General features: G+C 71.7%; 104 protein-coding genes and 2 pseudogenes (1 of these 106 only partly in view). 37 read left to right on the plus strand and 69 right to left on the minus strand.

The window, feature by feature from the left end; translation table 11 throughout:
• Window positions 1–50: 50 nt before the first annotated feature.
• A complete protein-coding gene (locus ACFV57_RS21530) occupies window positions 51–1,037 on the minus strand; it encodes a hypothetical protein (protein WP_385234497.1) in 987 nt (328 codons plus the stop codon).
• A gap of 163 nt (window positions 1,038–1,200) precedes the next feature.
• Here ACFV57_RS21530 and ACFV57_RS21535 point away from each other — a divergent pair, with 163 nt between their 5' ends.
• The gene (locus ACFV57_RS21535; RefSeq protein ID WP_385234500.1) at window positions 1,201–1,926 is read left to right on the plus strand and encodes a hypothetical protein; all 726 of its coding nucleotides are present in this window, start codon (window positions 1,201–1,203) and stop codon (window positions 1,924–1,926) included.
• A gap of 45 nt (window positions 1,927–1,971) precedes the next feature.
• Here ACFV57_RS21535 and ACFV57_RS21540 read toward each other — a convergent pair whose 3' ends face one another.
• The 15 genes from ACFV57_RS21540 to ACFV57_RS21610 all read right to left on the minus strand — a co-directional run bounded on the left by ACFV57_RS21540 (window position 1,972) and on the right by ACFV57_RS21610 (window position 17,997).
• A complete protein-coding gene (locus tag ACFV57_RS21540; RefSeq protein WP_385234503.1) occupies window positions 1,972–2,367 on the minus strand; it encodes a YccF domain-containing protein in 396 nt (131 codons plus the stop codon).
• Window positions 2,368–2,562: 195 nt separating this feature from the next.
• Window positions 2,563–3,426, minus strand: coding sequence for a zinc metalloprotease HtpX (gene htpX, locus ACFV57_RS21545; protein WP_385234506.1), 864 nt, complete (start codon window positions 3,424–3,426; stop codon window positions 2,563–2,565).
• Between the two features lie 352 nt (window positions 3,427–3,778).
• Complete coding sequence (locus ACFV57_RS21550; RefSeq protein ID WP_385234509.1) at window positions 3,779–5,419, minus strand: NADH-quinone oxidoreductase subunit N; 1,641 nt, start codon at window positions 5,417–5,419, stop codon at window positions 3,779–3,781.
• Window positions 5,419–7,083, minus strand: coding sequence for a NuoM family protein (locus ACFV57_RS21555; RefSeq protein WP_385234855.1), 1,665 nt, complete (start codon window positions 7,081–7,083; stop codon window positions 5,419–5,421). The genes ACFV57_RS21550 and ACFV57_RS21555 overlap by 1 nt, the downstream gene beginning before the upstream one ends.
• A gap of 17 nt (window positions 7,084–7,100) precedes the next feature.
• Entirely contained in the window at window positions 7,101–9,134 is a 2,034-nt protein-coding gene (locus ACFV57_RS21560; RefSeq protein WP_385234512.1) for an NADH-quinone oxidoreductase subunit L, read from the minus strand.
• Window positions 9,131–9,532 (minus strand): NADH-quinone oxidoreductase subunit NuoK, encoded by a 402-nt coding sequence (nuoK, locus tag ACFV57_RS21565; RefSeq protein WP_385234515.1) that lies wholly within the window; start codon window positions 9,530–9,532, stop codon window positions 9,131–9,133. Before nuoK (ACFV57_RS21565) ends, ACFV57_RS21560 begins: the two co-directional genes overlap by 4 nt.
• The gene (locus ACFV57_RS21570; RefSeq protein ID WP_385234518.1) at window positions 9,532–10,170 is read right to left on the minus strand and encodes an NADH-quinone oxidoreductase subunit J; all 639 of its coding nucleotides are present in this window, start codon (window positions 10,168–10,170) and stop codon (window positions 9,532–9,534) included. Before ACFV57_RS21570 ends, nuoK (ACFV57_RS21565) begins: the two co-directional genes overlap by 1 nt.
• Entirely contained in the window at window positions 10,167–10,766 is a 600-nt protein-coding gene (locus ACFV57_RS21575) for a NuoI/complex I 23 kDa subunit family protein (protein WP_385234521.1), read from the minus strand. The genes ACFV57_RS21570 and ACFV57_RS21575 overlap by 4 nt, the downstream gene beginning before the upstream one ends.
• A complete protein-coding gene (locus ACFV57_RS21580; protein WP_385234524.1) occupies window positions 10,766–11,731 on the minus strand; it encodes an NADH-quinone oxidoreductase subunit H in 966 nt (321 codons plus the stop codon). Before ACFV57_RS21580 ends, ACFV57_RS21575 begins: the two co-directional genes overlap by 1 nt.
• Window positions 11,728–13,041, minus strand: coding sequence for an NADH-quinone oxidoreductase subunit C (locus tag ACFV57_RS21585; protein ID WP_385234527.1), 1,314 nt, complete (start codon window positions 13,039–13,041; stop codon window positions 11,728–11,730). The genes ACFV57_RS21580 and ACFV57_RS21585 overlap by 4 nt, the downstream gene beginning before the upstream one ends.
• Window positions 13,038–13,787 carry an NADH-quinone oxidoreductase subunit B gene (locus tag ACFV57_RS21590; protein WP_385234530.1) on the minus strand — a complete coding sequence of 250 codons (750 nt, stop codon included), beginning with the start codon at window positions 13,785–13,787 and terminating at the stop codon, window positions 13,038–13,040. The genes ACFV57_RS21585 and ACFV57_RS21590 overlap by 4 nt, the downstream gene beginning before the upstream one ends.
• Window positions 13,778–14,179 (minus strand): NADH-quinone oxidoreductase subunit A, encoded by a 402-nt coding sequence (locus tag ACFV57_RS21595; protein WP_003983386.1) that lies wholly within the window; start codon window positions 14,177–14,179, stop codon window positions 13,778–13,780. Before ACFV57_RS21595 ends, ACFV57_RS21590 begins: the two co-directional genes overlap by 10 nt.
• 294 nt (window positions 14,180–14,473) lie before the next feature.
• Window positions 14,474–15,496 (minus strand): hypothetical protein, encoded by a 1,023-nt coding sequence (locus tag ACFV57_RS21600; RefSeq protein WP_385234533.1) that lies wholly within the window; start codon window positions 15,494–15,496, stop codon window positions 14,474–14,476.
• A gap of 285 nt (window positions 15,497–15,781) precedes the next feature.
• Window positions 15,782–17,176, minus strand: coding sequence for an EsaB/YukD family protein (locus ACFV57_RS21605; protein ID WP_385234536.1), 1,395 nt, complete (start codon window positions 17,174–17,176; stop codon window positions 15,782–15,784).
• A 128-nt stretch (window positions 17,177–17,304) separates the two neighbouring features.
• Entirely contained in the window at window positions 17,305–17,997 is a 693-nt protein-coding gene (locus tag ACFV57_RS21610; protein ID WP_385234539.1) for an RDD family protein, read from the minus strand.
• A gap of 201 nt (window positions 17,998–18,198) precedes the next feature.
• Between ACFV57_RS21610 and ACFV57_RS21615 the strand changes: the two are divergent.
• From ACFV57_RS21615 to ACFV57_RS21645, 7 genes and pseudogenes are all read left to right on the plus strand, one after another.
• Window positions 18,199–19,446 (plus strand): annotated as a pseudogene (locus ACFV57_RS21615) (sensor histidine kinase); the annotation flags it as partial.
• Window positions 19,447–19,914: 468 nt separating this feature from the next.
• The gene (locus ACFV57_RS21620; RefSeq protein WP_385234542.1) at window positions 19,915–21,228 is read left to right on the plus strand and encodes a sensor histidine kinase; all 1,314 of its coding nucleotides are present in this window, start codon (window positions 19,915–19,917) and stop codon (window positions 21,226–21,228) included.
• A gap of 954 nt (window positions 21,229–22,182) precedes the next feature.
• Window positions 22,183–22,842 (plus strand): LuxR C-terminal-related transcriptional regulator, encoded by a 660-nt coding sequence (locus ACFV57_RS21625; RefSeq protein WP_385234858.1) that lies wholly within the window; start codon window positions 22,183–22,185, stop codon window positions 22,840–22,842.
• Between the two features lie 275 nt (window positions 22,843–23,117).
• On the plus strand, window positions 23,118–25,121 hold the full coding sequence (locus ACFV57_RS21630; protein ID WP_385234544.1) for a 2-oxoacid:acceptor oxidoreductase subunit alpha: 2,004 nt from the start codon (window positions 23,118–23,120) through the stop codon (window positions 25,119–25,121).
• Window positions 25,114–26,208, plus strand: coding sequence for a 2-oxoacid:ferredoxin oxidoreductase subunit beta (locus ACFV57_RS21635; protein ID WP_385234547.1), 1,095 nt, complete (start codon window positions 25,114–25,116; stop codon window positions 26,206–26,208). The genes ACFV57_RS21630 and ACFV57_RS21635 overlap by 8 nt, the downstream gene beginning before the upstream one ends.
• 331 nt (window positions 26,209–26,539) lie before the next feature.
• Window positions 26,540–27,586 (plus strand): EamA family transporter RarD, encoded by a 1,047-nt coding sequence (gene rarD / locus ACFV57_RS21640; protein WP_385234550.1) that lies wholly within the window; start codon window positions 26,540–26,542, stop codon window positions 27,584–27,586.
• A gap of 128 nt (window positions 27,587–27,714) precedes the next feature.
• Window positions 27,715–29,115, plus strand: coding sequence for a M28 family metallopeptidase (locus ACFV57_RS21645; RefSeq protein WP_385234553.1), 1,401 nt, complete (start codon window positions 27,715–27,717; stop codon window positions 29,113–29,115).
• Window positions 29,116–29,178: 63 nt separating this feature from the next.
• Here the strand turns inward: ACFV57_RS21645 and ACFV57_RS21650 are convergent, their stop codons facing one another.
• From ACFV57_RS21650 to ACFV57_RS21675, 6 genes are all read right to left on the minus strand, one after another.
• Entirely contained in the window at window positions 29,179–30,111 is a 933-nt protein-coding gene (locus tag ACFV57_RS21650; RefSeq protein WP_385234556.1) for an ABC transporter permease, read from the minus strand.
• Window positions 30,098–31,063: an ABC transporter ATP-binding protein gene (locus ACFV57_RS21655; RefSeq protein ID WP_385234559.1), complete on the minus strand. Its 966-nt coding sequence runs from the start codon at window positions 31,061–31,063 to the stop codon at window positions 30,098–30,100. The genes ACFV57_RS21650 and ACFV57_RS21655 overlap by 14 nt, the downstream gene beginning before the upstream one ends.
• A 95-nt stretch (window positions 31,064–31,158) precedes the next feature.
• Window positions 31,159–32,502 carry an outer membrane lipoprotein carrier protein LolA gene (locus ACFV57_RS21660; RefSeq protein ID WP_385234563.1) on the minus strand — a complete coding sequence of 448 codons (1,344 nt, stop codon included), beginning with the start codon at window positions 32,500–32,502 and terminating at the stop codon, window positions 31,159–31,161.
• A 234-nt stretch (window positions 32,503–32,736) separates the two neighbouring features.
• Window positions 32,737–33,750 (minus strand): polyprenyl synthetase family protein, encoded by a 1,014-nt coding sequence (locus ACFV57_RS21665; RefSeq protein WP_385234566.1) that lies wholly within the window; start codon window positions 33,748–33,750, stop codon window positions 32,737–32,739.
• Window positions 33,751–34,097: 347 nt separating this feature from the next.
• Window positions 34,098–35,303, minus strand: coding sequence for an FAD-dependent oxidoreductase (locus tag ACFV57_RS21670; RefSeq protein ID WP_385234568.1), 1,206 nt, complete (start codon window positions 35,301–35,303; stop codon window positions 34,098–34,100).
• Window positions 35,304–35,445: 142 nt separating this feature from the next.
• Entirely contained in the window at window positions 35,446–36,729 is a 1,284-nt protein-coding gene (locus ACFV57_RS21675) for an ATP-grasp domain-containing protein (protein WP_385234571.1), read from the minus strand.
• A gap of 328 nt (window positions 36,730–37,057) precedes the next feature.
• Between ACFV57_RS21675 and fahA the strand changes: the two genes are divergently transcribed.
• From fahA to ACFV57_RS21695, 4 genes are all read left to right on the plus strand, one after another.
• On the plus strand, window positions 37,058–38,257 hold the full coding sequence (gene fahA, locus ACFV57_RS21680) for a fumarylacetoacetase (RefSeq protein WP_385234574.1): 1,200 nt from the start codon (window positions 37,058–37,060) through the stop codon (window positions 38,255–38,257).
• Window positions 38,254–38,976 (plus strand): GPP34 family phosphoprotein, encoded by a 723-nt coding sequence (locus tag ACFV57_RS21685; RefSeq protein ID WP_385234577.1) that lies wholly within the window; start codon window positions 38,254–38,256, stop codon window positions 38,974–38,976. The genes fahA and ACFV57_RS21685 overlap by 4 nt, the downstream gene beginning before the upstream one ends.
• Before the next feature lie 79 nt (window positions 38,977–39,055).
• Window positions 39,056–39,550 (plus strand): hypothetical protein, encoded by a 495-nt coding sequence (locus tag ACFV57_RS21690; RefSeq protein ID WP_385234580.1) that lies wholly within the window; start codon window positions 39,056–39,058, stop codon window positions 39,548–39,550.
• 168 nt (window positions 39,551–39,718) lie between these two features.
• Window positions 39,719–40,060 carry a hypothetical protein gene (locus tag ACFV57_RS21695; protein ID WP_385234583.1) on the plus strand — a complete coding sequence of 114 codons (342 nt, stop codon included), beginning with the start codon at window positions 39,719–39,721 and terminating at the stop codon, window positions 40,058–40,060.
• Between the two features lie 177 nt (window positions 40,061–40,237).
• Here ACFV57_RS21695 and nuoN read toward each other — a convergent pair whose 3' ends face one another.
• From nuoN to ACFV57_RS21765, 14 genes are all read right to left on the minus strand, one after another.
• Entirely contained in the window at window positions 40,238–41,890 is a 1,653-nt protein-coding gene (nuoN, locus tag ACFV57_RS21700; RefSeq protein WP_385234586.1) for an NADH-quinone oxidoreductase subunit NuoN, read from the minus strand.
• Window positions 41,887–43,503 (minus strand): NADH-quinone oxidoreductase subunit M, encoded by a 1,617-nt coding sequence (locus tag ACFV57_RS21705; RefSeq protein ID WP_385234589.1) that lies wholly within the window; start codon window positions 43,501–43,503, stop codon window positions 41,887–41,889. Before ACFV57_RS21705 ends, nuoN begins: the two co-directional genes overlap by 4 nt.
• Before the next feature lie 3 nt (window positions 43,504–43,506).
• The gene (gene nuoL / locus ACFV57_RS21710; RefSeq protein ID WP_385234592.1) at window positions 43,507–45,453 is read right to left on the minus strand and encodes an NADH-quinone oxidoreductase subunit L; all 1,947 of its coding nucleotides are present in this window, start codon (window positions 45,451–45,453) and stop codon (window positions 43,507–43,509) included.
• Between the two features lie 12 nt (window positions 45,454–45,465).
• A complete protein-coding gene (gene nuoK, locus ACFV57_RS21715) occupies window positions 45,466–45,765 on the minus strand; it encodes an NADH-quinone oxidoreductase subunit NuoK (RefSeq protein WP_003983361.1) in 300 nt (99 codons plus the stop codon).
• Complete coding sequence (locus ACFV57_RS21720; RefSeq protein ID WP_385234595.1) at window positions 45,762–46,574, minus strand: NADH-quinone oxidoreductase subunit J; 813 nt, start codon at window positions 46,572–46,574, stop codon at window positions 45,762–45,764. Before ACFV57_RS21720 ends, nuoK (ACFV57_RS21715) begins: the two co-directional genes overlap by 4 nt.
• Entirely contained in the window at window positions 46,571–47,218 is a 648-nt protein-coding gene (gene nuoI / locus ACFV57_RS21725; RefSeq protein WP_385234598.1) for an NADH-quinone oxidoreductase subunit NuoI, read from the minus strand. Before nuoI ends, ACFV57_RS21720 begins: the two co-directional genes overlap by 4 nt.
• On the minus strand, window positions 47,211–48,587 hold the full coding sequence (gene nuoH, locus ACFV57_RS21730; protein WP_385234861.1) for an NADH-quinone oxidoreductase subunit NuoH: 1,377 nt from the start codon (window positions 48,585–48,587) through the stop codon (window positions 47,211–47,213). Before nuoH ends, nuoI begins: the two co-directional genes overlap by 8 nt.
• The gene (locus ACFV57_RS21735) at window positions 48,587–51,193 is read right to left on the minus strand and encodes an NADH-quinone oxidoreductase subunit G (RefSeq protein ID WP_385234601.1); all 2,607 of its coding nucleotides are present in this window, start codon (window positions 51,191–51,193) and stop codon (window positions 48,587–48,589) included. Before ACFV57_RS21735 ends, nuoH begins: the two co-directional genes overlap by 1 nt.
• Window positions 51,190–52,548, minus strand: a complete 1,359-nt coding sequence (gene nuoF / locus ACFV57_RS21740; protein ID WP_385234604.1) for an NADH-quinone oxidoreductase subunit NuoF — start codon at window positions 52,546–52,548, stop codon at window positions 51,190–51,192. Before nuoF ends, ACFV57_RS21735 begins: the two co-directional genes overlap by 4 nt.
• Window positions 52,545–53,447, minus strand: a complete 903-nt coding sequence (gene nuoE, locus ACFV57_RS21745; RefSeq protein ID WP_385234864.1) for an NADH-quinone oxidoreductase subunit NuoE — start codon at window positions 53,445–53,447, stop codon at window positions 52,545–52,547. Before nuoE ends, nuoF begins: the two co-directional genes overlap by 4 nt.
• A gap of 17 nt (window positions 53,448–53,464) precedes the next feature.
• A complete protein-coding gene (locus ACFV57_RS21750; protein ID WP_385234607.1) occupies window positions 53,465–54,787 on the minus strand; it encodes an NADH-quinone oxidoreductase subunit D in 1,323 nt (440 codons plus the stop codon).
• Window positions 54,787–55,485: an NADH-quinone oxidoreductase subunit C gene (locus tag ACFV57_RS21755; protein WP_385234867.1), complete on the minus strand. Its 699-nt coding sequence runs from the start codon at window positions 55,483–55,485 to the stop codon at window positions 54,787–54,789. Before ACFV57_RS21755 ends, ACFV57_RS21750 begins: the two co-directional genes overlap by 1 nt.
• A gap of 107 nt (window positions 55,486–55,592) precedes the next feature.
• Complete coding sequence (locus ACFV57_RS21760) at window positions 55,593–56,147, minus strand: NADH-quinone oxidoreductase subunit B family protein (RefSeq protein WP_031002905.1); 555 nt, start codon at window positions 56,145–56,147, stop codon at window positions 55,593–55,595.
• A gap of 9 nt (window positions 56,148–56,156) precedes the next feature.
• Window positions 56,157–56,516 carry an NADH-quinone oxidoreductase subunit A gene (locus ACFV57_RS21765; protein ID WP_030022241.1) on the minus strand — a complete coding sequence of 120 codons (360 nt, stop codon included), beginning with the start codon at window positions 56,514–56,516 and terminating at the stop codon, window positions 56,157–56,159.
• 781 nt (window positions 56,517–57,297) lie between these two features.
• Between ACFV57_RS21765 and ACFV57_RS21770 the strand changes: the two genes are divergently transcribed.
• Together ACFV57_RS21770 and ACFV57_RS21775 are read left to right on the plus strand one after the other, a co-directional pair.
• On the plus strand, window positions 57,298–58,119 hold the full coding sequence (locus ACFV57_RS21770; RefSeq protein WP_385234610.1) for a C40 family peptidase: 822 nt from the start codon (window positions 57,298–57,300) through the stop codon (window positions 58,117–58,119).
• Window positions 58,120–58,398: 279 nt separating this feature from the next.
• Window positions 58,399–59,502 carry an ATP nucleotide 3'-pyrophosphokinase gene (locus tag ACFV57_RS21775; RefSeq protein ID WP_385234613.1) on the plus strand — a complete coding sequence of 368 codons (1,104 nt, stop codon included), beginning with the start codon at window positions 58,399–58,401 and terminating at the stop codon, window positions 59,500–59,502.
• Between the two features lie 45 nt (window positions 59,503–59,547).
• Here ACFV57_RS21775 and ACFV57_RS21780 read toward each other — a convergent pair whose 3' ends face one another.
• Window positions 59,548–59,706 carry a hypothetical protein gene (locus ACFV57_RS21780; protein ID WP_385234615.1) on the minus strand — a complete coding sequence of 53 codons (159 nt, stop codon included), beginning with the start codon at window positions 59,704–59,706 and terminating at the stop codon, window positions 59,548–59,550.
• Between the two features lie 285 nt (window positions 59,707–59,991).
• Between ACFV57_RS21780 and ACFV57_RS21785 the strand changes: the two genes are divergently transcribed.
• Window positions 59,992–61,113 (plus strand): hypothetical protein, encoded by a 1,122-nt coding sequence (locus ACFV57_RS21785; protein WP_385234618.1) that lies wholly within the window; start codon window positions 59,992–59,994, stop codon window positions 61,111–61,113.
• On the opposite strand, the gene ACFV57_RS21790 is transcribed toward ACFV57_RS21785, so the two are convergent.
• Window positions 61,034–62,251 (minus strand): DUF418 domain-containing protein, encoded by a 1,218-nt coding sequence (locus ACFV57_RS21790; protein WP_385234621.1) that lies wholly within the window; start codon window positions 62,249–62,251, stop codon window positions 61,034–61,036. The genes ACFV57_RS21785 and ACFV57_RS21790 overlap by 80 nt on opposite strands.
• Window positions 62,252–62,392: 141 nt before the next feature.
• Window positions 62,393–63,676 (minus strand): geranylgeranyl reductase family protein, encoded by a 1,284-nt coding sequence (locus ACFV57_RS21795; RefSeq protein WP_385234870.1) that lies wholly within the window; start codon window positions 63,674–63,676, stop codon window positions 62,393–62,395.
• Between the two features lie 137 nt (window positions 63,677–63,813).
• Here ACFV57_RS21795 and ACFV57_RS21800 point away from each other — a divergent pair, with 137 nt between their 5' ends.
• Window positions 63,814–64,377, plus strand: coding sequence for a GNAT family N-acetyltransferase (locus tag ACFV57_RS21800; protein WP_385234624.1), 564 nt, complete (start codon window positions 63,814–63,816; stop codon window positions 64,375–64,377).
• Window positions 64,378–64,466: 89 nt separating this feature from the next.
• Here ACFV57_RS21800 and ACFV57_RS21805 read toward each other — a convergent pair whose 3' ends face one another.
• The 5 genes from ACFV57_RS21805 to ACFV57_RS21825 all read right to left on the minus strand — a co-directional run bounded on the left by ACFV57_RS21805 (window position 64,467) and on the right by ACFV57_RS21825 (window position 69,801).
• Window positions 64,467–65,165: a demethylmenaquinone methyltransferase gene (locus ACFV57_RS21805; RefSeq protein WP_385234627.1), complete on the minus strand. Its 699-nt coding sequence runs from the start codon at window positions 65,163–65,165 to the stop codon at window positions 64,467–64,469.
• A gap of 227 nt (window positions 65,166–65,392) precedes the next feature.
• Complete coding sequence (locus ACFV57_RS21810; RefSeq protein WP_385234630.1) at window positions 65,393–65,995, minus strand: Uma2 family endonuclease; 603 nt, start codon at window positions 65,993–65,995, stop codon at window positions 65,393–65,395.
• A 104-nt stretch (window positions 65,996–66,099) separates the two neighbouring features.
• A complete protein-coding gene (locus ACFV57_RS21815; RefSeq protein ID WP_385234633.1) occupies window positions 66,100–66,645 on the minus strand; it encodes a hypothetical protein in 546 nt (181 codons plus the stop codon).
• A gap of 31 nt (window positions 66,646–66,676) precedes the next feature.
• Window positions 66,677–67,876, minus strand: a complete 1,200-nt coding sequence (gene mqnC / locus ACFV57_RS21820) for a cyclic dehypoxanthinyl futalosine synthase (protein WP_385234636.1) — start codon at window positions 67,874–67,876, stop codon at window positions 66,677–66,679.
• 119 nt (window positions 67,877–67,995) lie between these two features.
• Window positions 67,996–69,801 (minus strand): protein kinase, encoded by a 1,806-nt coding sequence (locus tag ACFV57_RS21825; protein ID WP_385234639.1) that lies wholly within the window; start codon window positions 69,799–69,801, stop codon window positions 67,996–67,998.
• Between the two features lie 158 nt (window positions 69,802–69,959).
• Here ACFV57_RS21825 and ACFV57_RS21830 point away from each other — a divergent pair, with 158 nt between their 5' ends.
• Window positions 69,960–71,138: an alpha/beta hydrolase gene (locus tag ACFV57_RS21830; RefSeq protein ID WP_385234642.1), complete on the plus strand. Its 1,179-nt coding sequence runs from the start codon at window positions 69,960–69,962 to the stop codon at window positions 71,136–71,138.
• 254 nt (window positions 71,139–71,392) lie between these two features.
• Here the strand turns inward: ACFV57_RS21830 and ACFV57_RS21835 are convergent, their stop codons facing one another.
• Window positions 71,393–72,292 carry a menaquinone biosynthetic enzyme MqnA/MqnD family protein gene (locus ACFV57_RS21835; RefSeq protein ID WP_385234645.1) on the minus strand — a complete coding sequence of 300 codons (900 nt, stop codon included), beginning with the start codon at window positions 72,290–72,292 and terminating at the stop codon, window positions 71,393–71,395.
• A 249-nt stretch (window positions 72,293–72,541) separates the two neighbouring features.
• On the opposite strand from ACFV57_RS21835, the gene ACFV57_RS21840 reads away from it, so the two are divergent.
• The 3 genes from ACFV57_RS21840 (at window position 72,542) to ACFV57_RS21850 (ending at window position 75,370) form a co-directional block, all read left to right on the plus strand.
• The gene (locus ACFV57_RS21840) at window positions 72,542–72,745 is read left to right on the plus strand and encodes a cold-shock protein (RefSeq protein WP_003984261.1); all 204 of its coding nucleotides are present in this window, start codon (window positions 72,542–72,544) and stop codon (window positions 72,743–72,745) included.
• A gap of 184 nt (window positions 72,746–72,929) precedes the next feature.
• Window positions 72,930–74,060: an AraC family transcriptional regulator gene (locus ACFV57_RS21845; protein WP_385234649.1), complete on the plus strand. Its 1,131-nt coding sequence runs from the start codon at window positions 72,930–72,932 to the stop codon at window positions 74,058–74,060.
• Window positions 74,061–74,143: 83 nt separating this feature from the next.
• Complete coding sequence (locus ACFV57_RS21850; protein ID WP_385234652.1) at window positions 74,144–75,370, plus strand: lipase family protein; 1,227 nt, start codon at window positions 74,144–74,146, stop codon at window positions 75,368–75,370.
• A 188-nt stretch (window positions 75,371–75,558) separates the two neighbouring features.
• On the opposite strand, the gene ACFV57_RS21855 is transcribed toward ACFV57_RS21850, so the two are convergent.
• Window positions 75,559–77,541: an AMP-dependent synthetase/ligase gene (locus tag ACFV57_RS21855; protein ID WP_385234655.1), complete on the minus strand. Its 1,983-nt coding sequence runs from the start codon at window positions 77,539–77,541 to the stop codon at window positions 75,559–75,561.
• A 392-nt stretch (window positions 77,542–77,933) separates the two neighbouring features.
• On the opposite strand from ACFV57_RS21855, the gene ACFV57_RS21860 reads away from it, so the two are divergent.
• Window positions 77,934–78,836 carry a MaoC family dehydratase gene (locus ACFV57_RS21860; RefSeq protein WP_385234873.1) on the plus strand — a complete coding sequence of 301 codons (903 nt, stop codon included), beginning with the start codon at window positions 77,934–77,936 and terminating at the stop codon, window positions 78,834–78,836.
• A gap of 111 nt (window positions 78,837–78,947) precedes the next feature.
• Here ACFV57_RS21860 and ACFV57_RS21865 read toward each other — a convergent pair whose 3' ends face one another.
• Complete coding sequence (locus ACFV57_RS21865; protein ID WP_385234658.1) at window positions 78,948–79,610, minus strand: TetR/AcrR family transcriptional regulator; 663 nt, start codon at window positions 79,608–79,610, stop codon at window positions 78,948–78,950.
• A gap of 139 nt (window positions 79,611–79,749) precedes the next feature.
• Between ACFV57_RS21865 and ACFV57_RS21870 the strand changes: the two are divergent.
• A pseudogene (locus ACFV57_RS21870) lies at window positions 79,750–80,486 on the plus strand (alpha/beta fold hydrolase).
• Window positions 80,487–80,626: 140 nt separating this feature from the next.
• On the opposite strand, the gene ACFV57_RS21875 reads toward ACFV57_RS21870, so the two are convergent.
• The 5 genes from ACFV57_RS21875 to ACFV57_RS21895 form a co-directional block, all read right to left on the minus strand.
• On the minus strand, window positions 80,627–81,994 hold the full coding sequence (locus ACFV57_RS21875; RefSeq protein WP_385234661.1) for a dicarboxylate/amino acid:cation symporter: 1,368 nt from the start codon (window positions 81,992–81,994) through the stop codon (window positions 80,627–80,629).
• Between the two features lie 402 nt (window positions 81,995–82,396).
• A complete protein-coding gene (locus ACFV57_RS21880) occupies window positions 82,397–82,687 on the minus strand; it encodes a DUF4229 domain-containing protein (RefSeq protein WP_385234664.1) in 291 nt (96 codons plus the stop codon).
• Window positions 82,688–82,813: 126 nt separating this feature from the next.
• On the minus strand, window positions 82,814–83,338 hold the full coding sequence (locus ACFV57_RS21885; RefSeq protein ID WP_385234667.1) for a GNAT family N-acetyltransferase: 525 nt from the start codon (window positions 83,336–83,338) through the stop codon (window positions 82,814–82,816).
• A gap of 41 nt (window positions 83,339–83,379) precedes the next feature.
• Window positions 83,380–84,546 carry an aminofutalosine synthase MqnE gene (gene mqnE / locus ACFV57_RS21890; RefSeq protein WP_385234876.1) on the minus strand — a complete coding sequence of 389 codons (1,167 nt, stop codon included), beginning with the start codon at window positions 84,544–84,546 and terminating at the stop codon, window positions 83,380–83,382.
• 173 nt (window positions 84,547–84,719) lie between these two features.
• Window positions 84,720–85,175, minus strand: coding sequence for an Lrp/AsnC family transcriptional regulator (locus tag ACFV57_RS21895; RefSeq protein WP_385234670.1), 456 nt, complete (start codon window positions 85,173–85,175; stop codon window positions 84,720–84,722).
• 131 nt (window positions 85,176–85,306) lie between these two features.
• Here ACFV57_RS21895 and ACFV57_RS21900 point away from each other — a divergent pair, with 131 nt between their 5' ends.
• Entirely contained in the window at window positions 85,307–85,447 is a 141-nt protein-coding gene (locus ACFV57_RS21900) for a hypothetical protein (RefSeq protein WP_385234673.1), read from the plus strand.
• On the opposite strand, the gene ACFV57_RS21905 is transcribed toward ACFV57_RS21900, so the two are convergent.
• The gene (locus ACFV57_RS21905; protein ID WP_385234880.1) at window positions 85,444–86,115 is read right to left on the minus strand and encodes a UbiX family flavin prenyltransferase; all 672 of its coding nucleotides are present in this window, start codon (window positions 86,113–86,115) and stop codon (window positions 85,444–85,446) included. The genes ACFV57_RS21900 and ACFV57_RS21905 overlap by 4 nt on opposite strands.
• A 167-nt stretch (window positions 86,116–86,282) precedes the next feature.
• Here ACFV57_RS21905 and ACFV57_RS21910 point away from each other — a divergent pair, with 167 nt between their 5' ends.
• Window positions 86,283–86,888, plus strand: coding sequence for a rhomboid family intramembrane serine protease (locus tag ACFV57_RS21910; RefSeq protein WP_385234676.1), 606 nt, complete (start codon window positions 86,283–86,285; stop codon window positions 86,886–86,888).
• 405 nt (window positions 86,889–87,293) lie between these two features.
• Complete coding sequence (locus ACFV57_RS21915) at window positions 87,294–87,713, plus strand: DUF4870 domain-containing protein (protein ID WP_385234680.1); 420 nt, start codon at window positions 87,294–87,296, stop codon at window positions 87,711–87,713.
• 51 nt (window positions 87,714–87,764) lie between these two features.
• On the opposite strand, the gene mqnP is transcribed toward ACFV57_RS21915, so the two are convergent.
• Together mqnP and ACFV57_RS21925 are read right to left on the minus strand one after the other, a co-directional pair.
• Window positions 87,765–88,688, minus strand: a complete 924-nt coding sequence (gene mqnP / locus ACFV57_RS21920; RefSeq protein WP_385234683.1) for a menaquinone biosynthesis prenyltransferase MqnP — start codon at window positions 88,686–88,688, stop codon at window positions 87,765–87,767.
• A gap of 2 nt (window positions 88,689–88,690) precedes the next feature.
• Complete coding sequence (locus ACFV57_RS21925; protein WP_385234686.1) at window positions 88,691–90,148, minus strand: menaquinone biosynthesis decarboxylase; 1,458 nt, start codon at window positions 90,146–90,148, stop codon at window positions 88,691–88,693.
• Window positions 90,149–90,236: 88 nt separating this feature from the next.
• Here ACFV57_RS21925 and ACFV57_RS21930 point away from each other — a divergent pair, with 88 nt between their 5' ends.
• The 4 genes from ACFV57_RS21930 (at window position 90,237) to ACFV57_RS21945 (ending at window position 92,882) form a co-directional block, all read left to right on the plus strand.
• Window positions 90,237–90,668, plus strand: coding sequence for a PLD nuclease N-terminal domain-containing protein (locus ACFV57_RS21930; RefSeq protein WP_385234689.1), 432 nt, complete (start codon window positions 90,237–90,239; stop codon window positions 90,666–90,668).
• Window positions 90,669–90,805: 137 nt separating this feature from the next.
• On the plus strand, window positions 90,806–91,234 hold the full coding sequence (locus ACFV57_RS21935; RefSeq protein ID WP_385234883.1) for a nucleoside deaminase: 429 nt from the start codon (window positions 90,806–90,808) through the stop codon (window positions 91,232–91,234).
• Window positions 91,227–92,201: an isopenicillin N synthase family dioxygenase gene (locus ACFV57_RS21940; protein ID WP_385234692.1), complete on the plus strand. Its 975-nt coding sequence runs from the start codon at window positions 91,227–91,229 to the stop codon at window positions 92,199–92,201. Before ACFV57_RS21935 ends, ACFV57_RS21940 begins: the two co-directional genes overlap by 8 nt.
• A 57-nt stretch (window positions 92,202–92,258) precedes the next feature.
• The gene (locus ACFV57_RS21945) at window positions 92,259–92,882 is read left to right on the plus strand and encodes a DUF4291 domain-containing protein (protein WP_385234695.1); all 624 of its coding nucleotides are present in this window, start codon (window positions 92,259–92,261) and stop codon (window positions 92,880–92,882) included.
• Window positions 92,883–92,885: 3 nt separating this feature from the next.
• Here ACFV57_RS21945 and ACFV57_RS21950 read toward each other — a convergent pair whose 3' ends face one another.
• Complete coding sequence (locus ACFV57_RS21950) at window positions 92,886–93,590, minus strand: SRPBCC domain-containing protein (protein ID WP_385234698.1); 705 nt, start codon at window positions 93,588–93,590, stop codon at window positions 92,886–92,888.
• Window positions 93,587–94,021: a hypothetical protein gene (locus tag ACFV57_RS21955; protein WP_385234701.1), complete on the minus strand. Its 435-nt coding sequence runs from the start codon at window positions 94,019–94,021 to the stop codon at window positions 93,587–93,589. The genes ACFV57_RS21950 and ACFV57_RS21955 overlap by 4 nt, the downstream gene beginning before the upstream one ends.
• Window positions 94,022–94,227: 206 nt before the next feature.
• Between ACFV57_RS21955 and ACFV57_RS21960 the strand changes: the two genes are divergently transcribed.
• Entirely contained in the window at window positions 94,228–95,628 is a 1,401-nt protein-coding gene (locus tag ACFV57_RS21960) for a sporulation protein (RefSeq protein ID WP_385234704.1), read from the plus strand.
• A 6-nt stretch (window positions 95,629–95,634) separates the two neighbouring features.
• Here the strand turns inward: ACFV57_RS21960 and ACFV57_RS21965 are convergent, their stop codons facing one another.
• The 8 genes from ACFV57_RS21965 to hemL all read right to left on the minus strand — a co-directional run bounded on the left by ACFV57_RS21965 (window position 95,635) and on the right by hemL (window position 104,572).
• Window positions 95,635–96,555: a phosphotransferase enzyme family protein gene (locus ACFV57_RS21965; protein WP_385234706.1), complete on the minus strand. Its 921-nt coding sequence runs from the start codon at window positions 96,553–96,555 to the stop codon at window positions 95,635–95,637.
• Window positions 96,556–96,603: 48 nt separating this feature from the next.
• Window positions 96,604–97,695, minus strand: a complete 1,092-nt coding sequence (gene ccsB / locus ACFV57_RS21970) for a c-type cytochrome biogenesis protein CcsB (RefSeq protein ID WP_385234709.1) — start codon at window positions 97,693–97,695, stop codon at window positions 96,604–96,606.
• Window positions 97,692–99,521, minus strand: coding sequence for a cytochrome c biogenesis protein ResB (locus tag ACFV57_RS21975; RefSeq protein ID WP_385234712.1), 1,830 nt, complete (start codon window positions 99,519–99,521; stop codon window positions 97,692–97,694). Before ACFV57_RS21975 ends, ccsB begins: the two co-directional genes overlap by 4 nt.
• Window positions 99,522–99,524: 3 nt before the next feature.
• The gene (locus ACFV57_RS21980; RefSeq protein WP_385234715.1) at window positions 99,525–100,289 is read right to left on the minus strand and encodes a cytochrome c biogenesis CcdA family protein; all 765 of its coding nucleotides are present in this window, start codon (window positions 100,287–100,289) and stop codon (window positions 99,525–99,527) included.
• 4 nt (window positions 100,290–100,293) lie between these two features.
• The gene (locus ACFV57_RS21985; RefSeq protein ID WP_385234718.1) at window positions 100,294–100,908 is read right to left on the minus strand and encodes a TlpA family protein disulfide reductase; all 615 of its coding nucleotides are present in this window, start codon (window positions 100,906–100,908) and stop codon (window positions 100,294–100,296) included.
• A gap of 234 nt (window positions 100,909–101,142) precedes the next feature.
• Window positions 101,143–102,360, minus strand: a complete 1,218-nt coding sequence (locus ACFV57_RS21990) for a hypothetical protein (RefSeq protein ID WP_385234721.1) — start codon at window positions 102,358–102,360, stop codon at window positions 101,143–101,145.
• Window positions 102,361–102,545: 185 nt separating this feature from the next.
• Complete coding sequence (locus ACFV57_RS21995) at window positions 102,546–103,226, minus strand: histidine phosphatase family protein (protein WP_385234725.1); 681 nt, start codon at window positions 103,224–103,226, stop codon at window positions 102,546–102,548.
• Window positions 103,227–103,264: 38 nt separating this feature from the next.
• Window positions 103,265–104,572 (minus strand): glutamate-1-semialdehyde 2,1-aminomutase, encoded by a 1,308-nt coding sequence (gene hemL / locus ACFV57_RS22000; protein WP_385234728.1) that lies wholly within the window; start codon window positions 104,570–104,572, stop codon window positions 103,265–103,267.
• A gap of 270 nt (window positions 104,573–104,842) precedes the next feature.
• Here hemL and ACFV57_RS22005 point away from each other — a divergent pair, with 270 nt between their 5' ends.
• The 4 genes from ACFV57_RS22005 to ACFV57_RS22020 all read left to right on the plus strand — a co-directional run bounded on the left by ACFV57_RS22005 (window position 104,843) and on the right by ACFV57_RS22020 (window position 107,289).
• Window positions 104,843–105,394 carry a hypothetical protein gene (locus ACFV57_RS22005; RefSeq protein ID WP_385234731.1) on the plus strand — a complete coding sequence of 184 codons (552 nt, stop codon included), beginning with the start codon at window positions 104,843–104,845 and terminating at the stop codon, window positions 105,392–105,394.
• 16 nt (window positions 105,395–105,410) lie between these two features.
• The gene (locus ACFV57_RS22010; RefSeq protein WP_385234734.1) at window positions 105,411–106,277 is read left to right on the plus strand and encodes a serine hydrolase domain-containing protein; all 867 of its coding nucleotides are present in this window, start codon (window positions 105,411–105,413) and stop codon (window positions 106,275–106,277) included.
• 200 nt (window positions 106,278–106,477) lie between these two features.
• A complete protein-coding gene (locus ACFV57_RS22015; protein ID WP_385234737.1) occupies window positions 106,478–107,002 on the plus strand; it encodes an STAS domain-containing protein in 525 nt (174 codons plus the stop codon).
• 56 nt (window positions 107,003–107,058) lie between these two features.
• Entirely contained in the window at window positions 107,059–107,289 is a 231-nt protein-coding gene (locus ACFV57_RS22020; RefSeq protein ID WP_385234740.1) for a hypothetical protein, read from the plus strand.
• Between the two features lie 47 nt (window positions 107,290–107,336).
• On the opposite strand, the gene ACFV57_RS22025 is transcribed toward ACFV57_RS22020, so the two are convergent.
• The 3 genes from ACFV57_RS22025 to ACFV57_RS22035 all read right to left on the minus strand — a co-directional run bounded on the left by ACFV57_RS22025 (window position 107,337) and on the right by ACFV57_RS22035 (window position 109,414).
• Window positions 107,337–108,131 (minus strand): SDR family NAD(P)-dependent oxidoreductase, encoded by a 795-nt coding sequence (locus tag ACFV57_RS22025; RefSeq protein WP_385234743.1) that lies wholly within the window; start codon window positions 108,129–108,131, stop codon window positions 107,337–107,339.
• The gene (locus ACFV57_RS22030; RefSeq protein ID WP_385234746.1) at window positions 108,119–108,625 is read right to left on the minus strand and encodes a cupin domain-containing protein; all 507 of its coding nucleotides are present in this window, start codon (window positions 108,623–108,625) and stop codon (window positions 108,119–108,121) included. The genes ACFV57_RS22025 and ACFV57_RS22030 overlap by 13 nt, the downstream gene beginning before the upstream one ends.
• A gap of 144 nt (window positions 108,626–108,769) precedes the next feature.
• Window positions 108,770–109,414, minus strand: coding sequence for a TetR family transcriptional regulator (locus tag ACFV57_RS22035; RefSeq protein ID WP_385234749.1), 645 nt, complete (start codon window positions 109,412–109,414; stop codon window positions 108,770–108,772).
• 112 nt (window positions 109,415–109,526) lie between these two features.
• Between ACFV57_RS22035 and ACFV57_RS22040 the strand changes: the two genes are divergently transcribed.
• The gene (locus ACFV57_RS22040; RefSeq protein ID WP_385234752.1) at window positions 109,527–111,077 is read left to right on the plus strand and encodes an FAD-dependent monooxygenase; all 1,551 of its coding nucleotides are present in this window, start codon (window positions 109,527–109,529) and stop codon (window positions 111,075–111,077) included.
• Between the two features lie 587 nt (window positions 111,078–111,664).
• Here the strand turns inward: ACFV57_RS22040 and ACFV57_RS22045 are convergent.
• Complete coding sequence (locus tag ACFV57_RS22045; protein ID WP_385234755.1) at window positions 111,665–112,393, minus strand: AAA family ATPase; 729 nt, start codon at window positions 112,391–112,393, stop codon at window positions 111,665–111,667.
• Between the two features lie 124 nt (window positions 112,394–112,517).
• Between ACFV57_RS22045 and ACFV57_RS22050 the strand changes: the two genes are divergently transcribed.
• Together ACFV57_RS22050 and ACFV57_RS22055 are read left to right on the plus strand one after the other, a co-directional pair.
• Window positions 112,518–112,853, plus strand: a complete 336-nt coding sequence (locus tag ACFV57_RS22050) for a YnfA family protein (protein ID WP_385234758.1) — start codon at window positions 112,518–112,520, stop codon at window positions 112,851–112,853.
• 60 nt (window positions 112,854–112,913) lie between these two features.
• Window positions 112,914–113,670, plus strand: the 5' portion of a protein-coding gene (locus tag ACFV57_RS22055; RefSeq protein ID WP_385234761.1) for an SDR family NAD(P)-dependent oxidoreductase. The gene runs 26 nt beyond the window's last position; the window shows 757 of its 783 coding nt (coding positions 1–757); the start codon lies at window positions 112,914–112,916; its stop codon lies off the right edge, out of view.

A 113,670-nucleotide genomic window follows, 5' to 3' on the forward strand; every position in this document is an offset into this window, starting at 1 on the left:
CCGCCGAGAACGTTCTCGGCGGTGGCCCCCGTCGCGTTCGCCTCGCCGGATCACCCGGGGAGACCGGCGGCGCGTTCGGCGACCGGCGGGTCGGTCTCCTCGGGCGGGGCGGTGCCCGTGATCTCCAGCTTGACCGGCGCGGAGTTGTTGGTGGGGTCGGTGTCGCCTTCGATGGGTTCGCGCACCGAGACCCTTCCCTCCGCGCCTTGGACCCGCCGGTCGATCCGCACCCGCAGCGTCACGAACGGGTGCCGGCCGTCGCAGTAGAGATGTCCGTCCAGGTCGTCACGTGCGCAGGTGTCCACCTCGGACGGAGTCCCCTCCCGCTCCGCCCTCGACAGCGGGGCGAACGACGTCCCCGGCGGCAGCTCCACGCGCACCTTGCCGTCCCCGTGGCCGATGCCCGCCACCTCCACGGAGACGTACTCACCGACCCTGCCGCGGAGCGTGATGCCCTTGACCGACCAGTCCGCTCTCCTGCTGTGCGCGGGCGGCGCAAAGCGCAGTTCACCGCCGCCCTTGAGCGTGTCGGCGGCGACCGGTACGAGGCCGAGCGCGGGGCCCGTGCCGCGTACGGAGTGCGCTTTGTAGTCCTCGTCGCCCGGAGGCGGATCGTCCAGCGGCCAGACCGCGTACTTGTAGGCCCCCTCGACCCTGCCGTAACTGCCCGTGACCTCCGGGAGGGGCCCGGCCGTCTCGTACGCGGCTCCCGCGGGCACGGCGTCCGGGAATTCGCAGGTGACCGTTTCACCGCTCAGCCCGTAGTAGCAGTTGTCGTGGACCGCGGAGCTACCGGAGGAGAGGAAGGCCGCGTTTTCGAGGTCCACGCGCAGCGCCACACCTCGGGACGCCGTGGCGGTCCCGGTGTTCGAGAAAGCGGGTGTCAGGCGCGGGAGGCGGGACGTCTCGGCGAGGACGCGTGGTTCATGGGTGCGGAGCGTGAAGGACGGCCTCCCGCCGTCCGGGCGCGGCTTGCCTGCCCCGTCGGCTCCCGGCCCGAGCAGCACCGTCGCGGCGACGGTCGCCAGTCCTGCCATGATCCATCTGCCCGCCCGCCCCATGGTCGTCAGTCGCCCCCGTCCGCCGGATCAGCCGTGAAAGGGCCACCTTGGCATACGGGTCGCACCCGGAAAGCAGGGCTACGGGGTCTCCGGAACCGGGACTTGACCTCAAGTTTGGTTGAGGGCAGAAAGTGCACGCATGACTTCGGACATGGAAAACCAGCCGATCACGCACGCCCCGGCCACGGCCCCGGCCGGGTTCCAGGACCCGGCGCGCTTCCTCGCGGACACGCTGCCCGCGGTACGGCGTCCCGACGTAGGGCCCGTACTGATCAGTGAGTGGGACGCGGAGGACACCGGGAAGCAGCAGGCCATGATCGAGGAAGCCGCGCGGGCGCTGGGGGCGGGGCCGCTGCCGGACGGGCTGGTGTCGCAGGTCTTCCTGGCCGGGACGGACGGCCGTACGGTGCTCGGCTTCGGGCAGTGGGAGGAGGGGGCCGCCGGCGCACCCCTGGCCGGCGGGGAGGGCGGGGCGCGGCGCTACCGCTACTACCGCAGCCTGCTGCCCCAGGGCGAGCCGCCGGAGCCCGGGTGCATCGTGACCGTCCGCTTCGAAACGACGGGGCACGAGGCTGCGAGGCAGCTGGTCGACGGTCTGGTGGACATGATGAACGGCGCGCAGCCGGACGACGCCGTCGGCTCCCGGACGCGGTCCGGCGGTATCTCCTCGAACTTCCACATCAGCGAGGACGGCACCCGGGTCTTCAACTACAGCGAGTGGACGGACGAGGCCGCGCACCAGCGCATGGTCGAGACGTCGCTCCAGCGGGGCGGCGCGGTGATGCGGTTCGTCGAGAGCGTCCCGGGCGTCACGCCGCTCGGTTTCAAGCGGTACGTGGCGCCGCGGGGGCTCGTACGGAGGTGAGGGGGCGGGGCGCCGGGCAGGGCGGGCGGCAGGTGCCCGCCCTGCTCAGTAACGCGCGGCGAAGGGCTGGTCCGTGGGTACGATCTCGCGGCCGAGCGGGAGCAGCGAGATCGGCACCATCTTGAAGTTCGCGATGCCGAACGGGATGCCGATGATCGTCACGCACAGCAGGAGCCCCGTGACGATGTGGCCCAGCGCCAGCCACCAGCCGGCGAAGATGACCCAGATGACGTTGCCGATGACCGAGCCGGCGCCCGCGTCGCGCCGCTCGACCGTCGTACGGCCGAAGGGCCAGAGCGCGTAGCCCGCTATACGGAACGAGGCGATGCCGAAGGGGATCGTGATGATCAGGACGCAGCAGATCAGGCCCGCGATGACGTAGCCGATGGCCATCCACAAGCCGCTCAGGATCAGCCAGATGACGTTGAGGATGAGCTTCATGTAGCGGCAGCCTTCCATGCACCGGAGTCGTGCGGTGGTTGTGTCCTTTCCCCAGGTAGACGCTGGGACCGCCGGAATCGTTGCAGGCGCCGCGGGCCGGGTCGGCCGCCGGGGAGGCCGAGGACCGGGCGGGCCCGGGGCCGGGGCGGGCGAGGGCCGGGACCGGTGGCCAGGCTCGGGGCCGGGCCCGGGGCCTCAGGAGTGGCGGCCCGCCATCTGTTCGAGGCGTGTGATGCGCTCGCGCATCGGCGGGTGGGTCGAGAAGAGCTTGGTCAGGCCGTCACCGGCCCGGAACGGGTTGGCGATCATCATGTGTCCGGCCGTCTCCAGCCGCGGTTCGGCCGGCAGCGGAAGCTGCTGCGTGCCCGCCTCCAGCTTGCGCAGCGCGGAGGCGAGGGCGAGCGGGTCGCCGGTGAGCTGGGCGCCGGAGGCGTCGGCCTGGTACTCGCGGGAGCGGCTGACGGCCAGCTGGATGAGGGAGGCCGCCACCGGCCCGAGGATCATGATCAGCAGCATCCCCAGGATGCCGGGGCCCTCGTCGTCGTCGGAGCGGCCTATGGGAATCAGCCAGGCGAAGTTGACCAGGAACATCACCACCGAGGCGAGGGCCCCGGCCACGGACGAGATGAGGATGTCGCGGTTGTAGACGTGGCTGAGCTCGTGGCCGATGACGCCGCGCAGCTCGCGCTCGTCCAGGAGGTGCAGGATGCCTTCCGTGCAGCAGACCGCGGCGTTGCGCGGGTTGCGGCCGGTGGCGAAGGCGTTGGGGGCCTGGGTCGGGGAGATGTACAGACGGGGCATGGGCTGGCGGGCGGCCGTGGAGAGCTCCCGGACCATGCGGTAGAGCTGTGGGGCCTCGAACTCGCTGACCGGCCGGGCGCGCATGGCGCGCAGGGCCAGCTTGTCGCTGTTCCAGTACGCGTAGGCGTTGGTTCCGAGAGCCACGAGGACCGCGATGATCAGGCCCGTACGGCCGAAAAGACTGCCGATGACGATGATGAGTGCGGACAGCCCCCCGAGGAGTACGGCGGTCCTGAGCCCGTTGTGCCTGCGGTGCACGGTACGCCCTCCAGGTGGTGCGGCAGGGGAACCCTTTGCTGACGTTTCCTCCACTTTTCAGTGGACCCTTTCTGTCTGGTCAACGCCAGATGAGGGGTGCTAGTTCCCTTGTGCATCCGCAGGCGGCGTACGGCCGTGCGAGTGAGCCCGCGCGCGGGCGCCTTCCGGGCGCTCCCCAGGGGGCGGATGGGGCAGGGCGGATTCCGGCCAGAAGGCGGTCGGGTACGCGCCGCGGAACGGCCGAAGATCACCGCCGGACGGGCAGGAAATGATCAGGAGGCGGTCGGACAGCGGGCAGGAAGTGCTCAGGAAGCGGTCGGACAGCGGTCGTCGAGCGGCCGGGGAGGCACCCTCAGAGGAGCGCGCCGGAGGCGAACCGGAGGACCAGCTGCGGTGCCCCGGAGAGGACGATGCCGAGGACGGCGGCGAGGGCGACGGCCACGGCGATCGAAGCCGGGATCTTCGCCTGGGAAAGCCGGGTCGCACCGGACGCGGAACCGCCGCCGCCCTGGACCCCGCTCTCGGTACCCGTGCCGGTCCCGGCACCTGCACCGGCACCGACGGCGACCCGCTCCCCGGCCTTCACCTCGGCCCCGGCTTCGGACCCGGCCGTCTCCCCCGCCGTACGGAAGAGCACCGCCGTCCACTGGAGGTAGTAGTAGAGCGCGATCACCACATTGACGGCCATGACGACCGCGAGCCAGGCCGGCCCGGCGTCGACCGCCGCGGAAAAGACCGTGACCTTGGCGAACAGGCCGATGATGCCGGGCGGCAGACCCGCGAGGCAGAGCAGGAAGAAGCCGAGGGCGAGCGCGGCCAGCGGGCTGCGTGCGTAGAGGCCGCGGTAGTCGCTGATGCGGTTGGCGGGGCTCGTACGGGCCACGAGGGCGGCGACCCCGAAGGCGCCGAGGTTCACGGCCGCGTACATCAGGGCGTACGCGACGGTCGAGCCGATGGCGTGCGCGGCGTCCCGGGCGTACCCGGCTGCGGCGATCGGCACGAGGAGGTAGCCGGCCTGGCCCACCGAGGACCAGGCGAGCAGGCGTACGGCGCTGTGCGCGCGCTCCGGGGCCTGGCGCAGCGCGGCGACGTTGCCGACGGTCATGGTCAGGGCGGCCAGTACGGCGATCGCCGGCCCCCAGACGTCCGCGTACGAGGGGAAGCCCTCGACCGTGACCAGGATGAGGCCCGAGAAGCCGACGGCCTTGCCGATCACGGAGAGGTACGCGGCGACCGGCAGCGGCGCGCCCACGTAGGTGTCGGGCACCCAGAAGTGGAACGGCACGGCGGCGGTCTTGAAGGCGAAGCCGACGAGGGTCAGCGCGACGCCCGCCGTGGCCAGGGTGGCCAGCTGGGGGTCGGGCAGGTTCGTCAGGGCGGTGGCGACGCGGCTCAGGTGCAGGCTGCCGGTCGCCGCGTAGACGAAGCTGACGCCCAGGAGCATGACCGCGGTGGCCGCCACCGAGGACAGGAAGAACTTCAGCGCCGCTTCCGAGGAGAGGCGGTTCGCGCGCTTGAGTCCTACGAGGGCGAAGGCGGGCAGCGAGGCCACTTCGAGGGCGATGACGAGGGTCGCCAGGTCCCGGGAGGCGGGCAGCAGGGCCGCGCCCGCCGCCGAGGACAGCAGCAGGAACCAGTACTCGCCCGCGGGCAGGCGGTGTTCCTCGATGGCGGTGACCGACAGCAGGGCCGTGAGCAGGGCGCCGGCCAGCACCAGGAACTGGATGACGACGGCGAAGTGGTCGGCCGCGTAGCTGCAGACGCCGGGGTCGTCGGTCAGGCAGAAGGTGCGGCGGTCCCCCGCCACGAGGGGGATGAGGGAGAGGGCGGCCAGGGCGAGGCCGCCGACCGCGCACCAGCCGAGGACCGGCTTGCGGTGCCGGGGTACGAACAGGTCGGCGACCAGGACGGCCAGGGCGACGACGGCGGTGATGGTGGGCGGCGCGATGGCGAGCCAGTCGACGGACTGGACCAGGGAGGACACGGAACTCATCACTTACCGCCTCCGAGGAGCTGCTGGACGGCCGGGTCGGTGAGGCCGAGGAGGGCCGCGGGCCACAGGCCGGCGAGGACGGTGAGGGCGGCGAGGGGCGACCAGGCCGCGTATTCGTAGCGGGCCAGGTCGGGGATGGCGGGAGCGGTGCGGGTGGCCCCGGGCTCGGCTGCCTCGGCTGCCCCTGAGGTATCTGCGGCATCCGTGGCATCTGCGGCACTGGAAGTACCAGCCGCCACGGCAACCACGTCAGCCTCGGCCGTCTCCTTGCCTCCCATGCACACCCGTCGTACGACGATCAGCAGGTACGCGGCGGTGAGGAGCGTGCCGAGACCGGCCAGCACCATGAACGTGAGGAACGCGGGGCGGCTGAGGCCCTCGGCGGGCCGGAACGCGCCGAACATCGCGAGCATCTCGCCCCAGAACCCGGCGAGTCCGGGCAGGCCGAGGGAGGCGATGGCGCCGAAGGCCAGCAGGCCGCCGAAGCGCGGCGCGCGCCCGTAGAGCGCGGCTCCGGTGCGGCCCGCGAGCCGGTCGAGGTCGGTGGTGCCGTAACGGTCCTTGAGGGCGCCGACCAGGAAGAAGAGGAGGCCGGTGATCAGGCCGTGGGCGATGTTGGCGAACAGCGCGCCGTTGACTCCGGTCGGTGTCATGGTCGCGATGCCGAGGAGCACGAAGCCCATGTGGCCGACCGAGCTGTACGCGATCAGGCGCTTGAGGTCGCCCTTGGCGCCGCGCCGGGCGAGCGCCAGGCAGGCGAGCGAGCCGTAGACGATGCCGATGGCGGCGAAGGCGGCGAGGTACGGCGCGAAGGTGTGCATGCCGTCGGGCGCGATGGGCAGCGCGATGCGCACGAAGCCGTACGTGCCCATCTTCAGCAGCACGCCCGCCAGGAGCACGGAGCCGACGGTGGGGGCCGCGGTGTGCGCGTCCGGCAGCCAGCTGTGCAGGGGCCACATCGGCGCCTTGACGGCCAGTCCGATGCCGATCGCGAGCACCGCGATCAGCTGAACGGTGTGGCTGAGCTGGGACTTCGGGCCGTTGTCAGTGGCGAGTGCCACCATGTCGAACGTGCCGGACTTCAGGCCGATGAGGAGGAGGCCCAGCAGCATCACGACCGAGCCGAGGAGGGTGTAGAGGATGAACTTCCACGCCGCGTAGGTCCTTTGGGCACCGCCCCACCGGGCGATGAGGAAGTACATCGGGATGAGGACCATCTCGAAGGCGAGGAAGAACAGCACGAGGTCCAGGACGGCGAAGGTGGCGAGGGTGCCGGCCTCCAGGACCAGGAGCAGGGCCACGAATGCCTTGGGAGACGGGCCCACAGGCAGGTGGAAGTAGCTGTAGAGCGCGCAGAGGAAGGTCAGCAGCGCGGTCAGGACGAGGAGGGGGAGCGAGATGCCGTCGATGCCGAGGTGGATCCGGATGCCGAGGGCCTGGATCCAGCTGATGTCGGTGGTGGCCTGCATCCGGGCCGGGTGGTCGTGGTCGAAGCCGACGGCCAGCGCGACGGCCGCGGCCAGGACGACGCCGGTGACGGTCACGCCGTGGCGCAGTACGGCCTGGTCGGGGTCGCGGCCCCGCAGACCGGGCGGGGCCGGGAGCAGAGCGGCGACCGCGCCCAGCAGGGGGAGGACGACGACGGCCGCGAGGAGAAGCTGCATAGCGGTGTGATTCACGGTCAGGCTCCCGTGCCCGTAGCGACGAGGACGACGGCGACGGCCAGGACGAACGAGCCCGCGAGCAGCGCGCCCAAGTAGGTCTGCACATTGCCGGTCTGGGCGCGGCGGACGGCGGCTCCCAGCCAGCGGGAGGCGGTGCCCGCGCCGTTGACGTACGTGTCGACGACCTCGCGGTCGAGGAAGCGCACGAGCCGGGCGCCGGCCCGCACCGGCCGGACGAACAGGGCGGTGTAGACGGCGTCGAGGTGGAAGCCGAGGGCGGCGGGGCGGTGCAGCGGGCCCAGGAGGAGCCGGCCGGGGTCGGCGGGGTCCGGGGCGGCGGCGTTGTCGCCGTAGGCCGCGGCGTGGGTGGCGATGGCGCTCTCCTCGGAGTCCGCCGGGGCGGCGTCCGGGGCCACGGCGACCGCGCCGAGCGGGACACGGGCGGCGAGGGCGGTGGTGTGCCGCCAGGCTCCGTACATGACCAGGGCGCCGACGAGGGCGACGCCGGTGCCCAGGACGGAGGTGGTCAGGGTCGGCGTCAGCGAGCGGCCGTCGAACCAGTCGGGCAGGACGGGGGTGGCCAGACCGAGCGCGAGGGTGGGGACGAACAGCACCCACAGCACGGTGTTCATCACGAGCGGCTGCTTGCCGTGGTCGGGGGCGGTTTCCGGGCCCTTGCCGTGGAAGGCCAGCAGCCACAGCCGGGTCGCGTACCCGGCGGTGAGGAGGGCGGTGAGCAGGCCGGCGATCAGGACGGTCCAGCCGGCCGCGGTGGGGACGGCGGCGAGCGTGCCGGAGGCCGTCGGGTGGCCGGTGGCGGCGTGTTCGGCGGCGCCCAGGACGGCTTCCTTGGAGAAGAAGCCGGCGAACGGGGGAATGGCGGCGAGGGCGAGCAGCGCGACCGTCATCGTCCAGTAGGCGTCGGGGATGCGGCGGGCCAGGCCGCGCATCCGCGACATGGCGGCCAGCGAGTTGGTGCCGGCGGCGTGGATGACCACACCGGCGGCGAGGAAGAGGAGGGCCTTGAACGCACCGTGCGACAGGAGGTGGAAGACGGCGGCGCCGCGGTCGCCGACGGCCAGCGCGCCGGTCATGTAGCCGAGCTGGCCGACCGTCGAATAGGCCAGGACGCGTTTGATGTCGTCCTGCGCCAGGGCGGCGAGACCGGAGCCGACCATGGTGACCGCGGCCATGACGGCGAGCACGACCATCGCGGCGGCGGAGGCCGCGAAGACGGGGAGGAGACGGGCGACGAAGTAGACGCCGGCGGCGACCATGGTGGCCGCGTGGATGAGGGCCGAGACCGGGGTCGGGCCGGCCATCGCGTCGGGCAGCCAGGTGTGCAGCGGGAACTGCGCCGACTTGCCCGCCACGCCGGCCAGGAGCAGCAGCGCGATCAGGGTGGGGTGGTCCAGGCCGCCGACGGCGACGGTCTTGAGGATGCCGGTGATGCGGAACGTACCGGCGTCGGCGGCGAGCGCGAAGATGCCGAAGAGGAAGGGGACGTCGCCCAGCTTGGTGACGAGGAACGCCTTGAGGGAGGCGGAGCGGGCGGCTTCGGTCTCCCAGTAGTGGCCGACCAGGAAGTACGAGCAGATGCCCATGATCTCCCAGCCCACCAGCAGCACCATCAGGTCGCCGGAGTAGACGACCAGCAGCATCGCGGCGGTGAAGAGGGAGACCAGGGCGGCGTAGGAGGGGTAGCGCGGGTCGTCGCGCAGGTAGCCGGTCGAGTAGATCTGCACGCAGCAGGCGACGACCGCGACGAGTACGGCGACGAGCGCGGCGAAGCCGTCGATGTGCAGGGCGAGGTCGATGGGGACCGAGCCGGTCGGGGTGAGCCGGGTCGCGGCCTCCGCCGGAGCCTTCCCCGCACCGGCGCCGCCGCCCTGGTGCACGGCCACGACGACGGCCAGGGCGGCCGCGGCGACGGTCGGCAGGATGGCCAGCGGGCGCACGAACCCGGGTGCCCGGCGGCCGAGGAAGATGCCCGAGAGGGCGCCGAGGAAGGGGAGGAGGGGTACGAGTACGGCGGTGGTCGTGGTCGTCACGCGGCGGCCTCCGCCTGCTGGTCCGGCCGCGGCCGGCCGGCGGCGCGGCCGGCGTCGCCGGTGAAGTCATCGTTCGGGTCGCTGCCGTCCGGCCGCTCGGCGAGGTCGCGGAGCCGGTCGACGTCCGAGCTGCCGCGGTTGCGGTAGACGAGCAGGACGATCGCCAGGCCGATGCCGATCTCGGCGGCGGCCACGGCGATGGTGAAGAGGGTGAGTGCCTGGCCGGCGTGCAGCTTGTCGCGCAGCCAGACGTCGAACGCCACCAGGTTGAGGTTGACGGCGTTGAGCATCAGCTCGACGGACATCAGGACGAGGATCGCGTTGCGGCGGGCGAGCACGCCGTACAGGCCGACGCAGAACAGGAGGACGGCGAGGACGGCGGGATAGGCGAGATGCATCAGCCTTGGTCCTCTCTGAGACGTGCGCGGTCACCGGGCTGTTCGCGGGAGCCGGACCGTTGGCGGGGGCCGGGCCGCTTTCCGCCGCCGGGCTGCTCGCGGTCGCCGTTCTTTCGGGAGAGCACGATCGCGCCGACGAGGGAGGCGAGGAGGAGGACGGAGAGCGCTTCGAACGGCAGCACCCAGTACTGGAACAGGCTGCGCCCGGAGGCTTCGGTGGAGCCCTGGACCGCGCCGTCCAGGTCGATCCAGGTCGTACGGAACGCGTCCGTGACGACCCAGACGAGCGCGGCGGCGGAGGCGACGGCCACGGTCAGCGCGGCCCAGCGGTTGCCGGAGTCGGCGTCCGGGGAGCGGCCGATGGGCGCCTTGGTGAGCATCAGTCCGAAGAGGAGGAGGACGACGACGGACCCGACGTAGATCAGTACCTGCACCCAGGCGATGAACTCGGCGGTCAGCAGGAGGTACTCGACGGCGATGCCGCCGAGCGTGACCACCAGCCACAGTGCGGCGTGCACCAGCTGCTTGGTGGTGACGGTGACCAGGGCCGCGCCGAGGGTGACGAGGCCGACGAGGAGGAAGGCGATCTCGACCCCGGTCGGGGAGAGGAAGCCGTGGCTTGCGGCGGCGAGCGTCACGCTTCCCCCTCCTGGTCCTGGGCGGCGCGGTCCTGGGCGGCCTGTTGCTGGGCCGCTTCCTGAGCGGCGAGTTTGTCGGCGGCCTTGCGGGCGGCGGCGATCTCCTTGGGCTCCTCGGCCGCGGGGTCGAGGGCGGGCGGCTCCGGGACCGTCCACATCCATTCGCGGAGTTTGTCCCGCTCGTGGGTCAGGTTGTGGATGTCGGTCTCGGCGTACTCGAACTCCGGCGACCAGAACAGCGCGTCGAAAGGACAGACCTCGATGCAGATACCGCAGTACATGCAGAGGGAGAAGTCGATGGCGAAGCGGTCCAGGACGTTGCGGCTGCGCTCGCGGCCGCCGGGGGCGGCGGGCGGCACCGTCTCCTTGTGGGAGTCGATGTAGATGCACCAGTCCGGGCACTCACGGGCGCACAGCATGCAGACCGTGCAGTTCTCCTCGAACAGCCCGATCACACCGCGGGTACGCGGCGCCAGCTCGGGCTGGACCTCCGGGTACTGCTCGGTGACCGAACGCTTCGTCATCGTCCGCAGGGTCACGGCCAGGCCCTTGGCGAGGCCGCTGCCCGGCCAGCCGGACTTCTTCTCCGGGGCCATTACGAGATCACCACCTTGATGACGCCGGTGAGGGCGATCTGGGCGAGGGCCAGCGGGATCAGCACGGTCCACGCCAGCTTCTGCAGCTGGTCCTCACGCAGCCGCGGATAGCTGACGCGCAGCCAGATCACGCCGAAGGCGAGGACGGCGGTCTTCAGGAGCGTCCACAGCCAGCCGAGGCCGTCGGCGCCGAACGGCCCGTGCCAGCCGCCGAGGAAGAGCACGGAGGTCAGGGCGCACAGGACGACGATGCCCGCGTACTCGGCGAGCAGGAACAGCGCGAAGCGCAGTCCGGTGTACTCGGTGTACGCGCCGAAGATGATCTCGGAGTCGGCGACCGGCATGTCGAACGGCGGACGCTGCAGTTCGGCCAGCCCCGCCGTGAAGAAGACCAGGCCGCCGACGATCTGCCACGGCACCCACCACCAGTGGAAGGCGTCCAGGATGCCGGGCAGCGAGAGCGTTCCGGCGGCCATCGCGACGGAGGCGGCGGCGAGCAGCATCGGCAGCTCGTACGCGAGCAGCTGCGCGGCCGTACGCAGGCCGCCGAGCAGCGAGAACTTGTTGGCCGAGGCCCAGCCCGCCATCAGCGAGCCCAGCACGCCGACGCCCATGACGGCGAGGACGAAGAAGACGCCCGCGTCCAGGGACTGCCCGACCGCGTTGTCCGGGCCGATCGGAATGGCGATCAGCACCAGCAGATACGGCAGGAGCGCGACGGCGGGCGCGAGCTGGAAGATGCGCCGGTCGGCACCGGCCGGTACGACGTCCTCCTTCTGCGCGAACTTCACCCCGTCGGCGACGAGCTGCGCCCAGCCGTGGAAGCCACCCGCGTACATGGGGCCGAGGCGGCCCTGCATATGGGCCATGACCTTGTGCTCGGTCTGGCCGATGACCAGGGGGAAGACCAGGAAGGCGACGAAGACCGCGATCAGGCGCAGGGCGATGTCGAGGGCGTCGCTCATGGTCTGGTCCCGCCTTCTTCCGCTGCGTCGTCGGAGCCGTCGCCGGTGCCGGTGCTGGTGCCCGAGGGCTCGGGCTGGTCTTCGACTTCGGGTTTCTCTTCGGATGCAGGCGCGGCTTCGGGTGCAGGCGCGGCTTCAGACGCAGGCGCGGCTTCAGACGCAGGCGCGGCTTCGGCGGCACGCTTCTCGCCGGCCTTCGGCTCGTCCTCGAACGCGGGGCGCGCGTGGTGCCACGGAGCGTCCGAGGACCCGGTGGCGGCGGGCGCCTGGTCGGATGCCTTGTCGGACGGCTGTCCGGCCTCCTGGGCGGCCGGTTGCTGGCTGGCCGAGCCCTGGCCGGCGCTGCGCGTCCGGCGGGCAGGGCGTTCCGGCCGGGCGGCCGGGGCCGAAGCCGGGGCGGCGGCCGGAGTCCCGGCGGAGGCGCCCGCGTCCGTGGCAGGCGTCTGCGCGCTGTCCGCGGCGCCCTGCTGGCTTGCCGAGCCCGCACCCGCCGTACGCGTACGGCGGGCAGGCCGCTCCCCCGCCGCCCCGCCGGCCGCACGGGCACCACCGGCCGCGCGGGCACCGCGGGCCGGGCGGGCCGGGGCAGGCGGCAGCTGGCCCTTCAGCGGCCCCCACTCGTTCGGGTCGGGCACACCGGGCGGCAGCATCTGGCGGCGCTTGGGCCCGCCGTGCTCGGACTCGCCCGGCTCCTTCGCGCCCGGCCACGCCTTGGCGACCCGCGCGGCGAGCACGAAGTCCTTGCGCAGCGGGTGGCCCTCGAAGTTCTCGGGGAGCAGCAGGGGGAAGAGGTACGGGTGGCCGGTGAAGTCCACGCCGAACATCTCGTGCGTCTCGCGCTCGTGCCAGCCCGCGCCCGCGTACACACCGGTGGCGGTGGGAAGCACGGCCGACTCGTGCGGGACGGTGGTGCGCAGCACCAGGCGCCGTACGGGCCCTCCGGGGCGGGCGATGTCGGCGAGGTGGGCGCAGACGCGGAAGCCGGTACCGGGCTCGTCGACGGCGCTCAGCCAGTCGAAGTAGCTGCACCCGAGATCGTCGCGGGCGGCGGTCAGCGCCGTGATCCACGCGTCGGCGGGCACGTCGACGGTCAGGAGCTCGTACGCCTCCTCCGCCGTGGCACCGGGCCCGAAGATCTCGGTGGCGGGGCCGGGCAGCCACCCGACGGGCGGCGCCGCGACGTCCTCGGCCGCGTCGGCGGCCGCTGCGGGACCGGTGCCCTCCGTGGGATCGGTGTCCTGCGCGGGGCCGGTGCCCTCCGCCGCGCCGGCGGCCTCGGCCGACGGGCCCGGAGGCTGTTCGTCGCTCACTGCTCCCCCGCTCCCTTCGGCTTCCCGTCACCGGCCGCCTCGGCGTGAGCACCGGCTTCGGCTTCGGCACCGGCGGCCTCACCGGCCCCGGCCGTCGCCCCGGGCACCGGCGGCGCCACCAGCCCGCTGCGGAGCGCGGCAGCCGACGGCCCGGAAGGCGCGGCGCCGTTGCTCGCGTCGCTCCCGTTCACGTACCGCTCCGGCAGCGACTCGCGGGCGATCTTCTCCTGGAGCTTGAGGATGCCCTGCAGCAGCGCCTCGGGCCGGGGCGGGCAGCCCGGTACGTACACGTCGACGGGAATGATCTGGTCGACGCCCTTGGTGACCGCGTACGAGTCCCAGTAGGGCCCCCCGCAGTTCGAGCACGCGCCGAAGGAGATGACGTACTTCGGCTCCGGCATCTGCTCGTACAGCCGCTTGACCGCGGGCGCCATCTTGTCCGTCACCGTGCCGGAGACGATCATGAGGTCCGCCTGCCGGGGCCCCGGCGCGAACGGGATGACGCCCAGCCGGATGAAGTCGTGCCGGGCCATCGACGCGGCGATGAACTCGATCGCGCAACAGGCGAGCCCGAAGTTGAAGACCCACAGGCTGTAGCGGCGGCCCCAGTTGAGGACCACCTTCATGGGTTCGGGAGCCAGGCGGGCGAGCGGGCCCAGCCGGCGTCGTTCGACGGCACCGCCGGCGGACACGACGGGCAGTTCGGTGCCCGTCGCCGTGGCCGGCTTCGCGTTCGTCACGTCCATTCCAGGACGCCCTTCTTCCATGCGTAGAGCAGGCCGACGGCGAGGAAGCCGAGGAAGATGAACATCTCCACCAGCGTGACGCCGCCGAAACCGGGGGCGGCGAAGACCGTCGCCCAGGGGAACAGGAAGATCGAGTCGACGGCGAAGATCACGTAGAGGAAGGCGTAGACGTAGTAGCGGACCTGGGTGTGTGCCCAGCCCTCACCCACCGGGTCCACGCCGCATTCGTAGGTGAGCAGTTTCTCCGGGGTGGGCACCACGGGCCGCAGCAGCCGCCCGGCACCGAAGGCCACGGCCACGAAGAGCACACCGATCACGGCGATGAGGCCGACGACCGAGTACCCCTGGAAATAGTCCGCGGCAATGCTGGTGCGTACGGTCGCGTCCGGCACGTCCGCCCTCGCTCCCTGACTGCTCTTGTTCAACGACTTCGACGATCTGTACGCACGGGAGTCTAGGCCCTGGCCCGCCCCAGGTGAGCAGTCGCGTCACATGGCGGGCGGCTATGGCCCGACTTCGCCCCACCTGGCCCCTTCCGTACGAACCAATACGGACGGCACGGACCGCTGCGGACCACACGGACCGCCCGGATCGCCCAGACCTCTACAGACCATGGCAGGACATCGTAGAACGCCGCAATCCACCACAGACAGCTACAGATCACCGCGAACCCTCACGCGGCGGCCTCAGCCCTCGCGCCGCTGCCCCGCCCCGCGCGACACCGCGCGTTCCATCACCTCGGCGGCGAGCCGCGCCGCCGCCACCCGCGTCCGTTCGCCCAGCAGCTCCGTACGGACGGCTCCGCCACCGGCCAGATGCCGGTCGTACGGCAGCGGAAGCACCGCGGCGCCACCCGCTCCCAGATGCTCGACGGCCTTCCGTACGTCAATGCCCCCGTCGGGTGATGTGTGGTTGAGCACGACGACGGAGGTCGGCAGCAGCCCGCGGTGCACTCCGCCCATCCACTCCAGTACGGACTTGGTCGCCAGCACCCCCTCCACGGTCGCCGGCGTCACCAGGACCCGCGCCTGCGTGGTGACCAGCGCGGTACGCGCCACCTCGGCCGGCAGCGTCTCGCAGTCCACGACCGTGGTCGCGAAGTGGCGGCGCAGGGAGGTCATGACGATGCGGTACGTCTCGACGTCCAGCCGCGTACCGATCGAGCCCTGGCTGCCGGGCAGCAGCCAGCCGCCGCCGGTGAACGGCAGCAGGTAGCCGGTCAGGTCGGTGATCAGCATGGACGGGTCGACGATCTGCGCCAGGTCGGTGCTCGACCAGCGCACCTCGCGCGCGCCCAGCCGGTGCGGCAGCGTGCCCAGCGCCGGGTCGGCCTCCACCGCCAGCACCGGGTCCGAGCGGTAGTGCGCGTACGTGAGGGCCAGCAGGGCGGCGACGGTGGACTTGCCCGCGCCGCCGCGGATGCTGGACACGGCCAGTTGGCGGCCGGTGGTCACGGGTTGCTGGATGGCGTGCGCGGCCCGCGTGACGGCCTCGGTCTCGGCCGCCGCGGAGGAGGCGAACACGCGCCGCAGCGCCCGCCCCGCACGCCGGGCGACGGTTTCGCCGTGCCGGGGTCTGGTCCGTACGCCGTCCAGATCGGGCGGGAGGAGGGGGACGGAGACGGGGGTGGGGGTGGAGGCCGGGGCGGGTGCCCGGGTGGGGGCGGGGGCCGGGGCCGAGCGGTGCGGCTGATTCGTTTGCTGGTGCACACCTGATGCGGAGGCGGGCCCGGGCACCGGCGCGGCTCCAGCCTCCGCCCGCCTCGCTCCAGGCACCGTCGGCACCGCCCCGCCTCCCGCCCCGGGCGCGTACCCAGGCATCGGCGGCACAACGGGCACCGTCCGCCCCGGCTCCGCCTGTCGCCCCAACTCTCCCGGCTGTTCCGACATGAACCCTCCGCCGCCCCTCCTGGTCGAACTGATCGATCCGGTCCGGTCGACCGTTCAGGCCGATCATTTTCACCGACTCGGCCGTCTTTCTCGGCCGCAGCCCGGTCAGAACATGCGCAGCAGACCGCCGTACGCCCCGAACACCCCGAGGGCAACCGGAATCAGCGCCACCACCCCCACCGTCTCGGCCAGGTCCAACAGGCGTCGCAGCCGCGGCCGTACGCGCTCCGGCAGCCGCACCGCGAGAGCCGCGAGCGGCAGCACCGCCAGCAGACACAGCACGGTCAGCGCACCCGCCGGGCTCCCACCGCCGGAGGCCCACAGCGCCGCGAGCCGTACGCAGACCGCCGCACCGGCCGCCAGCAGCGCCACGACCTCCAGGACCAACGGGTAGGCGCGCGCCCGCGAGAACAGCACGACGCACAGCAGCACCGCGGCCGCCACCGTCCAGCCGTCGGCCGCGCCGGACGCGTCCGCGGCGCCCCCGGCGGCCAGCAGACCGGCCGCCCCCGCCGACACGGCCACCGTGACGGCGGCCGGCGTGAGGCCGCGGTGCGTGGCGCCCAGCGCCGCCGCGGCCCGGTACCGGCTTACCGGGGTGCCACCGGAATGGCGGTCGTCCAGCCGCGTCAGGCCCGCCGACGCCAGGGCGAGACGCGGCAGGTAGCCCAGTACGAGCACCGAGACCACGCCCACCGCGACACCGGCGCGCGCCGGGTCGGCGACCGCCAGGGCCGCTTCCCACACGCCGACCGCGACGGCCGCGGCCCCGACGAGCCCGCCACGCCCCAGGCCCGTACAGAGCCCGAGCAGCGCGAGCACGACCGCCACGGTCAGTCCGACGGCGGCCAAGCGCGGGGCCCCGCCCGGTGTCACGTCCCAGGAAGCGAGTACGCCGAGCGCTCCGCCCATGAGGAGCAGCGCCGTACCGAGCGTCCTCCTGGTGAGCAGCGAGCCGACCGCCGCACCGGCCCCGGCCGTGACAAACGCGGCCACTGCGAGCCACAACCCGGCCCGCTCCGGCCCGAACCAGGCACCGGCGAACACCCCGGCGACGGCCGCCGACAGCACAGCGGCCACGACCGCCGCCGACGTCCGGCTCCGCTCGTCCCACCGCCGGGCGTACACGCCGAGGCCGCCGGGCGCCCCGCCGGCCGCGACCGGCCGGGGCGGGTTTCCCGGCGTCCCGTGTTCGCGGACCAGTCGCAGCACGGACCCGTCAGCAACGTTCGCAGAAGCAAGCGTCTCGCCTTGTGCAAGCACGGCTCCGCCGGCCGTCACCAGACGGCACGACAACAGCTCGGGCGCCGTCCGGCCGGTTGCCGCCGGCCCGGATTCCGCCCGCTCGGGCGGCGCCCCGTCGTCGATCGCCCGCAGCACCTCGGGCAGCAACGCGCCGACCGGCTCGTGCGCGGGCAACACCAGGTCGACCCGCCGTCGTTCGCCCGCCAGCACCACCCGCCGCAACGCCACCCGCTGCCCGGCCCCAGCACTCACCATGCCGACAAAGCCCCCGTACTAGAACCCAACTTGACCCGGCCGAAACCCGGCCGGTTGCCTACGCCCGGATACCTACGCCAGGTTGCCCACACCTGAATACCTACGCCTGGTTGCCGACACCTGGATGCCTACGCGCCCCGCCGGACCACCACCGTGCCCGCCACCTTGTCGTGCAGGCACTGCCGAAACGGTTCGTCCCAGCAGCACCACAGCACGTTGAGCAGCCCCAGGAACGGTACGAACCCCATCGGGATCACCACGGCCCAACGCCCCAGCGACTGCCCGAAGGACAGGTTCGCCCCGTCACCGAGCCGCGCGACCCGCAGACCGCAGATCCGCTTCCCGAACGTGGCGCCGTACTTCCAGTTCATGTACGGCTCGTAGAGGAACACCGCGATGACACCGGCGATCCCGATCAGCGCCGCCGGAATGCCCACGAGAGCGCCGCGCGGCAGCACGGACTCGATGACGGCGATCACCAGGACCAGCACGAACACCGCGCCGACCTGGAAGAGCCCGTCCAGCAGACGCGCCCCGAGCCGCGTCCCCTGACTCGCCAACATGGCTATGGGCGGCCCGCCCATCTGCGGCGCTCCGTACGGGTAGTAGCCCTGCTGCCCCAACCCCGGTCCCTGTCCAGGCCCCGGCGCCCCGTACGCCCCGTACCCCTGCGCCTGTTCGTGACCGTATGCCCCGTACGGCGCCTGCTGCCCGTACGCCCCCTGTTGTCCGTACGGCGCTTGCTGCCCGTACGCTCCCTGCTGCCCGTACGGCCCCTGCTGCCCCTGCTGTCCGTACGGCCCCTGCTGGTACCCACTCATGTCGCAGATCCAAGCCGCCTTGTCCGCCTCCGCACAAGCCGCGCCCTGTCCCGGGCCGCTCCCCGGCCACGTCCCGGTGACCCGAGGTGCGGATCACGGCGGATCACGGGGGCCGAAAGGCGGCAAGGTGAGGAAAACCCCACCCCGGGTCACCGACGTTCCCCATGGTCAGTGCGGGCGGCCACCGGCAAGCTAGGGCGTATGACCGCACGTTCCGCTCATGACCGACGCCGCGATCGCCCCTCCCGGCCGGCCGCGCCGCCGTCGGCCGCCTTCGGTCACGGCGGTGACGGTCACGGCGACGCCCTGCCGTCGCCGCGGGCCCCGCTCGCCCCCGCGACCTGGCGGGAGATCGTCCATCTCCTGTCCAACCTCCCGCTGGGCGTGCCGGCCTTCGCCGTACTGACGGTCTGGCTGGTGGCGGGGATCGGGCTGTCCGTCACCGTCGTCGGGCTGCCGCTGCTCGCGGTGGGCCTCCTGGTGTGCCGTCAGTACGGGAAGCTGGAGCGCGCCCGCGCACGGCGCCTGCTGGGCGTACAGGTGGACGAGCCCAGCCCGCCGCAATCCCCGGGGAACGGTTTCTTCGCCTGGCTGTGGGTGCGGCTGAAGGACCCGGTCGGCTGGCGGCACGCCTTGTACGCGTTCATTCGGTTGCCGTGGGCGATCCTCACCTTCCCGGTGACGGTCGCCGCGTTCTTCGTGGCCTGGCCCGCCCTGCCCTGGATCGCGCGCGGGCTGACCAACGCCGACCGGATGATGGTGCGCGGTCTGCTGTCGCCCTCCGACGAGCTGGAACGGCGGATCGCCGAGCTGAAGACGGACCGCGCGACGGTCTCCGACACGGCCGCCGCCGACCTGCGGCGCATCGAGCGCGACCTGCACGACGGGGCGCAGGCCCGGCTCGTCGCCCTGGCGATGGGGCTCGGGCTGGCGAAGGAGAAGCTGCTGGAGGACCCGGACGCGGCGGCGCAGATGGTCGACGAGGCGCACGGCGAGGTGAAACTCGCCCTTCAGGAGCTGCGCGACCTCGCGCGCGGCATCCATCCGGCGATCCTCACCGACCGCGGGCTGGGCCCGGCCCTCACGTCGCTGGCCGGGCGCTGCACGGTCGCGGTCACGGTGGACGTGGACGTGGCGGAGCGGCCCGCCCCGGCGATCGAGGGCATCGCGTACTTCACCGTCTCGGAGCTGCTGCAGAACGTCTCCAAGCACAGCGGCGCCCGCTCGGCGCAGGTCGAGGTCTGGCGCGCACAGGACCGGCTGCTGATCCATGTGCAGGACGACGGTCGGGGCGGTGCGCGGTTGGACGGCGGCAGCGGGATGGCCGGGCTCGCGGAGCGGCTGGGGTCGGTGGACGGGTTGTTCGTCCTCGATTCGCCGGCCGGCGGGCCGACGCGGGTGACGGCCGAGCTGCCGTGGCGGGGCCGGGCGAGGGAGAAAGGGGAGGGCGAGGGGAAGGTCGAGGGGAAGGTCGCGGGGAGGCGCGCCGGGGCCGGCGCCGGGAAGGGGGCCGGGAAACGCACCGGGCCAGGGACCGGAAAGAAGGCCGGGAAGAGCGCGGGTACGGGGGCGGATGTGCGCGGTGGTGGCGGTAAGGCGTGGCGATGGGGCAAGGGGGCACAGGCGCGGTCGTCCCGGCGGAAGGATGCGGAGACGAGCGACTGAGCACCGTGGCGATCGCGGCACGGCACGGCTCGGAGGGTGGGGAAAACCCCAGGGTGAAGACTGCGCTTTCCCTCATGGTGCGGACGGCGTCGAGCGCGGAGTCTTGAGGTAGTCGGCAGAGCCGGAGGCAGCGGGTCTGACGGCAGCAGCGGCCGGAGGTTGCCGAAGGCGCCAAAAACGCCGACGGCAGGCCGACCGACCCGCACCCGCACCCGCACCCGCACCCGGCAGAGCAGAACGGACGACGAGCCCATGGAAACCGCCTACGGACCTCATCCCCCAGCCTCACGAGTCCCCGTCGCGCTGCGCGCCCCCTTCTCGGGCCGCACCTGGCGGGAGCTCCTCTACCTCCTCCTCAGCCTTCCGGTCGCCTGCGTGATGTTCACCTACGCCGTCACCATGACCGCGCTCGGCGCGGGCCTGCTGATCACGTTCGTGGGCATACCGGTGCTGGCGGGCGGGCTGATCGGCTGCCGGGGGCTCGGGACCCTGGAGCGCGTCCGTGCGCGTGCCCTGCTGGACCTGGACGTGGACTCCCCGGAGCCGATACGCCCCGCCAAACCGGGCCTGATGGGCTGGGTCGGCGCGGTCCTCAAGAGCGGCGTCTCCTGGCGCCACCTCCTGTACTCCCTGCTGCACTTCCCCTGGGCGGTCTTCGCCTTCTGCTTCTCGGTGACGTTCTGGGCGGTGGGCTGGTCGCTCCTCCTCTACCCGCTGTGGCAGTGGACGTTCCCCTCCTACCTCGACCAGCCCGGCATCCAGCTCTGGGGCAACGGCAACGGTGACGGCGTCTACCTGGACACCGCGCCCGGCATGGCGATAGCCAGCGGGATCGGCCTGCTGACCGTCCTGGCCGGGCCGTGGGTGATACGCGGGCTGACGCAGGTCGACCGGGTCCTGGTGTACGGGCTGCTCGGCCCCTCCCCGCTCGCCACCCGCGTCTCGGAACTGGAGTCGGACCGCGGGGTGGTCGTGGACACCGCCGCCGCCGACCTGCGGCGTATCGAGCGCGACCTGCACGACGGCGCACAGGCCCGGCTCGTGGCGCTCGCGATGGACCTGGGCCTGGCGAAGGAGAAGCTGGCGCAGGACCCGGAAGCCGCCGCGAAGATGGTGGACGAGGCACACGGCGAAGTGAAGACGGCCCTCCAGGAGCTGCGGGACCTCGCCCGCGGTATCCACCCGGCCATCCTCACGGACCGCGGACTCGGCCCGGCGCTGTCGGCCCTCGCCGCCCGCTGCACGGTGCCGGTCACGGTCTCCGTGGACCTGGACCGGCGCCCGGCCGCGGCACTCGAAGGCATCACCTACTTCACCGTCTCCGAGCTGCTGCAGAACGTCTCCAAGCACGCGCGGGCGACCAGCGCCGGTGTCGACGTGTGGCATGTGGCGGACCGGATCATGGTGCTCGTGGCGGACAACGGGCAGGGGGGCGCGAGCACGGAAACGGGCAGCGGGCTCGCCGGTCTGGCCGAGCGGCTCAGCGCGGTCGACGGCCTCCTCGTCATCGACTCCCCGCCCGGCGGCCCGACCTCCATAACCGCCGAACTCCCCTGGCGCCACTGACCTGCCCGACACCCCCACCCGCCCGGGAACGCCCGGCACCACCCACCCGCCCGAAATGGCCCTCCGCCCCCGGTCCACCCGGAAAAGCCCGACGCCACCGCCCTACCGGGAAGGCCGGAGCCACCGCCCCGGCCCCGAAAGCCCGGCGCTGCCGAGGACCGCACCCGAGAGGCCCGGCCTACCCCAACAACTCGGCCGGCCGACGCCCGACCGCCCCTCCACCCCAAGCACCGACCGCCCCTCACCCCTTCGCCCCGAGGACCGCCACCGGGACCGAGGCCGGAGCCGAGGACCGACCGACCCTCCTGGACTCCCTTGCCCGAAGACCGACCGACCCTCCTGGACTCCCTTGCCCGAGGGCCACCCGGCCTCCCGGCGCCCTGCCCAAGCACCGCCCACCTCCCCGACGCTTCGACCCGGGCCCCGGCCGCCCTTCCAGCCGGGTCCCAGCCGCCCGTCCAGCCCGGGGGCTCAGCCGCCCGTCCAGCCCGGGGGCTCAGCCGCCCCTCCAGCCGAGGCCCCAGCCGCTCATCCAGCCCGGAACCCAACCGCCGACAACCCAGCGCCGGCACCCCGCCCACCCACCCGACTCGGCCCCAGCCGCCCGCCCTCCCGCCCTGCCCACGGCCTCTCCCCCGAGAACCACCCGCGCCCCACCAGCCCCACCCACCTCTCCACCCCACCGGCCGATCACCCCCTCCCCCACCACCGCCACATCCGCCCTACCCACCCCCCATGCACCCGGCCCCCACTCCTCCCTCCCGCCCCATCCCCAACTCCCACCACCCCCAAAAACACCAGACTCAGCCCGAAACCCTCCACACGCGCGTGTCCGGAGTGGTAACTCTCGATTCCAGGCAGGTGGGAGCAGGCGGTATCGGATGCTGGGATGCTGGGGAGCGCAGGGTGGGGAAGAAACGGAACGTGGGGGCTTGAAGAGTCGTGGAGGACAGGGTGCGGGTGGCCATCGCCGAAGACTCGGTGCTGCTTCGGGAGGGCCTGACCCGGTTGCTGACCGACCGGGGACACGACGTCGTGGCGGGAGTGGGGGACGCCGAGGCGTTGATCAAGGTCATCGGGGAGCTGGCCGCCGAGGACCGGCTGCCGGACGTGGTCGTGGCGGACGTACGGATGCCACCGACGCACACGGACGAAGGGGTGCGGGCCGCGGTGCGACTGCGGCGCGATCATCCGGGGCTGGGGGTGCTGGTGCTGTCGCAGTACGTGGAGGAGCAGTACGCGACGGAATTGCTGGCGGGAAGCAGTCACGGCGTCGGCTATCTCCTCAAGGACCGGGTAGCCGAAGTGCGGGAGTTCGTCGACGCGGTGGTCCGGGTCGCCGAGGGCGGCACCGCGCTGGACCCCGAAGTGGTCGCGCAGCTCCTGGGCCGCAGCCGTAAGCAGGACGTGCTGGCGAACCTCACGCCACGGGAGCGGGAGGTCCTGGGGCTGATGGCCGAGGGGCGGACGAACTCCGCGATCGCACGGCAGCTGGTGGTGAGCGACGGTGCGGTGGAGAAGCACGTCAGCAACATCTTCCTCAAGCTGGGGCTGTCGCAGAGTGACGGGGATCACCGTCGGGTGCTGGCCGTGCTCACGTATCTCAACTCCTGAGAAAGCCGACACGCTGCCAGTCACGCAGGTTGCGGGCGGTCGCAGAGACCGACCGGGACCTAAGGAGTAGAACCAATGGCCGAGGCGCGAGCGTCTTGGAGAAGAGGGCCGGGGGGCGGTTGTTCCATGACAAATCACGACAGAACGGCGTCTCACGTCGCCATCCAGCATGTGATCGACCCAGGGAAGGCGACCCTTACCCACGTACGATGTTCATGGGACGACCGGTCGGCACGACGAGTCCCGAGCCACCGCCCCAAGGGAGGTCCGAAGCAGTGACCAGCCAGGTCAGCAGCCAAGCCGAGCAGGCCGACGGAGCGCTCATCGGGGAGCCGCACGCCCCCGGCGCCGGCACCGACGGCAACGGCGGGAATCACGGCGGTAAAGAGGTACGTCGCCTGGACCGGGTGATCATCCGGTTCGCGGGCGACTCCGGCGACGGTATGCAGCTCACGGGTGACCGGTTCACCTCGGAGACGGCGACCTTCGGCAACGACCTGTCGACGCTGCCGAACTTCCCCGCGGAGATCCGGGCCCCCGCCGGCACCCTGCCGGGCGTCTCCAGTTTCCAGCTGCACTTCGCGGACCACGACATCCTCACCCCCGGCGACGCGCCCAACGTCCTGGTGGCGATGAACCCGGCCGCCCTGAAGGCGAACCTGGGCGACGTGCCGCGCGGCGCGGAGATCATCGTCAACACGGACGAGTTCACCAAGCGCCCGATGGCGAAGGTGGGTTACGAGGTCAGCCCGCTGGAGGACGGGACGCTCCAGGCGTACAACGTCCATCCGGTGCCGCTGACGACCCTGACGATCGAGGCGCTCAAGGACTTCGGGCTCTCCCGCAAGGAGGCCGAGCGCAGCAAGAACATGTTCGCGCTGGGCCTGCTGTCGTGGATGTACCACCGGCCGACCGAGGGCACCGAAGCGTTCCTGCGGCAGAAGTTCGCCAAGAAGCCCGACATCGCCGCGGCGAACGTCGCCGCGTTCCGCGCGGGCTGGAACTTCGGCGAGACCACCGAGGACTTCGCGGTCTCCTACGAGGTGGCGCCGGCCACCCAGGCGTTCCCGACCGGCACCTACCGCAACATCTCCGGCAACCTGGCACTGTCCTACGGCCTGATCGCCGCCGGACAGCAGGCCGACCTGCCGCTCTACCTCGGCTCGTACCCGATCACGCCCGCCTCGGACATCCTGCACGAGCTGTCGCGGCACAAGAACTTCGGCGTGCGGACCTTCCAGGCCGAGGACGAGATCGCCGGCATCGGCGCGGCGCTGGGCGCGGCCTTCGGCGGCGCGCTCGCGGTGACCACCACCTCGGGCCCCGGCGTGGCGCTGAAGTCGGAGACCATCGGGCTCGCGGTCTCCCTCGAACTCCCGCTGCTGATCGTGGACATCCAGCGCGGCGGGCCGTCCACCGGCCTGCCCACCAAGACCGAGCAGGCCGATCTGCTCCAGGCGATGTACGGGCGCAACGGTGAGGCGCCGGTGCCGATCGTGGCGCCGAAGACCCCCGCCGACTGCTTCGACGCGGCGCTGGACGCGGCGCGCATCGCGCTGACGTACCGTACGCCGGTCTTCCTGCTGTCCGACGGCTACCTGGCCAACGGCTCGGAGCCGTGGCGCATTCCGGAGGTCGACCAACTGCCCGACCTGCGCGTGCAGTTCGCGTCCGGTACGAACCACACGCTGGCGGACGGCACCGAGGTCTTCTGGCCGTACAAGCGCGACCAGCAGACGCTGGCCCGGCCGTGGGCCGTGCCCGGCACGCCCGGCCTGGAGCACCGCATCGGCGGCATCGAGAAGCAGGACGGCACGGGCAACATCTCCTACGACCCGGCCAACCACGACTTCATGGTGCGCACCCGCCAGGCGAAGATCGACGGCATCGAGGTTCCGGACCTGGAGGTCGACGACCCGACGGCCGAGGCGGCCGTCCGCGACGGCCAGGGCGCGGCCGCCGCGCAGGGCGCCGACACCCTGGTCCTGGGCTGGGGCTCGACGTACGGGCCGATCACCGCGGCCGTGCGGCGCGTACGGCGCGACGGCGGGCGCGTGGCCCAGGCCCATCTGCGCCACCTCAACCCCTTCCCGCGGAACCTCGGCGCGGTGCTGGCACGTTACGACAAGGTGGTCGTACCCGAGATGAACCTCGGCCAGCTCGCCACCCTGCTGCGGGCGAAGTACCTCGTCGACGCCCGCTCGTACACCCAGGTCAGCGGGATGCCGTTCAAGGCCGAGCAGCTTGCGGAGGTCTTTAAGGAGGCCATCAATGACTGAGACGATCGCGGAGGGGACCTCGACGATCGAGGCGCTTTCCCTGGTGCCCAAGGCCGAGGGCAAGCAGTCCATGAAGGACTTCAAGTCCGATCAGGAAGTGCGCTGGTGCCCCGGCTGCGGTGATTACGCGGTGCTCGCCGCCGTGCAGGGCTTCATGCCCGAACTCGGTCTGGCGAAGGAGAACATCGTCTTCGTCTCGGGCATCGGCTGCTCGTCCCGGTTCCCGTACTACATGAACACCTACGGGATGCACTCCATCCACGGCCGCGCCCCGGCCATCGCCACCGGCCTGGCCTCCTCGCGCCGCGACCTGTCCGTGTGGGTCGTCACCGGCGACGGCGACGCGCTGTCCATCGGCGGCAACCACCTGATCCACGCGCTGCGCCGCAACGTCAACCTCAAGATCCTGCTGTTCAACAACCGGATCTACGGCCTGACCAAGGGCCAGTACAGCCCCACCTCCGAGGTCGGCAAGATCACCAAGTCGACGCCGATGGGCTCGCTGGACGCGCCCTTCAACCCGGTGTCGCTGGCCATCGGCGCCGAGGCTTCCTTCGTGGCCCGCACGGTCGACTCCGACCGCAAGCACCTGACCAGTGTGCTGCGCGCGGCCGCCGCCCACCCGGGCACCGCGCTGGTGGAGATCTACCAGAACTGCAACATCTTCAACGACGGCGCCTTCGAGGTCCTCAAGGACAAGCAGCAGGCCGAGGAAGCCGTGATCCGCCTGGAGCACGGACAGCCCATCCGCTTCGGCGCGCCCGCCGAGGACGGCCTCGGCTCCAAGGGCGTGGTGCGCGATCCGGCCACCGGCGACCTCAAGGTCATCGACGTGACGGCGGAGGGCGCGGACGCGGTGCTCGTCCACGACGCGCACAACCCCTCGCCGACCACCGCCTTCGCCCTGTCCCGCCTCGCCGACCCGGACACGCTGCACCACACCCCCATCGGCGTGCTGCGCAACGTGGACCGCCCGGTCTACGACACGCTCATGGGCGACCAGCTGGACACGGCCATCGAGCAGAAGGGCAAGGGCGACCTCACCTCGCTGCTCGCCGGCAACGACACCTGGACGGTGGTCGGCTAGGGACCGCCCGGCGCCCCGGTCCGGGGCGCCCACCGCCCGCGAGGCGGCGCGCCGCCCGCCCGGCAGGCGGCGGCCCGTCCGCGCGCGGTGGCCGGCCGGACTTCTGTGCCCGTACGAGGTGTCCTGCGACACCGCGTACGGGCACCGCTGTTTTCCGGCCGGAATCCGTCCCGCCGTCCTCGGCCCCCACCCGGCCCCCGCCCTGCCCCCACCTCGCCGTCATGACCGTATTCCGGTACGCGCATGACAGCCGGGCCGTCCGGCGTTACCTTCAGAGCGCGACCCGCACCACCGCCGGCGCAGCTGGAGCAGCATTCACCCGGAGGGCCCCTTGCAACCCCAGTCCGACCAGCGCACAGGACTCGTCTACGGCACGGCCGCGTACGTGATGTGGGGGCTTCTCCCGCTGTACTGGCACCTGCTCGGCGACCTGGCCCCCGCCGAGATCCTGGCCCACCGGATGGTGTGGTCGCTGCCGGTGGCCGTCGTCATCCTGGCCGTGATGCGCCGCTGGTCCTGGACACTGCGGCTGGTGCGGCAGCCCAAGCGGCTCGGCCTGGTCCTGGTCTGCGCCACGGTCATCTCCGTCAACTGGTTCCTGTACATCTGGGCGGTCAACAGCGGGCACGTCCTCGAAGCGTCGCTGGGCTACTTCATCAACCCGCTGGTCAGCATCGCCTTCGGCGTCCTGGTGCTGCGCGAGCGGCTGCGGCCGTTGCAGTGGACGGCGGTGGGCGTCGGCACCGCCGCGGTGGTGGTGATGGCCGTGGCATACGGCAAGGTGCCCTGGATCTCGCTCGGACTGGCGTTCACGTTCGCCACGTACGGCCTGGTCAAGAAGGGCGTGAAGCTCGACGGCATCGAGGGCTTCAGCGCCGAGACGGCGATGCAGTTCGTGCCCGCGCTGGGCATCCTGGTCTACCTCGGCGCGCGCGGCGAGGCCGGGTTCGTGACCGGCGGGGTGGGGCAGATGCTGCTGCTCATGGGCTGCGGCGTGGCCACCGCGCTGCCGCTGATCGCCTTCGGCGCTTCGGCGGTGCGCCTGCCGCTGACCGTGCTCGGGATGCTCCAGTACCTGGCGCCGACCTTCCAGTTCGCCCTCGGCCTGCTGGTCTTCCACGAGGAGATGCCGGTGGAGCGCTGGGCGGGCTTCGGCCTGGTCTGGCTGGCGCTGGTGGTGCTGACGTACGACGCGATCCGCACCGCCCGCTCCGCGCGTACGGCGCTGGCAAAGGCCCGTGAGGCGGCGCGGGAAGCGCTCGCGGAGACGACCGCCGCACTGACCCCGGCGGCGCCGGAGAGCGCCGGGCAAAACACCCCGGAGAGCGCCGGGGCGGCCCCGCACGCCGCCCCGGAACCGGACGCCGCCAAGCCCTGACCCGCCGCGAGCGATATGCGGGTCGGGGTGTCCGGATTCCGCCTTGTCAGCGGGGCGTGGCGCGCCCACCATCAGCTTCGCGCCATGCACGGTCCGTTCACTCCACGTTCGGAATCCGGAGACCCCTCATGCCATGGAATGTCGCAAGGCCCAGCTCGACCAGGCGTTTTCGAAGATCCGGCAGCAGCGGCGGCAGCGGCCCGGGCGGCCTCGGGCTGCTCGCCGCCGGCGCCGTACTCGGCCTGATCGTTGCGATACCCGGGGCGGCCGGTGCGGCCACCGCCGCGCCCGCCGCCGCCCGCCCCACCGCTCCCGCCCGCACGGCCGCCGCCCCCGACATACCGGTGGCCAACGTCAAGGCGCACCTGAGCCAGCTCCAGTCGATAGCCACCGCCAACGGCGGCAACCGGGCCCACGGCCGGCCCGGCTACCGGGCCTCGATCGACTACATCAAGGGCAAGCTGGACGCCGCGGGCTTCACCACCACCCTCCAGCAGTTCACCACCAGCGGCGCCACCGGCTACAACCTCGTCGCCGACTGGCCCGGCGGCGACGCGAACCAGATCCTGATGGCCGGGGCGCACCTGGACTCCGTCAACGCGGGCCCCGGCATCAACGACAACGGCTCCGGCTCGGCCGCGGTCCTCGAAACCGCGCTGGCCCTCGCCCGCTCGGGCGCCAAGCCCGCCAAGCACCTGCGGTTCGGCTGGTGGGGCGCCGAGGAGCTGGGGATGCGCGGCTCGCAGTACTACGTGAGCCGGCTGCCCGCCGCGGAACGCACGAAGTTCAGCGGCTACCTGAACTTCGACATGGTCGGCTCCCCCAACCCCGGCTATTTCGTCTACGACGACGACCGCACCATCGAGAGCGTCTTCAAGGACTACTACGCCTCGGTGAACATCCCCACGGAGATCGAGACCGAGGGCGACGGCCGCAGCGACCACGCGCCGTTCAAGAACGTCGGCATCCCCGTCGGCGGCCTGTTCTCCGGCGCCGACTACACCAAGACGGCCGCCCAGGCGCAGAAGTGGGGCGGTACGGCGGGCCAGGCCTTCGACCGCTGCTACCACCGCTCCTGCGACACGTCGTCGAACATCAACGACACCGCCCTGGACCGCAACAGCGACGCCATCGCCCACGCCGTGTGGACGCTGGGCGTCGGCTCGACGACCCCGCCCGGCGGCACCGTCTTCGAGAACACCGACGACGTGCAGATCCCGGACGCGGGCGCCGCGGTGACCTCGTCGGTGACGGTCTCCGGACGTGACGGCAACGCGCCGGCCACCCTGCAGGCCGCGGTGGACATCAAGCACACCTACCGCGGCGACCTGGCGATCGACCTCGTCGGGCCGAGCGGGCGGGCGTACCGGCTGAAGAACTCCAGCGGCTCCGACTCGGCGGCGAACGTGATCACCACGTACACGGTCGACGCGTCCGCCGAGACGGCCAACGGCACCTGGCAGCTGCGGGTGCAGGACCTCGGGCCGCAGGACACCGGCTACATCGACAGCTGGAAGCTCACCTTCTGACCGGATCGCGACCGGCCGGCCGCGCCGGCGGCGCGGGAGCTTGCGGCGCGGGGCGCCACGGCATCAGACCGTGACGTCCCGCGTCGTGAAGCGCGCCCAGGCCGCGGAGCCGAAGACCGCCACGTACAGCGCCTGGAGGCCGAAGTTCTTCTGGAGCTGGTCCCAGTAGACGGGGTCGCGCAGCACGTCGGCGAAGGACAGCCAGTGGTGCGAGAAGAGATACGGCTGGATCGCGTGCAGCTGCGGAATGGTGTCCAGGATCTGCACCATGATCAGCAGGCCGACCGTGGTGGCCATCGCCGCGATGCCGCTGTTGGTGAGCGTCGAGACGAACAGGCCGATCGCCGCGACCCCGACCAGGGACAGCGCCACGACGACCGCGACGGCCAGCGCCCGCAGCAGCCCCTCGCCGAACGGCACGGTCGTCCCGGACAGCAGCGTCACCTCGCCGACCGGAAACAGCAGCGCCCCGGTCACCAGCGCCGACACGGCCACGACCAACGTGCCCACCAGGCAGAACGTCACCGTCGTCGCGTACTTGACCAGCAGCAGCTTGGTCCGCCCGGCCGGCGCGACGAGCAGGTAGCGCAGGGTCCCGGCGTGTGCCTCGCCGGCGACGGCGTCCCCCGCGACCACGCCGACCGCCAACGGCAGGAACACCGGCAGGGTGACGGCGAGCGAGGTGAAGACCAGGAAGAGGCCGTTGTTGGTGATCTGGGAGACGAACGCCGCGCCGCCCGAACCGCCGGACCCGCCGCCGTCACCCCCCGTCTCGATCCTGACGGCGACACCGATCAGCACCGGTACGGCGGCCAGGACGGCGAGCAGCGCGAGGGTGCGCCAGCGCCGGAAGGTCATACCGATCTCGTTGCGCAGCAGGCCGAGCGACCACAGGGGCCGCGGCGCGCGGCGCACGGCCGCGCCCCCGGCGCCCGCGCCCGTACCCGCTCCCCCGGCATCCGGTCCCGCGCCCCCGGCCGTCTCAACCCGCGACATCGAAGCCCTCTCCGGTCAGCTGTACGAAGACGTCCTCCAGGGACGCCCGTTCCACGCCGAAGGCCCATACGCGCGCCCCGGCCCGTACGAGTGCGGCGTTGACCTCCGCCAGATCGGGCGGCCCGCCGGCCGCCGCCGGCAGTTCCCCGGTCACCCGCTCCTGCGTCACCACGAGGTCGGTCACCCCCTGCTCCTTGAGCACCCGCACCGCGTCGGCGGTGTCGGGCGTGCCGACCACCAGCCGCCCGCGGGTGCCCGCGGACAGCGCGGCGACCGTGCCCTGGGTGACGAGCCGGCCGCGCGCCATCACCGCGGCGTGCGTGCAGACCTGCTCGATCTCGTCGAGGAGATGGGAGGAGAGGAAGACGGTGGTGCCGTCGCCCGCGAGCTCCCGTATGAGCGCGCGGATCTCCCGCATCCCCTGCGGGTCCAGGCCGTTGGTCGGCTCGTCCAGTACGAGCAGTTCCCGGGGCTGCAGGAGCGCCGCGGCCAGCCCCAGCCGCTGTTTCATGCCCAGTGAGTAGGCGCGTGCCTTCTTGCGGGCCGCGGCGGCCAGGCCGACCCGCTCCAGGGCGTGGTCCACCCGGTGTGCGCGGGTACGGGGGTCCGCGGCCGGGTCGGCCGCGTCGTACCGCACAAGGTTGTCGCGCCCGCTGAGAAAGCCGTACAGGGCCGGTCCCTCGATGAGGGCGCCGACCCTGGGCAGCACCCGGCGGGCGGCCCGCGGCATCGGCTCGCCGAGCAGCCGGGCCCCGCCGGCGGACGGCTCGATCAGGCCGAGCAGCATCCGGATGGTGGTGGTCTTGCCCGAACCGTTGGGGCCGAGGAAGCCGAAGACGCTGCCGCGCGGTACGGCGAGGTCGAGACGGTCCACGGCGAGCTGCCCGCCGCGGTAGGTCTTCGTCAGGCCCCGGGTCTCGATCACCCGGTCCCCGGCGGACGGCTGCGTCATCGGCTCCCCCATGTGGTCGCACTGTGACCGCGGCCCGGTCGCGCCGGCGGCCCGGTGCGCGGGACGGACCGGCGACCCGTCCCGCGCCGTTCTCGCTACTTGGCGGACTCGGCCGCCTTGATCAGGGATTGCTTGTCCACGGCGCCGGCGTACACCGAGCCGTCGTCCGTGATCAGGGCGTTGACCAGGCGCGTGCTGAAGATCCGGCCGGAGCCGAACTTCCCGTTCACCTTCTCGCCCAGGCTGTCCAGCAGCTTGGCCGCGTCGCCGGACGCGCCCTTTCCGGTGGCCGCGGACAGGCCCGAACCGCCGGTCCTGACGTGGGCGATCGAGGTCCAGCCGGAGCCGATGACGTCGACGCCCTTCGTCTTTCCGGCGGCCTTGCCGTCCTTGCCCTGGCCGGTCAGCCCGTACTGCCCCAGGAGGTCCTGGAGGTCCTCGGAGGTGCGGTGGCCCTTGGCGCGCTGCTGCGCGCGGGCCTTGTCGCCGTCCACGACCTTGGCGCCCTTCGGCGCCTTGAAGTCGAAGGTGTCGGCCGCGGGCTTGGCGAAGTCGACGGAGGTGAAGCCCACGTCGACCGCGGCGGCGCCGCCGCCCTTGGGCGTGAGCGTGAACTTCAGCGGTACGCCGGTCTCGGCGTCCACCGAGATCCGGATCGAGTCGACGGTGGAGCCGGCCTGCTTGGGCTTGATCGAGAGCTGGTAGGCGTCCCGCCCGGCGACCTTGGCCGTGCCGTCGACGGTCACCGAGGTGGTGTCGCCGACCGCGTCCAGCGCCTTCTTGGCCAGCTCCTGCGGCGTGGCGTTCTTCAGGTCGCCGGACTCGCCGGTCCGGTCCGCCTTGTCGGAGCCGTGCCGGCCCTGCCCCTTGTCCGCGCCGGCCGGGACGGTGCTGTGGTAAGCGGTGTTGCTCTTGCTGTCGTAACCCCAGATGTCACGGCCGTTGTGTACGAGGTTGTACTCGGCGGCCTTGTCGACGACCGAGAGCCGCTGCTTGTCGGGGCCGTCGACGGCGACGCGCAGCGTGTGCGAGCCGGACGCCAGGCCCGCCAGCCTGCTCTGCGGACTGGCGGAGGAGTCGTTGCCGCCGTCCTTGTCGGCTGCGCCACCGCTGCCGTTGCCCGCGGACGCGCCGCCGAAGGCACCGGCACCGCTGCCCGTCAGGGCGGCGGGCAGTCCCAGGTCGGTGCTCGTACGGACCGTGCCGGACAGCTGCTGTACGTCGGACTTCGCGACCTTGGCTATGAGGTCCTGCGCCGAAATCTTGGGCAGATCAGGCGAGCCGGAGCCGGCGAACGCCGGGACCAGCCCGATCGAGGCCGCCGTGACGCCCACGACAGCGGCCGGGATCGCGTACCGCATCGTCCTGCGGCGCTTCGCGGAGCGCCCCCCGTCTTCGTCCCATTCGTCGGTGACCTGTGTCGGTTGGTTCCGTGGCATGTGCCTTACCTCCGTCGTAAGCGGCGGCTTGCTACGCGACGCACTCGTCCCACTCCCGGGCCTCATTGTGACCCGTTCCGCCATGGCGTGGTGCCCTCAATCCCACCAAACCGGCCAGCCGTACGCGTCAGCCCCCGGGGCCAACTCCGCCTACTCCGGTGGGATGACCCCACACAGCCACAGAGGGGAACCGGTATGACCAAAGTCGGAGGGGACCCTAAGGGTTGCCGGAGGTCACCCCGCCCGGTGCACCACCGAGTCGCACAGCCCCTCCAGGGCCGTCTTCGCCATGCACTCCGGCAGCGGCGCCAGCGTGGACCGCGCCTCCTCCGCGTAGCGCACCGTGTCGCGGCGGGCCTGCTCCAGCGCCGGGTGGGCGCGCAGCCCGGCCAGCGCCTCGGCGTGCCGGACGTCGTCGGTCAGGTCACCGGCGAGCAGATCGCGCAGCTCACGGTCCTTGGCGGTGCCGGCCGGGCCGTCGGCCAGGGCCCGCAGGTGCAGGACCGGCAGGGTCGGGATGCCCTCGCGCAGGTCCGTGCCGGGCGTCTTGCCGGACTCGTGGGAGTCGCTGGCGATGTCCAGGACGTCGTCGGCGAGCTGGAAGGCGGTGCCGAGGCGCTCGCCGTACTGGGTCAGGATGTTGACGGTGGTCTCGTCGGCGCCGGACATCATCGCGCCGAAGCGGCCCGCGACGGCGATCAGCGAGCCGGTCTTGCCCGCGATGACGTCGAGGTAGTGCTCGATCGGGTCGCGGCCGTCGCGCGGTCCGGCGGTCTCCAGGATCTGGCCCGTGACCAGCCGTTCGAACGCCTCGGCCTGGATGCGTACGGCCTCCGGGCCGAGGTCGGCCAGTATGTGCGAGGCGCGCGCGAAGAGGAAGTCGCCGGTCAGCACGGCCACGGAGTTGCCCCAGCGGGCGTTGGCGCTGTCCACGCCGCGGCGCACGTCCGCCTCGTCCATGACGTCGTCGTGGTACAGCGTCGCCAGGTGCGTCAGCTCCACGACGACCGCCGAGGGGACGACGCCCGGCGTGTGCGGGTCGCCGAACTGCGCGGCCAGCATCACCAGCAGCGGCCGGAACCGCTTGCCACCTGCCCGTACGAGGTGCTGCGCGGCTTCGGTGATGAACGGCACGTCGCTTTTCGTGGCCTCCAGCAGGCCTTCCTCGACAGCCGCCAACCCGGCCTGGACATCGGCCTCAAGAGCCTGGTCCCGCACGCTCAGCCCGAAGGGCCCGACGACGGTCACGAGGGGTACTCCTGTCTGCTGACGATCAAACGGATTGTCGATCTGTCGCTGTCTCCACCATTGGCCAGCGTATCCGGTCGCTGTTGGATCACCGTGAGCGCCCGCCCCTCCGAAGCGCTCGAACGGTGTGCGGGGCGTTCCCGGCCCCGGCGCGGACGGCGGGGAAGCCGTGGGAAACGGCCTGGAGGCAGCGGTTCACCGGCGGATCTCTTCCGGAACCCCCGATTTTTCCCCCGGGACACCAGGGGTTTCCCTCGGACCACCGTCGCGTTCCGGACAGACAGGAGCACCCCGGCCGTCCCACGGCGGGGTGCTCCCGTCAGATCCCGGTCCGGACGACCCCGGGATCAGGCTTCTTTGTGCCGGACCACCGCCCCCGCCACCCGCCGGGACGCGAACTCCGTGCCGCACACGAAACGCATCACGGGCCCGAAGGACGCCGCCGCCGGGAGGCCCGTGAAGTACAGGCCCGGGACCGAGGAGCCGAAGCCCGCGTCCAGGCGGGGGCCGCCGCCGCTCACGGTGATGCCGGTGCGCAGGCCCTGGCCGAGGAAGTCCATCGCCGCCAGGTCGACCCCGTAGCCGGTGGCGGCCAGGACGTGGTCGGCGGCCAGTTCGCCGGTGCGGCCGTCGGGGCCGCGCAGGGTCAGCACCGGGCGGCCGTCCTCGACACGCGCGCCCGCGATCCGCTTCCCGGCCGTGACCTGGACGCGCCCCACGAAGCGGTCCCGCAGCCACCAGGCACCCAGCGGCCCCAGCACCCGGCGGACCAGGAACCGCCGGGCCGGTGCGGGCAGGTGGCGGAAACCGCCCGCGTAGTACGTGAACGCGTACAGTGACCACGCGTTGCCGAACGGTGTCGCGGGGCGCAGCCGGGGCTGCCGGTCCGGCGGCACCCCGAAGCCCACCGCCGTACGGCCGCGCGCCACGACCCGTACGGACCGGGCGCCGGACTCGGCGAGCAGCACCGCGCTCTCCAGCGCCGACTGCCCGGCGCCGACGACGACCACGTCCCGGTCGGCGAAGACCGACAGGTCACGGTGCTGGGAGCTGTGCGATACGGGCCCGGTGGGGGACGGCCCGTCGGGTACCGCGGCGGCCAGTTCGCGCGGCAGCCGGGCGAACCCGGTCAGCCCGGTGGCCACGACGACGGAACGCGCCCGGAACTGTTCGCCGCTGTCCAGTTTCAGCTCATATCCGCCGGACTGCCGGTCAACCGAGACGACCCGTACCTGCTCCAGGTCGGGAACCAGCCGGTCCTGGAACCACTGGCCGTACCGCACGAAGGTCTCGACGGGGATGACGTCCCAGTCGGACTCGTAACGCCGCTCACCGACCGCGTCGCAGAAGTCCTGGAGCGTGTACCCGGCCTGCGGGGTGTCGATACTGGACGCCGCGGGCGTCGACTTGAGCAGCATCCCGGCGGGCATGTGCTCGCGCCAGCTCACCATCGGCCGGCCGAAGACGCGTACGGGCACGCCGTGCGCGCGAAGATGAGCCGCCGTCGACAGGCCGTACGGGCCCGCTCCGATGACCGCTACCGGAGTGTTCACTTTGGTTCCCCTCCCCAGGGTGTTGCTGATCCGGCAGTGCTCCCCACTGCCCTGGCGAGGAACTGCTCCATGGCTCCCCCGCTCTCCCCTGCCGTCCCCCTTACCGTTCCCGCTCCGCACGGCCCCGGCGCCCTCCGCGCCGCTACGGCCGCGTCTGCCGGAACGCCCCGCTGTCCGCCGCCGCCCGCGCCCGTCTGCTCGCGCGCCGCAGCTCCACCAGGTGCCGCGCCCCCGGCCCGACGAACCGGGCCAGCATCGTGAAGAACGGTTTGAGGTCGTCGGCGGCCAGCCACGCCAGCTCGGTGCCGGTGGCGCGGTCCGGCGCGTGCGGCGTCGTGTAGCCGCTGCGGCGGTACGCGAGCAGCGCCGGCAGGTCGATGTTCTCCACGACGAACCGCTGCCCGGCGCGCTGCTCCCCCTCCGGCACCTTGCGGCCGGTCAGGTCCAGGTGCTGCGCCCGTACGACGTCGATCCCCGCCTCGTTCTCGAACAGCCGGAACTGGGCGCCCATCCGCGGGTTGAAGTCCAGCAGCTTGTACGCGCCGTCCCGGCGGTCGTAGCGCCAGTCCAGGTCGATGATGCCGCTGAAGCCGATGCGCTTGATGAACTGGGCGGTCATGTCGGACAGTTCCGGATTGTCCACGACGTACGCGCAGGCCGTCATACCCGCGTGCGGCGGCCAGGAGCGCACCTTGACCCCGGTGAACAGGGCCAGCGCGCTGCTGTCCGCGTCGAAGTACGCGTGCACGATCCAGTCCTCGGCCTCCTCCCGGGGCAGGTACTCCTGGAGGATCACCCCCGGCCGCGGGCCCCAGTCGCGGGCCAGGCCGAGCAGCTGGCCGGGGCCCGAGATCCGGGTCGTACCGGCCACCGCGGGGTGCCGGCGCCGCTGGAAGGCCTCGCGGTTCTTCGCCACGACCGGAAACCGCGCCCGCGCGGCGAAGTGCTCGATGTCGGACAGCGACTCCGGGAAGGCGGCGGCCGGTGACGGCACGCCGTGCTCGACGCAGAGCTCGTGCAGCCCCTGTTTGCTGGCCAGGCGGCGCGGCAGCCGGGCCTCGGTGCGCGGGAAGAGGAAATGACCGCCGAGGACGTCGGCGAATTCCCCTATCAGGACGGCGGCCTCCTCATCGGTCGGTATCAGGACCGCGGGCCGGCCGATGCGTTTGCCGATGCGCAGCAGCACCTCGGCGAGCCGCTGCGGGTCCTCGCGGCCGGTGGTCGGCCAGACGCAGCGTCCGTGCAGGTAGCGCGAGACGGCGGCGGGCGTGAACCGGTCCTCGGTGATCGCGTACATGGGCACGCCGAGGCGCCCCAGGCTGCGGATCGCCCCCACCCCGCCGTGGTGCAGCGGATAGTCGCCGATCTTCACGATGAGCCCCGGAACGGTCCGGTCCACCGCGAACGATGTGCTGCTACGAGCCACCTGACCCCCCAACGGCACGCGTCCCACCCCGGCCACGCCCCGCAAGGAAGTTAGAGCCGAACTGACCGTTCCGGGACCGTTTTTCAGGACATTGCGAACTCTTTAGCCTGCTTTGCCAACGCCTTTGGCGCTGTTCCGTTTCCCTTCTCTTCCCCTGGCCGCCCGGAGCACCTCCGCCTCCCGTCATCCGCGGCCGCCCCCGCCGTCCGATTGCCCATCCCCTCACAGGCCGATGGGCCGTAACCTGATCGGCGTGCCGCCGACCCACCGGCCGGGGCCGCGGCCACAGGTGACGACGCACGCGAGACGACCACGCGAGGAGCCGTACATGCCCGAGCACCACCCGCTCGACCTGCCCGAGGACCACCCCTTCGGGCCGCACACCCTCCCCTACGGCGTCTTCAGTACGGCGGACGAGCCGGACCGGCGACGCATCGGCGTCCGCTACGGCGACCACGTCCTCGACCTGAACACGCTCGCCGCCACCTCCGAGTCGCCGCACGCCGACCTGCTCGCGGCGCCGACCCTGAACCCGCTGCTCGCCGCGGGCCGCGACGTCTGGCGGGCCGTGCGGGAGGCCGTCCGTACGGCGGTGACCGACCCCGCACACCGCGGCGCCACCGAGTCGCTGCTGATCCCGCTGTCCGGTGTGACGCTGCACCTGCCGTTCGAGGTCGCGGACTACGTCGACTTCTACGCCAGCGAGCACCACGCCACCAACGTCGGCCGGATCTTCCGCCCGAACGCCGACGCCCTCACCCCCAACTGGAAACACCTGCCGATCGGTTACCACGGCCGGTCCGGCACGGTCGTCGTCTCCGGCACCCCGGTCGTGCGGCCCAGCGGCCAGCGCAAGGCACCGGCCGACGCGGCACCCGTCTTCGGCCCCTCCACCCGTCTGGACATCGAGGCGGAGGTCGGCTTCGTCGTCGGCACGCCGTCCGCGCTCGGCGAGCCGGTCGGCCTCGACGGCTTCCGCGACCACGTCTTCGGCGTCTGCCTGGTCAACGACTGGTCGGCGCGCGACATCCAGGCCTGGGAGTACGTGCCGCTGGGCCCCTTCCTCGGCAAGTCCTTCGCGACCTCCGTGTCCGCCTGGATCACGCCGCTGGACGCGCTGGACCACGCCCGTACGGCGCCGCCCGCCCGGGACGTTCCCGTACTCCCCTATCTGGATGACACGGGCGCCGAGCGGGGCGGCATCGACCTGCGCATCCAGGTCGACATCAACGGCGAGACGGTCGCCCGCCCGCCCTTCTCCGCCATGTACTGGACGGCCGCCCAGCAGCTCACCCACATGACGGTCAACGGCGCCTCGCTGCGCACCGGCGACCTCTACGCCTCCGGCACGGTCTCCGGACCCGAGCCGGACCAGCTCGGCTGCCTCCTCGAACTGACCCAGGGCAAGGGACCGTTCCTGGAGGACGGCGACGAGGTCACCCTCACCGCCTGGGCGCCGGGGCCCGAGGGCTCCCGGATCGGCCTGGGCGAGGTCACCGGACGCATCCGGCCCGCGCGTACGTCATGACCGGGCCCGGGGCGGGGAGCGAGCGGGGCGGTCCGCACGGGGGCGCGGCGGACGGCGCGGCGGGCGATGGCCCGGGCCGCGGGCCCACCCTGCCCGAGGACCTGCTGCTCCTCGCCCTGGACCCGGAGCGCGGCAAGCCGCTGTGCGAGCCCGCCCATCTCCGGTACGGCCTGGCCGGCGCGGCCCTCGCCGAGCTGGCGTGGGCCGGCCGGGTCGGCGAGGGCCGCGGCGGCCGGATCGCCGTGCTCAGCCCGCTGCCGCTCGGCGACCCGCTGCTGGACGGCGCGCTGGCCGCCCTGCCCGGCCCCGCGAAGGGCGGCCAGGGTGGCGAGATCAAGGCCCGGCGCTGGTTACGGAGCGCCGCGCACGGCATCGACGAGCTGTGCCGGCAGCGGCTGGAACAGCGCGGCGCGATCCGCCGGGAGTCCCGGCGCGCACTCGGCATCTTCCGCTACGAACGTCTGACGGCCGGACCGGTGGATCTCGCCGGGCCGGCCCGCGCGCGCTTCAAAGGCGCCCTGGCCGGCGCCTTCGCCGACCCGCGCGACCGGACGTACGCGGCCCTCGTCGCGGCCGTCCACCTGGACCGCAAACTGACGCCGGGCCGCGACCAGCGCTCCGTACGCCGCACGCTCAAGCGGCTGGTCCGCGAGGACTGGATCGCCCGCGCGGTCCAGTCCGCCGTGCAGTACGACGAGGCGGCGAACGCGGGCGGGTGAACGCGGTGGATGCGGGTGAACGCGGGTGAGCCACGTTGCTAGCCTCTCGTCTCCCTGTCCCACAACGGAGGAGACGTACGTGCGCAAGGCAGCGCAGATCGCCGGGACGGCCGTCGTAGCCGCACTGCTGCTCAGCGGCTGCGGCAGCGGCGGCGGAGGCGGCAGGAGCGACGCGGCCGGTGAGCCGGGCAAGGCACCGGCCGCCTCCCCCTCGCAGCCCGCCGGCGACAAGCCCGCGGACGGTCCGAGCGCCCTCGACGGCGCCTGGACGGCCAGGACCGGCGACTCGCACCTGACCCTGGTGATCTACCGGGGCATCGCGTCGATGGGCCTCGGCAACGACAGCGGGACGGCCTGCCAGGGCAAGGTGGAGACGATGGGCGTCACGATGATCGCCCTGAAGTGCATGGGCGGCCACGCCACCCGCACCATGGGCACCGTAAAGCCCGGCGCCGACGGCAGGACGCTCAAGGTGAGCTGGAAGGGCGGGCCCACCGACGACTTCACCAAGGCCGAGGGCAAGCTGAAGCTGCCCGGGATGCCGAGCCTGCCGCCGGGCACACCGGCGTCCTGACGGGCCCTCACCCCCTCGGCCGTACCGCGGCCCTGACCGGCGCGAACGGCTGAGGGCCGCTACGCCACCAGGGGTGTTTCCGGGGCGGCGCCGGGTAAAGACGAGGCGCGCTGAGCCATATTCACTCCGAGTAGTTGCTCGACACCGACAACCACGAGGAGTCACGAGATGCGCCTGCGCACCTCCGTCGCCGCCGCCTTCGGCGCGGCCGTACTCGCCCTGACCACCCCGACCTCGGCCTTCGCCGCCGAGGGGGTCTTCTCCTACGGCTTCAACACCGGCAACACCCTGGACCAGCGCGGGGCCCTCTTCGACCCGCCCGGCAAGCAGTGCATCACCATCAAGCTGCCGAAGGACGCCGACTTCGCCTACGCCGCGCTCAACCGGACGGACGCCACCGCGACGCTCTTCGCCGACGACGACTGCAGCAGCGACGTCTACTTCGTCGTGCCGCCCAACAAGGCCGCCCCGAAGAAGGTCCTGGTCCGCTCGGTGATGTTCTCCCGCTGAGCCCGGCCCCACCCCCGCCGACCCGCGCCTTCCGTACTCCGGCCGGCCCTCCTCGCACGTCGCTTCGGGCCGCGCCGGTCTCCTTCGCCACAGTGGCGCCACGGCCGCCGCCCGGCACCCACGCAGGGGCACCGGACGGCGGCCGTGGACCGTGGGCCGTCCCGCGACGGCCGTCGCTCAGCGCACGAACACCCCCGCCTGGCCCGCCAGGTCGAGGAAGTACTGCGGCGCCAGGCCCAGCACGAGCGTGACCGCGACGCCGACCGCGATGGCCGTCATCGTCAGCGGGCTGGGCACCGCCACCGTCGGGCCGTCCGCCTTCGGCTCGTTGAAGAACATCAGCACGATGACGCGGATGTAGAAGAACGCGGCGATGGCGGAGGAGACGACACCGACCACGACCAGCCAGCCGGCGCCGCTCTCCGCCGCCGCCTTGAACACCGCGAACTTCCCGGCGAAACCCGAGGTCAGCGGGATACCGGCGAAGGCCAGCAGGAAGACGGCGAAGACCGCCGCGGTCAGCGGCGAGCGCCGGCCCAGCCCCGCCCACTTCGACAGGTGCGTCGCCTCGCCGCCCGCGTCCCGCACGAGCGTGACCACCGCGAACGCGCCGAGCGTCACGAACGAGTAGGCCGCCAGGTAGAACAGGACGGAGGAGATGCCGTCCTTGTTGGTGGCGATCACACCGGCCAGGATGAACCCGGCGTGCGCGATGGAGCTGTACGCCAGCAGGCGCTTGATGTCGGTCTGGGTGATCGCGACGATCGCGCCGCCCAGCATCGTGACGATCGCGACGCCCCACATGACCGGCCGCCAGTCCCAGCGCAGCCCCGGCAGGACCACGTACAGCAGCCGCAGCAGCGCGCCGAACGCGGCGACCTTGGTGGCCGCCGCCATGAAGCCGGTCACCGGGGTCGGCGCGCCCTGGTAGACGTCCGGCGTCCACATGTGGAACGGCACCGCGCCGACCTTGAACAGCAGCCCCATCAGCACCAGCGCCGCGCCGATCAGCAGCAGCGCGTCATTGCCCATGGTGTCGGCCAGCGCCGGGTTGATCTGCTTGGCGCCGTCGCCGACGACCTGCGCGATACCGGAGTACGTGACCGTGCCCGCGTACCCGTACAGCAGGGCGATGCCGAACAGCAGGAACGCGGAGGAGAACGCCCCGAGCAGGAAGTACTTCACCGCGGCTTCCTGCGACAGCAGCCGCTGGCGGCGGGCCAGCGCACACAGGATGTACAGCGGCAGGGAGAAGACCTCCAGCGCGACGAACAGCGTCAGCAGGTCGTTGGCCGCGGGGAAGACCAGCATCCCGCCGACCGCGAACAGCGCGATCGGGAACACCTCGGTCGTGGTGAACCCGGCCCTGACCGCCGCCCGTTCGGCCTCGCCGCCGGGCACCGCGGCGGCCTGCGCCGCGAAGGAGTCCACCTTCTTGCCGTGCGCGGCCGGATCGAGCCGGCGCTCGGCGAAGGTGAACGTGGCGACCAGCGCCACCAGCAGGATCGTGCCCTGGAGGAAGAGCGCCGGGCCGTCCACGGCGATGGCGCCCATCGCCGCGATCTTCGCCTTGGTGCTGCCGAAGCCGCCCGCCGCCAGCCCCACGACGGCCGCGAACCCGGCGGCCAGCGCGAGCACGGACAGCAGCAGCTGGGCGTGGTAGCGGCTGCGCCGCGGCAGGAACGCTTCCAGTACGACGCCGACGACCGCGGCCCCCAGCACGATCAGCGCCGGGGCCAGCTGGGCATACTCGATCTTCGGCGCCGGGATCTTGGCCGGCGCCTCGGCCGCAATGGTCCACAGGCTGTGGACGCTCGCCACGGAACTCACTTCGCGGCCTCCGCATCTGCCTTCACGGGTACGTCGGGGCGGGGATCGTGCTGGTCGACGACGGACAGGGTGTGGTCCACCGCCGGGTTGACCAGGTTCGTCAGCGGCTTCGGATAGACACCGAGGAAGAGCAGCAGCGCGATCAGCGGGGCGACCACGGCCAGCTCCCGCGCCTTGAGGTCGGGCATCGCCCGCACCTCGGACTTCACCGGGCCGGTCATCGTCCGCTGGTAGAGGACGAGCACGTACAGCGCGGCGAGCACGATGCCGACGGTGGCCACGACGCCCACGGCCGGATAGCGGCTGAACGTGCCCACCAGGACCAGGAACTCGCTGACGAACGGCGCGAGGCCCGGCAGCGACAGCGTCGCCAGACCACCCACCAGGAACGTGCCGGCCAGCACCGGCGCGACCTTCTGCACCCCGCCGTAGTCGGCGATCAGCCGCGAGCCGCGGCGCGAGATCAGGAACCCGGCGACCAGCATCAGCGCGGCCGTCGAGATGCCGTGGTTGACCATGTAGAGCGTCGCGCCGCCCTGGCCCTGGCTCGTCATCGCGAAGATGCCCATGACGATGAAGCCGAAGTGGGAGATGGACGCATACGCCACCAGGCGCTTGATGTCGCGCTGGGCGACCGCGAGCAGCGCCCCGTACAGGATGCTGATCAGCGCGAGGACCAGGACGACCGGGGTGGCCCAGCTGCTGGCCTCCGGGAAGAGCTGGAGGCAGAAGCGCAGCATCGCGAACGTGCCGACCTTGTCGACCACCGCGGTGATCAGTACGGCGACGGGCGCGGTGGACTCGCCCATCGCGCCCGGCAGCCAGGTGTGCAGCGGCCACAGCGGCGCCTTCACCGCGAAGGCGAAGAAGAAGCCGAGGAACAGCAGCCGTTCCGTACCCGTGCCCAGCGCCAGCTTGCCGTCCGCGCGGGCCTGGACGATCTCCGTCAGGGAGAACGTGCCGCTGCCGAGCTGGTCGGCGGTGGCCGCGTACAGCCCGATCACCGCGGCGAGCATGATCAGGCCGCCGGCGAGGTTGTAGAGCAGGAACTTCACGGCGGCCTGCGAGCGCAGCGTCGCGCTGCCCTCCTCGCCGCCGGTCCCCGCGCGGTCCCCGAAGCCGCCGATGAGGAAGTACATCGGGATGAGCATGGCTTCGAAGAAGATGTAGAAGAGGAAGACGTCGGTGGCCTCGAAGGAGATGACCACCATCGCCTCGACGGCGAGGATCAGCGCGAAGAAGCCCTGGGTGGGCCGCCAGCGCCGGTTGGGTGTGGCGTCCTCCAGGGGGTCGGCGTCGTGCCAGCCCGCGAGGATGACGAACGGGATCAGCAGTGCGGTCAGCGCGATCAGCGCCACCGCGATGCCGTCCACACCCAGCTCGTACCGGACGCCGAAGTCCTTGATCCAGGCGTGCGACTCGGTGAGCTGGAACGGGCCCTCGGCGCCCGCGTCGAAGCGGACCGCGACCACCGCGGCCAGCACCAGGGTGGCCAGCGAGAACAGCAGCGCCAGCCACTTGGCGACGGTGCGCTTGGCGGCGGGCACGGCGGCGGTGGCGATCGCGCCGAGCGCCGGGAGGGCCGCGGTGGCCGTCAGAAGGGGAAAGGACATGGCTCAGACACCCCTCATCAGCAGGGTCGCGGCGATCAGCACGGCCGCACCGCCCAACATCTGTACGGCGTACGAGCGGGCGAAGCCGTTCTGCACCTGGCGCAGCCGGCCGGAGAGGCCGCCCATCGACGCCGCCGTGCCGTTGACCGCGCCGTCCACGACGGAGTGCTCCATCTGGACCAGGGCCCGGGTCAGCTCCCCGCCGCCGCGCACCAGCACGGCGTGGTTGAAGTCGTCCTGGAGCAGGTCGCGGCGGGCCGCGCGGGTCAGCAGCGAGCCGCGCGGGGCGACGGCGGGGACCGGCTTGCGCCCGTACTGGAGGTAGGCGAGCGCGACGCCGAGGACCATCACCACGATGGTGGCGGTGGTGATCGCCCCCGCGCCGATCGGCGGATGGCCGTGCTCGAAGGAGGTGACCGGCTCCAGCCAGGTCACGAACGCCTCGTTAAGGCTGAACAGCCCGCCCGCGAAGACCGAGCCGACGGCCAGCAGGATCATCGGGATCGTCATGGACTTCGGCGACTCGTGCGGATGCGGCGGGGTGTACGCGCCCCGGGTTTCGGCCGCGGGCTCCACCGACGGCTCGTCCGGGGACGGCGTCGGCGCCTTGCGCCAGCGCTCCTCGCCGAAGAACGTCATCAGCATCACCCGCGTCATGTAGAACGCGGTGATCGCGGCGCCCAGCAGGGCGGCGCCGCCGAGAATCCAGCCCTCCGTGCCACCCTTGGCGAACGCCGCCTCGATGATCTTGTCCTTGGAGAAGAAGCCGGACAGACCGGGGAAGCCGATGATCGCCAGATAGCCGAGGCCGAAGGTGATGAAGGTGACCGGCATGTACTTGCGCAGGCCGCCGTAACGGCGCATGTCCACCTCGTCGTTCATGCCGTGCATCACCGAGCCGGCGCCGAGGAAGAGGCCCGCCTTGAAGAAGCCGTGGGTGACCAGGTGCATGATCGCGAAGGCGTAGCCGATCGGGCCGAGCCCGGCGGCCAGGATCATGTAGCCGATCTGCGACATCGTCGAGCCCGCGAGGGCCTTCTTGATGTCGTCCTTCGCACAACCGACGATCGCACCGAACAGCAGCGTCACCGCGCCGACCACCACGACGGCGGTCTGCGCGTCCGGCGCCCCGTTGAAGATCGCGCCGGAGCGGGTGATCAGGTAGACGCCGGCGGTCACCATCGTCGCCGCGTGGATCAGGGCGGAGACCGGGGTCGGGCCCTCCATCGCGTCGCCCAGCCAGGACTGCAGCGGGACCTGCGCCGACTTGCCGCAGGCGGCGAGCAGCAGCATCAGGCCGATGGCGGTGAGCTTGCCCTCGGAGGTGTCGCCCACCGCGCCCAGCACCGGGCCGAACGCGAACGTCCCGAACGTCGTGAACATCAGCATGATCGCGATGGACAGGCCGACGTCACCGACGCGGTTGACCAGGAACGCCTTCTTCGCCGCCGTCGCCGCGCCGGGCTTGTGCTGCCAGAAGCCGATGAGCAGGTACGAGGCCAGGCCCACGCCCTCCCAGCCGACGTACAGCAGGAGGTAGTTGTCGGCGAGGACGAGCAGCAGCATGGCCGCGAGGAACAGGTTCAGATAGCCGAAGAAGCGGCGGCGCCGCTCGTCGTGCTCCATATAGCCGATCGAGTAGATGTGGATCAGCGATCCGACACCGGTGATCAGCAGGACGAACGTCATGGACAGCTGGTCGAGCTGGAAGGCCACATCCGCCTGGAAGCCGCCCACCGGCACCCAGCTGAACAGGTGCTGGTGCAGGGTGCGGTGCTCGGCGTCGCGGCTCAGCAGCTCCGTGAACAGGGGTACGGCCAGGGCGAAGGACGCCAGCGCGAGCAGCGTGCCGAGCCAGTGGCCCGCCCGGTCCAGTCTCCTGCCGCCGCACAGCAGCAGGGCCGCGCCGACCAGGGGGGCCGCGACGAGCAGGGCGATCAAGTTCTCCACGTTTACGACCCCTTACAGCTTCATCAGGCTGGCGTCGTCGACCGAGGCCGTGTGGCGGGTGCGGAAGATGGACACGATGATCGCCAGGCCCACCACGACCTCGGCCGCGGCGACGACCATCGTGAAGAACGCGATGATCTGACCGTCCAGATTTCCGTGCATCCGCGAGAAGGCCACGAAGGCGAGGTTGCAGGCGTTCAGCATCAGTTCGATGCACATGAACACCACGATGGCGTTCCGCCTGATCAGCACCCCGGCCGCGCCGATGGTGAACAACAGGGCGGCGAGGTAGAGGTAGTTGACCGGGTTCATCGCTTCGCCTCCTCGCTGCGGCCCAGCCACTCTTCGGAGCGCTGTTCCAGCGCCTTCAGTTCGGCGAGCGACTCACCGGAGACGTCGCGGATCTGGCCGCGCTCGCGCAGCGTCGGGTTGACGGTCAGCTCGGACGGCGTGCCGTCGGGGAGCAGACCGGGGACGTCGACGGCGTTGTGCCGGGCGTAGACGCCGGGGGCGGGCAGCGGGGGCACTTGCCTGCCCTCGCGGATACGGGCCTCGGACTGCTCGCGCTGGGACTTGGCGCGCTCCGTGCGCTCCCGGTGCGTCAGGACCATCGCGCCGACCGCCGCCGTGATCAGCAGGGCGCCGGTGACCTCGAAGGCGAAGACGTACTTGGTGAAGATCAGCGCGGCCAGGCCCTGGACATTGCCCCCGGCGTTGGCCTCGCCGAGGCCGTTGAAGTGCTTCAGCGAGGCGTTGCCGAGGCCGGCGACGAGCAGGATGCCGAAGCCGAGGCCGCAGGCGGCGGCCAGCCAGCGCTGGCCCTTGAGCGTCTCCTTGAGGGAGTCGGCCGCCGTGACGCCGACGAGCATGACGACGAAGAGGAACAGCATCATGATCGCGCCGGTGTAGACGACGATCTGCACGACGCCGAGGAAGTACGCGCCGTTGGCGAGGTAGAACACCGCCAGGATGATCATGGTGCCGGCGAGTGAGAGGGCGCTGTGCACGGCGCGCCGCATCAGGATCGTGCAGAGCGCGCCGATCACCGCGACCGTACCGAGAATCCAGAACTGCACCGCCTCGCCGGTGGAGGCCGCCGCGGCCAGGGAGGTCGTCGTCACCGGGTCACCTCCCGGGAGGCCGGCTCGTCGGGGCCGAAGGTGGAGGCGGCCTCCTGGGGCGCCGCGGTGTCCGCGCCGCCCGCGCCGTCGGCCGTCTCGCCCTTCGACGTGGCCACCTGGCGCTCCGTGCCCGGCGCGGCCTCGGTGACCAGGCCGCGGTAGTAGTCCTTCTCCGTCATGCCGGGATAGATGGCGTGCGGGCTGTCGACCATCGTGTCCTCCAGCCCCGCGAGCAGCTCCTCCTTCGTGTAGATGAGCGATTCGCGGGACCGGTCGGCGAGTTCGTACTCGTTGGTCATGGTCAGCGCGCGGGTGGGGCACGCCTCGACGCACAGGCCGCACAGGATGCAGCGCAGGTAGTTGATCTGGTAGACGCGGCCGTAGCGCTCGCCGGGGCTGTAGCGCTCCTCGTCCGTGTTGTCCGCGCCCTCCACGTAGATCGCGTCGGCCGGGCAGGCCCAGGCGCACAGCTCGCAGCCGACGCACTTCTCCAGGCCGTCGGGATGCCGGTTGAGCTGGTGGCGGCCGTGGAAGCGCGGCGCCGTCGGTTTCTTCTCCTCCGGATACTGCTCGGTCAGCCGCTTCTTGAACATGGCCTTGAAGGTCACGCCGAAGCCGGCCACGGGGTTCTGGAAGTCAGGCACCGTCGCCCCCCTTTCCGTCCTTGTCGATTCCGTCACTGACAGTGTCCACCCCACCACTGACAATCAACTCGCGCTCCCGTCGCGGCCTGCGGCGCGGCACGGGTGGCAGGGTCTGTCCGGGCAGCGGCGGCACGGGGAAGCCGCCCGCCATGGGGTCGAAGGCCGGCTCCTGGTCCGGCTCCTCCTTCTCGCCCCGCCGGAAGAAGTCGGCGACGAGCGAGACCAGCAGGACGGCGATGGCCGCGCCGCCCACGAACATCACGATCCGCTGGAAGTCGTAGCCCTCGTTCTTCAGGGCCCGTACGGTCGCGACGAGCATCAGCCAGACCATCGAGACCGGGATGAGGACCTTCCATCCCAGCTTCATGAACTGGTCGTAGCGCACGCGGGGCAGCGTGCCGCGCAGCCAGATGAAGAAGAACAGCAGCAGCTGGACCTTGATGACGAACCAGAGCAGCGGCCACCAGCCGTGGTTGGCGCCTTCCCAGAAGGTGCTGATCGGGTACGGGGCCTTCCAGCCGCCCAGGAAGAGGGTCACCGCGACCGCCGAGACGGTCACCATGTTGATGTACTCGGCGAGCATGAACATCGCGAACTTGATCGACGAGTACTCGGTGTTGAAGCCGCCGACCAGGTCGCCCTCGGATTCCGGCATGTCGAACGGTGCGCGGTTGGTCTCGCCCACCATGGCGACGATGTAGATGATGAAGGAGACCGGCAGCAGCAGCACGTACCACTTGTCCTGCTGGGACTCCACGATCGTCGAGGTCGACATCGACCCGGAGTAGAGGAAGACCGCCGCGAAGGACATGCCCATCGCGATCTCGTACGAGATCATCTGGGCGCACGAGCGCAGGCCGCCGAGCAGCGGGTACGTCGAGCCGGAGGACCAGCCCGCCAGCACGATGCCGTAGATGCCGACGGAGGCCGTGGCCAGGATGTAGAGCACGCCGATCGGCAGGTCGGTCAGCTGCATCGTCGTCCGCTGGCCGAAGATCGAGATCTCGTTGCCGGCCGGGCCGAAGGGGATCACCGCGACGGCCATGAAGGCGGGTACGGCCGCGACGACCGGCGCGAGGACGTACACCGCCTTGTCGGCCCGCTTGACGACCAGGTCCTCCTTGAGCATCAGCTTGATGCCGTCCGCGAGGGACTGGAGCATGCCCCAGGGGCCGTGCCGGTTGGGTCCGATGCGCAGCTGCATCCACGCGACGACCTTGCGTTCCCAGACGATCGAGAAGAGCACGGTCAGCATGAGGAACGCGAAGCAGAAGACCGCCTTGACGGCGATCAGCCACCACGGGTCGCGGCCGAACATCGACAGGTCTTCCTGGGCCAGCGCACTGCCGGACAGGGCCAGGTGCTGCATCACGCGTCCACCTCCTCGACCGGGCCGGACGCCGTGCCCGCGGCGCCGGTGGCACCCGGCTCGGGGCCCCGCCCACCGGCCCCGGACACCGCCGCGACCTTCACCAACTCCCCGGGCCGCGCGCCCGTGTCGGCGGCGACCCCGCCGCCCGCCGAGTTCAGCGGCAGCCACACCACCCGGTCGGGCATCGGGGTGACCTGGAGCGGCAGCCGTACGGACCCGCCGGGCCCGGTGACCGCCAGCAGGTCGCCGTCCTTGACGCCGCTCTCCTCGGCGGTGGCCGCCGACATCCGGGCGACCGCCGCGTGCCGCGTACCGGCCAGCGCCTCGTCGCCCTCCTGCATCCGTCCCTGGTCGAGCAGCAGCTTGTGGCCCGCCAGCACGGCCTCGCCGGGCTCCGGCCGCGGCAGCGCGCGCCCGGTCTCCAGCGGGTCGGTGGCGTACGAGCCGCCCCACGGCCCCAGCGCGGTCAGCTCCCGCCGTACCGCCCGTACGTCGGGCAGCGCCAGGCGGATGTCCATCGCGTCGGCGAGCATGTGCAGCACCCGGGCGTCCGGCAGCAGGTGCCGCCGCGTCATCTGGTCGGGCTTGAGCGCGGCCTCGAACGGCCTGGCGCGGCCCTCCCAGTTGAGGAAGGTGCCGGACTTCTCCACGACCGCCGCGACCGGCAGGACGACGTCCGCGCGCTCTGTGACGGCCGACGGCCGCTGTTCCAGGCTCACCAGGAAGCCCACCGAGTCCAGCGCTTCCAGGGTCCGCGCCGGGTCCGGCAGGTCCGCCGGGTCGACGCCCGCCACGAGCAGCGCGCCCAGTTCCCCGCCGGCCGCGGCGGCCACGATCTGGCCGGTGTCCCGGCCGTGCCGCTGCGGCAGGTCGGCGACGCCCCAGGCGGCGGCGACCTCCTCACGGGCGCGCGGGTCGGTCGCCGGGCGCCCGCCCGGCAGCAGCCCCGGCAGCGCACCGGCCTCCACGGCCCCGCGCTCCCCGGCCCGCCGGGCGATCCACACCAGTTGGGCGCCGGTCGCGGCGGCGGCCCGTACCGCCGCGGTGAGCGCGCCCGGCACCGTGGCCAGCCGCTCACCGACGACGATCACCGATCCCTCGCCGCGCAGCGCCTCGGCCGCGGTACGCCCCGCGCCCTCCAGGCCCGCCCGTCGCCCGCCACCACCCTCCACGGGAAGGCGCTCCGCGCCTGCTGCCTCATTGCCGGCCAGCGCGTCCAGCCACTCCGTCTCCGTGCCGGGCGCCGCGGGCAGCAGCGTGCCGCCCGCCTTGATCAGGCCGCGTGTCGCGTGGGACGCGAGCCCGAAGGTGCGCTGCCCGCGCTTGCGATGGGCCTTGCGCAGCCGCAGGAAGACGCCGGGCGCCTCCTCCTCCGCCTCGATCCCGGCGAGGAGGACGGCCGGCGCCTTCTCCAGGGAGGCGTAGGTGACTCCGGGCCCCTCCAGGTCACGGCCGCGCCCGGCGACGCGCGCCGCCAGGAAGTCGGCTTCCTCGGCGCTGTGCGGGCGCGCCCGGAAGTCGATGTCGTTGGTGTCCAGCGCGACCCGCGCGAACTTGGCGTAGGCGTACGCGTCCTCGACGGTCAGCCGCCCGCCGGTGAGCACTCCGGTACGGCCCTTGGCGGCGCCCAGCCCGCGCGCCGCCGCCTCCAGGGCCTCCGGCCAGCTCGCCGTGGCCAGTTCGCCGGTCTCCGCGTCCCGCACCATGGGGTACTCCAGCCGGTCGCGCTGCTGCGCGTACCGGAAGCCGAAGCGCCCCTTGTCGCAGATCCACTCCTCGTTGACCTCGGGGTCCTCGGCGGCCAGCCGCCGCATGACCTTGCCGCGCCGGTGGTCCGTACGGACCGCGCAGCCGCCCGCGCAGTGTTCGCAGACGCTCGGCGAGGACACCAGGTCGAAGGGGCGCGAGCGGAAGCGGTAAGCGGCCGAGGTCAGCGCGCCGACCGGGCAGATCTGGATGGTGTTGCCGGAGAAGTACGACTGGAAGGGTTCGCCCTCGCCCGTACCGACCTGCTGGAGCGCTCCCCGCTCGATCAGTTCGATCATCGGGTCGCCCGCGACCTGGTTGGAGAAGCGGGTGCAGCGCGCGCACAGCACGCACCGCTCACGGTCCAGCAGCACCTGCTTGGAGATCGGCACCGGCTTCTCGAAGGTGCGCTTCCTGCCCTCGAACCGGCTGTCGGCCTGCCCGGCGGACATGGCCTGGTTCTGGAGCGGGCACTCGCCGCCCTTGTCGCAGACCGGGCAGTCCAGCGGGTGGTTGATCAGCAGCAGTTCCATCACGCCGCGCTGCGCCTTCTCGGCGACGGGCGAGGTGAGCTGGGACTTGACCACCATGCCGTCGGTGCAGGTGATGGTGCAGGAGGCCATCGGCTTGCGCTGGCCCTCCACCTCCACGATGCACTGGCGGCAGGCGCCGGCCGGGTCCAGCAGCGGGTGGTCGCAAAAACGCGGGATCTCGATGCCGAGGAGTTCGGCGGCCCGGATGACCAGCGTCCCCTTGGGGACGGAGATCTCGATGCCGTCGATCGTCAGCGTGACGAGGTCTTCGGGCGGTACGGCCGCCCCGCCGGCCCCGGTGGGGGCGTCGCTGGTGACGGTCATGCGTTCACCCCCAGGTGAGCGTCGGTGTCGGCCCAGGCGGTCGACCTGGCGGGGTCGAAGGGGCAGCCCTTGCCGGTGATGTGCTGCTCGTACTCCGCGCGGAAGTACTTCAGCGAGGAGAAGATCGGGGACGCGGCGCCGTCGCCGAGCGCGCAGAAGGACTTGCCGTTGATGGTGTCGGCGATGTCGTTGAGCTTGTCGAGGTCGCTCATGCGGCCGCGGCCGGCCTCGATGTCGCGCAGCAGCTGGACGAGCCAGTAGGTGCCCTCGCGGCAGGGGGTGCACTTGCCGCAGGACTCGTGCGCGTAGAACTCGGTCCAGCGGGTCACGGCCCGTACGACGCAGGTGCTCTCGTCGAAGCACTGGAGTGCCTTGGTGCCGAGCATCGAGCCCGCGGCGCCGACGCCTTCGTAGTCCAGCGGCACGTCGAGGTGCTCGTCGGTGAACATCGGCGTGGAGGAGCCGCCGGGCGTCCAGAGCTTCAGCCGGTGGCCCGGGCGCATCCCGCCGCTCATGTCGAGCAGCTGGCGCAGCGTGATGCCCAGCGGGGCCTCGTACTGGCCGGGGTTGGCGACGTGGCCGCTGAGCGAGTACAGCGTGAAGCCCGGGGACTTCTCGCTGCCCATCGTCCTGAACCAGTCCTTGCCCTTGTTCATGATGGCGGGAACCGACGCGATGGACTCGACGTTGTTCACGACAGTGGGGCAGGCGTACAGGCCCGCCACCGCGGGGAAGGGAGGACGCAGCCGGGGCTGTCCGCGACGGCCCTCCAGGGAGTCCAGCAGCGCGGTCTCCTCGCCGCAGATGTACGCGCCCGCGCCCGCGTGCACGACGACATCCAGGTCCAGGCCCGAGCCGAGGATGTCCCGGCCGAGGAATCCCGCGTCGTACGCCTCCCGGACGGCCTCGTGCAACCGCCGCAGTACGGGCACGACTTCACCGCGCAGGTAGATGAAGGCGTGGTTCGACCGGATCGCGTGACACGCGATGACGATGCCCTCGATCAGGGAGTGCGGATTGGCGAAGAGCAGCGGGATGTCCTTGCAGGTGCCCGGCTCGGACTCGTCGGCGTTGACGACGAGGTAGTGCGGTTTGCCGTCGCCCTGCGGGATGAACTGCCACTTCATCCCGGTGGGGAAGCCGGCGCCGCCGCGCCCGCGCAGCCCGGCGTCCTTGACGTACGCGATCACGTCGTCCGGTGGCATCGCGAGGGCCTTGCGCATGCCCTCGTAGCCCTCGTGGCGCAGGTAGGTCTCCAGCGTCCAGGAGCCCGGCTGGTCCCAGAAGGCGGAGAGTACGGGCGCGAGCAGCTTCTCCGGGTTGGCTTTGCTGACTTCGGCGGCCACGGTCATCACTCCCCCTCCTCGGCGGTCGGCCCGGCAATGTCACCGCGGGGCGAAGCCCCTCCATCCGGGGTGGTGGCGGGAGACGGGTGGGCAGGGTCGCTGGCCGAGGTCTCGCGCGGTGCGTCGTGCGAGCTGGGGTGGGTGGCCGGCGCCTCGCCCGGGGCCCGTCCGGAGGGCCCGCCCTCGGCTTCGGCGGGGTCCGCGCCCCGCTGCGGTACGACGTGGTCCGCCGGGCCCGCGCCCGGTACGGCCTCGCCCTTGGCCAGCCGCAGCCCGACCAGCGACGCGGGCCCGGCCCCGCCGGTGGCCTCCACCGCGCCCGGCCGTGCGTCGGGGAACCCGGCGAGGATGCGGGCCGTTTCCTTGTATGTGCACAGCGGCGCGCCCCGGGTCGGCTCGACGGTCCGCCCCTCCCGCAGGTCGTCCACGAGCCGCTTCGCGCTGTCCGGCGTCTGGTTGTCGAAGAACTCCCAGTTGACCATCACGACGGGCGCGAAGTCGCAGGCCGCGTTGCACTCGATGTGCTCCAGCGTGACCTTGCCGTCCTCGGTGGTCCCGCCGTTGCCCACCCCCAGGTGCTTCTGCAGCGCCTCGAAGATCGCGTCGCCGCCCAGCACCGCGCACAGGGTGTTGGTGCACACCCCCACCTGGTAGTCGCCACCGGGCCCGCGCCGGTACATGGAGTAGAACGTGGAGACCGCCGTGACCTCGGCCGTCGTCAGGTCCAGCAGCTCGGCGCAGAAGCGGACGCCGGTACGGGTGATGTGGCCCTCCTCCGCCTGGACGAGGTGCAGCAGCGGCAGCAGCGCGGAGCGCGAGCCGGGGTAGCGGGCGATCACCTCCTTGGCGTCCGCTTCGAGCCGGGCCCTTACATCGGCCGGATAGTCGGGGGCGGGGAGCTGCGGCATCCCCAAACTGACGTCTGTCACCGGTCGACGCCTCCCATCACGGGGTCGATGGACGCGACGGCGACGATGACGTCGGCCACCTGGCCGCCCTCGCACATCGCCGCCATGGCCTGGAGGTTGGTGAAGGAAGGGTCGCGGAAGTGCACCCGGTAGGGGCGGGTCCCGCCGTCGCTGACGGCGTGCACGCCCAGCTCTCCCTTGGCGGACTCCACGGCCGCGTAGGCCTGGCCGGGGGGCACCCGGAAGCCTTCCGTCACCAGCTTGAAGTGGTGGATCAGGGCCTCCATCGAGGTCCCCATGATCTTTTTGATGTGGTCGAGCGAGTTGCCGAGCCCGTCCGGGCCCATGGCCAGCTGGGCGGGCCAGGCGATCTTCTTGTCGCCGACCATCACCGGTCCCGGCGCGAGCCGGTCCAGGCACTGTTCGACGATGCGCAGCGACTGGCGCATCTCCTCCAGGCGGATCAGGAAGCGCCCGTAGGAGTCGCAGGTCTCGGCGGTCGGCACGTCGAAGTCGTAGTGCTCGTATCCGCAGTACGGCTGGGTCTTGCGCAGGTCGTGCGGGAGTCCGGCGGAGCGCAGCACCGGCCCGGTGGCGCCGGTGGCCAGGCATCCGGCGAGGTCGAGGTAGCCGATGTCCTGCATCCGGCCCTTGAACACCGGATTGCCGGTGGCCAGCTTGTCGTATTCGGTCAGGTTCTTGCGCATCTTCTTCACGAACTCGCGCACCTGGTCGACCGCGCCCGGCGGCAGGTCCTGGGCGAGGCCGCCGGGCCGGATGTATGCGTGGTTCATCCGCAGCCCGGTGATCAGCTCGTAGATGTCCAGGATCAGTTCGCGGTCCCGGAACCCGTAGATCATGATCGTGGTGGCGCCCAGCTCCATGCCGCCGGTGGCGATGGCCACCAGGTGGGAGGAGAGCCGGTTCAGCTCCATCAGCAGCACGCGGATGACGGAGGCCCGTTCCGGCACCTCGTCGGTGATGCCGAGCAGCTTCTCCACGGCCAGGCAGTACGCCGTCTCGTTGAAGAACGGCGTCAGGTAGTCCATCCGGGTCACGAAGGTGGTGCCCTGCGTCCAGGTACGGAATTCGAGGTTCTTCTCGATCCCCGTGTGCAGGTAGCCGATGCCGCAGCGGGCCTCGGTGACGGTCTCGCCGTCGATCTCCAGGATCAGCCGCAGCACGCCGTGGGTGGAGGGGTGCTGGGGACCCATGTTGACGACGATCCGCTCGTCGTCGGTACGGGCCGCGGCGGCCGCGATCTCGTCCCAGTCGCCGCCGGTGACCGTGTAGACGGTGCCCTCGGTGGTCTCCCGAGGGGTCGCATGGCTGGTGGACATCAGGTGTACGACCTCCGCTGGTCGGGAGCCGGGATCTGGGCGCCCTTGTACTCGACGGGAATGCCGCCGAGCGGGTAGTCCTTGCGCTGCGGGAAGCCCTGCCAGTCGTCCGGCATCATGATCCGGGTGAGCGCCGGATGGCCGTCGAAGATCAGACCGAAGAAGTCGTAGGCCTCGCGCTCGTGCCAGTCGTTGGTGGGGTAGACGCTCACGACGGACGGCACGTGCGGGTCGGCGTCCGGCGCGGACACCTCCAGGCGGATCAGCCGGTTGTGGGTGATCGAGCGCAGGTGGTAGACGGCGTGCAGCTCGCGGCCCTTGTCGTCGGGGAAGTGCACGCCGCTGACGCCGGTGCACAGCTCGAAGCGGAGCGCCGGGTCGTCGCGGAGGGTCTTCGCGACGGCCGGCAGATACTCCCGCTCGATGTGGAAGGTCAGCTCGCCGCGGTCGACGACGGTCTTCTCGATGACGTTCTCGGGGACCAGCCCCTGCTCGTCCAGGGCGCCTTCCAGCTCGTCCGCGACTTCGTCGAACCAGCCGCCGTACGGGCGGGAGGTCGCCCCCGGCATCCGTACGGACCGGACGAGCCCGCCGTACCCGGAGGTGTCGCCGCCGCCGCTCGCGCCGAACATGCCGCGGCGGGTGCCGATGACCTCGCCGTGGTCGCCGCGCTGGCCGGGGAGGTTCTGCGCGTTCAGGTCCTGGTCGGGGTTGACCCCGCCCGCTCCTCCGGTACCGCCGTTGCCGTTGACACCGCCAGTGCCGTTGGTGTCACCGTTCCCGCCGGTTCCCTTGGTGCCGTCGCTCACCGCAGCAGCCCCTTCATCTCGATCGTGGGGAGCGCCTTGAGGGCCGCTTCCTCCGCCTCGCGGGCCGCCTGCTGCTGGTTGACCCCGAGCTTGGTGCCCTGGATCTTCTGGTGCAGCTTGAGGATGGCGTCCATCAGCATCTCGGGACGCGGCGGGCAGCCGGGCAGGTAGATGTCCACCGGGACGATGTGGTCGACGCCCTGGACGATCGCGTAGTTGTTGAACATCCCGCCCGACGAGGCGCACACGCCCATCGAGATGACCCATTTCGGATTCGGCATCTGGTCGTAGACCTGCCGCAGCACGGGCGCCATCTTCTGGCTCACCCGGCCGGCCACGATCATCAGGTCCGCCTGGCGCGGCGACCCGCGGAAGACCTCCATGCCGAAGCGGGCGAGGTCGTAGCGTCCGGCGCCGGTCGTCATCATCTCGATGGCGCAGCAGGCGAGGCCGAAGGTGGCGGGGAAGACCGATGACTTGCGCACCCAGCCCGCGGCCTGTTCGACGGTGGAAAGCAGAAAGCCGCTCGGCAGCTTCTCTTCAAGTCCCATTGATGGCCCCTAGTCCCATTCCAGGCCGCCACGACGCCATACGTAGGCGTAGGCGACGAAGACGGTGAGCGCGAAGAGGAGCATCTCCACGAGCCCGAAAAGCCCGAGCGCGTCGAAGGTGACGGCCCAGGGGTAGAGGAAGACGATCTCGATATCGAAAATGATGAAGAGCATCGCCGTGAGGTAGTACTTGATCGGAAATCGACCGCCGCCGGCCGGCTGCGGCGTGGGCTCGATTCCGCATTCGTACGCCTCTAGCTTCGCCCGGTTGTAGCGCTTGGGTCCGACGAGCGTGGCCATCACGACAGAGAAGATCGCAAAGCCTGCCCCGAGGGCTCCCAGTACGAGGATGGGCGCGTAAGCGTTCACCGTCCTCGCTCCCTTCAGTCGACGATGACTGGATGGCGGTCCGCCCGGTCCCGCTCACCGGCCCCACGAAGATCGCGCCTATGTGAGGCAGTTCACAAGCCCGAGCCGCCTGCATCTTATGCCCGCTGGTCTGTGATCTGCGACACGGGGTGCGACAACGCCTTTGTGATCTCCACCACCTGACACCCGGTCATCTGGTCCGATGAGAGTCGATCTTCGTACGGGAAGCGCGCGGATGATCACCACCGGTCACATTCGGCGGCGTTACGCCTGGTCAGCGTGGGGTTGCCACTATCAAGAGGTGGGGGATTCAAGCAAATTGGCGCTGGACGCGACCAACTGCTAGCGCATGGCCGGGCACAGGAGCAGACCAGCCGGAGGTACCTCGGGGCCACTCCGGGCCGTCCCGTCGTGATCTTCCTGAGACCGTCGTGACCGTGCCGTGATCATCAGTACGTGCTCGCGTTCACGAGCACACCCGTCACGGCAACATCACGGGAACATAACGGGCACTCACGAGTGACCTATCCCACGCGGCTTGCTGTCTTGAACGCTTGACCCTCGGGAAGCCTTGGCGTGGCGGATCAGTAGGTGATAAGTGGCCCCAGGGGGCGCATCGGCCCGTAAACGCCATGCGTAGGAACATGATCACGAAATTCGGACAGACCGCCGCCCGGCCGCTGACCGGCGAAAAGTCCCTTTTATTCATCGCGTACGCGTCAAGTGTGGTGCACGCCACCTTTGTTGGCAGCAACCTGTGGCTCCTGATAGCCGTGGTGCCATGTCCCCGAACGCAGTCATACCCAGCCACCGGAAGCCCCGCCGTTCCGCGTCCTCGCGGGCACTGCGCGCAGGGGTCACCGGTGGCATCATCACCCTGGCGGTGACCGGCGCGAGCATGCCCGCCGGCGCCGCGGAGAAGCCCGTCTCCGAAACCCAGGAGATGCCGACCATCACCTCGGCACTGGCCACCAGCCTGGCCAAGAGCGCGGACACCGCTCAGCAGATGGCCCTGGACTACGAGCGCCAGGCCGCGCAGGACACCGCCACCGTCCAGGCCGCCGAGACCGCCACCAAGGACAAGGCCGACGCCGACCGCGAGGCGGCGGCCGAGAAGAAGGCCGAAGAGGCCCGCAAGGCCAAGGAGGAGAAGGCCGCCCAGGAGCGCGCCTCCCGTTCCTCCGAGCGCACCTCGCTGCGCTCCCTGTCGGCCCCGTCCGCCGACTCCCCCACCTCCGGGGCCTCGACCGGCAGCACCTCGTCGCTGATCGGCTTCCTGCGCGCGCAGATCGGCAAGTCCTACGTGCTGGGCGCCTCCGGCCCGTCCGCGTACGACTGCTCCAGCCTGGTCCAGGCCGCGTACCGCACGGTGGGCATCGACCTGCCGCGCACCTCGCAGCCCCAGTCCACCGCCGGCACCCAGGTGAGCATGGACAACCTCCAGGTCGGGGACATCCTGTACTGGGGCAGCGCGGGCAGCGCGTACCACGTCGCCGTCTACAGCGGTAACGGCAACTTCATCGGTGCCCAGAACTCCAGCACCGGCATCGTGGAGAAGCCGCTGAACTACAGCCAGCCGACCGGCGCGGTCCGCGTCCTGTAGTTCGCCCCCCACGCACGGCCGAGGGCCGCCGTTCCCACCGCTCGGGAACGGCGGCCCTCGCGCGTTGCACGGGCAAAGCGGCGGCCCGTCCTACTTTGTGACTAATCATCGGATAAGCCCGCAGTGTCCATTCGACAAAGCAACGCCCGTTCGGCACAACTACCGTAACGACTCTGTCTCAGTTGTACCTCTCGCCGTACTCATCCCTTCCGTCCCGTATTGCCGGCACCCTTTCCCGAGGCATCGGACGGCGGCTGACGAGAGGAAGCACTTTCTTATATGAAAATCCACCGCGCCCTCACTTTTCGGGCTGTCACCTGGACGGTGACGGCGACCGCTCTTGCCTCCACTCTCAGCCTCGGCAGCCAGGTCCACGCCGCCGAGCCCGCCTGCCCACCGGCCGAGCCCAAGCAGAAGCCCGCCAGTTCCTGTCCGGCGCCGCCCGCGAAGAAGACCGCGGCAAAGAAGACCGCAGCGAAGAAGACCGCGGCGAAGAAGCAGGCCGCCAAGAAGAAGACCCCGAGGAAGCAGGCGGCGAAGAAGCAGGCCGCGAAGAAGCAGGCGGCCTGCCGTCCGTCCCGGCCGAGGCCGCCCCGCTGCCAGGCCGCGCCCAAGAAGCCCGCCAGGAAGCAGCCCGCCGCGAAGAAGCCGGCGGCGAAGAAGCCGACGACCCAGCGGCCTCCGGCCAAGCGCCCGCCCACCAAGAAGCCGCCGGCCAAGAAGCGGCAGCTGAAGAAGGACCACGGCTGGAGCTGGGATGGGCTTTATATCGACGCCGCCGACCTGCGCAAGGTCAATGTCTACCTCGTACGCGCCAGGAAGGCCGAGCGCACCATCACCCCCCAGGTGCGCAGCATCGCCCGCCGGACCAAGGCCACCGTGGTCGGCCTCAACGACCGCCTGCGGTCCCCGGAGGCCGTCAAACGCTCGGTCGCCCGCGACATGCAGGACAATCCGACCCGGACGATGGACGAGGCCCTGGAGAAGATCAACGACTCGGTCCGCTACATCCTCCAGTGGCCGGACGCGTCGTACGTCAAGGGTGTCAACGACACCACCAAGCTGCTGGGCCAGTGGAAGAACGCGAACCTCCGCTGGTCGAACACCTGGGCGCGCCCGCGCGGCTACAAAGGCATCAACACCGCCTGGCGGGCGAACAACTCGGGCCATCCGTACGAGCTGCAGTTCCACACCCCGAAGAGCCGGGCCGCCCAGACGCGCACCCGGGCACTGTACGAGGAGGCCCATCGCCCGAACACGAGTTCCCAGCGCCGGGCGCAGCTCACGGGTCAGTTGAACCGGGCCTTCGCCACGGTCCCCTGCCCCGCGGGCTCCCAGCTGCTCAACGGGCCGCGTCGCCGCGCCGTGGCACGTCCGGTGTAGGCCTGCGCGGTGGTCGCGGGCCGCTTCCGCATTCCCCGTCGCGGGTTATGCGGCTTCTCCGGGTTCCGCGGCTTCTACCGGTGCAGTGGCTTCTTCGGGTTCCGCAGCTTCTTCGGGTTCGGTGACTTCTTCAGGTTCGGTGGCTTCTTCAGGTTCGGTGACTTCTTCCGGTTCTGCGGATGCGGCGGGTTCGGCCGGTTCCACGAGAAAGAACCGGCCGGTCCCGCGTCCCCGTCACCGGGTCGCGGATTTCCACGACCCGGTGACCGATGACGCGGCACGCCACGAGGCCTTTCAAAGAACCGGGGAAAGAACTGACCAACCTCCCCCCCTGCCCCCGTTTTCCGTTTGTCACCTGATCAGGTGACGGGCTCGCAAATGGGGGCCGGGAGGCGGTACGTTCGCGCCGCAACCCAAAAATGAACGGCCCCCGACGGGACTGCCATCCCATTGCCGAGGGCCTGATCAAGAGGAAGAAGACCCTTCCCCATGACTCGATCCGAGTCTAACGCCCGCCCTCGCCCGCCCGCTGCCAAGCCGCCCCGTGGTGTGACCCACGTACGGCACCGCCACAGCTCCTGCTTCACCGTGGTCGGCAACCACCTCGCCCTCCACCCCACCCTCTCCGCCACCGCCGTCGGCCTCGCCGTACGCATCCAGGCCCTCCCGGACGGCGCCCGCGTCAGCATCCGGGCGCTCGCCATGCAGCTGCCGGAGTCGGAGTACCGCATCGCCCGCGCGCTGAACGAGCTGGAGGAGGCGGGCTATTTGGAGCGGCGCCGCAAGCGCATCGCAGGCCAGCGGATCGTCACCCGAACCACGTACTACGAGCACCCGGACGACCGGCCCTCCGAGTGCCCGCCGGACCCGCCACCGGCACCGCCCGCGCCCCACCCACACCCTGTGGACACCCCCGAGCCCCCACAGGAGCCGGCCGAGCCCCCCAAGCGCTCCACGCCGCCCAAACCCTCCAAGCGCTCCAAGCGCTCCAAGTCGCGCAAGCCCCCCACACCTCCCAGGCCCTCCGCACCCCCCGATCCCCCCACCACTCCCCCACCCCCCGCTTTCACCCCCTCCCCCAGCACCGACCTCCTCTCCGAACTGCGCCTCGCCGACGCGCGCCTGATGCTCTCCGTGCGCGACGTCACCCGCCTGGCCCCGGCGGTGGCGACCTGGCTGAGCCACGGCGTAGCCCCCGAGCACGTCGTCCGCACGCTCGCCTCGGACCTCCCGCCAGGCGTCATCTTCAGCCCGGCCGCGCTTTTGGAGTACCGCCTCAGCGAGTGGCTGCCGCCACCGCTCCCCGTACGGCCCGAGGTGCCACGGCGGGTCCGCGACACCACACAGGAGTGCCAGTTCTGCGGCCTCCCCTTCGAGGCCATGCCCGCGCCCCCGGACCCGGACCCGGACTCGGCCCCCTCCTCGTCGTCCTCGTCCCTGGTCCGGTGCCCCCGCTGCCGTACGGCCGAGGCGTGGACGGCGGCGGCCCCCCGGCCCGCCTCGCTGCGCAACCTCCACGCCCCCGGACACCTCAGGGGCGGAGCAGCCGCTTCTGTACGGACTCCAGCGGACCGTACGGGAAGCGCCGCAGCCACAGCCGCGCCCCGGTGAACAGCACCGCGCACACCGCCACCCACAAGCCGATCACCCACCACGGGCCCTGACCCGCCCACCGTGCGGCCAGGCCGAGGCCGATGCCGTAACAGGCCAGTACGCACAGGACGTTCTGCAGGACGTAGCAGGACAGTGCCGTACGGCCGATCGCGGTGAGGCCGGCGGTCAGCGGGCCCGGACGGCGTACGCGGTCGACGATCAGGCCGATGAGACCCACATAGCCGACGGCGACGACGGGAGCCGCCCCGTACCGGGCCACCAGTTGGAAGTCCGAACCGGCCCACAGCAGAGCGAGGTTGAGCGGAATGCCGATGCCCAGGCCCCACCCGCACATCCGCCGCCGGATGCGCCGCCCCTGCGCGTCCGGACGGAAGGCGCCCGCCCGGAACAGCCGCACACCGAGATGGAAAAGGAAGACGAGCAGCGCGAAGGAGATGACGGGCTCCAGGCGGAGCGCGATCGCGTTCTGCAGCCGGAAAGCGACCTGCTCCAGGTAATTCCCCTCGGCATACAGCTCGACAACTCGCGCTCCCGAACCGCTGTTTGCCGTATCGCCGCCGCCACCGCCCGCCGCCGCGGCCGTCAGCAGCCCCAGCACCGCCACGTGCACACCGGCCGCGACCCACATCAGCACCCGCTGCGTACGCGCGGCGCGCGTCAACTGCCAGGCCACCAGGAGGGCGACGACCGCGTACCCCATCAACACGTCCCAGGCGAAGACCAGAACGAAGTGCACGGTGCCCTCGACGAAGAGGAACAGCGCGCGCCACTTGTACCGGCCGGGCCATGAGCGCCCCTGCTTCCCGGCGGACCGGAACTGGATGGCCAGACCGACCCCGAAGAGGATCGTCAGCATCGAGAGGAACTTGCCGTCCGCGAGAAACCGGAAGCTCCCCTCCACGGTCCCGGCCCACGACGTGCCGAACGGTGCGCCGGAGGCGTTCCCGTTCAGGACACCCCACTCCGCGCCCGGCGCGGCGAAGATCCAGACGTTGGTCATCAACGTCCCCAGGATCGCCACCCCGCGCAGCACGTCCAGCAGGGGCAGCCGCCCGGCCTGCCCGGACGCCCGGACCGCACCCGCGGCTCCCGGCGCCCCGGCCGTACCGGTCGCGGATTCCACCGTCTCCGTCATGCCGCCTCCGTCCCCCGGTGCTCGCTCACACCCCCATCGTCCGGCCGGGAAGATCCCGTTTCTTCGTCCGCGACGACGAGAACCCGCTACATCCTTCGATGCAGCGGGTTCTCGTCGTGGGGGCGCCCGGGGCGCGTCCGGCTACGCCTTCGGCGCCACCTTGCTCAGACCGTTGATGATGCGGTCCATCGCGTCGCCGCCCGTGGGGTCGGTGAGGTTGGCGAGCATCTTGAGGGTGAAGCGCATCAGCATCGGGTGGGTGAGGCCGCGCTGGGTGGCGATCTTCATGACCTTCGGGTTGCCGATGAGCTTCACGAAGGCGCGGCCCATGGAGTAGTAGCCGCCGTAGGTGTCCTTGAGGATCTTCGGGTAGCGCTGGAGGGCCAGCTCGCGCTGGGCGTACGTGGCGCGGGCGTGGGCCTGGACGACGACCTCGGCGGCGATGGCGCCGGACTCCATGGCGTACGCGATGCCCTCGCCGTTGAACGGGTTGACCAGACCGCCCGCGTCGCCGACGAGGAGCAGGCCCTTGGTGTAGTGCGGCTGGCGGTTGAAGGCCATGGGGAGCGCGGCGCCGCGGATCGGGCCGGTCATGTTCTCCGGGGTGTAGCCCCAGTCGGCGGGCATGGAGGCGCACCACGCCTTGAGGATCTCGCGCCAGTCCAGCTCCTTGAAGGAGGAGGACGTGTTCAGCACACCGAGGCCGACGTTGCTCGTACCGTCGCCCATGCCGAAGATCCAGCCGTAGCCGGGCAGCAGGCGGTCCTGGGCGCCGCGGCGGTCCCACAGTTCCAGCCAGGATTCGAGGTAGTCGTCGTCGTGGCGGGGCGAGGTGAAGTACGTACGGACCGCGACGCCCATCGGGCGGTCCTCGCGGCGGTGCAGGCCCATCGCCAGGGAGAGGCGGGTGGAGTTGCCGTCCGCCGCGACCACGAGCGGGGCGTGGAAGGTGACCGGCGTCTTCTCCTCGCCCAGCTTGGCCTCGACGCCCTCGATACGGCCGGTCAGGTCGTTGATGAGCGGCGCGCCGACGTTGCAGCGCTCGTACAGGCGCGCGCCGGCCTTCTGCGCCTGGCGCGCGAGCTGCTCGTCGAAGTCGTCGCGCTTGCGGACCAGTCCGTAGTCCGGGTACGAGGCGAGGTCCGGCCAGTCGAGCTGGAGGCGGTTGCCGCCGCCGATGATGCGCAGGCCCTTGTTGCGCAGCCAGCCGGCCTCTTCGGAGATGTCGATCCCCATGGAGATCAGCTGCTTGGTGGCGCGGGGCGTGAGGCCGTCGCCGCAGACCTTCTCGCGCGGGAAGGCGGTCTTCTCCAGGAGGAGGACGTCCAGGCCGGACTTGGCGAGGTGGTACGCGGTCGCCGAGCCGGCGGGACCGGCCCCGACGACGATGACGTCCGCGCTGTACTCGGAGCGGGGGGTGGTCACGGACTCGCTCACGGACTCAGTCGCGGACTCGGTCACGGCGGGATCTCCCGGAAGTCGATATCTGGGTGCCGACCGGCACTGGGCCCCGTCAGTCTATGGGGGCGTAGATGATCAGGATCTGAAGGGTTGGTTGGTCCATGCACGAGCCACAGCCGCAGCCGTTCCCGGCGTCACGGCCGCTGCCGCAACCGCCGTCCACGGCGGGATTCACACTCCGGGTGCCGGACGAGGAGGACGCGCTGCACTGGCACCGGGTGTTCGCGCATCCGGACGTGATGGAGTTCCACGGCGGCGCCCCGGACGAACTCTCCGTCTACCAGGAGCTGACCGCACGCCAGCGCCGCCACTACGCGGAGCACGGGTTCTGCATGTACTCGATGCTCGGCACGGAAGGGGAGGAGGCCGGCGCCGTCCTGGGCTTCACAGGCGCACAGCCGTGGCCGTACGACTGGGGGCCGGTGGGCGAGATCGAGATCGGCTGGCGGCTGGGGCGGGCGTACTGGGGCAAGGGGTACGCGACGCAGGCGGCACGGGCCGCGCTGGAGGCGGTACGGGCCACGGGGACACGGAGCGTGGTCGCGATGGTGGCGGCCGGGAACGAGCGGTCCGTCGCGGTGACGCGGCGCCTCGGGATGCGGCACGCGGACACGTTCCGTACGCCCTCCGGACGGGAGGGGTACTGCTTCCGGCTGGAGCTGTGAGGCCGCGCGGAAGGAGGCAGGGGTGAGGGGGCCGGGGCGCGGGCGCGCGGTCCGGGAGGCCGGGCGCGGGCGCGCGGCCCCCTCCGCCGTCACACGGCCGGCTTCGTACCCCGGTGCAGGGCGACCACGCCGCCGGTGAGGTTGCGCCAGGCGACCTTCGACCAGCCCGCGCGCTGGAGGCGCGCCGCCAGCTCCGGCTGGTTGGGCCAGGAGCGGATGGACTCCGCGAGGTACACGTACGCGTCCGGGTTGCTGCTCACCGCGCGCGCGACGGGCGGCAGTGCCCGCATCAGGTACTCGGTGTAGACCGTACGGAACGGCCCCCACGTCGGCTCGCTGAACTCGCAGATGACGACCCGGCCGCCGGGCTTGGTGACCCGGTACAGCTCGCGCAGGGCGGCGTCCGTGTCCTGCACGTTGCGCAGCCCGAAGGAGATGGTGACGGCGTCGAACACGTCGTCGGCGAAGGGCAGTCGCATCCCGTCACCGGCCACGAACGGCATCCACGGGCGGCGCTTCTTGCCCTCGCCCAGCATGCCGACGGAGAAGTCGCAGGGGACGACGTACGCGCCGGTGCGGGTGAAGGGCAACGAGGAGGTGCCCGTACCGGCGGCGAGGTCGAGCACGCGCTCGGCGGGGCGCGCCGCGACGGCCCGCTCCACCTCCTTGCGCCACAGCCGCGCCTGCCCGAGGGACAGCACGTCGTTGGTCAGGTCGTAGCGCGCCGCCACGTCGTCGAACATCGCGGCGACGTCGCGCGGCTGCTTGTCCAGAGAGGCTCGGGTCACCCGGCCATTGTTCCCTACGGCTCCGGAAGGCTTTGGACGGGGACGGCCCGATGCCCCCCTCAGAACATCCGGGCGGTCCAGCGGTGCTGCGTCTGGTGCGAAGCATCGTGAGCGGCCGAATCGGCCGTCCCCGCGAAAACGATCCTGCCGGGCGGTGGGGAGGGTTCCGGTTGTGTTGACGGGGTTATGACGAGGGGGCGGGGCGTCTTGACGCGTCTCTGACGCGCTCAGCGCCGGACGAACCCCGTCAGATCGAAGCTCACCGGGAACGGGTGCTCCGTCTCCAGCTTCTCGCCGTGCAGGGGATGCTCCGGTGCCGGGATGTAGATGCCCAGCTCACGGTGGAGCCAGAACTCATGCACCTCCGGGACGTTGTCCGCACCGTGCTCGACCCGCCAGTAGTACGGAACCCCCGCAGCCGCGAACATCGCCGGTTTGCGCACCCGGTCGTCCTGCTGCGATCCCGTGGACACCACTTCGACCACCAGCACGACCCACTGGACCGGCACACTCTCCAGATCCCAGAGGTCCTGCCCTTGGCCGTCGAAGACGATGACATCCGGCTTGGGGGTGTTGCGTCCGTCGATCCGGACGCTCTGCTCGGCCAAGACCTCGTAAGGATCGCACTGGGCGTCTTCGAGGGACCGCAGGAGACGGTCCCGCACCCGGTTGTGCCACGGTACGGTCTGCCCCCGAGCCACGATCACTCCGTCCACAAGTTCCCAGTCGAAGGGAAGATCCAGCTCATTGACCTGTTCCTGCGTCCAGCCGTCGGCGGGCGGAAACATCCAGGTCTCAGGAGTGGCTTTCTCCGGCCGGTCAGTGCTCATCACTGCTCCCATGGACGCGAGTGTGCACGCGAGTGCGGATCACGGTTCTGAATACGACAGTACCGTCACTCGAAGTAACGGGCGGGCTCCTCGACGTTGACGCCTCAGCGTCCCCGGTACACCAGCCGCCCGCCCAGCACCGTCACCAGACACCCGCCGTCCTCCGCGAAGACGGCGAAGTCGGCCGGGGCGCCGGGGGCCAGGGGGTGCGGGCCGGGTTGGTCGCGGAGGCCGGAGCGGGCGACCGCCGTGCGGACGGCGGGGCGGGTGAACGGGCCCGAGACCGACGTCGTGCCGGTGGCCAGCAGCCGCTGCACGCCGCGGCGGGCGCTCGCGCCCCAGCGGGTGTCGGTCATGCCGAGGGTGGTGAGCGCGTCGCCCGTGAGCGGGACGGTGCCCAGCTCGTCGGCCTCGCGCGGGTCGGGGTGGTAGGCGGATTCGAGCAGCGCCGCGCCGTCGGGTTCGTGGCGGCCGGGGGTCAGGACGCCGTCCCAGTCCCGTACGCGGGCGCGCTCGCCGTACCGCTCGTACAGCTCCCCGTACGGGCCGACGGCCTCGATGCGGTCGCCGGAGACGACGACCGCGTGCCCGGGGTCCGGGTCGGCGTCCGGGGCACGGCGGACACCGCGCACCCGGTGGATCGTCAGCACGAGGGGCTCACCCGCGGGTCCCGTCCGGCGCTCAGTTGGCCTCGACGAGCTTCAGCTCGGGGTGCGCCGTGCCGCCCTCGATGGCCGTCGAGGAGATGTGCGAGGCCACGCGCTCGTCGACCGGGTCGTTCGCCGGGTCGTCGTGGACGACCAGGTGCTCGTACGTGGTCGCGCGCTGCGCCGGGACGCGGCCCGCCTTGCGGATCAGGTCGATGATCTCCTGGCGGTTGGAGCGGTGCTTGGCACCGGCGGAGGAGACCACGTTCTCCTCCAGCATGATCGAGCCGAGGTCGTCGGCGCCGTAGTGCAGCGAGAGCTGGCCGATCTCCTTGCCGGTGGTCAGCCAGGAGCCCTGGATGTGGGCGACGTTGTCCAGGAAGATCCGGGCGATGGCGATCATGCGCAGGTACTCGAAGATCGTCGCCTGGGTGCGGCCCTTGAGGTGGTTGTTCTCGGGCTGGTACGTGTACGGGATGAAGGCGCGGAAGCCGCCCGTACGGTCCTGCACGTCGCGGATCATGCGCAGGTGCTCGATGCGCTCGGCGTTGGTCTCGCCGGTGCCCATGAGCATCGTGGAGGTGGACTCCACGCCCAGGTTGTGGGCGGTCTCCATGATCTCCAGCCAGCGCTCGCCGGACTCCTTCAGCGGGGCGATGGCCTTGCGCGGGCGCTCCGGCAGCAGCTCGGCGCCGGCGCCGGCGAAGGAGTCCAGGCCCGCGGCGTGGATACGGCGGATGGCGTCCTCGACGGAGGTCTTGGAGATGCGGGCCATGTGCTCGACCTCGGAGGCGCCGAGGGAGTGGATGACCAGCTGGGGGAAGGCCTTCTTGATGGCGGAGAAGTGCTCTTCGTAGTACTCGACGCCGTAGTCCGGGTGGTGGCCGCCCTGGAACATGATCTGGGTGCCGCCCAGCTCGACGGTCTCGGCGCAGCGGCGCAGGATGTCGTCGAGGTCGCGGCTCCAGCCCTTGGCGGTGTCCTTGGGCGCGGCGTAGAACGCGCAGAACTTGCAGGCCGTCACGCACACGTTGGTGTAGTTGATGTTGCGCTCGATGATGTACGTCGCGATGTGCTCCGTACCCGCGTAGCGACGGCGGCGCACGGCGTCGGCGGCGGCGCCCAGCGCGTGCAGCGGCGCGGAGCGGTACAGGTCGAGCGCTTCCTCGGGCGTGATCCGCCCGCCCCCGGCGGCGCGGTCGAGTACGGACTGAAGGTCGGCGTTCTCGGTCACCGGGCGTCCCTTCGGAGGCGGGCATAACGACCGAACCAGCGTACGCCAGCGGTACGACAGGCCTGGCGGCGGCCGGGTCGGGCGGCGGCGGGCGGGTGGGACGGCGGCCTCCGCCGGGGTCAGCCGCCGGCCTTCTTCATGGCGGCGCGGGGCCGGCCGCCCGCCTCGTCGTCCGAGGCGAAGGAGAGCGTGCCGTCCTTGCCGAGCGTGTACGTCACGGTGGCCTCGGCACCCGTACAGCCCGGTCCGGGCTTGCCGTCCGTGCGCTCCCGGAGGGTGAGCGCGGTGCCGGTGGCGGACACCAGCTTCGCCTTGGCCGCGCACCGGGCGATCAGGAAGTCGTACGAGGTGTGGACGACGTAGTCGCCCTTGATGCCGGGCTCGATGGTGGTGGTGATGGTGCCGTTGGGGATGTTGTGGCGGGTGATGACCGTGCCGGTCCAGGTGCCGAGGAAGGGCTTCGGGACGGCCGATCCCCCGGGCCGGGAGTCGCCGGGCGACGGGGGCTGACCGCTGCCGGGCGGCTTCGCGGCCGCGTCCTTACCGCCGCCGCCCTGTCCGGGCAGCAGGTGGAAGACGAACGCGGCGGTCGTCGCGGCGGCGAGCGCAGCGGCCACGGACAGGACCAGCGTGCAGCTCATCCGGCGGCGGCCGTCGCTGCCGCCGCCGAGGGCGCCTTTGAGGGTGAGGCGGCGTTCCCCGGCGGCCGGCGCGGCCGGCACCTCCGGCGGCTGCGGTGGCTGCGTGGGAGCGCCGGCTGTCGGCCAGGAGGGATGGGCGTGGGGGTAGGGGTGGGGGACGGATGCGGGAGCGGCCGGGGCGTCGAAGGGGACGAGGCCGGAGGGGGCGCCGTGCGAGGTGGTGGAGGGGGCGCCGGGCGGCGGGGTCGAGGCCGTTCCGTACGCAGGGTTGGAGGCCGCACCGTACGAAGGGTCCGGAGCCCCGCCATGCGCGGCACCGGAAGTCCCGCCGTACGTCGGATCGGGCGGCCCGAAGGACCCCGCGGCGGCGTCCGCGGACCGTGCGTCCAGGTTCAGCAGTTCCACCGCCTGCCTGCTGACGCGCTCGACCAGCGGCGCGGGCAGCCATCCGGTGCGCGCCGGGGCGCCGCCGCCCTCCGCCGCCCCGCCCAGCCGCCGGGCGATCTCCCCGGGCGCGGGGCGGTCCTCGGGCCGCTTCGCCAGGCAGGCCGCGGTCACCTCGCGCAGCTCGCCCGTGAGGGCGGCGCCGAGGTCCGGTTCGCCGTGGACGACCTGGTAGAGGAGGGCCGCCGAGCTGTTCCCGGTGAACGGGCCGGTGCCGGTGGCCGCGTAGGCCAGCACCGCGCCGAGCGAGAAGACGTCGCAGGCGCCGGTGACGTCCCGGCCGAGGATCTGTTCGGGCGCCATGTAGCCCGGTGAGCCGACGGAGACCCCGGTGGCGGTCAGCACGGCGCTGCCGTCCGTGGCGCGGGCGATGCCGAAGTCGATCAGCAGCGGGCCGTCGAGGGTGAGCATGACGTTGGACGGTTTGACGTCGCGGTGCACCAGGCCGTGGGTGTGCACGGCGGCGAGCGCCCCGGCCAGCCCGGTGCCCAGCGTCCGTACCGCGGGTTCGTCCAGCGGGCCGAAGTCCTCGACGGCCCGGGTGAGCGAGGGGCCCGCGACGTAGCCGGTCGCCACCCAGGGGACGGGCGCGTCCGGGTCGGCGTCCAGTACGGGCGCGGTCCAGGCGCCGCCGACCCGGCGGGCGGACTCCACCTCGCGCCGGAAGCGGGCCCGGAACTGATCGTCGGCGGCGAACTGCGCGTGGACGGACTTCACCGCGACGGTCCGGCCGCCCGCGCTGCGCCCGAGGTAGACGCGGCCCATGCCGCCCGCGCCGAGCCTGCCCAGCAGCCGGTACGTCCCGATGACGCGCGGATCGTCCGCCCCCAGCGGCTCCATGCCATCGCCTCCCCCGTGCGGCCCGGACCCCGCCCAGCCTATGACCAAGGTCATGCCCGGTCCGGTGAACCCGTACAGCGGCTTTCGCCTCCAAAGAGACGGAACGCCAGAAACCATCCGACTTGTCCTGCGGGGCAGCGCACCATCCGGAGTCCTCCGTGCAGCACCATTCCGGGGAGCAGCCCCCGTACGGCCCCGAAGGCCGGTCCGCGTACGGCAGCGAGGGCCGGCCCGCGCGGCGCCCCGGGCGCGGCGAGCGCGGGCGGCGGCTGCTGCTGCTGCGCCGGCGCGCGGGCGGACGCAAGCGGCTCTGGCTGCTCGGCGCGGTTGTCGCAGTGCTCGGCCTGGCCGCCGTGCCCGTACTGAACGCCTTCGGCGTCTTCTCCGACACCGGCGAGCCGATGACCTTCGGCCGGCCCGGCGCGGGCGGCGACGGCGGGGCCACGGGCGCGGGCGGGGCGTCCGGCACGTCCGATCCGCAGGTACGGATGCCCACCGGGCCGCAGGCGCGGTTCACGACGGCGAACACGCTGGACGACGGCACCAAGATCGGCGTGACCACGCTGCACGGGAAGAAGTCCGGTTTCACGGGCCGGGTCTGGGTCTGGGCGCCCAAGGAGTACTACGAGGAGAAGTACGCCGGGAGCGCCTTCCCGGTGCTGATCGCGCTGCCCGGCGGCCCCGGCTACCCGGTCAACTACTGGATGGGAACCGACCTGAAGCTGCAGAGCAGCATCAGCGAGTGGTCGAGGTCGGGCAAGAGCAAGCCGTTCATCGTCGTCATGCCGGTCCTGAACGCCGACGACAAGCACTACTACGACGGCAGCGACATCCCGGGGCAGCCGAAGATGGGCACCTGGATGTCCGACGACGTCCCCGACCTGGTCAAGGCCAATTTCCGGACCTTCGCCTCGCGGGACGGCTGGGCCTTCATGGGCTCGTCCTCGGGCGCCTACGTGGGCCTCAAGCAGGTGCTCCAGCACCCCGACCGGTTCAAGGCCGTGATCGCGAGCGGCCCGGACACCCGGCCGGACTCGCCGCTGTGGCGCGGCCACGAGAAGGAGCGGCGGGCCAACGACCCGGAAGAGCTGGCCAAGGACCTGATCGCCCGGCCCGGAGCCCCGGACGTGCACATCGCCTTCCAGATCGGCACCAAGGAGGGTGGCCGGGCCAAGCTGGAATCTTTTATGAAGAAATACGGCAAGGGCCCGATCAAGACCCGCCTTCAGGTGATCGAAGGCGGCGGACACAACGCCCGGGGCTACGTCCGCGGCATGAACGACGGATCGATGGAATGGATCAGCAAGGTGATGCCGGGCCCGACACCCGCGCCCTGACGCACCGCCGCGCGGTCATTTCGTACGTCTTCCCTACTTTTTCCCGATGACTTCCGTACGGCTTCCGTACGCCCCCCGTACGACTTCCGCGCATCTCCGGTATCTCTGCCGCATACGTTCCCCAGGCGTACCGCATACTTTCCGCACACCTTCGGAGGCTTCCGCACGCCTGCCGCCGGTGCGACTTCCGTATGCCGTCGATACGCCTTCCGTACGCCTTCCCTACGCGCGGAATTCGCCGCCGGAATCGGGAACTACGCCCGCGGGTTCTCCAGGAGATCCACCCGCACATCCGCCGGATAGCCGGTCGTTTCTCCCGTTCTGCGGGCGAATTCCGCCACACCGCGCAACTGGTCCGGCCCGAAACGGAAGTCGAGGGTGGTGAAGTAACGCTCCAGCACCTTCTCGTCGAAGGTCTCCCAGCGGGCGGCCTGCTCGGCCACCTTGCCGACCTCCTCCAGCGACAGGTCGCGGGAGGCCAGGAACGCCTCGTGCACCTTGCGTACGACGAGCGGCTCGCGCTCCAGGTAGTCCCGCCGGGTCGCCCAGACCGCGAAGACGAACGGCAGTCCCGTCCAGTCCTTCCACATCTGCCCCAGGTCGTGCACCTGGAGGCCGAGCCGCGGCGCGTCGTGCAGGTTCGCGCGGAGCGCCGCGTCCCCGATCAGGACCGCGGCCTCCGCCTCCTGCATCATCAGGCCGAGGTCGGGCGGGCAGGTGTAGTAGTCGGGAGTGACGCCGATCTTCTCGGCCAGCAGCAGTTGGGCCAGTCGTACGGACGTGCGGGAGGTCGAGCCGAGCGCGACCCGGGCCCCGTCCAGCTCCTCCAGGGGCTTTTGCGACACGATCACGCAGGACATGACCGGGCCGTCGCAGCCGACCGCCAGGTCGGGGAAGGCGACCAGGTCGTCGGCGGCCCGCAGGAACTCCACGAGGGTGACCGGCGCGATGTCGAGATCGCCGCGCACCAGCTGTTCGCTGAGCTTTTCCGGGGTGTCCTTCGTGAGCTCCAGGTCGAGCAGCGTGCCCGTACGCGCGAGGCCCCAGTACAGGGGCATACAGTTCAGGAACTGGATGTGGCCCACCCGCGGCCGGCTGCGACGGTGGTCGGCTGCCGCTCCTGCGGATGCGTCTCCAACGGTTGAATTGTCCACATGCGGAGGCTAGACCCGGCCGCTGTCGAGCGGCGCGGCGGGGCCGCCTGTGGCCGCCGCACCGCACCGGTAAACGTGATCTTTGGCTCTTCCGCCCCACAACCGCCCCGTGCTAGGCTCAGCGCAAGTTGCAGTTTGGTTTCCCTTGCAGTACAGAGCCTGCGGAGCATGTGACGCCGCAGGCTTTTGTAGTTTTCAGACTTCTTGCAGGTTCTGGAGCAGGGCAACCCTTTGGCCCAAGGAGGGCTTATGGCTACCGGAACCGTGAAGTGGTTCAACGCTGAAAAGGGCTTCGGCTTCATCGCCCAGGACGGCGGCGGCCCGGATGTCTTCGTTCACTACTCTGCGATCAACGCCTCTGGCTTCCGCTCCCTGGAAGAGAACCAGCAGGTGAACTTCGACGTCACGCAGGGCCCGAAGGGTCCGCAGGCGGAGAACGTCACGCCGGTCTGAGTTGCCCGGTCCGACCGATCGCGGTCGACTTAGCAGTACCCAAGGAGCCCCGCTCCTTCCCTCCGGGGAAGGGGACGGGGCTCCTGCCTTTTCCGCCCGCCGCCCACCGGAAAAGGCGGCGCCCGAATTCCGTCCCCGTCAGCCCTCCTGACCTCCCCGCCCCCCGCGGCTACCGTGAAGGGTCATGACCGGGGCGACCATCGCGGTGCACCATGTGCGGGCCGTGCTGAGCGGCGCGCGGCGCAGGGATGTGGATGTCGTGCCGTTGCTGCAGGCCGCGGGGATTTCCCCGCTGCTGCTCGGGGACGAGCGGGCCCGGGTCGCGGCGGAGAGCTTCGCCCGGCTGGTCAAGGCGGTGCAGCGGGCGACGGACGACGAGTTCCTGGGGCTCGGGCCGCTGCCCAGCCGCCGGGGCACGTTCGCGATGATGGGCCTCGCCTGCCTGGGCTGCCCGGACCTCGGCACGGCGCTGGAGCGGGCCGCACGGTTCTACGGGCTGTTCCCCGGCGGGCCCGAGATGGCGGTGACGGCGGAGGCGAAGAGCGCCCCCGGGCACCTCACCGAGCCCCGCCCCCGTCCCGGACCCGGCACCGCCCCCTGGCCCGGCCCCGGCGTCGCCGAGTTCTCGTTCCGTACGGATCTGCGTCCGTACGCCGAGGACATCTTCCTCGCCGAGTCCGTGATGATCATCTGGCACCGGCTCTCCAGCTGGCTCATCGGCCGCCACATCCCGCTGCGCCACGTCCGCTTCGCCCACCCCGCCCCCGCGCACGCGCGCGAGTACGGGCCGATGTTCGGCTGCGAGGTGCGCTTCGGCGCGTCGCACACCGCGGCGGCCTTCGACGCCCGCTGGCTGGCGGCGCCGGTCGTCCGGGACGAGGCCGCGCTGACGGCGATGCTGCGGCGGGCGCCCGCCGACCTGCTGAGCCGGCGGGAGTACGGCACGACCGTCGCCGAGCGGGTGCGGCGCACGCTCGTGCCCGCGCTGCGCGCCACGGGCCCGGCGCGGCTGCCGGAGGCGGCCGAGGTCGCGGCGCGGCTGGCGGTGAGCCCGGCGACGCTGCGCCGCCGGCTCCAGGAGGAGGGCACCTCGTACCGGCGCCTGAAGGACGCGGTGCGCCGGGACGCGGCGATCAGCTCGCTGACCGCGGGCCGGGAGCCGATCGCCGCGCTGGCGGCGCGGCTCGGCTTCTCCGAGGACACCGCCTTCCACCGGGCGTTCCGGCGGTGGACGGGGACCACGCCCGGCGCGTACCGGCCGCAGCCGCACGCGCCGGACGTGCGGCTGCGCGCTCTTCCGGGTCAGCAAAGCTGAGCGTCCCGGTCAGCGCCGTACTTACCCGCGAGTCACTACGGTCACCCCAACTGAACCGTCCTCCGGACCGTTGGGAGAGCCGCATGGTGCACACCACCCCCCATGACCGGCGCGCCCCCCGCGCGCTGCGCACCACCGCACTCGCCGCCGCCACCGCACTCGCCCTCTCGCTCGGCCTCACGAACGCCGCCGCCACCACGCACCCCGCGCCGTCCGCACAGGCGGCCCAAGCGGACCACGCGCGGCCGGGCGACATCGTGAAGTCCTCCCCCACCTCCTTCCACCCCCTGCCGGGCCAGCCGACCCGCACCCGCGCCTGGCACATGGAATACCGGTCGACCAGCGCCGGGGGCGCCCCGAACGTCGTCTCCGGCACCGTCATCGTCCCGGACGACGGCCGCACCGGGCCGCGCCCGCTGGTCACGTACGCCGTCGGGACGGTCGGCCTCGCCGACACGTGCGCGCCCTCGGCCGGCTTCCCCAAGGGCACCACCGTCGAGGCCAACCTCATCCAGCAGCTGACGGCCCGCGGCTGGGCGGTCGCCGTGACCGACTACGAGGGCCTGGGTACGCCCGGCGACCACACCTACACGGTCGGCCGCGCCGAGGGGCAGGCCGTCCTGGACGCGGCCCGTGCCGCCCAGCGGCTGCCCGGCGCCGCACAGGCGGGCGTCACCGCGGACTCACCGGTCGGAATCATGGGCTACTCGCAGGGCGGCCAGGCGTCGAGCTGGGCGGCCGAGCTGCACGCCGCGTACGCGCCCGAACTGAAGGTCAGGGGCACCGCGACCGGCGGCGTCCCGGCCGACCTGCTCAAGGTCGCCGACTTCAACGACGGCAACGTGGGCGCGGGCCTGATCCTGATGGCCGCCGTCGGCCAGGACGCCGCCTTCCCCGAACTGGACCTGGCGAAGTACCTCAACGCCAAGGGGCGGCACTACGTCGACTTCATGAGGAAGAACTGCGTGGCCATCGACGGCATCGCGGGCGCCTTCAAGAAGATCTCCGACGTCACGGTCAAGAACCCGCTGCACGAGGCGGACTGGCAGCGGCGCCTGCGGGAGTCGGACCTCGGTACGCGTAAGCCGGACGCGCCCGTGTTCCTCTACCACGGCACGCTCGACGAGCTGATCCCGTACGGCGTCGGCAAGCGGCTGCGCGCGGACTGGTGCGCCAGGGGCGCCGACGTGCGGTGGAACGCGATCCCGCTGGGCGAGCACGTCGTCGGCGCGATCGCGGGGGCCGTACCGGCCGCCAACTGGCTGGCGGACCGCTTCGCCGGGAAGCCGACGGACAGTAACTGCCGTTAGCTGCAAAGAGCCTGATCGCCCGTCAGTTCTGTAAGGCCGAGGAACCCCGTGCCACTTCCCCCACAGAGGTGACACGGGGTTCCAGTCTGGCGGACCGGGCATCTGCCACGTTACCCGGGGGTCAGTTAACAGCGCGTCAGTACGGCGGGGGCGGGGCCGGCCGACAGGCCGCCCGCCCCTGCCCCGGTTCAGCGCCCCTCGTACAGCCCTTCGATCTCCTTCGCGAAGTCGCGCGCGATCGCGGCCCGCTTCAGCTTCAGGGACGGGGTGAGATGGCCCCGCTCCTCCGTGAAGTCCACCGGCAGCACGGCGAAGCGGCGTATCGACTCGGCGCGCGAGACCAGCTGGTTGGCGTCGTCCACGGCGGCTCGGATCTCGGCCAGCAGCGCTTCGTCCGTGACCAGTTCCGCCATCGCGACCTGCTGCTTCCTGCGCATCTGCCGCCAGTGCGCCAGCCCGTCCGGCTCCAGCGTGACCAGTGCGGTGATGTACGGGCGGTTGTCGCCGACGACCATGCACTGGCCGACGAGCGGGTGCGCCCGCAGCCGGTCCTCCAGCGGGGCCGGGGCGACGTTCTTGCCGCCGGAGGTGACGATCAGCTCCTTCTTGCGGCCGGTGATGGTCAGGTAGCCGTCCGCGTCCAGGGCCCCGATGTCGCCGGTCGCCAGCCAGCCGCCGTCCCCGGGCCCGCCCTCGGTACCGGGCCCGGCCCCGGCTGCGAACCCGTCCCCGGGCCCGCCCCCGTCCGGCAGCGGGCCGCCCGTCGCCGCGTCCCAGTAACCGGTGAAGACCTGCCCGCCGCGCAGCAGCACCTCGCCGTCCTCCGCTATCCGTACGGCGGTGCCGGGCAGCGGCCAGCCCACCGTGCCGATACGGGGCCTGAGCGGCGGGGTGAGGGTGGCCGCCGCGGTGGTCTCGGTCAGCCCGTACCCCTCGAAGATCTCGATGCCCGCGCCGGCGTAGAAGGCCGCGAGCCGGTGCCCGAGCGGCGAACCCCCGCAGATCGCGTAGCGGACCCGGCCGCCGAGCGCGGCGCGGATACGGCGGTAGACCAGCGGGTCGTACAGCTTGCGGGCCGCCTTCAGCGCCACGCCCGGACCGCCGCCCGTGCCGTGCTCCGCCGCCTCGACGGCTTCTCCGTAGCGCCGGGCGATCGCGGCGGCACGGTCGAAGGAGGCGGCCCGGCCCAGCTTCTCGGCCGTGGCGCGGCCGGTGTTGTAGACCTTCTCCAGGACGTAGGGGATGGCGAGCAGGAACGTCGGGCGGAAGGCGGCCAGGTCGGCGAGGAGGTCCTCGGTGCGGATGCTGGGCGCGTGGCCGAGCCGTACCCGGGCGCGCAGGCAGCCGACCGCGACCATCCGTCCGAAGACGTGCGACAGGGGCAGGAAGAGCAGGGTCGAGGCGGGCTCGCTGCTGACCGACTTGAAGACCGGGTGCAGCAGTTCGGTGGCGTTGTCCACCTCGGCGAAGAAGTTGCCGTGGGTCAGGACGCAGCCCTTGGGGCGGCCGGTGGTGCCGGAGGTGTAGACGAGGGTGGCGATGCTGCCGGGGCCGGTGGCCGCCCGCCGCTCGGCCACCAGCACGTTCGGCAGCCGCCGGCCCGCCGCGACGATCTGCGCGACGGCGCCGGTGTCGAACTGCCACAGCTGGGCCAGGTCCGGCAGCCCGGTACGGACCCGGCTCACCAGCCGGGCCTGCTCGACGCTCTCCACCACGCAGGCGGCGGCGCCCGAATCCCGCAGAATCCAGTGCGTCTGGTGGGCCGAGGAGGTCGGATAGACGGGCACGGTGACCAGCCCGGCCGCCCAGGCGGCGAAGTCGACGAGGGTCCACTCGTACGTCGTCCGGGCCATGATCGCCAGCCGGTCGCCGGGCCGCAGCCCGTGCGCGATCAGGCCCTTGGCCACGGCGAGCACCTCGGCGGCGAACTCGGCGGCGCTCACATCCCGCCACGCGCCCCCGGCGCCCTGCCCCGCCTTCTTGCGCGCCAGCACCACCTCGTCGGGTGCTTGCGCGGCGTTGTCGAAGGGGATGTCTCCCAGTGAACCGGTCCGCACCGGCGGCACCAGCGGCGGTACGGACACCTCCCGCACGATGTTGCCCCGCACCCGCGTGTGCGGCTCCACCAGAGCGGGCGCCGGTGGCCCGCCTTGCCGTTGCTGACTGGACACGAGCGGCTCCTCGTCTCACGGTGGGCGTGCCGGCCGGCGCGCGGCCGAGCGGCCGGCGGACCCCAACGAGCCGAAGGAGCAGGCCCGTTCGGCGGCCGTGGCCGGCGCGACGTCCGCGGACGCGCGCTCTCGACCATCACCTGACCCGACAGTAACCTTACTTCGAAGTAAATTTACGCGAGGACCAGGAGTTGGCCAATGCCCGAACACCGTCTTCCTCCCGCCGATTCGGCCCCGGGCCTCCTCCCCGCCCCCCGCACGGCCCGCCCGCTCCGCGCACCGCACCGGCCGGGCGCCTGATGCCGGGCGACGCGACCGGCCGCGCGACGACCGGCACCACCGGCGGTGCGACAGGCGGCATGACGACCGGCCTGTCCCGCCCGCCGCGGCTGATGCCCGTACTGGCCAAGGGCGTTCTGACCGGGATCGGCAAGCACCCGCACCCGGACGCCGCACTGCCGCACACCCGCCTCGTGCTGCCCGCCGTACGGATCGGGCTGGGCCGGGCCGCCTCGTACGCCCGGGTCTGCGGCTACGACGCCACCGAGCCGCTGCCCGTCACCTATCCGCACATCCTCGGATTCCCGCTGGCCGCGCGGCTGATGAGCGCACGGGACTTCCCGCTGCCGATGCTCGGGCTGGTGCACACCGGCATCGAGATCACGCAGTACGCGCCGCTGCATCCCACCGACACCCTCGAACTGACGGTGTTCGCGGGCGCGTTGCGGGCCCACCGCCGCGGCACCGAGGTGGTGATGACCACCGAGGCGCGGCGCGCGGACGCGCTGGTGTGGCACGACCGGAGCACCTATCTCGCGCGGCACCGCACGGCCGGGGGCGAGGACCCGCGCCCGGAGCGCCCCGACGGGCCCGGCGGCTCCCCCGCCTCGCCCGGCTTCCCCGACTCCCCCGGCCTTCCCGGTTCTCCCGGCCGCGCCCGCGACCTGCCCGTACGCGCCCGGTGGCGGCTGCCCGCCGACCTCGGCCGCCGTCACGCCGCCGTCTCCGGCGACTACAACCCCATCCACCTCCACGCCCTCACGGCCCGCCCGCTCGGCTTCCCGCGCGCCATCGCGCACGGCATGTGGACCTTCGCGCGCTGCGCCGCCGAGGCGGTGCTGCCGGGTACGCCGACGCTGCGCATCTCGGCGGAGTTCCGCGCGCCGGTACCGCTGCCCGCCACCGTCGCGTACGGCTACGAGACCACGCGCACCGGCGGCGTGTTCCAGCTGCGCGGCGGCCCCGAGGGCCGGTCCCGTGTCCACCTGGAGGGGAGGGTGGAGACGGACGTGTGAGGGGGCGGCGGCGCGGCCCCGGGAGCGCCTGGAGCAGCGCGGCGCGGGGCGCCCGGAAGCGGGCCGCGCGGGACGCCCGGAGGCGGGGCGCCCCGCGGCGCCCGGCCGGTCTCAGCTCCCCGGCGACCACCGCTCCCCGGCCATCAGCCGGCCCAGCCCCGCCCACGCGAAGTTCATCAGCGTCGCCGCCGTGTCCTTGGCGGGCGGGCGCTCGCCCGACGCCAGGTCGCCGCCGCGGGCGTTGGCCCAGTCGGCCAGCGACTCGGCGGCGCCCACCAGGGCGTGCGCGAGGCCGGACACCTCGCGTGCGGCCAGTTCCTTGTCGCAGCCCGCCTCCTGGGCCGCCGCGCCGATCATCGCCGTGACGAACTCGACGATCTCCGCCCGCATCGCGGCGACTTCGACCGCGAACGGCTCGCCCTGCGTACGGGCCTGCTGGTGCAGCACCGCCCAGCCGTCGGGGTGTTCGGCCGTATGCGCGAAGAAACCTTTCAGCCCGCTCCACAGCTGCCGGTCGGCGGACACCCCCGGCTCCACGGCCGCCCGCACGGCGTCCGCGAGCGCCGCCGACTCCCGCCGGATGACGGCGCTGAACAGCTCCTCCTTGGAGTTCAGGTAGAGGTAGACCAGCGGCTTCGACACCCCGGCGACCTCGGCGATCTCGTCCATCGAGGCCGCCCGGTAACCGCGCCGCGCGAAGGTCAGCACGGCCGCGTCGAGCATCTGCTGCTCCCGTACGGCCCGCGGCATCCGCTTGCTCTTCACAGCTCCCACACCAATTGCCCTTCTGTCCCGCCCCTTTACCGCGAAGTAAGTTTACGTTTTCCCGCCTTGTCCGACGGCTCTTGACCTGATCGCTTCCCTTGCGAGGCGATACGTCTCGCCTCGTTGGTACGCGTCAAAGGACCTTCCCATGCACCAGGCACACCAGCAGTTCGTGGCGGCGTCCCCCGGCGTACGCCTGTGGACCGGGCGGCGCGGCCCGGCCGGCGCGCCCGCCCTGCTGCTCGTCATGGGTGCGCAGGCGTCCGGCCTCGGCCGGCCGGAGCCGTTCGTGGACGCGCTCGCCGTCCACCACCGGGTCATCCGTTACGACCACCGCGACACCGGCCGCTCCAGCTGGTCCTTCGACCGGCAGCCGTACCGCGTCACGGACCTGGCGCAGGACGCCGTCCGCGTCCTGGACGGCCTCGGGGTCGAGCGGGCGCATCTGGTGGGGCTGTCGCTCGGCGGGATGCTGACCCAGCTCCTGCTCGCCGACCACCCCGACCGCGTACACAGCGCCACCCTGATGGGCACCTCCGCGCTGAGCACCACCCCGTACACCCGCCCGGGCGGTACGCAGGTTCCCGTCGCCGAACTCCCCGGCATCGCCCCGGAGCTGCTGGAGCTGTGGTCCCGGCCCGTCGAGGACCACGGCCCGGAGGCCGAACTCGACCGGTCCCCACCCTCGTCGTCCCGGCCCCCGCCGAACCGGTCTTCCCGCCGCCGCACCCCCACCACCTCGCCCAGGTCATCCGGGGCGCGGGCCTGGTGGAGATCCCCGGCATGGGCCACGCCCCGCCGCCCGAGGTGCAGGGACCGCCGGCGGAGGCGGTCCTCGCACACACGGGGAAGCACGCGGGGAAGCGCACGGGGAAAGCGGGCTGAGCCGGGGCACGTACAGGTGCACGCGAAACGCCGGACGGGCCGGGATTCCCCTGGGGGTTCCCGGCCCGTCCGGCGTTCAGACCTACGCGGTCAGGCCTCCGCGGTCAGGCGGTGGTGATCAGGCGGCGAGGGTCGGCGTCCTACGCCCCGGCCGGTGCCGGAACCGACACCTTCTGCTCGCTCTGCTCGGACTCGCCCACCGCGGCGTCCTCCAGCTCCACCCCGGCGGCACGGGAGTACGCGTCGCGGTCGAGGATCTTCTCCTTGGCCGACACCAGGATCGGCACGACGACCTGGCCCGCGACGTTCGTCGCCGTCCGCATCATGTCCAGGATCGGGTCGATGGCCATCAGCAGGCCGACGCCCTCCAGCGGGAGGCCGAGGGTGGACAGGGTCAGGGTCAGCATGACGGTGGCGCCCGTCAGACCGGCGGTGGCCGCCGAGCCGATGACCGAGACGAAGGCGATCAGGACGTAGTCACCGATGCCCAGCTGGACGTCGAAGATCTGCGCGATGAAGATCGCGGCGAGGGCCGGGTAGATGGAGGCGCAGCCGTCCATCTTGGTCGTCGAGCCGAACGGCACCGCGAAGGAGGCGTACTCCTTCGGGACGCCCAGGCGCTCGGTGACCTTCTGGGTCAGTGGCATGGTGCCGACCGAGGAGCGGGAGACGAACGCCAGCTGGATGGCGGGCCAGGCGCCCTTGAAGAACTGCAGCGGGTTGACCTTGGCGAAGACCGACAGCAGCAGCGGGTAGACGCCGAACAGCACGATCGCGCAGCCGACGTAGATGTCGACGGTGAACGTCGCGTACTTGCTGATCAGGTCCCAGCCGTAGTCCGCGATGGCGTAGCCGATCAGGCCGAGCGAGCCGATCGGGGCGAGCCGGATGACCCACCACAGGGCCTTTTGCAGCAGCTCCAGCACGGAGCGGCTCAGCCGCAGCACCGGCTCGGCGCGGTCGCCCAGCTTCAGCGCCGCGATGCCGGCCACCGTCGCCAGGAAGACGATCTGCATGACCTCCAGATCGGTGAACGGCGTGATGATGTTCTTGGGGATGATGCCGGTCAGGAAGTCGATCCAGGAGCCGGCGTGCTGGGGGAGCTTGCCGTCCTTGGGAGTCAGGCCGGTGCCCGCGCCGGGGTTGCTGACCAGGCCGATCAGCATGCCGATGGCGACCGCGATCAGCGAGGTGACCATGAACCACAGCAGGGTGCGGGTGGCCAGCCGGGCGGCGTTGTTGACCTGCCGCAGGTTGGTGATCGAGACCAGGATGGCGAAGAAGACCAGCGGCGCCACGGCCAGCTTGAGCAGCTGGACGAAGAGGCTGCCGATCGTGTCGAGGGTGGTCTTCAGCCAGGAGATGTCACCGCTCTTGGCGATCCAGCCGAGCAGCACACCGAGGACGAGGCCGAGCAGGATCTGGGCCCAGAACGGCACCTTGGGTATGCGGCGGGCGGATCTGGCGGTCTCGGGGGACCGCGGGGTCTCGGAAGACGTGGTGGACAACGGACACACTCCGGGGACTAACAGGCGTCGGGAAGGAAACGGCGGACAGCGCCAGGAGACAGGAGGTCCGTATCAATCCGTACGGAATCTCCGGCCGCTGCGGTGACCGGCTCGGCGGGTCAGCGGCGGCAACAGGCCGCGGACATGCAGCGGCAGAGATCGACGTGCAGGCGCGCCACGAGCGGGACGCCCGTGGTGGGGTGGTGCGCTGCTGCTGTCTTCATGTCGAACACGTTAACACTTGAACTTTGGGGAACCCAAAGAAATTCTTTGGGCAGGAGGGGCGGAAGGGCCCGGATCGTCCTGCGGGAAGCACGATGCCCCGTCGCGGAGGGGTTTCTCCGCGACGGGGCATCCGTCGGCTGTGCGGCGCTTTACGGCGTCGGCGGGGTCTCCCGCGGACTACAGGAGGCCGTCCTCCTGGCGGGCGTTGGCCGCGATGCGGGCCTTCTGCCGGTCCACCTTGGCCACGATCTGCTCGGACATCGCGTCCCGCTGCTTGCGCAGCAGCACGAAGCTCAGCGGCGCGGAGATCACGACCGAGAGCAGCAGCAGCCACACGGCGTTGGAGCTGCCCACGCCGAGCGGGATGATGTGGAAGTACGCCAGCGCCCAGACCAGCGCGAAGCACACGACGAAGATCCCCAGGCGCAGGGCGGTGTAGCGGAGCGTGGCGAACTTCTGGCTACTCACGGGCGGACCTTCTTCACGACGACAACCAAAGGGTCTGCATCCAGTCAAGCACAGCCCGATTCGTGATCTTTTCGGGCCCCTGCCGTGGACCGGAACCCCACCGCGCCGGCCCCGCCCGGCGGCGGGTCACGCCAGTTCGCGCCACATCGTGATGTCGTCCCGGTAGTCGCCGTCGGCCACCTTGATCGCCGACGGCACCCGGCCGACCTCCTGGTAGCCGCAGGCGCCGTAGAACTCCTCCAGGCCGTTGCCGCCCCGGCAGGTGAGCCGGACGCTCTCGATGCCGTCGATGGCGCGGGCGGTCGCCTCCACGGCCGCCAGCAGTCCGCGGCCCGCGCCCTGCCCCTGGAGGGCGGGGTGCACCATCACGGTGGAGACCCACAGCCAGTGCCGGTGGATGCGGTGGCTGTTCAGGTGCAGGAACGCGGTGGCCAGCACCCGGCCGTGGCCGTCCCGGCCGACGATCAGCCGGGCGTGCCCCTCCGAGATCGCCACCAGGTGCGCGAGCAGGTCGGCGCGCACGTCCTCGGTCGTCACCGGCGGTACGAAACCGACGGCACCGCCCGCGTTGGACACCTCGGCCCACAGTGTGCGGATGCCGTCGGTCAGTTCGGGGGTGACGGCGGGGTCCAGGTCGAAGCGCAGGTCCATGGTGGGGACCCTAACCGCCCCGGGTGACACCCGGCCCGGCGTCAGACCCGCATCGGCTGCGGTGCCTCGCGGCGCTCCGCGTCCGGGCCCGGGTACTCCCGGATGATCTCGTAGCGGGTGTTGCGCTCGACCGGCCGGAAGCCCGCGTCGCGGATCAGGTCCAGCAGGTCGTCGCGGGTGAGCTTGTTGGGCGTGCCGTAGTTGTCCGCGTCGTGCGTGATCTTGTACTCGACGACCGAGCCGTCCATGTCGTCGGCGCCGTGCTGGAGCGCGAGCTGCGCGGTCTGCACGCCGTGCATGACCCAGAAGACCTTCACGTGCGGAACGTTGTCGAACAGCAGCCGGGAGACGGCGAAGGTCTTCAGCGCCTCGGCGCCGGTCGCCATCGTCGTCCGCGCCTGGAGCTTGTTGCGGACCTTGCCGTCCTTCATGTCCACGAAGTCGTGCTGGTAGCGCAGCGGGATGAAGACCTGGAAGCCGCCCGTCTCGTCCTGCAGCTCGCGCAGGCGCAGCACGTGGTCGACGCGGTGCCGGGGCTCCTCGATGTGCCCGTACAGCATCGTCGCCGGGGTCTTGAGGCCCTTCTCGTGCGCCAGGCGGTGGATGCGCGACCAGTCCTCCCAGTGGGTGTCGTGGTCGACGATGTGCTGGCGCACCTCCCAGTCGAAGATCTCCGCGCCGCCGCCGGTCAGCGACTCCAGACCGGAGTCGATCAGCTCGTCGAGGATCTCGGAGGCGGGCAGCCCGGAGATCTTCTCGAAGTGGTGGATCTCGGTGGCGGTGAAGGCCTTGAGGGAGACCGTGTCGGGCAGCGCCTCCTTGAGGGCGCTGAGCGAGCGCGGGTAGTAGCGCCACGGCAGGGTGGGGTGGAGGCCGTTGACGATGTGCAGCTCGGTGAGCTTGTCGCCCTCCATCGCCTTGGCGAGGCGGACGGCCTCCTCGATGCGCATCGTGTACGCGTCCTTCTCCCCGGGCTTGCGCTGGAAGGAGCAGTACGCGCAGGAAGCGGTGCACACGTTGGTCATGTTGAGGTGGCGGTTGACGTTGAAGTGCACGACGTCGCCGTTCTTGCGCGTGCGCACCTCGTGGGCGAGCCCGCCCAGCCACGCCAGGTCGTCGCACTCGTAGAGGGCGATGCCGTCCTCGCGGGTCAGCCGCTCCCCGGACCGGACCTTGTCCTCCAGCTCGCGCTTGAGACCCACATCCATGGATGCAGTCATCCGGCCGCCTCCCATATCTCTGCCAAAATCGGGCTTCACCGAGCGTACTCCCCCGTTATCCGGCCCGGCCGGGCCCCCATGCCTGTACGGCGGGGAGCCCGCCGTACAGGCGCGGAAGCGGGGTCGTGCGCGCCGTGCCGCGTGTCGCTCCGGGGCCCGGTCTAGGCGTCCTCGGGCAGTTCGCCGACGCGGTTCTCCCACTTGGTGGAGAGCACGATGGTGGTGCGCGTGCGGGAGACGCCCTTGGTGCCCGAGAGCCTGCGGATGGTGCGCTCCAGGCCGTCCACGTCGCCGACCCGGACCTTGAGCATGTACGAGTCGTCGCCCGCGATGAACCAGGCGTCCTCGATCTCCGCGAGGTCGCGCAGCCGCACGGCCACGTCCTCGTGGTCGGCCGCGTCCGACAGGGAGATGCCGACCAGGGCGGTGACGCCCAGGCCGAGGGAGGCCGCGTCGACGGTCGCCCGGTAGCCGGTGATCACGCCGGCCGCCTCCAGGCGGTTGATCCGGTCGGTGACGCTGGGCCCGGACAGGCCCACGAGCCGGCCCAGCTCCGCGTACGAGGCCCTGCCGTTCTCCCGCAGTGCCTGGATGAGCTGCCTATCTACGGCATCCATACGCCCCTGACCTTCCATTCACTTAGCAATCCCGGCTTTTACATGTAGAATCTAAGGCATACAGGGGCTGCGACCCTGTAGAACCGTCAATTTCAGTTGATCAAAGACGATCTTTCACAGGAGATGTCACCGTGTACTCGATCGAGATGGCCTACGCCCGTATGCGCGAGCTGCAGGACCTGGCCAATCGTTCCCGTGCTCACCGTCCCGCCGCCCCCGTCCGGGGCAAGCGCCTCTTCGGCCGCAACGGCTCCACCGCCAAGAAGCGCTAGTTCCCCTCCTTGGAGCCGGATCCGAGCTCCCCTACCCACCGCCGGTAGAGCCGGTGCGGCACACCCGCCGCGTCCAGCACCCGGCCCGCGACGAAGTCCACCAGATCCTGGATGTGCGTCGCTCCCGCATAGAACGCCGGCGAGGCGGGCAGCACCACGGCGCCCGCCTCGTCCAGTGTCACCAGATGCCTGAGGGTCTGCCCGTTCAGCGGGGTCTCCCGCACCGCGACCACCAGCCTCCTGCGCTCCTTGAGCGTCACGCTCGCCACCCGCTGCAACAGGTCCTTCGACAGACCGAGCGCCACCCCCGCCACGCACGCCGTGCTCGCCGGCACGATCAGCATGCCCTTGACCGGGTACGAGCCCGACGACGGCCCCGCGGCGAGATCACCGGCCGGCCAGTGCCGCACCAGGTCCAGGTCCGCCTCCGTGACCTCGAACGTGCCCGGCTTGCCGTCCGCGCCGCGCGCCAGCCACTCCCCCAGGTCCGCGCGCCAGTGCGCGTCCCGGAAGGAGATGCCCGTCTCGTCCAGCAGCGTCAGCCGCGAGGCCCGGCTGACGACCAGGTCCACCGCCTCCCCGGCCGCGAGCAGGGCGCGCACCACGGACGCCGCGTACGGAGTCCCGGACGCGCCGGAGACACCCACCACCCAAGGGCGGCGGGGCACGTCGGCGGACCCGGTGGCCGGCCGGGCGCGGTGCCCGTCGAGCCTTGCGACACCGGGCTGACTGGTGTTGTTGTCCTGCGGTTCCACGGCATCGAGCCTATCCGGCGGAACCACCGGGCCCGTCACGACCGTTTGTTCCAGTGAACGGGGAAAGGGAGGTGCCGCGGATGATGACGCGAGCGCTGGAGCGCGCCAAACCGGCCGCCGCGCTGATGCTGGGCTGGGTCGCGCTGCTGTGGACACTGGAGATCGCCGACGCCGCCTCCGGCAACGCGCTGGACACCTTCGGCGTGCGGCCGCGCGAGCTGGGCGAGCTGGCCGACGTGCTGCCGGCCGCCTTCATCCACTTCGGCTTCGACCACCTGGCCGCCAACACGCTGCCGCTGCTGCTCCTCGGCTTCGTGGCCGCGCTCCGCAGCGGCCTGCGCCGCTTCGCGGGCGTGGCCCTGCTCATCGCGCTCACCAGCGGCCTCGGCGTCTGGCTGACCGCCCCCGCCGGCAGCAACACGGCCGGCGCCTCGGGCGTCGTCTTCGGTCTCTTCGGCTACCTCCTGATACGTGGCTTCATCGACCGCAAGCCGCTGGACATCGCCCTCGGCGCGCTGGTCGCCGTGGTCTACGGCTCGATCCTGTGGGGCGCGCTGCCGACCGACAGCGGCATCAGCTGGCAGGGCCACCTGTTCGGGCTGGTGGGCGGCGTGCTGGCGGCGTTCGTCTTCCGGCGGCGCCAGGCCGCGCCGCCGGCCGGCGGGCAGGACCGGCCGGTCCCGTAGGCTCGCCGGACCGGCGGGGCCGCGGCGCCGCGCCGCGGTACGAACAGCACCACCCAGGGGGTACGAGGCATGGCCGACTTCCACAAGCCCGAAGAACCGCGAGAGCCGCAGGAGCCGCGGGGCGCACAGGAACCTCAGGGGGCGCAAGGGGCGCCAGGGGCTCAGGGGGCGCCGGGGGCGCAAGGAGCACAGGGCGCTCCGGGGGCACCAGGAGCCCACCAGTCCCAGCCGTCGCAGCCGTCGTACGGGCCCGGCCCCGGACACGGCCCGTACGAGCAGGGGCCGGGCCCGTACGCCCAGGGCCCGGGACCGTACCCGCAGGGGCAGCCCGGCCCGTACGCCCAAGGCGCCGGCTGGGCGCCCGGCCCCGGGCAGCCGGGGCGTCCCGCGACGAACAACAACGCGATGTGGACCCATCTGGGCGCGCTGCTGACGGTCACCGTCGGCTCCAGCATCTGCTGCGGCCTGGGCGGCGTCCTCGGCTGGATCGCGCCCCTGAGCATCCGCAACAACCCGGAGAACCGGCACGACCCGCTGGTGCGCCACCACGGCACCCAGGCGCTGAACTTCGGCATCACGCAGGCGATCATGGTGGCGGTGGGCGGTCTGCTCTACCTGGCCGTCCTGCTCTCCGGCATCACCGGCGCCTACGGGGACGGGCGCGCGCTGCCGGTGGCGCTGCTCCTGTTCGGGGGGCTGCTGGCGCTGGACGCGGCGTTCCTGATCGCCGGCTGCGTGTTCGCCGTCATCGGCACGATCAGGGCGAACCGGGGCGAGCTGTGGTCGTACCCGAAGTTCCTCGCCTGGCCGATGGTCAAGCCGTAGCGGCGGCCGCCCGCGCTCCGGGGGCGGCTGCCGCCCCCGGAGCGCCGCGGTTCACAGCGTCAGGCCGCGGACGAACAGGTCGAGCAGCGCGCAGACGAACAGCGCTATCCCGATGAACCCGTTGACCTGGAAGAAGGCCCGGTTGAGCCGGGAGAGGTCGTGCGGGCGCACGATGGTGTGCTCGTAGAGGAACGCCCCGACGACGACCACCAGGCCGAGCCAGAAGAACACCCCGGCGTCCGTGGCGAGCGCGTACCAGACCAGCAGTGCCGTGGTGACGGCGTGGCTGGCGCGGGCGCCGTGCAGCGCCGCCGGGATGCCGAAGCGGGCCGGTACGGACTTCACGCCGTGCGCCCGGTCGGCCTGCACGTCCTGGCAGGCGAAGATCAGGTCGAAGCCGCCGATCCAGACGCCGACCGCCAGCCCCAGGATCACCGCCTCCCAGGACCAGGTCCCGGTGATCGCTATCCACGCGCCGATCGGACCCATCGCCTGGGCGAGGCCCAGGATCGCGTGCGGGAAGTTCGTGAACCGCTTGCCGTACGGGTAGACCACCATCGGGATCACCGCGACCGGCGCCAGCGCCAGGCACAGCGGGTTCAGCAGCGCCGCGGCGCCGAGGAAGAACACCACGGCGATCAGCGCGCCGGTCCACGCGGACCGTACGCTCACCGCGCCGGTGACCAGCTCGCGGCCCGCGGTGCGCGGGTTACGGGCGTCGATCTCCCGGTCGATGATGCGGTTGGCGGCCATCGCGAACGTGCGCAGGCCCACCATCGCGACGGTGACCAGCAGCAGCTTGACCCAGTGGATGCTCTTGTCCCACTGGTGCATCGCGGTCAGCGCGGCGATGTAGGCGAAGGGCAGCGCGAAGACCGAGTGCTCGATCATCACCAGCCGCAGGAAGGCTTTGACTCTGCCGGGCGGTGCGGGTTCGGGGGCGAAGAGATCCGGTGTCGCTGAATCGGCGCTCATGTCTAGAACCCGTACTCCTTCCAGCGGCGGTCGACCTTCGCCGCCGTCTCGCTGTCCGACTCGACCATCTCCGGCCAGCCGCCGTCTCGCGTGTACCCCTCCTCGGGCAGCTTGCGCGTCGCGTCGATGCCCGCCTTGCCGCCCCAGAACTGCTGGTACGAGGCGTGGTCGAGGTGGTCGACCGGCCCCTCGACGACGGTCAGGTCCCGCGCGTAGTCCGTGTTGCCCAGGGCCCGCCAGGACACCTCGTGCAGGTTGTGCACGTCACAGTCGGCGTCGACCACGATGATCAGCTTGGTCAGCGACATCATGTGCGCGCCCCAGATGGCGTGCATGACCTTCTGGGCGTGCTTGGGGTACTTCTTGTCGATCGAGACGATCGCGCAGTTGTGGAAGCCGCCGGACTCGGGCAGGTGGTAGTCCACGATGTCCGGCACGATGATCTTCAGCAGCGGCAGGAAGAACCGCTCGGTGGCGCGGCCCAGCGGCCCGTCCTCCGTCGGCGGCCGGCCGACCACGATCGACTGGAGCAGCGGCCGCTTGCGCATCGTCACGCAGTCGATGGTCAGCGCGGGGAACGGCTCCTGCGGCGTGTAGAAGCCGGTGTGGTCGCCGAAGGGGCCCTCCGGCAGCATCTCGCCCGGCTCCAGCCAGCCCTCCAGCACGACCTCGGCGTTGGCCGGGACCTGGAGCGGCACGGTCTTGCAGTCCACCATCTCGATCCGCTTGCCCTGGACGAGCCCCGCGAACAGGTACTCGTCGATGTCGCCGGGCAGCGGCGCGGTGGAGGCGTAGGTGACGGCCGGGGGGCAGCCGAAGGCGATGGCGACCGGCAGCTTCTCGCCGCGCCTGGCGGCCACCTGGTAGTGGTTGCGGCTGTCCTTGTGGATCTGCCAGTGCATACCGATGGTGCGCTTGTCGTGGCGCTGGAGGCGGTACAGGCCCAGGTTGCGCACGCCGGTCTCCGGGTGCTTGGTGTGGGTCAGGCCCAGGTTGAAGAACGACCCGCCGTCCTGCGGCCAGGTGAACAGCGCCGGGAGCCGGTCCAGGTCGACGTCGTCGCCCCGCAGCACGACCTCCTGGACCTGGGCGCTCTCGCCCTTGACCTTCTTCGGCGGCACGTGCGCCATGCTCGCCAGCTTGCCGAAGGCCTCGCGCACCCCGACGAACCCGTGCGGCAGCTCCGGCTTGAGCAGCCCGCCGATCTTGTCGCTGATCTCGTCGTACGACGTCAGACCGAGCGCCTTGAGCAGCCGGCGGTCGGTGCCGTACACGTTCATGGCCAGGGGCATCGACGAGCCCTTGACGTTCTCGAAGAGCAGTGCGGGCCCGCCGGACTTCTGCACCCGGTCGACGATCTCGCCGACTTCCAGGTGCGGGTCGACCTCGGCCTTGATGCGCTTGAGGTCGCCCTCCCGGTCGAGCGCGCGCAGGAACGAGCGAAGATCGTCATAAGCCATACGTTCCAGTATCCGGTACGCACTACCCTGTACGGGTCACCGGGCCCCGACCAGGCCCGCCCGTCAGCTCAGGGGGGCTGCTTCCGCAATGCTCAGGTATCTGCCGTTCCTCTTGATCCTGGCGCTGTGGATCTATGCGTTCATCGACTGTCTGAACACGCCGGAGAACCAGGTCCGCGGCCTGCCGAAGATCGCCTGGGTCTTCATCATCCTGCTCTTCGGCGAGGTGCTGATCGGCCCGGTCGCCTGGCTGGTGGCCGGCCGGCCGCGGCGCGAGCACGCCGGCGGCAGCACCCCCTCGCAGTGGCACCGCGACCACCGCGGGTCCGGCTCCGGCGGCAAGTGGGTCGCACCGGACGACAACCCGGACTTCCTGCGCTCGCTCAAGGACGAGAACAAGAAGGACGAGGCGCTCCTGAAGGACTGGGAGGCCGACCTGCGGCGCCGTGAGGAAGAACTGCGGCGCAAGGAGGACGGTCCGTCGGACGGCGAGGGGAACAACCCGCCGCCGAAGGGCTGACGCGCCGGATCCCGGCGCGCGCCCGTATCCGCGCTCCCCTCTCCCGCTCCGGACACGCCGTCCGGTTCACGCCCCGTGCGTTGCCGGGCCGCCCCGGAGCGAGGAGAGTGGCCGTCGTGAAGGACCGGGAGCGCGAGATGCTGGCCACGGCGGTCGCCGAGGCACGGGCCGGGCTGGCGGAGGGCGGCATCCCCATCGGGGCCGCGCTGTACGGTCTCGACGGCACCGTCCTCGGACGGGGCCGCAACCGGCGCGTCCAGGACGGCGACCCCACCGCGCACGCGGAGACCACCGCCTTCCGCGCCGCCGGCCGGCAGCGCAGCTACCGCGGCACGACGATGGTCACCACCCTCTCCCCCTGCTGGTTCTGCAGCGGCCTGGTCCGCCAGTTCGGCATCTCGCGCGTCCTGATCGGCGAGGCCCGGACCTTCCACGGCGGCCACGACTGGCTGGCGCAGAGCGGTATACGGATCGTGCTGCTGGACGACGCGGAGTGCCGGGCCATGATGCGGGAGTTCACCGCCGCCCGGCCCGGACTGTGGCACGAGGACATCGGCAATGAATGAGACCGCGGCCCCCACGCCCGCCTCGCCCGTCCCCACCGTCGACATCGCCCGCTGGCGGACCGGCGGCCCGGACGTACGCCGCAGTACCGCCGAGACCGTCGACGCCGCGCTGCGCGCCGCCGGCTTCCTGATCGTCACCGGCCACGGCATCGACCAGGACCTGCGCGACCGCGTCCGGCGCACCGCCCGTACGTTCTTCGCCCTGCCCGCCGCGGAGAAGCAGCCGTACGCCACCGAGGTCGGCGGACGCGGCTGGCTCGGCCCCGGCGCCGAGGCCAACGGCGCCGCCGAGGGCACCGCGACCCCGCCGGACCTGAAGGAGTCGCTGTCCTTCGCCTCCGAGGAGCCGACCGGCGTACCGGCCGTCGACGCCGAGTGGTTCCTGCCCAACATCTGGCCCCACCAGGTCCCCGCCCTGCGCCTCGACGTCCAGGACCTGCTGGAGGCCCTGCGGGCCCTGTCCGACCTTCTCCTGGAACTCCTCGCCGACGCGCTCGGCGCCGCCCCGGACCGCTTCACCCGGCACACCGGCCACCCCACCTGGGGCTTCAACATCAACTGGTATCCGGGCACGCGGACGGTGGGCGAGGCGCTGCCCGGCCAGTTCCGCATCGGCCCGCACACCGACTTCGGCACGGTCACGGTCCTGGACCGGCAGCACGGCAAGGGCGGCCTCCAGGTCTGGACCGACCCCGCGCACGGCGGCACCGGCTGGCAGGACGCCCCCTGGGTGCCGGGCTCCCTGACCGTCAACATCGGCGACCTGATGGCCCGCTGGACCGACGGCCGCTGGCGCTCCGGCCGCCACCGCGTGCTGCCGCCACCGCCGGACGCGCCCGGCGAAGAACTGATGTCCCTCGTCTACTTCTACGAGTGCGACCCCGGCACCCGCATCGGCTCACTGCCCGACTCGCACACGTACCTGCGCGCCCAGCTCGACGCCATCAACCCGAGCCGTCCCGCCTGACCCCTGCCCCACAAATTCAGTGGCCGCTCAGGGCACCCAGCCGCAGACTGACGCCCCATGAACAACCAGCCCCACCCGTCCCCCACCGAGCCCCCGCGCCGCATCCGCGCCGCCCACACCGCCACCACGATCACCGTCTACCAGGCGTACGCCCCGTCCCTCGGCCTCCCCGCCGCCCGCGACAGCCGGTTCCCGCCCGCGTGGAAGCGGGAGCGGATGACGTGGATCAAACCGTCGTTCCTGTGGATGATGTACCGCTGCGGCTGGGCCACCAAGCCCGACCAGGAACGCGTCCTGGCCATCGAACTCGACCGCACCGGCTTCGACTGGGCCCTGCGCCACGCCTGCCTGTCCCACTACGCCCCCGCCGCCCACCCTGACCGGACCGCCTGGAAACAGCAGCTCCTCAACTCACCCGCCCGCATCCAATGGGACCCCGAACGCAACCTGCACCTGGCCCCGCTCCCCCACCGCTCCCTCCAGCTGGGCCTGTCAGGCGAGGCGTCCCGCCGCTACGCCGACGAGTGGACGGTCGCGATCCGCGACGTCACCCCGCTGGCCCACAAGATCCACGCCCTCGTCCGCGAGGGCGACACGGCAGCCGCAACCGCCCTCCTCCCCGAGGAACGCCCCTACCCGGCCCCGGCGGAAACCCCGGGCCTGTCCCCCACACCGGCCTGACCCTTACTGCCCTGCGGCCGCGTAGTCGGCCCGCAGCTCCCGCCACCGGTCCAGGTTCCGCGTCGACCAGTCCTCGGGACGGCCGTCGAGCGCGTCGGCGAGAAACTCGAAGTGGTGGTGCCCGCCGGCCAGGCAATCCAGACGGGAGGCGGCGGAGCCGGTGAACTCGTTCGTGACGTGCAGGCGGGTGCCCTCGGGGCCCTCGTCCCGGAGTTCGAAGCGCATACGGCCGTGAACATCGACGGTGTACTCCGCCAGCCGCACCGGCCCCCAGCCGGTGACCCGCCCGGGAGCCACCGTCGCATTCCCGTGCTCATCGGTGTTCTGCCACCGAAGCGTGATCACCCCACCCTCACACCGCACAAACGGATCGGCCACAGCAAGCCACCCCGGCAGCCCCTCCCGAGTAGCCACCGCCTCCCAGACCCGCTCCGCCCCCTGGGGAAAACGCAGCTCATACCGAAGGGTGTGAGTATCACCGGCGGAAACAGCAGTGCCATACCGGACAGGACTCTCCAGACGCTCCATGAGCCCACCATCGCGCACGGCACGGGGTTCGGCAGGTCGGGACGGGGCGGTGGCGATCGGGGTCCCACTGCGGGTGATCCGGAGCAGCACGGCCAGCCGGCCGTCCGATGCGCGGCTGACGGTGTTGCTCGCCACCGGGGCGAGTTCACACTCGTACGGCTCCTGTCCCGTCTGGCTCATTCGGTCACCTCGTCGTCGAGGGTCTGCCGCTCTTCCGACTCGGCAGCGGCGTCATCATGCTCGGCCAGCAATCCGCCCCTGCTTTCGGCCACCCTCAGTGCGTCGCGCAGCGCTTCGCACAGTCGGGTGCTCAAGAAACGGAATTCGAGGGCGCCGGTCTTCCGGTCTTCGAGCATTTCGGTCGCGTGGTCGAGCAGTTCGGCCCCCATCACGAGCTGTATTTCCTCCATCTCGTCGGCGAGCCGGGACAGAATGCCGCCCTTGCCGTCGGCCACGAGATACGAGCGCTGCCCGGCCGGTCCCGGCCAGGGAAGCAGACGCGGGTGGACGCTCACCGTCCCGCCGCCGCGCGGTGCGGAGCGCTCAGCGGCGCCCCGAAAGCCCTGCTCATTCGGTTCCGCATATCGACCTGCCTTCTTCGGGTTGGCCATGCCCCGGGATGCCGTCACGCACCGCCGGGCGTCCTGTCTCGACAGTCAACGACCGTCTTCGACCAGTAGGCAGCGTCGATAGGGGAGTTCACGTGCACATGAGGTTCGGAATATCGCTCCAGGGGGTTCACGGTGAACCCTTACGCGAGCGAACTCACCGTGCCACCATGGGCACCCAACGTGACCCCCGGGAGGGTGGCAGGGACATGCGCAAAGAGCCGAACCACCGCCTGGCCGCCGTCATGGCGGAAGCCGGGGCCTCGAACAAAGGGCTGGCCAAACGCATTCGTGAGGTTGCGCAGCGGCATGGTGATCACCTCGGCACCACACATGTTGCCGTCCAGCGGTGGTTGGACGGGAAGGGTATTCAGCGGCAGACGGCGATGTACGTCGCCGAGGCGTTGAGCGACAAGTTACGGAGGAGGGTCACGCCACGAGATCTGGGGTTTCCCGGGGCCGTGAAGGTCCTCGACAACTCAGTCAGCGTGAGCTACGCCAGTTCGCTTCCCGAGGTGCTGGACGCGCTTGGCGGCCTTACGCACCAGTGCCCGGAGGACGGCCGGCCGGACGGAACTCAGCTCCCGGACGCCGATGTGCACTCGGCTGTCCTCACGTGGCTGATCTCCAGGCCGGAGGGCGTGCCCAGTGACGCCCCTGCCACCCGCCGAGTCGGCATGCGCGACGTCGCCGCCATCCGTACTGCCGTGGAGTTCTTCATGCAGCTGGATTTCCGGTTCGGTGGCGGGCATGCGCACAAAGCCTTCCGGCACTACTTCCGGGAAGACGTGCTTCCCCTCCTCGGGGCCTGCTACAGCGCCAAGGTGGGTGCGGCATTGTTCAGGGCTGCATCGGAGATTTCGCAGTTGTTGGCCTGGAGCGCGTACGACATCGGGAATCACGCTCTCGCCGAGCGTTACCTGCTGTCGACTCTGCGTCTTGCTCAGGTGGTGGGCGACCGCACGATGGGCGCGCGGATTCTGACCAACTTGAGCCATCAGGCCAACTATCTGGGCAAGGCGCCCCGGGCACTGGCGTTGGCCCGTGCGTCGGTGGAGGGCGGCAAGGCATGCTCCACGCCCCGCGCGATGGCACTGTTCTCCGCGCATGAGGCCCGCGCCCTGTCCACGGCCCGGGACCACAAGGGCGCTGCCCGTGCGATGAACGAAGCGGAGAGGTTCTTCGAGCGGGCCGGGAATGCCACGGACCCGGAATGGCTCGCCTACATGGACGAAGCCGAGCTGAACGGCGAGTTCTGCCACTGTTTCCGGGATCTCGGGCAGGGAACGGAGGCGGTCCGGTTCGCCCGACGCGCCGTCGCACTCACCGACCCCAAGTACGCCCGCTCGCTCGGGTTCTGCCGCATGGTGCTCGCCCAGAGCCAGTTGCTCGACGGCGAACTCGAAGCCGCTCTGACCACCGCCGGGCTCGCGGTCGAAGCGGGAGACGCACTTCAGTCGGCCCGCTTCCGGCGTTACGTGGACGACTTCCGACGCGAGGTGTCCGCCCACGCGCCCCATCCTGTCGTCCAGCGGTTCGACGAACGGGCGCGGAAGGCGATGGACGGGATGGACGGGATGGGCGGGGTCGTCGGGAGCGACGACGAGTGACGCGGGTCATCCCGGGCTCCAGTCGCGTGGCTCGTCCTCGTTCCGCAGCGAGGAGATGCGCCGCGCGTACTCCGCGGCCGTTTCGGCGCTCTCGGCGACGTTCTGCATGAGCCATGTCGTCATCTTGAATTCCTGCAAGGCCCGCAGGGTGGGGAAGCCCGGCCAGCTGCGCAGGTCCTGGCCATATGCCCCGACGAATGCGCCGTACTGTTCCTTGGTCTGCCACCCCAGGCTGTGATGCTCGGTGGCGGTGACCATCAGATCCCACTCGGGATGGTCGAAGCTGAATCGTTCGAGATCGATCAGGATGACCTGGCCACCGCGGTCCACCATCAGGTTCTGCACGTGCGCGTCCCCGTGCACGGCACATTTCCGGGATGCGAAGCGGAGGCCCGCGACACGCTCCCGGAGTTCCCGCGCGCGCTTGCGCAGAAAAGCCCGGTCGTCCTCCGGTATGCCGACCGCCGCTGCGATGCGCCGGTCGGTCCGGCCCAGGGCCGGGTACGGCGGTAAGGCCAGTGTGTCCGGGACGGTGAGCGAATGGAGGTCCCGGAGGACCGCGCCCAGTTCTCCGTACGTCGGTTTGCGGGGGCCTTCCTCGATCAGGTGCCAGAACGTGACGGGGTGGCCGTCCACCAGCAGGGGCTGTTCCAGGTCGTCGACCACGCGCGTAACGGGGAATCCCGTACGTGACAGCCAGCGGGACACCCGCACCTCGCCCTGGACCGCGTCCAGGTACTCCGGCGAGCGGGCGATCCGCACCACCACAGGGTGTGCCGCCAGCCGGAACAGCGCGTTCTCCCCTAGGCGGATCAGGCGCGCCCCGTCACTGTCGAGGCCCGCCCGTCGGCAGGCCCCGGCCAGTACCCGGGCGGCGCCGCCCGACGTGAATGCGTGCTTCGTGCTCCGCTCGGCGTCGGACGGCATGTCCGTATCCACTCCTCAGCGCCGCTGGCGATTGCCACGCCGGCCGGATCAGACCCCCGAGTACGAGTGCAGTCCCGAGAAGAAGTAGTTCACGACGTAGTAGTTGAAGATGTACGTCACGAAGGCGAACAGGCCCAGGTAGGCGGCCTTGCGGCCCTTCCAGCCGGCGGTGGCGCGGGCGTGGAGGTAGGCCGCGTAGGCGACCCAGGTGACGAAGGACCAGATCTCCTTGGAGTCCCAGCCCCAGTAGCGGCCCCAGGCCTCACCGGCCCAGACCGCGCCCGCGATGATCGTGAAGGTCCACAGCGGGAAGATCGTGGCGTTCACGCGGTAGGAGAACTTGTCCAGGCTGGCCGCCGCGGGCAGCCGCTCCATGACGGAGGTGGCGAAGGCGCCGGGCTGCTTGCCGGACGGGTCGGCCAGCTTGCTCTCGTAGCGGTCGCGGAAGAGGTAGAGCAGCGTGGAGACGGCGCCGAGGTAGAGGAACGCGCCGGAGATGATCGCGCAGCTGACGTGGATCCACAGCCAGTACGAGTGCAGGGCCGGGACCAGCTGGGAGCTGTCGGTGTAGAGCCAGGTGACGGCCACGCCGAGGTCCAGCAGGACGGTGGCGGTCAGCAGCAGGCCGATCCAGCGGACGTTCTTCTTCAGGGCGAGCAGGACGAGGTACGCGGCCACCGCGACCATGCCGAAGGTCGTGGAGAACTCGTACATGTTGCCCCAGGGGGCACGCTGCACGGACAGGCCGCGGGTGAGGACGCCGCCGAAGTGGATCAGGAACGCGAGGGTGGTCAGCGAGATGGCGATCCGGCCGTAGAGGTCGCCCTTCTCGGTGCCGCCCGCGGCGCCGGGGCCGTCCGGGACGTCCCGGCTGCCGTTCGAGGCGCGGGTGACGACCTTGGGCCGCTCCAGTACGGCCGTGCCGCCGCCCTGCTCCGCCGCCCTGCCCGCCGCCTTGGCGGGGGCGGGCACCGTGGCGGTCAGGGCCGCGGCGGTGCGGCCGACCTTGCTGCGGCTGCCGAAGGCCCACTCGGCGAGGTGCGCGAGGAAGGCGAGGGTGTAGACGGCCATGGCCGAGTAGATCAGCACGTTGCTGATACTGGCCAGGTTCTCGTTGGTGGCTGCGGCAGCGATGTTCACGCGCGCGCTCCTTCGGAGGGATCAGCAGGATCGGCGGAGTCGGAGGACTTCGCGACGGAGTCGGAGGCGTCGGAAGGCCCGGAGGGCTTCGCGGCGGAGTCGGAGGGCTTCGCCTCGTCTTCGGGGGCGGTGGGGGTGGGGGCGGAGGTGCCGGTGGATTTCTCCGGGGCGGTGGAGGGCTCCTGCCGGGCGGCCAGGGGGGCGTCCGGTTCCAGTGCCTGCGCGAGGTCCGCCAGTTCCTCCGGCAGGCGGGCGGACTCGCTGCGGCCCAGGCCCGCCAGCTCGACGACGGTCACGCCGTCGGCGCCCCGTACGGCCCGTACCCACACCCGGCGGCGCTGGATGAACAGCGAGCCGGCCAGGCCCAGCAGCACGGCGACCGCGCCGATCAGGGCGAGGCCGTTGCCGGGCTGGTGGGAGACCTGGAAGGTGGCCCACTGCTTGACGCCGACGAACTTGATGCTGCCGTCGCCGCCGGGCAGCTTCATGGTCTCGCCGGCCCGCATCATCTGGGCGACGGCGCGGCCGTCCTGCTTGTACTGCTTGAGCTTCTTCTTCTCCAGCTGGTACACGCTCTGCGGCAGCCCGGAGTCCACCCCGAGGTCGCCGTGGTACGCGGTCAGCGTCAGCCGCGGATTGTCCAGCGCGGGGAACGTGGAGAACATCGAGCCCGAGCCCTCGCCGCCGAACGTCGGCGCGAAGAAGCCGGAGAAGCCGAGCTGGTTGCGCTCGCCCTCCTTGGTCTGCGCGTTGGGCACCTTGATCACGCCGGTGGAGGTGAAGTTCTGCATGTCCTGCGTCAGGAACGGCACCGCGCCGCTGTAGACCTTCTTGCCGCGGCCGTCGGTGACCTCGACCACCGGCGCGTAGCCGTGGTTGAGCAGGAAGACCTTGGAGTCCGCGATCTCCAGCGGGTGGTTGACCTCGATCTTGCCCTGGTGTTCCGTGCCGTCCGCGCCCTGGAAGTACGAGATGTTGGCGCGGAACTCGCGCGGGGTGCCCTTCTGGGGGCCGGTGCGCTCGTAGGACGCGTCGAAGCTCTTGAGCGAGAAGCCGAACGGTTCGAGGTCGTCGGTGTCGTAGAAGGCGCCCGACTTGAAGTTGTCGTACTGGGTGAGGCTGTTGGCGAAGCCGTCGCCCTCCACGATCAGCTTGCCGCCCTCGGACTTCCACAGGCTGCCGACGGCGACCGCCACCAGGATCACGATCAGCGAGATGTGGAAGACGAGGTTGCCGGCCTCGCGCAGGTAGCCCTTCTCGGCGGCGACCGCGTCACCGACGGTGTGGGCCCTGAAGCGGCGCTTCTTCATCAGGCGCCGGGCGGCACCGAGCACCTCTTCGGGCTCCCGGTCCGTACGCCACGTCGTGTACGCGGGCAGCCGGGTCAGCCGGCGCGGGGCGCCCGGCGGGCGGCTGCGCAGCTGGCCGACGAACTGCCACGTGCGGGGCACGATGCAGCCGATCAGCGAGATGAACAGCAGCAGGTAGATCGCGGAGAACCACACCGAGCTGTAGACGTGGAACAGGCCCAGCTTGTCGTAGACCGGCGCCAGCGTCGTGTGGTCGGCCCGGAACTGCTCGACCTTGGTCGGGTCGATGCTGGTCTGCGGGACGAGCGAGCCGGGGATGGCCCCCAGGGAGAGCAGGAAGAGCAGGATCAGCGCGACCCGCATCGAGGTCAGCTGCCGCCAGAACCACCGGGCCCACCCGATCGGCCCGAGGGACGGCAGGGAGACCTCCTCCTCGGGCGCGGTGGACAGCTGCGAGCCCGCGGCGCCGACATCGGCGTCGTCGGGCTCGCGGGAGGTGTCGGTCTTGGTGGACATCAATCAGATCCCTGGGGTGAAGCTGCTGGACCAGCGCTGCAGGCCGGACATCAGGTCGGCCCATACGCCGGTGAGGAGCAGGACGCCCAGCGCGACCATCATGCCGCCGCCGAGCCGCATCACCCACACGTAGTGGCGCTTGACCCAGCCGAAGGCGCCGAGCGTCTTGCGGAAGGCCAGCGCGACGGCGATGAAGGGCAGGCCCAGCCCCAGACAGTAGGCCACGGTCAGCAGGGCGCCGCGCCCGGCACTGCCCTGGTCGATGGCGAGCGAGCTGACCGCGGTGAGCGTCGGGCCCAGGCAGGGCGTCCAGCCGACGCCGAAGAGCACGCCGAGGACCGGCGCGCCGGCCAGGCCCATGGCGGGCTTCTTGTGGAAGCGCAGTTCGCGCTGGCCGAAGTTCTTCAGGACGCCGGCGAAGGCCAGGCCGAGGAGGATCAGCAGGACACCGAGGACCTTGTTGATCAGCGACTGGTGTTCCTGGAGCTTGCTGCCGAAGTAGCCGAAGAGGGCGCCGGTGGAGACGAAGACGGCGGTGAAGCCGAGGACGAAGAGGGAGGCGCCGGCGAGCATCCGGCCGCGTTTGGCGTCGGCGAGGTCCGTACCGGTCACGCCGGTGACGTAGGACATGTAGCCGGGTACGAGCGGCAGCACGCAGGGCGAGAAGAAGGAGACCAGGCCGCCGAGCAGGGCGACGGGCACGGCGAGCAGCAGCGCGCCCGAGGTGATGGTGGCGGCGGGGCCGGAGGCGGCGGCGAGCGTGATCACGTGATCACTTCTCGTCGATCAGCGGTTGCACCATCTTGCGCAGCTCGTCCTCGCCGAGCGGGCCGATGGAGCGGGCCGCGATCTTCCCCTGGCGGTCCACGGCGATGGTGGAGGGGATGGCCTGCGGGTTGAGGCTGCCCTTGGGGAAGCGCAGCATCAGCTTGCCGGTCGGGTCGAAGAGGCTCGGGTAGGGCATCTTGTGCTGGTCCTCGAAGCTGACCGCCTGCGACTTCTGCGAGTCGCGGGTGTTGATGCCGACGAACTGGACGCCCTTGGCCTTGGTCTCGTTCGCGACCTTGGCGAAGTTGGCGGCCTCGGCGATGCACGGGCCGCACCACGAGCCCCAGACGTTGAGGACGACGACCTTGCCCTGGTAGTCGGCGATGTCCAGCTTCTCACCGCGGGTGGTCTCGCCGGAGATGTCGGGCACGGCCTTGCGGTCCTTCTTCGCGACCGTGTCGACTCCGTCCTTGCCCTCGACGAACTGGGTCTGTTCGGAACCGCCCGAGGTGCCCTCGCCGCAGGCGCTCAGCGTCAGCGCCGCGAGCGCGGCGCCCGTGGCGAGCAGGGCGGTGCGGCGATGACTGGCGAGTCGTCGGGGGACGCGGCAGGCACTCATGTGAAAAGTTTCGCATGGGGCCGCGGCGGATCTTCCGCGCCCCCCTCACCGGGGCCGTACCGGTCATGTCGGGGCACGTCAGGCGGTGTGCGGGCCCGGGCGCGTCGGCGATCCGGGGCGGAAACGGGGACGGGCCGAGGCGCGCCGCCCCGGCCCGTACGTCCGCCCGGCCCGTACCCCGTACGGACCCGGGCGCCCGCCCCGTGCGGACTCACGCGCCCGCCCCGTGCGGACTCACGCGCCCGAGAGGAACGCCTTCCAGCCGCCGGACGGCTTACGGCCGACCGGCAGGCCCTGGAGCTTGGCCACGACCTTCGGGTCCTGGACGTCCAGCCAGTCGGTGAACTGGCGGAACGAGACCAGGCGCACGTCCTTGCGCTTCTCGTCGGCGATGTGCTTCAGCGCTTCCTCGACGGCGTCCATGTAGATGCCGCCGTTCCACTGCTCGAAGTGGTTGCCGACGAACATGGGCGCGCGGTTGGTCTCGTAGGCGCGCTCGAAGCCCTTGATGTACGCGCCGGCGGCCGCCGCGCGCCAGGCCGGGTAGTTGGCCGGCGGGCCCTTGGTCGAGTTCTTCGACTGGTTGGCGAGGATGTTGTAGTCCATGGACAGGACCTCGAACCGGTGTCCGGGGAAAGGTATCTGCTGGAGCGGGAAGTCCCACAGGCCCATCTTCTTCTTGGGCCACATCTGCAGGCCGCCCGGCGAGCTGGCGTCGTAGCGCCAGCCCAGCTTCCTGGCGGTCGGCAGCAGGTTCTCCTGGCCGAGCAGGCACGGCGTACGGCCGCCGATCAGTTCCTTCTTGTAGTCGAAGGGCAGCGGCTCAAGGTCGGTGAACCCGGTGTTGGTGCGCCACTTCGTGACGAAGTCCATGGCCTGGTCGATCTCCGACTGCCACTGGGCCGGGGTCCAGTGCTTGACCGAGGTGCGCGCCTCGCCGCAGAAGTGACCGTTGAAGTGGGTGCCGATCTCGTGGCCCTCCAGCCACGCCTCGCGCACGTTCTTCAGCGTCGCCTTGATGTGCTCGTCGGAGAGGTAGCCGATGTCGGAGGCGCCGACCTTGTTGTTCGGCGGGCGGTAGAGGTGCTTCTTCGACTCCGGCAGGCAGTAGAGCCCGGACAGGAAGAAGGTCATCGCCGCGTTGTGGTCCTTGGCCAGCTTGCGGAAGCGCGGGAAGAGGCCGTTGCCGACCTCGCCCGCGCCGTCCCACGAGAAGATCACGAACTGCGGCGGGGTCTCGCCGGGCTCCAGCCGGCGCGGCTTCTCCGGCTGGTGGGGCTGCGGGCCGGCGTCCGCCGTCGAGCCGTCGCCGATCGGCTTGGCCTTGGCCTGCACGGCGTTCTTGCCCTTGTCGGTGCCGGACCCGGAGCCGGCGGAGCAGCTCGCGACGCCGAGCGCCGCGGCCGCACCCACTCCCATACCCAGCACGTTCCGCCGACTCATCGCGCGCATACCGTCGTCCCATCCGTACTCGTCACACTCAATATCCGTATAAACGGACATTGAGTAAGAGGGTTTGTCGAACACGGAGGTTCCGAGCTAATGGCGCAAATCTCTTATTTTACTCGTTGATGACATCACGCCACACCGGCCTCTCGCGTCTCTCACACCACAAGATGCGAAAAGCCGGTCCGGCGTCACGCCCCGAAGGCCTTGGATTTTCCCGCCGCCGGCTTGGCGCCCGCGCGCAGGTGCGCCGGCACCAGATCGAGCGCCGGCTCGCTGTAGCCCACTGAAATGATCTTGTCGCCGCGGAAGGTGAAGGCCGTCAGCGAGGCGAGCGTGCACTGCCGCTTGCGCGGGTCGTGCCACAGCCGCCGCCGCTCGGCGAAGCTGCGCACCACCCAGATCGGCAGCTGGTGGCTGACCGCCACCGCCTCGTGCCCGCGGGCCGCGTCGCGCGCCGCGCCGAGCGCCGCCATCATCCGTACGACCTGCTCCAGATACGGCTCGCCCCACGACGGCCGGAACGGGTTGGTCAGGTACTTCCAGTTCCCCGGCTTCTTCAGCGCGCCGTCACCGACCCCGAAGGTCTTGCCCTCGAAGACGTTGGCCGCCTCTATCAGCCGTTCGTCGGTGGCCAGGTCGAGGCCGTGCGTCTTGGCGATCGGCGTCGCGGTCTCCTGCGCCCGCTCCAGCGGGGACGCCACGACGTGCGTGACGTCCCGTCCCGCCAGGTGCTCCGCGACCCGGTCGGCCATGCTCCGGCCCAGCTCCGAGAGGTGGTAGCCGGGACGCCGCCCGTACAGCACGCCCTCGGGGTTGTGCACCTCGCCGTGCCGCATCAGATGTACGACGGTGATGTCTTCGCTGCTCATGTCACCCATCTTCCGGTCCGCCGCGCCGTCCGCCGCGCTCACGCGCCCGCTTCGGCGGCGGCCCGCGCGGCCGACGGCAGGGCCGCGGCGATCCGCTCGACCGCCCGCTCGTCGTGGGCGGTCGAGACGAACCAGGACTCGAAGGCGGACGGCGGCAGGTAGACGCCCTGGGAGAGCATCGAATGGAAGAAGGCGGTGAAGCGGAACGCCTCCTGCGCCTTGGCCGAGGCGTAGTCCGTCACGTCCTGGTCGGTGAAGGCGAACGAGAACATGTTGCCCGCGACCTGGAGGCGGTGCGCGACGCCCGCCTTCGTGAGCGCGTCGGCGACCAGCGAGCGCACCTGCTCCGAGACCGCGTCGACCTTCGCGTACGCCGCCTCGTCCAGCAGCTTGAGCTGGGCGACGCCCGCGGCCGTGGCGACCGGGTTACCGGACAGGGTGCCCGCCTGGTAGACCGGGCCGGCCGGGGCGAGGTGGGCCATCACGTCGGCGCGCCCGCCGAACGCCGCGGCCGGGAAGCCGCCGCCCATGACCTTGCCGAAGGTCATCAGGTCGGGCCGGACGCCGTCGATGCCGTACCAGCCGGTGCGGCTGACCCGGAAGCCCGTCATGACCTCGTCGGAGATGTACAGCGCGCCGTTGTCGGCGCACAGGTCCTTCAGGCCCTGGTTGAAGCCGGGCAGCGGCGGGACGACGCCCATGTTGCCGGCCGCCGCCTCGGTGATCACGCAGGCGATCTCGCCGGGGTGCGCGGCGAAGGCGGCCCGTACGGCCTCGATGTCGTTGTACGGCAGCACGATCGTGTCACCGGCCTGCGCGCCCGTGACGCCGGGCGTGTCCGGCAGCCCGAAGGTCGCGACGCCGGAGCCGGCCGCGGCCAGCAGCGCGTCCACGTGCCCGTGGTAGCAGCCGGCGAACTTCACGACCTTGGTCCGGCCGGTGAAACCGCGCGCCAGCCGGATGGCGGACATGGTCGCCTCGGTGCCGGAGGAGACCAGCCGCACCTGCTCGACCGGGTCGATCCGGTCCACGATCTGCTCGGCCAGCTCGACCTCGCCCTCGCCGGGCGTGCCGAAGGAGGTGCCGCGGGCGACGGCCTCCTGGACGGCGGCGAGCACCTCGGGGTGGGAGTGCCCGAGGATCATCGGACCCCACGAGCACACGAGGTCGACGTACTCGCGTCCGTCGGCGTCGGTGAGGTACGGACCGGCACCGGACACCATGAACCGGGGCGAACCGCCCACGGCGCCGAACGCGCGCACGGGAGAGTTCACCCCGCCCGGTGTCACAACGGCCGCGCGGTCGAAGAGCGTCTGCGAAACTGGGGCTTCATAGGGAAAAGGCACTGTGATCCTGACCTGCACAAACGTAGGAGGGGGCGGCGACGGGCGGCGGCACCCGGGCGGAGCGCGGAGCGGGAAACCCCTCGCTGCCGACCAGGTGTCAGACCCCGCGAGTCTGCAAAACTGGGGCAACGTACGAGTAAGTCACGCAAGCAATGGTCTCAGAGGCGCACGGGGGCGCGCGGCCGGGCGTTTCACGCGCCGGTGACGGGGGAGGTCTCTGAGACGATGATCGGGTTGCGCGGCTGGGGCTGCGAGTGGTCGGGTGGAGATATGCATCGCGGTGGCGGACTGGGCGAAGGCACCGATGACCGGGGGCCTGAGCGCGACCAGCGGGGCCGCCACCGGCGCGAGGAGATCAAGGGCGGGGGAAACAGAGGCGGCCGCATGGGGGTGACGTACAAGTACTTCGGCGCGCCGAACGGTGCCACGGCGGCGCGCGTGCCGATCTCGATGCGGCCCGAAGAGCTCGGCGGCGACGAGCTCGGCATGGGCGGCATGTTCACGAAGATCAAACCGGAGACGATGGCCGCGATGGTCCTCACCGGTATAGAAGGCATACCGCTGCACAAGGTCCCCCCGCTCGAACTGGTCGTGCTGCACCCCGACTACGCCGTCGTCAAGCTCCCCATGACGGTCGTCGACCCGCTGCGCGGCGTCGGCGAGGAGTCGGTCGGCGCCGCGGCCTTCATCTGGTCCACGGTCCCCGACCGCGGCGGTCCCCGCGACGCCTTCACCGTCTACCAGCTGCTGCACGAGTGGCAGGACTTCTCCCACCGGCTGCACGAGGCGGGGCACCAGGCGTACTGCCTGGTGTGGCCGTGACCCGAGCGGGCCCGTGATGCCTGACGAGCGGCGCCGGCGGCGCGCCCGGACCGTGATCCTGCGCCCGTCCGCCCCGCCCCGCCTGACGGGCGGGCACCGGACGGACGCGTACGTCGAGATCGGCTCCGTGACCAAGGTGCTGACCGGCACCGCGCTGGACCGGCTGGCCGCGGACGGCGTGCTGACGCCGGACGATCCGGTGGAACGCTGGCTCGACGCGCCCCGGGGCACCGGCATCACCCTGCGCCATCTGGCGGAGCACACCTCGGGCCTGCCGAGGCTGCCTCCGCTGCGCCTGCCGCGCCGGGACCCGTACCGCCGCTTCGACGCGGCGGCGCTGCGCTCGCTCGTGAACCGGCTCGACGCGCTCGCCACCGCCGCTCCCGGCACGACCGAGGAGTACTCCAACTTCGGTTACGCCGTCCTGGGAGCCGCGCTAGCCGCTGCCGCCGGGGAGCCGTACGAGCGGGTCGTACGGCGCTGCGTGCTCGACCCGCTGGGCATCGAGGAGATGACCGCGCGCCCGCCCGCCGACCGGGTGCTGACGGGCACCGGCCGCTGGGGCCGGCCGCGCGCCCCCTGGACGATGGACGGCGCCGTCCTGCCCGCCGGGGGCTACTGGGCCACGCCGACCGCCGTCGCCGCGCTGACCCGCGCCCTGCTGGCCGACCGGGTGCTCGGCCCGCCCGCCCTGACCTGGCGTCAGGACGGCCCGGTCATCTGGCACAACGGCGGCACCCGGGACGCGGCGGTCTTCACCGGGCTGCACCGGGAGAGCCGGGAGTGGGTGGTCGTGCACTGCCTCGACGGCGGCGTGGACGAAGCCGACCGGACCGGGGTGCGGCTGCTGATGGACGAGGGGCGGACGGCGGACGGGGGGTGACGGGACGGCCGGTCCGCAACGGGCCCCGCGATGCGGGTGATGCGCCGTCATGCCGCTCCCGTATGCGGCCGGTCGGTCACGAGTGCCGCGCGGATCGGACACGCACGCTGTTCGTGCCCCGCGCGGCGGACTACCCTGGGGAAAGCAGCCCGAGTCCCCGGCAGCGCGGTAGTCCGTCCGCTCCGAGGAGGCGCGTGGTGATGGCAGAACCCGGAACATCCGTCGACTTCCCGCGCGTCGGCGCGGTGGGCTCGCGGGTGCCCCCGACCCGTCACCACGTCCGGCACGCACCGGCGCCGTTCCCCGAGCCGGCCGGCCCGCCGGGCCCCGCACCGGACCAGGTGCCCCCGTCCCCCACCCCCTCCCCGTACGGGGACAGCGACTTCGCGGTCCTCATCGTGCGCGGCAGGATGGACCTCGCGAACCTGCCCAGCCTGCGCGAACGTCTGCGGCGCCTGCCCCGCGACCCGGGCAGCCTGCTGATCGTCGACCTGTCCGAGGTCACCGTCTGCTGTGCGCTCGCCCTCGGGCCGCTCGTCGCCGCGGCCAGGCGGGCCCGCTCCCAGGGCGGTGACCTGCGGCTCGTCCAGCCAAGTCCCGCCGTCCTCACGGCCTTGCAGACCAGTGGGCTGAACCGGCTGCTGCCGGCCTTCCCCGGCCTGGACACCGCGACCGGGACCGTGACCACGGCGCCGCCCCGCCCGTCGGCCGGGGCCGTGGCCTAGGGAGCGTCCAGGGCGGGACGCCCCCGGCCCACCGCACTCTCTGTGGGAGGTGCGCAGTGTTCCCGCTCCTGCTCGTCTCGTTCCTGCTCACGGTCGCCGCCGGATTCGTGAACCCGATGTGGTGGCTGGCCTCCGCCGTCCTGCTCTATCTCGCCGTGCGCTACCGCCAGGGCTATCTGAGCTACGACGCGGAGTACCGCGCCTACCGGGAGCGCCGTATCCGCCAGGACCGCTACGACCGGCGGTACCGGGCGGAGCGGGGCAACCGCGCGGCGAAGGGCAAGTAGACCGCCGGGGCCGGGGCCGGCGGTCACGGCGGTCCCGGCCCCGGCCGTCACCAGGTGGGCCGGGCCGACACCCCGCCGTCCACCACCAGGTCCTGGCCCGTCACCCACGAGGCCATCGGCGAGGCGAGGAAGACGCACGCGTCGCCGACGTCCTCGGGGCGGCCCAGCCGGCCGGCCGGTGCGGCCCGCCGGTAGCGGGTCACGCCGTCGGGCCAGGCCTCCGCCAGCCCTTCGCGGTCGATCAGGCCCGGCGAGACGCTGTTGACGCGGATGCCGTCGGGCCCGTACTCCAGCGCGGCCGAGCGGGCGTGCATCACGACGGCCGCCTTGGACGCGCAGTAGTGGGCGTGGTCCGGGGCGGGCTGGTGTGCCTGGATGGAGGCGATGTGGGTGATCGAACCGCCGCCGCCGTCCCGCATCGCCGCGGCGGCGGCCTGGGTGCAGGCGAAGGTGCTCAGGACGTTGGTGTCGTTGACCGCGCGCCAGTCGGCGACGGTCATGGACGCCAGATCCTGGTCGGGCTGCACGCCCGCGCCGTTCACCAGGGCCGTGAGTCCGCCGCGCCAGTCCGCCGCCGTGCGCACCAGGCGGTGGCACTCCTCCTCGGCGGACAGGTCGGCGCGTACGGCCAGCGCGCTGCCGCCCTGTTCCCCGATACGGGCCACGAGCGCGTGGGCGGCGGTGGCGTTCGTACGGTAGTGGGCGACCACGGCGGCGCCCGCGGCGGCGAAACGCAGGGCGATGCCGGTGCCGAGGCAGCCGCCCGCGCCGGTCACCAGGGCCACCTGGCCCGCGAGGGACGGCAGCGCCGGGCTGCCCGCGGTGGCGGTCACGGGCGGCACAGCGCGGTGATCCGCGCCGCCTCCCGGGGATAGCGCGCGGTCAGTTCGGCGGCGTCCCCGTGCTCGTAGGTGTCGGAGGTGAAGCCGGGGGCCATGGTGCAGCCGAACAGCGACCAGGCGCCGCCGTCGGCGACCTCGGCGGCCATCCACGTCCCGGCGGGCACCGTGAACTGCACGTGCTGGCCGGCCAGCACGTCCGTGCCGAGCACGACCGTACGGGCGTCGCCGGAGGGTTCCAGCAGCAGCATGGCGAGCGGGTCGCCGAGGTAGAAGTGCCAGACCTCGTCGGCGGGCAGGCGGTGCAGCGCGCTGTAGTCGCCGGGGTCGGAGGTGAGCAGGGCGACGATCGCGGTGCCCTCCGGCCCTCCGGCGGCGCGCTCGGGGCCCGCCCAGGTCTGCCGGTAGCGCCCGCCTTCGCGGGGCAGCGGCTCCAGCCCGTAGAGCTCGACGAGCTCCTGGGGCGACGGCGATGACGCGGACGGCTGCCGGGCCATGCGTCTCCTTCCCGGTCCTCTGCGGATACGGCCGTACGCATCCCTTTACGCATACGGCTGTGCGTACGGCTGGTACGGCCACCACCGTAGGCATGGCGGTGCTGCCGCGTCCGGAGATCGCGAAAGGCGGCCGGGAGCGCGCCGTTACGGGTGCTCGGCGGTCAGGTAGCGCTGGACGGTGGGCGCCAGCCAGTTCACGATCTCCTCGTTGGTGAAGTCGACGGCGGGCGGCAGACACAGCACGTACCGCAGCATGCCCATGCCCACGAGCTGGGAGCCGACCAGCGCCACCCGGGCCGTCACCTCCTGCGCCGGGACCGGGCAGACCGCGGCGAGGACCGGCAGGATCTGCTCCGCGAAGACCCCGCGCAGCCGTTCGGCGCCCGCCTCGTTGGTGACGGCGACGCGCACCATCCCGGTCAGCGCCTCGTCGTGCTCCCAGCGGTCGAGGAAGTGCCGTACGAGCCGGGCGCCGAGCTGGTCGCGCGGTACGGACGTCAGGTCCGTCAGCCGCAGGTCGATCTCGGAGGCCGCGGCGAACAGGCCCGCCTTGTTGCCGTAGTAGCGCATCACCATCGACGGGTCGATGCCGGCGTCCCGGGCGATGGCGCGGATGGTGGCGCGCTCGTAGCCGTCGGCGGCGAAGCGGTCGCGGGCGGCGGCCAGGATCGCGGCGCGGGTGGCGTCGGAGCGGCGGGGGCGGTCCGACGCGGTGTCCGACGCGGCAGCCGGCGCGGTGTCCGGCTCGGCGCCCGGTACGGAGGAGACGGAGGGGACGGAATCAGCCATGCCAACAACTGTAGGCCAACAGGCGTTGACTCGCCAGCACGGCGGCCGTATCGTTGCCAACAAGCGTTGACCAACAGATGTTGACCAACAAGTGTTGGCATTGGAGGCGGCCATGCACCGCAAGCCCGGCACCACCGACGACCAGGACCCCACCCCCACCGGCCGCGCCGACGAGACCGGCGGCCGGACCGCCGACGTGCTCGTCGTCGGCGCCGGCCCCACCGGACTGCTGCTCGCCGGGGACCTCGCCGTCGCCGGCCTGCGCGTCACCCTGCTGGAGCGCCGCGCGCCCGGCCTGAGCAACCTGACCCGCGCACTCGCCGTGCACGCCCGCACCCTCGAACAGCTCGACGCCCGCGGCCTCGCCGACGAACTGGTGGCGGGCGGCCACGCGCTCCAGCGCGTCCAGCTCTTCGCCGGCGCCGTCCTCAGGCCGTCCCGGCTGCCCTCCCGCTTCCCGCTCGTACTGATCACTCCGCAGTACGAGGTCGAGCGGCTCCTGGAGCGGCGGGCGCAGAAGGCCGGCGTCACCTTCCGGTACGGAGCCCGCCTGACCGGGCTGGACCAGGACGCCCACGGCGTCCAAGCCCACGTGCAGGAAGAGGGCGGGGCCACCACGACGTACCGCGCGTCCTACCTGGTCGGCACGGACGGGGTGCGCAGCGCCGTCCGCGAGTCCCTCGGCCTGCCCTTCCCCGGCCGGTCCGTGGTCGCCTCCGTCGTCCTCGCCGACGTACGGCTCGACGAGCAGCCCGACGTCCCGCTGATCGCCAACGCGACCGGCGACACCTTCGCCCTCATCGGCAACTTCGGCGACGGCTGGTACCGCGTCATCGGCTGGAACCGCCGCCGCCAGATCCCCGAGGACACCCCCGTCGAACCCGACGAGATCCGCGAGTACATGCGACTCGCCCTCGGCAGCGACTACGGGATGCACGACGTGCGCTGGACCTCCCGCTTCCACAGCGACGAACGGCAGGTCCCCCGCTACCGCGTCGGCCGCGCCTTCCTCGCGGGCGACGCCGCGCACGTCCACTCCCCGGCCGGCGGCCAGGGCATGAACACCGGTCTCCAGGACGCCGCCAACCTCAGCTGGAAGCTCGCCGGCGTGCTGCGCGGCGACGCGCCCGACAGCCTGCTGGACAGCTACGACACCGAGCGGCATCCGGTGGGCAAGATGGTGCTGCGCAGCAGCGGCGCGCTCATCCGGTCGGCACAGCTGCGCAGCGCACCGGCGCGGGCGCTGCGCGCCGTGGCCGCCCGGCTGCTGAACGCCGCGCCGCCGCTGACGGACCGGGCGCTGGCGATGATCAGCGGGGTGGGCATCTCGTACCCGGCCGGGCGCGGCGCCCACCCGCTCGCCGGCAAGCGCGCCCCCGACCTGCGGCTGGCGGGCGGCACCCGGCTGCACGAGGCGCTGCGGGGCGGGGAGTTCGTGCTCGTCGCGCCGGAGGGCGAGGAGGTCCCCGCCCCCACCCGGCATCTCGTACGGGCCCGCTGGGACAGCGACCGGCGCACCGCGCTGCTCGTACGGCCCGACGGCTACATCGCCTGGGCCACCGACGCAGCCGACCCGGCCGTGCGCGCCGCGTCCCTGCGCGGCGCCCTCGACCACTGGACCGGCTCGGGCCGGGCCGCGGCCCGCACCGCGGCCCGGTCATGACCACCGCGCCGCCGCACGTCCGGTGCGGCCCGCGCGGACCCGTCCCCCGGCCATGAACGGGGGGCGGGTCCGCGCCGCCCTGTACGCCCGGCCGTCCCCGGGCCGGGCGGACGGACGCGGTCGGGCCCGGCGGCCCGACCGGAAACCCGCAACTGTCCGGTGCCGGCCGCCCGCCACCGAAGTCCGTGCGGTCGTCGCGCGATGGAAGGTGGAACCGGTCCTCGAAAACACCGGGAGTACGCCGGGACACGTCGGGTGCACCGGATACGCCACAGGGAATTCGAGGTGGTCACCAGTTATGTACCGATCAACGAAAAGCTGCGCTTTCCCGCACCGTCCGCGGCCCGTCGATCAGCGTTGCGCCCCCCGGTAGAAGGGGAATCTAGGGACGCACATCGCGCATGACAAGGGGCCCGGCCAGGGGTTGTGACGCACCGTACGGTTTTTGGCCAGTGGTTCGCCCTTCATGCAGCGGTGATCGGGGACGCGTTCGCCCGCCCCGTCAATCCCCCCTTCCGGACAACCGGCGCCGGCCCCCGTCGGCAGGTCCCGGCCACCGTCACAGGTGCGCGCGGTGCCCGTCCGCCTCAGCCGATGACGTGCCGCAGATAAGCCCGCGGGTCGGTGAGATAGCGGCGCCAGTGGTCGACGAGAGCCAGCTCGTCCCACGCCACCCGGCGCATGCCGTGCTCACCGACCTCGACTATCTCCGCGCCGGGCAGGGCCGTGAGCAGCGGGGAGTGGGTGGCGCAGACGATCTGCGCGCCGCCGCGGCCCAGCTCGTGCAGCACGCCGAGCAGTTCGAGGCAGGAGGTGAAGGACAGCGCGGCCTCCGGCTCGTCGAGCACATACAGCCCCGGCTGCCGGAACTTCTCCCGGAACGCCATCAGGAACCCCTCGCCGTGGCTCATCTCCTCCGGCTCCCCCGAAAGCCGCTCCCGGCCCAGCGCGTCCCACGCCGTCTCGGCACGCAGGAAGAAGCCGCGCCGGCGGGTCCGCGGCCCGCGCACCATCCGGCGGCCCGCCGTCGTCGCGTCGAAGCGGATCGCCGTGCCCAGCACGGACGGCGGGCGCGAACTGGCGTACTTGTAACCGGCCGAGCCACCGTACGAATCGAGGCCGAACCCCTCCGCCAGGGCCTCGACCAGCGTCGACTTGCCGGAGCCGTTCTCCCCGACGAGGAAGGTGACCGGCGCGCCGAATTTCAGCCCGTCCGTGGCCAACCGGCGCACGCACGGAACCGTCCAGGGCCAGTCGCCCCCGGTCTCCGCCATGGCTTCCTCGGAGAGATCCACGTACGCGCGTTCGATGAGCATGTCTCGAAGCTCTCACATGCCACTGACAGCGCCCCGCGCCGACGGCCCCGGCAGCCGCCTCACCTGCCGCGTCCGCCCCACCAAGCCGTCCGGCCCCAACCCGCCCGCTCCCTACGCTGGCCCCATGCTGATCGCCCGCTCCATCGCCCTCTTCCTCCTCGCCGCCCTCTTCGAGATCGGCGGCGCCTGGCTCGTCTGGCAGGGCGTGCGCGAACACCGCGGCTGGATCTGGATCGGCGCGGGCGTGCTCGCCCTCGGCGCGTACGGCTTCGTCGCCACCCTCCAGCCGGACGCCGACTTCGGCCGCATCCTCGCCGCGTACGGCGGTGTCTTCGTCGCGGGCTCGCTGGCCTGGGGCATGGTCGCGGACGGCTACCGCCCGGACCGCTGGGACGTGGCCGGCGCGCTGATCTGCCTGGCCGGGATGGCTGTGATCATGTACGCGCCCAGGGGCCGCTGACCGCGCATATCCTGCGTAGGCACCACGACCCACGCCCGCAGCGCCCGAGGAGCCACCCGTATGACCGCCGTACCCGACGCGCCCGCCGCCCGTACCCGTACCGCCGTCGTCACCGGAGCCAGCAGCGGCATCGGCGCCGCGACCGCCCGCCGGCTGGCCGCTGAGGGCTACCGCGTCGTGCTCGCCGCCCGCCGCGCGGAGCGCATCGAGGAGCTGGCCGCCGAGCTGCCCGGCGCCGAGGCCCACCGGCTCGACGTCACCGACCGCGCCGCCGTGGACGCCTTCGCCGCCGCCCTGCGGGACCGCCACGACTCGGTGGACGTGCTGGTCAACAACGCCGGCGGAGCCCTGGGCGCCGACCCCGTCGCCACCGGCGACCCGGCCGACTGGCGCACGATGTACGAGGTCAACGTCCTCGGCGTCCTGAACGTCACCCAGGCCCTGCTGCCCGCCCTGGCGGCCTCCGGCGACGGCACGGTGGTCGTCGTCTCCTCCACCGCGGGCCACGGCACCTACGAGGGCGGCGGTGGCTACGTCGCCGCCAAGCACGGCGCGCACGTCATCGCCGAAACGCTCCGCCTGGAGCTGTGCGGCGAGCCCGTCCGCGTCATCGAGATCGCCCCCGGCATGGTCAGGACCGACGAGTTCGCCACCACCCGCTTCCGCGGCGACACCGCCAAGGCCGCCAAGGTCTACGAGGGCGTGGCCGAGCCCCTCACCGCCGACGACGTCGCCGACACCATCGGCTGGGCCGTCACCCGCCCCGCCCACGTCAACGTCGACCTCCTCGTCGTCCGCCCCCGCGCCCAGGCGTCCA

The organism is Streptomyces sp. NPDC059788 (assembly GCF_042732265.1).
GTDB lineage: Bacteria > Actinomycetota > Actinomycetes > Streptomycetales > Streptomycetaceae > Streptomyces.

Bases quoted from the DNA above. Each gene is read 5' to 3' on its own strand.
- ACFV57_RS21530 (WP_385234497.1), bottom strand. From the start codon at position 1,037: ATGGCAGGACTGGCGACCGTCGCCGCGACGGTGCTGCTCGGGCCGGGA.
- ACFV57_RS21535 (WP_385234500.1), top strand. From the start codon at position 1,201: ATGACTTCGGACATGGAAAACCAGCCGATCACGCACGCCCCGGCCACG.
- ACFV57_RS21540 (WP_385234503.1), bottom strand. From the start codon at position 2,367: ATGAAGCTCATCCTCAACGTCATCTGGCTGATCCTGAGCGGCTTGTGG.
- ACFV57_RS21550 (WP_385234509.1), bottom strand. From the start codon at position 5,419: ATGAGTTCCGTGTCCTCCCTGGTCCAGTCCGTCGACTGGCTCGCCATC.
- ACFV57_RS21555 (WP_385234855.1), bottom strand. From the start codon at position 7,083: ATGCAGCTTCTCCTCGCGGCCGTCGTCGTCCTCCCCCTGCTGGGCGCG.
- nuoK (WP_385234515.1), bottom strand. From the start codon at position 9,532: ATGCATCTCGCCTATCCCGCCGTCCTCGCCGTCCTCCTGTTCTGCGTC.
- ACFV57_RS21575 (WP_385234521.1), bottom strand. From the start codon at position 10,766: ATGGCCCCGGAGAAGAAGTCCGGCTGGCCGGGCAGCGGCCTCGCCAAG.
- ACFV57_RS21580 (WP_385234524.1), bottom strand. From the start codon at position 11,731: ATGAGCGACGCCCTCGACATCGCCCTGCGCCTGATCGCGGTCTTCGTC.
- ACFV57_RS21590 (WP_385234530.1), bottom strand. From the start codon at position 13,787: ATGGACGTGACGAACGCGAAGCCGGCCACGGCGACGGGCACCGAACTG.
- ACFV57_RS21605 (WP_385234536.1), bottom strand. From the start codon at position 17,176: ATGGTGAGTGCTGGGGCCGGGCAGCGGGTGGCGTTGCGGCGGGTGGTG.
- ACFV57_RS21610 (WP_385234539.1), bottom strand. From the start codon at position 17,997: ATGAGTGGGTACCAGCAGGGGCCGTACGGACAGCAGGGGCAGCAGGGG.
- ACFV57_RS21620 (WP_385234542.1), top strand. From the start codon at position 19,915: ATGGAAACCGCCTACGGACCTCATCCCCCAGCCTCACGAGTCCCCGTC.
- ACFV57_RS21635 (WP_385234547.1), top strand. From the start codon at position 25,114: ATGACTGAGACGATCGCGGAGGGGACCTCGACGATCGAGGCGCTTTCC.
- ACFV57_RS21645 (WP_385234553.1), top strand. From the start codon at position 27,715: ATGCCATGGAATGTCGCAAGGCCCAGCTCGACCAGGCGTTTTCGAAGA.
- ACFV57_RS21650 (WP_385234556.1), bottom strand. From the start codon at position 30,111: ATGTCGCGGGTTGAGACGGCCGGGGGCGCGGGACCGGATGCCGGGGGA.
- ACFV57_RS21655 (WP_385234559.1), bottom strand. From the start codon at position 31,063: ATGACGCAGCCGTCCGCCGGGGACCGGGTGATCGAGACCCGGGGCCTG.
- ACFV57_RS21660 (WP_385234563.1), bottom strand. From the start codon at position 32,502: ATGCCACGGAACCAACCGACACAGGTCACCGACGAATGGGACGAAGAC.
- fahA (WP_385234574.1), top strand. From the start codon at position 37,058: ATGCCCGAGCACCACCCGCTCGACCTGCCCGAGGACCACCCCTTCGGG.
- ACFV57_RS21685 (WP_385234577.1), top strand. From the start codon at position 38,254: ATGACCGGGCCCGGGGCGGGGAGCGAGCGGGGCGGTCCGCACGGGGGC.
- ACFV57_RS21695 (WP_385234583.1), top strand. From the start codon at position 39,719: ATGCGCCTGCGCACCTCCGTCGCCGCCGCCTTCGGCGCGGCCGTACTC.
- ACFV57_RS21705 (WP_385234589.1), bottom strand. From the start codon at position 43,503: ATGTCCTTTCCCCTTCTGACGGCCACCGCGGCCCTCCCGGCGCTCGGC.
- nuoK (WP_003983361.1), bottom strand. From the start codon at position 45,765: ATGAACCCGGTCAACTACCTCTACCTCGCCGCCCTGTTGTTCACCATC.
- nuoH (WP_385234861.1), bottom strand. From the start codon at position 48,587: ATGCAGCACCTGGCCCTGTCCGGCAGTGCGCTGGCCCAGGAAGACCTG.
- ACFV57_RS21735 (WP_385234601.1), bottom strand. From the start codon at position 51,193: ATGACCGTCACCAGCGACGCCCCCACCGGGGCCGGCGGGGCGGCCGTA.
- nuoE (WP_385234864.1), bottom strand. From the start codon at position 53,447: ATGCCGCAGCTCCCCGCCCCCGACTATCCGGCCGATGTAAGGGCCCGG.
- ACFV57_RS21750 (WP_385234607.1), bottom strand. From the start codon at position 54,787: ATGTCCACCAGCCATGCGACCCCTCGGGAGACCACCGAGGGCACCGTC.
- ACFV57_RS21760 (WP_031002905.1), bottom strand. From the start codon at position 56,147: ATGGGACTTGAAGAGAAGCTGCCGAGCGGCTTTCTGCTTTCCACCGTC.
- ACFV57_RS21770 (WP_385234610.1), top strand. From the start codon at position 57,298: ATGTCCCCGAACGCAGTCATACCCAGCCACCGGAAGCCCCGCCGTTCC.
- ACFV57_RS21775 (WP_385234613.1), top strand. From the start codon at position 58,399: ATGAAAATCCACCGCGCCCTCACTTTTCGGGCTGTCACCTGGACGGTG.
- ACFV57_RS21785 (WP_385234618.1), top strand. From the start codon at position 59,992: ATGACTCGATCCGAGTCTAACGCCCGCCCTCGCCCGCCCGCTGCCAAG.
- ACFV57_RS21790 (WP_385234621.1), bottom strand. From the start codon at position 62,251: ATGACGGAGACGGTGGAATCCGCGACCGGTACGGCCGGGGCGCCGGGA.
- ACFV57_RS21800 (WP_385234624.1), top strand. From the start codon at position 63,814: ATGCACGAGCCACAGCCGCAGCCGTTCCCGGCGTCACGGCCGCTGCCG.
- ACFV57_RS21810 (WP_385234630.1), bottom strand. From the start codon at position 65,995: ATGAGCACTGACCGGCCGGAGAAAGCCACTCCTGAGACCTGGATGTTT.
- ACFV57_RS21825 (WP_385234639.1), bottom strand. From the start codon at position 69,801: ATGGAGCCGCTGGGGGCGGACGATCCGCGCGTCATCGGGACGTACCGG.
- ACFV57_RS21840 (WP_003984261.1), top strand. From the start codon at position 72,542: ATGGCTACCGGAACCGTGAAGTGGTTCAACGCTGAAAAGGGCTTCGGC.
- ACFV57_RS21845 (WP_385234649.1), top strand. From the start codon at position 72,930: ATGACCGGGGCGACCATCGCGGTGCACCATGTGCGGGCCGTGCTGAGC.
- ACFV57_RS21850 (WP_385234652.1), top strand. From the start codon at position 74,144: ATGGTGCACACCACCCCCCATGACCGGCGCGCCCCCCGCGCGCTGCGC.
- ACFV57_RS21860 (WP_385234873.1), top strand. From the start codon at position 77,934: ATGCCCGTACTGGCCAAGGGCGTTCTGACCGGGATCGGCAAGCACCCG.
- ACFV57_RS21885 (WP_385234667.1), bottom strand. From the start codon at position 83,338: ATGGACCTGCGCTTCGACCTGGACCCCGCCGTCACCCCCGAACTGACC.
- mqnE (WP_385234876.1), bottom strand. From the start codon at position 84,546: ATGGATGTGGGTCTCAAGCGCGAGCTGGAGGACAAGGTCCGGTCCGGG.
- ACFV57_RS21895 (WP_385234670.1), bottom strand. From the start codon at position 85,175: ATGGATGCCGTAGATAGGCAGCTCATCCAGGCACTGCGGGAGAACGGC.
- ACFV57_RS21910 (WP_385234676.1), top strand. From the start codon at position 86,283: ATGATGACGCGAGCGCTGGAGCGCGCCAAACCGGCCGCCGCGCTGATG.
- ACFV57_RS21915 (WP_385234680.1), top strand. From the start codon at position 87,294: ATGTGGACCCATCTGGGCGCGCTGCTGACGGTCACCGTCGGCTCCAGC.
- mqnP (WP_385234683.1), bottom strand. From the start codon at position 88,688: ATGAGCGCCGATTCAGCGACACCGGATCTCTTCGCCCCCGAACCCGCA.
- ACFV57_RS21925 (WP_385234686.1), bottom strand. From the start codon at position 90,148: ATGGCTTATGACGATCTTCGCTCGTTCCTGCGCGCGCTCGACCGGGAG.
- ACFV57_RS21930 (WP_385234689.1), top strand. From the start codon at position 90,237: ATGCTCAGGTATCTGCCGTTCCTCTTGATCCTGGCGCTGTGGATCTAT.
- ACFV57_RS21935 (WP_385234883.1), top strand. From the start codon at position 90,806: ATGCTGGCCACGGCGGTCGCCGAGGCACGGGCCGGGCTGGCGGAGGGC.
- ACFV57_RS21940 (WP_385234692.1), top strand. From the start codon at position 91,227: ATGAATGAGACCGCGGCCCCCACGCCCGCCTCGCCCGTCCCCACCGTC.
- ACFV57_RS21945 (WP_385234695.1), top strand. From the start codon at position 92,259: ATGAACAACCAGCCCCACCCGTCCCCCACCGAGCCCCCGCGCCGCATC.
- ACFV57_RS21950 (WP_385234698.1), bottom strand. From the start codon at position 93,590: ATGAGCCAGACGGGACAGGAGCCGTACGAGTGTGAACTCGCCCCGGTG.
- ACFV57_RS21955 (WP_385234701.1), bottom strand. From the start codon at position 94,021: ATGGCCAACCCGAAGAAGGCAGGTCGATATGCGGAACCGAATGAGCAG.
- ACFV57_RS21960 (WP_385234704.1), top strand. From the start codon at position 94,228: ATGCGCAAAGAGCCGAACCACCGCCTGGCCGCCGTCATGGCGGAAGCC.
- ACFV57_RS21965 (WP_385234706.1), bottom strand. From the start codon at position 96,555: ATGCCGTCCGACGCCGAGCGGAGCACGAAGCACGCATTCACGTCGGGC.
- ACFV57_RS21975 (WP_385234712.1), bottom strand. From the start codon at position 99,521: ATGTCCACCAAGACCGACACCTCCCGCGAGCCCGACGACGCCGATGTC.
- ACFV57_RS21985 (WP_385234718.1), bottom strand. From the start codon at position 100,908: ATGAGTGCCTGCCGCGTCCCCCGACGACTCGCCAGTCATCGCCGCACC.
- ACFV57_RS21990 (WP_385234721.1), bottom strand. From the start codon at position 102,360: ATGCGCGCGATGAGTCGGCGGAACGTGCTGGGTATGGGAGTGGGTGCG.
- ACFV57_RS21995 (WP_385234725.1), bottom strand. From the start codon at position 103,226: ATGAGCAGCGAAGACATCACCGTCGTACATCTGATGCGGCACGGCGAG.
- ACFV57_RS22005 (WP_385234731.1), top strand. From the start codon at position 104,843: ATGCATCGCGGTGGCGGACTGGGCGAAGGCACCGATGACCGGGGGCCT.
- ACFV57_RS22010 (WP_385234734.1), top strand. From the start codon at position 105,411: ATGCCTGACGAGCGGCGCCGGCGGCGCGCCCGGACCGTGATCCTGCGC.
- ACFV57_RS22015 (WP_385234737.1), top strand. From the start codon at position 106,478: ATGGCAGAACCCGGAACATCCGTCGACTTCCCGCGCGTCGGCGCGGTG.
- ACFV57_RS22030 (WP_385234746.1), bottom strand. From the start codon at position 108,625: ATGGCCCGGCAGCCGTCCGCGTCATCGCCGTCGCCCCAGGAGCTCGTC.
- ACFV57_RS22035 (WP_385234749.1), bottom strand. From the start codon at position 109,414: ATGGCTGATTCCGTCCCCTCCGTCTCCTCCGTACCGGGCGCCGAGCCG.
- ACFV57_RS22040 (WP_385234752.1), top strand. From the start codon at position 109,527: ATGCACCGCAAGCCCGGCACCACCGACGACCAGGACCCCACCCCCACC.
- ACFV57_RS22045 (WP_385234755.1), bottom strand. From the start codon at position 112,393: ATGCTCATCGAACGCGCGTACGTGGATCTCTCCGAGGAAGCCATGGCG.
- ACFV57_RS22050 (WP_385234758.1), top strand. From the start codon at position 112,518: ATGCTGATCGCCCGCTCCATCGCCCTCTTCCTCCTCGCCGCCCTCTTC.